This is a genomic window from Vreelandella sp. 2A-K22 (genome assembly GCF_054065485.1).
On record NZ_JBSUGC010000017.1, the window covers coordinates 1 to 114,347 of the forward strand.

Annotated in this window: 103 protein-coding genes and 4 tRNA genes (1 of these 107 running past the window's edge); 56 read left to right on the forward strand and 51 right to left on the reverse strand. The window is 54.0% G+C overall.

Annotated features, from left to right (window positions below; translation table 11 throughout):
- A partial coding sequence (locus tag ACW17M_RS20510) for an Ig-like domain-containing protein (RefSeq protein WP_457548015.1) occupies positions 1-3,329 on the forward strand: 3,329 nt, incomplete at its 5' end.
- 87 nt (positions 3,330-3,416) lie between these two features.
- Positions 3,417-3,737, forward strand: coding sequence for a hypothetical protein (locus tag ACW17M_RS20515; protein WP_022522757.1), 321 nt, complete (start codon positions 3,417-3,419; stop codon positions 3,735-3,737).
- A 23-nt stretch (positions 3,738-3,760) separates the two neighbouring features.
- Here the strand turns inward: ACW17M_RS20515 and ACW17M_RS20520 are convergent, their stop codons facing one another.
- From ACW17M_RS20520 to ACW17M_RS20530, 3 genes are all read right to left on the reverse strand, one after another.
- A complete protein-coding gene (locus ACW17M_RS20520; protein WP_027958399.1) occupies positions 3,761-5,662 on the reverse strand; it encodes an EAL domain-containing protein in 1,902 nt (633 codons plus the stop codon).
- A gap of 14 nt (positions 5,663-5,676) precedes the next feature.
- The gene (locus ACW17M_RS20525) at positions 5,677-6,378 is read right to left on the reverse strand and encodes a transglutaminase-like cysteine peptidase (protein ID WP_009287953.1); all 702 of its coding nucleotides are present in this window, start codon (positions 6,376-6,378) and stop codon (positions 5,677-5,679) included.
- Positions 6,379-6,464: 86 nt separating this feature from the next.
- Positions 6,465-7,169, reverse strand: coding sequence for an arylesterase (locus ACW17M_RS20530; RefSeq protein ID WP_233975408.1), 705 nt, complete (start codon positions 7,167-7,169; stop codon positions 6,465-6,467).
- 76 nt (positions 7,170-7,245) lie between these two features.
- Between ACW17M_RS20530 and ACW17M_RS20535 the strand changes: the two genes are divergently transcribed.
- From ACW17M_RS20535 to ACW17M_RS20550, 4 genes are all read left to right on the forward strand, one after another.
- Positions 7,246-8,046, forward strand: a complete 801-nt coding sequence (locus tag ACW17M_RS20535; RefSeq protein ID WP_022522761.1) for an ABC transporter ATP-binding protein — start codon at positions 7,246-7,248, stop codon at positions 8,044-8,046.
- Positions 8,043-10,634, forward strand: a complete 2,592-nt coding sequence (locus tag ACW17M_RS20540; RefSeq protein ID WP_457548016.1) for an ABC transporter permease — start codon at positions 8,043-8,045, stop codon at positions 10,632-10,634. The genes ACW17M_RS20535 and ACW17M_RS20540 overlap by 4 nt, the downstream gene beginning before the upstream one ends.
- Before the next feature lie 410 nt (positions 10,635-11,044).
- A complete protein-coding gene (locus tag ACW17M_RS20545) occupies positions 11,045-11,962 on the forward strand; it encodes an alpha/beta fold hydrolase (protein ID WP_009287955.1) in 918 nt (305 codons plus the stop codon).
- 15 nt (positions 11,963-11,977) lie between these two features.
- The gene (locus ACW17M_RS20550) at positions 11,978-13,009 is read left to right on the forward strand and encodes a patatin-like phospholipase family protein (RefSeq protein ID WP_027958403.1); all 1,032 of its coding nucleotides are present in this window, start codon (positions 11,978-11,980) and stop codon (positions 13,007-13,009) included.
- A 3-nt stretch (positions 13,010-13,012) separates the two neighbouring features.
- Here ACW17M_RS20550 and ACW17M_RS20555 read toward each other — a convergent pair whose 3' ends face one another.
- Positions 13,013-13,582: a Smr/MutS family protein gene (locus ACW17M_RS20555; RefSeq protein ID WP_022522766.1), complete on the reverse strand. Its 570-nt coding sequence runs from the start codon at positions 13,580-13,582 to the stop codon at positions 13,013-13,015.
- A 176-nt stretch (positions 13,583-13,758) separates the two neighbouring features.
- On the opposite strand from ACW17M_RS20555, the gene prmB reads away from it, so the two are divergent.
- The 5 genes from prmB (at position 13,759) to phaC (ending at position 19,097) form a co-directional block, all read left to right on the forward strand.
- Entirely contained in the window at positions 13,759-14,718 is a 960-nt protein-coding gene (prmB, locus tag ACW17M_RS20560) for a 50S ribosomal protein L3 N(5)-glutamine methyltransferase (protein ID WP_009287957.1), read from the forward strand.
- A 13-nt stretch (positions 14,719-14,731) separates the two neighbouring features.
- Positions 14,732-15,823, forward strand: a complete 1,092-nt coding sequence (gene aroC / locus ACW17M_RS20565; RefSeq protein WP_027958405.1) for a chorismate synthase — start codon at positions 14,732-14,734, stop codon at positions 15,821-15,823.
- Between the two features lie 62 nt (positions 15,824-15,885).
- Positions 15,886-16,407, forward strand: a complete 522-nt coding sequence (locus tag ACW17M_RS20570; RefSeq protein WP_457548017.1) for a hypothetical protein — start codon at positions 15,886-15,888, stop codon at positions 16,405-16,407.
- Between the two features lie 253 nt (positions 16,408-16,660).
- Entirely contained in the window at positions 16,661-17,071 is a 411-nt protein-coding gene (locus ACW17M_RS20575; protein ID WP_007113285.1) for a phasin family protein, read from the forward strand.
- A gap of 118 nt (positions 17,072-17,189) precedes the next feature.
- A complete protein-coding gene (gene phaC / locus ACW17M_RS20580; RefSeq protein ID WP_141440881.1) occupies positions 17,190-19,097 on the forward strand; it encodes a class I poly(R)-hydroxyalkanoic acid synthase in 1,908 nt (635 codons plus the stop codon).
- 97 nt (positions 19,098-19,194) lie between these two features.
- Here phaC and ahpF read toward each other — a convergent pair whose 3' ends face one another.
- Both ahpF and ahpC read right to left on the reverse strand, forming a co-directional pair.
- Complete coding sequence (ahpF, locus tag ACW17M_RS20585) at positions 19,195-20,751, reverse strand: alkyl hydroperoxide reductase subunit F (protein WP_457548018.1); 1,557 nt, start codon at positions 20,749-20,751, stop codon at positions 19,195-19,197.
- 173 nt (positions 20,752-20,924) lie between these two features.
- On the reverse strand, positions 20,925-21,488 hold the full coding sequence (gene ahpC, locus ACW17M_RS20590) for an alkyl hydroperoxide reductase subunit C (RefSeq protein ID WP_027958409.1): 564 nt from the start codon (positions 21,486-21,488) through the stop codon (positions 20,925-20,927).
- A gap of 387 nt (positions 21,489-21,875) precedes the next feature.
- Here ahpC and ACW17M_RS20595 point away from each other — a divergent pair, with 387 nt between their 5' ends.
- From ACW17M_RS20595 to ACW17M_RS20610, 4 genes are all read left to right on the forward strand, one after another.
- Positions 21,876-22,979, forward strand: a complete 1,104-nt coding sequence (locus ACW17M_RS20595; protein ID WP_457548019.1) for a polyamine ABC transporter substrate-binding protein — start codon at positions 21,876-21,878, stop codon at positions 22,977-22,979.
- 101 nt (positions 22,980-23,080) lie between these two features.
- Positions 23,081-24,262 (forward strand): polyamine ABC transporter ATP-binding protein, encoded by a 1,182-nt coding sequence (gene potA, locus ACW17M_RS20600; RefSeq protein ID WP_457548020.1) that lies wholly within the window; start codon positions 23,081-23,083, stop codon positions 24,260-24,262.
- A gap of 68 nt (positions 24,263-24,330) precedes the next feature.
- A complete protein-coding gene (locus ACW17M_RS20605) occupies positions 24,331-25,239 on the forward strand; it encodes an ABC transporter permease subunit (protein ID WP_027958411.1) in 909 nt (302 codons plus the stop codon).
- Positions 25,239-26,066, forward strand: coding sequence for an ABC transporter permease subunit (locus ACW17M_RS20610; RefSeq protein ID WP_457548021.1), 828 nt, complete (start codon positions 25,239-25,241; stop codon positions 26,064-26,066). The genes ACW17M_RS20605 and ACW17M_RS20610 overlap by 1 nt, the downstream gene beginning before the upstream one ends.
- A 6-nt stretch (positions 26,067-26,072) precedes the next feature.
- On the opposite strand, the gene ACW17M_RS20615 is transcribed toward ACW17M_RS20610, so the two are convergent.
- Positions 26,073-26,282, reverse strand: coding sequence for a CPXCG motif-containing cysteine-rich protein (locus ACW17M_RS20615; protein ID WP_027958413.1), 210 nt, complete (start codon positions 26,280-26,282; stop codon positions 26,073-26,075).
- Positions 26,283-26,429: 147 nt separating this feature from the next.
- On the opposite strand from ACW17M_RS20615, the gene ACW17M_RS20620 reads away from it, so the two are divergent.
- Positions 26,430-26,858: a DUF3617 domain-containing protein gene (locus tag ACW17M_RS20620; protein ID WP_022522778.1), complete on the forward strand. Its 429-nt coding sequence runs from the start codon at positions 26,430-26,432 to the stop codon at positions 26,856-26,858.
- 140 nt (positions 26,859-26,998) lie between these two features.
- Here the strand turns inward: ACW17M_RS20620 and ACW17M_RS20625 are convergent, their stop codons facing one another.
- Both ACW17M_RS20625 and ACW17M_RS20630 read right to left on the reverse strand, forming a co-directional pair.
- Entirely contained in the window at positions 26,999-30,121 is a 3,123-nt protein-coding gene (locus ACW17M_RS20625) for an efflux RND transporter permease subunit (protein ID WP_457548022.1), read from the reverse strand.
- On the reverse strand, positions 30,121-31,203 hold the full coding sequence (locus ACW17M_RS20630; RefSeq protein ID WP_009287968.1) for an efflux RND transporter periplasmic adaptor subunit: 1,083 nt from the start codon (positions 31,201-31,203) through the stop codon (positions 30,121-30,123). The genes ACW17M_RS20625 and ACW17M_RS20630 overlap by 1 nt, the downstream gene beginning before the upstream one ends.
- A gap of 136 nt (positions 31,204-31,339) precedes the next feature.
- Between ACW17M_RS20630 and ACW17M_RS20635 the strand changes: the two genes are divergently transcribed.
- Complete coding sequence (locus ACW17M_RS20635) at positions 31,340-32,524, forward strand: BaiN/RdsA family NAD(P)/FAD-dependent oxidoreductase (RefSeq protein ID WP_039860082.1); 1,185 nt, start codon at positions 31,340-31,342, stop codon at positions 32,522-32,524.
- A gap of 184 nt (positions 32,525-32,708) precedes the next feature.
- On the opposite strand, the gene ACW17M_RS20640 is transcribed toward ACW17M_RS20635, so the two are convergent.
- Positions 32,709-34,517: a sigma 54-interacting transcriptional regulator gene (locus tag ACW17M_RS20640; RefSeq protein WP_457548023.1), complete on the reverse strand. Its 1,809-nt coding sequence runs from the start codon at positions 34,515-34,517 to the stop codon at positions 32,709-32,711.
- A gap of 225 nt (positions 34,518-34,742) precedes the next feature.
- Between ACW17M_RS20640 and ACW17M_RS20645 the strand changes: the two genes are divergently transcribed.
- Genes ACW17M_RS20645 through ACW17M_RS20660 form a run of 4 tightly spaced genes read left to right on the forward strand, consistent with a single transcriptional unit; the run spans position 34,743 to position 38,383 of the window.
- Positions 34,743-35,270: a 2,4'-dihydroxyacetophenone dioxygenase family protein gene (locus ACW17M_RS20645; RefSeq protein WP_022522783.1), complete on the forward strand. Its 528-nt coding sequence runs from the start codon at positions 34,743-34,745 to the stop codon at positions 35,268-35,270.
- An 8-nt stretch (positions 35,271-35,278) separates the two neighbouring features.
- Complete coding sequence (locus ACW17M_RS20650; protein ID WP_027958417.1) at positions 35,279-36,097, forward strand: SDR family NAD(P)-dependent oxidoreductase; 819 nt, start codon at positions 35,279-35,281, stop codon at positions 36,095-36,097.
- Entirely contained in the window at positions 36,097-37,101 is a 1,005-nt protein-coding gene (locus ACW17M_RS20655) for an alcohol dehydrogenase catalytic domain-containing protein (protein WP_457548024.1), read from the forward strand. The genes ACW17M_RS20650 and ACW17M_RS20655 overlap by 1 nt, the downstream gene beginning before the upstream one ends.
- On the forward strand, positions 37,094-38,383 hold the full coding sequence (locus ACW17M_RS20660; protein ID WP_022522786.1) for an MFS transporter: 1,290 nt from the start codon (positions 37,094-37,096) through the stop codon (positions 38,381-38,383). The genes ACW17M_RS20655 and ACW17M_RS20660 overlap by 8 nt, the downstream gene beginning before the upstream one ends.
- A gap of 210 nt (positions 38,384-38,593) precedes the next feature.
- Here ACW17M_RS20660 and ACW17M_RS20665 read toward each other — a convergent pair whose 3' ends face one another.
- The 4 genes from ACW17M_RS20665 to ACW17M_RS20680 form a co-directional block, all read right to left on the reverse strand.
- Positions 38,594-38,905, reverse strand: a complete 312-nt coding sequence (locus tag ACW17M_RS20665; protein WP_022522787.1) for a YqjK-like family protein — start codon at positions 38,903-38,905, stop codon at positions 38,594-38,596.
- Complete coding sequence (locus ACW17M_RS20670; RefSeq protein ID WP_022522788.1) at positions 38,880-39,284, reverse strand: phage holin family protein; 405 nt, start codon at positions 39,282-39,284, stop codon at positions 38,880-38,882. Before ACW17M_RS20670 ends, ACW17M_RS20665 begins: the two co-directional genes overlap by 26 nt.
- On the reverse strand, positions 39,284-39,616 hold the full coding sequence (locus ACW17M_RS20675; RefSeq protein WP_022522789.1) for a DUF883 family protein: 333 nt from the start codon (positions 39,614-39,616) through the stop codon (positions 39,284-39,286). Before ACW17M_RS20675 ends, ACW17M_RS20670 begins: the two co-directional genes overlap by 1 nt.
- 109 nt (positions 39,617-39,725) lie before the next feature.
- Entirely contained in the window at positions 39,726-40,757 is a 1,032-nt protein-coding gene (locus ACW17M_RS20680; protein ID WP_022522790.1) for a phospholipase A, read from the reverse strand.
- A gap of 215 nt (positions 40,758-40,972) precedes the next feature.
- On the opposite strand from ACW17M_RS20680, the gene mscK reads away from it, so the two are divergent.
- On the forward strand, positions 40,973-44,287 hold the full coding sequence (mscK, locus tag ACW17M_RS20685) for a mechanosensitive channel MscK (protein WP_457548025.1): 3,315 nt from the start codon (positions 40,973-40,975) through the stop codon (positions 44,285-44,287).
- Between the two features lie 20 nt (positions 44,288-44,307).
- Here mscK and ACW17M_RS20690 read toward each other — a convergent pair whose 3' ends face one another.
- From ACW17M_RS20690 to ACW17M_RS20700, 3 genes are read right to left on the reverse strand one after another with little or no spacing between them, the layout of a single operon-like run.
- The gene (locus ACW17M_RS20690; RefSeq protein WP_022522792.1) at positions 44,308-45,066 is read right to left on the reverse strand and encodes a TlyA family RNA methyltransferase; all 759 of its coding nucleotides are present in this window, start codon (positions 45,064-45,066) and stop codon (positions 44,308-44,310) included.
- A 30-nt stretch (positions 45,067-45,096) separates the two neighbouring features.
- Positions 45,097-47,169: a hypothetical protein gene (locus ACW17M_RS20695; RefSeq protein ID WP_457548026.1), complete on the reverse strand. Its 2,073-nt coding sequence runs from the start codon at positions 47,167-47,169 to the stop codon at positions 45,097-45,099.
- Between the two features lie 30 nt (positions 47,170-47,199).
- Positions 47,200-48,423 (reverse strand): ATP-grasp domain-containing protein, encoded by a 1,224-nt coding sequence (locus tag ACW17M_RS20700; protein WP_009287975.1) that lies wholly within the window; start codon positions 48,421-48,423, stop codon positions 47,200-47,202.
- A gap of 208 nt (positions 48,424-48,631) precedes the next feature.
- Here ACW17M_RS20700 and ACW17M_RS20705 point away from each other — a divergent pair, with 208 nt between their 5' ends.
- The 3 genes from ACW17M_RS20705 (at position 48,632) to ACW17M_RS20715 (ending at position 50,372) form a co-directional block, all read left to right on the forward strand.
- Positions 48,632-48,961 carry a DUF1820 family protein gene (locus tag ACW17M_RS20705; RefSeq protein ID WP_022522794.1) on the forward strand — a complete coding sequence of 110 codons (330 nt, stop codon included), beginning with the start codon at positions 48,632-48,634 and terminating at the stop codon, positions 48,959-48,961.
- A gap of 88 nt (positions 48,962-49,049) precedes the next feature.
- The gene (locus ACW17M_RS20710; RefSeq protein ID WP_009287976.1) at positions 49,050-49,685 is read left to right on the forward strand and encodes a TIGR04211 family SH3 domain-containing protein; all 636 of its coding nucleotides are present in this window, start codon (positions 49,050-49,052) and stop codon (positions 49,683-49,685) included.
- Between the two features lie 54 nt (positions 49,686-49,739).
- Entirely contained in the window at positions 49,740-50,372 is a 633-nt protein-coding gene (locus tag ACW17M_RS20715; RefSeq protein ID WP_141440886.1) for a class I SAM-dependent methyltransferase, read from the forward strand.
- 49 nt (positions 50,373-50,421) lie between these two features.
- Here the strand turns inward: ACW17M_RS20715 and ACW17M_RS20720 are convergent, their stop codons facing one another.
- Positions 50,422-51,015: a YajG family lipoprotein gene (locus tag ACW17M_RS20720; RefSeq protein ID WP_027958420.1), complete on the reverse strand. Its 594-nt coding sequence runs from the start codon at positions 51,013-51,015 to the stop codon at positions 50,422-50,424.
- A gap of 150 nt (positions 51,016-51,165) precedes the next feature.
- Positions 51,166-52,068, reverse strand: a complete 903-nt coding sequence (locus tag ACW17M_RS20725) for a DMT family transporter (RefSeq protein WP_400672864.1) — start codon at positions 52,066-52,068, stop codon at positions 51,166-51,168.
- Between the two features lie 280 nt (positions 52,069-52,348).
- Between ACW17M_RS20725 and ACW17M_RS20730 the strand changes: the two genes are divergently transcribed.
- Positions 52,349-52,957 carry an alpha-ketoglutarate-dependent dioxygenase AlkB family protein gene (locus ACW17M_RS20730; RefSeq protein ID WP_457548027.1) on the forward strand — a complete coding sequence of 203 codons (609 nt, stop codon included), beginning with the start codon at positions 52,349-52,351 and terminating at the stop codon, positions 52,955-52,957.
- A 62-nt stretch (positions 52,958-53,019) separates the two neighbouring features.
- Here the strand turns inward: ACW17M_RS20730 and ACW17M_RS20735 are convergent, their stop codons facing one another.
- From ACW17M_RS20735 to cysP, 4 genes are read right to left on the reverse strand one after another with little or no spacing between them, the layout of a single operon-like run.
- Positions 53,020-54,114, reverse strand: a complete 1,095-nt coding sequence (locus ACW17M_RS20735; RefSeq protein WP_457548028.1) for a sulfate/molybdate ABC transporter ATP-binding protein — start codon at positions 54,112-54,114, stop codon at positions 53,020-53,022.
- Positions 54,111-54,938 carry a sulfate ABC transporter permease subunit CysW gene (gene cysW / locus ACW17M_RS20740; protein ID WP_009287981.1) on the reverse strand — a complete coding sequence of 276 codons (828 nt, stop codon included), beginning with the start codon at positions 54,936-54,938 and terminating at the stop codon, positions 54,111-54,113. Before cysW ends, ACW17M_RS20735 begins: the two co-directional genes overlap by 4 nt.
- Positions 54,938-55,792, reverse strand: coding sequence for a sulfate ABC transporter permease subunit CysT (gene cysT / locus ACW17M_RS20745; protein WP_457548029.1), 855 nt, complete (start codon positions 55,790-55,792; stop codon positions 54,938-54,940). The genes cysW and cysT overlap by 1 nt, the downstream gene beginning before the upstream one ends.
- Before the next feature lie 26 nt (positions 55,793-55,818).
- Positions 55,819-56,829 (reverse strand): thiosulfate ABC transporter substrate-binding protein CysP, encoded by a 1,011-nt coding sequence (cysP, locus tag ACW17M_RS20750; RefSeq protein ID WP_009287983.1) that lies wholly within the window; start codon positions 56,827-56,829, stop codon positions 55,819-55,821.
- A gap of 252 nt (positions 56,830-57,081) precedes the next feature.
- Here cysP and rpe point away from each other — a divergent pair, with 252 nt between their 5' ends.
- Positions 57,082-57,774, forward strand: coding sequence for a ribulose-phosphate 3-epimerase (gene rpe / locus ACW17M_RS20755; RefSeq protein ID WP_457548054.1), 693 nt, complete (start codon positions 57,082-57,084; stop codon positions 57,772-57,774).
- A 14-nt stretch (positions 57,775-57,788) separates the two neighbouring features.
- On the opposite strand, the gene ACW17M_RS20760 is transcribed toward rpe, so the two are convergent.
- A complete protein-coding gene (locus tag ACW17M_RS20760; RefSeq protein WP_041159136.1) occupies positions 57,789-59,087 on the reverse strand; it encodes an NAD(P)/FAD-dependent oxidoreductase in 1,299 nt (432 codons plus the stop codon).
- Between the two features lie 103 nt (positions 59,088-59,190).
- On the opposite strand from ACW17M_RS20760, the gene ACW17M_RS20765 reads away from it, so the two are divergent.
- Positions 59,191-59,934 (forward strand): phosphoglycolate phosphatase, encoded by a 744-nt coding sequence (locus ACW17M_RS20765; RefSeq protein ID WP_009287986.1) that lies wholly within the window; start codon positions 59,191-59,193, stop codon positions 59,932-59,934.
- A gap of 18 nt (positions 59,935-59,952) precedes the next feature.
- On the opposite strand, the gene ACW17M_RS20770 is transcribed toward ACW17M_RS20765, so the two are convergent.
- A complete protein-coding gene (locus tag ACW17M_RS20770) occupies positions 59,953-60,867 on the reverse strand; it encodes a metal ABC transporter substrate-binding protein (protein WP_009287987.1) in 915 nt (304 codons plus the stop codon).
- Positions 60,868-61,251: 384 nt separating this feature from the next.
- On the opposite strand from ACW17M_RS20770, the gene ACW17M_RS20775 reads away from it, so the two are divergent.
- Genes ACW17M_RS20775 through trpC form a run of 3 tightly spaced genes read left to right on the forward strand, consistent with a single transcriptional unit; the run spans position 61,252 to position 63,757 of the window.
- Positions 61,252-61,887 carry an anthranilate synthase component II gene (locus tag ACW17M_RS20775; RefSeq protein WP_457548030.1) on the forward strand — a complete coding sequence of 212 codons (636 nt, stop codon included), beginning with the start codon at positions 61,252-61,254 and terminating at the stop codon, positions 61,885-61,887.
- 37 nt (positions 61,888-61,924) lie between these two features.
- The gene (gene trpD / locus ACW17M_RS20780; RefSeq protein ID WP_027958429.1) at positions 61,925-62,944 is read left to right on the forward strand and encodes an anthranilate phosphoribosyltransferase; all 1,020 of its coding nucleotides are present in this window, start codon (positions 61,925-61,927) and stop codon (positions 62,942-62,944) included.
- Between the two features lie 9 nt (positions 62,945-62,953).
- Positions 62,954-63,757, forward strand: a complete 804-nt coding sequence (gene trpC / locus ACW17M_RS20785; protein ID WP_141440893.1) for an indole-3-glycerol phosphate synthase TrpC — start codon at positions 62,954-62,956, stop codon at positions 63,755-63,757.
- On the opposite strand, the gene ACW17M_RS20790 is transcribed toward trpC, so the two are convergent.
- The 8 genes from ACW17M_RS20790 to ACW17M_RS20825 all read right to left on the reverse strand — a co-directional run bounded on the left by ACW17M_RS20790 (position 63,754) and on the right by ACW17M_RS20825 (position 74,010).
- Positions 63,754-66,963, reverse strand: a complete 3,210-nt coding sequence (locus tag ACW17M_RS20790) for an FAD-binding and (Fe-S)-binding domain-containing protein (RefSeq protein ID WP_457548031.1) — start codon at positions 66,961-66,963, stop codon at positions 63,754-63,756. The two genes, trpC and ACW17M_RS20790, sit on opposite strands and share 4 nt — an antisense overlap.
- A gap of 90 nt (positions 66,964-67,053) precedes the next feature.
- Entirely contained in the window at positions 67,054-67,644 is a 591-nt protein-coding gene (locus ACW17M_RS20795) for a DUF4202 domain-containing protein (RefSeq protein WP_457548032.1), read from the reverse strand.
- A gap of 285 nt (positions 67,645-67,929) precedes the next feature.
- Positions 67,930-68,673, reverse strand: coding sequence for a FadR/GntR family transcriptional regulator (locus ACW17M_RS20800; RefSeq protein WP_022522880.1), 744 nt, complete (start codon positions 68,671-68,673; stop codon positions 67,930-67,932).
- 12 nt (positions 68,674-68,685) lie between these two features.
- On the reverse strand, positions 68,686-69,735 hold the full coding sequence (locus tag ACW17M_RS20805) for a four-carbon acid sugar kinase family protein (RefSeq protein ID WP_457548033.1): 1,050 nt from the start codon (positions 69,733-69,735) through the stop codon (positions 68,686-68,688).
- Positions 69,736-69,852: 117 nt separating this feature from the next.
- Positions 69,853-70,977, reverse strand: a complete 1,125-nt coding sequence (locus ACW17M_RS20810) for an iron-containing alcohol dehydrogenase (protein ID WP_457548034.1) — start codon at positions 70,975-70,977, stop codon at positions 69,853-69,855.
- A complete protein-coding gene (locus ACW17M_RS20815; RefSeq protein ID WP_457548035.1) occupies positions 70,974-71,894 on the reverse strand; it encodes a dihydrodipicolinate synthase family protein in 921 nt (306 codons plus the stop codon). The genes ACW17M_RS20810 and ACW17M_RS20815 overlap by 4 nt, the downstream gene beginning before the upstream one ends.
- Entirely contained in the window at positions 71,891-72,844 is a 954-nt protein-coding gene (gene pdxA, locus ACW17M_RS20820) for a 4-hydroxythreonine-4-phosphate dehydrogenase PdxA (protein ID WP_457548036.1), read from the reverse strand. Before pdxA ends, ACW17M_RS20815 begins: the two co-directional genes overlap by 4 nt.
- Complete coding sequence (locus tag ACW17M_RS20825; protein ID WP_457548037.1) at positions 72,841-74,010, reverse strand: sialidase family protein; 1,170 nt, start codon at positions 74,008-74,010, stop codon at positions 72,841-72,843. The genes pdxA and ACW17M_RS20825 overlap by 4 nt, the downstream gene beginning before the upstream one ends.
- A gap of 495 nt (positions 74,011-74,505) precedes the next feature.
- Here ACW17M_RS20825 and ACW17M_RS20830 point away from each other — a divergent pair, with 495 nt between their 5' ends.
- The 4 genes from ACW17M_RS20830 (at position 74,506) to ACW17M_RS20845 (ending at position 78,187) form a co-directional block, all read left to right on the forward strand.
- Entirely contained in the window at positions 74,506-75,531 is a 1,026-nt protein-coding gene (locus ACW17M_RS20830; protein WP_457548038.1) for a TRAP transporter substrate-binding protein, read from the forward strand.
- 116 nt (positions 75,532-75,647) lie between these two features.
- Positions 75,648-76,100 carry a TRAP transporter small permease gene (locus ACW17M_RS20835; RefSeq protein WP_457548055.1) on the forward strand — a complete coding sequence of 151 codons (453 nt, stop codon included), beginning with the start codon at positions 75,648-75,650 and terminating at the stop codon, positions 76,098-76,100.
- Positions 76,097-77,395, forward strand: coding sequence for a TRAP transporter large permease (locus ACW17M_RS20840; protein WP_159177004.1), 1,299 nt, complete (start codon positions 76,097-76,099; stop codon positions 77,393-77,395). Before ACW17M_RS20835 ends, ACW17M_RS20840 begins: the two co-directional genes overlap by 4 nt.
- Positions 77,396-77,440: 45 nt before the next feature.
- Positions 77,441-78,187, forward strand: a complete 747-nt coding sequence (locus ACW17M_RS20845; RefSeq protein ID WP_457548039.1) for an SDR family NAD(P)-dependent oxidoreductase — start codon at positions 77,441-77,443, stop codon at positions 78,185-78,187.
- A gap of 498 nt (positions 78,188-78,685) precedes the next feature.
- On the opposite strand, the gene ACW17M_RS20850 is transcribed toward ACW17M_RS20845, so the two are convergent.
- Positions 78,686-79,933 (reverse strand): dicarboxylate/amino acid:cation symporter, encoded by a 1,248-nt coding sequence (locus ACW17M_RS20850; RefSeq protein WP_009287993.1) that lies wholly within the window; start codon positions 79,931-79,933, stop codon positions 78,686-78,688.
- A gap of 419 nt (positions 79,934-80,352) precedes the next feature.
- Here ACW17M_RS20850 and serS point away from each other — a divergent pair, with 419 nt between their 5' ends.
- On the forward strand, positions 80,353-81,630 hold the full coding sequence (gene serS, locus ACW17M_RS20855) for a serine--tRNA ligase (RefSeq protein WP_041159200.1): 1,278 nt from the start codon (positions 80,353-80,355) through the stop codon (positions 81,628-81,630).
- Here the strand turns inward: serS and ACW17M_RS20860 are convergent.
- The gene (locus ACW17M_RS20860) at positions 81,575-82,432 is read right to left on the reverse strand and encodes an SIMPL domain-containing protein (RefSeq protein WP_457548040.1); all 858 of its coding nucleotides are present in this window, start codon (positions 82,430-82,432) and stop codon (positions 81,575-81,577) included. The genes serS and ACW17M_RS20860 overlap by 56 nt on opposite strands.
- A 204-nt stretch (positions 82,433-82,636) precedes the next feature.
- Between ACW17M_RS20860 and ACW17M_RS20865 the strand changes: the two genes are divergently transcribed.
- Complete coding sequence (locus ACW17M_RS20865) at positions 82,637-83,740, forward strand: AI-2E family transporter (RefSeq protein ID WP_457548041.1); 1,104 nt, start codon at positions 82,637-82,639, stop codon at positions 83,738-83,740.
- 68 nt (positions 83,741-83,808) lie between these two features.
- On the opposite strand, the gene trxA is transcribed toward ACW17M_RS20865, so the two are convergent.
- Positions 83,809-84,132, reverse strand: a complete 324-nt coding sequence (gene trxA, locus ACW17M_RS20870) for a thioredoxin (protein ID WP_007113240.1) — start codon at positions 84,130-84,132, stop codon at positions 83,809-83,811.
- Positions 84,133-84,522: 390 nt separating this feature from the next.
- Here trxA and cysB point away from each other — a divergent pair, with 390 nt between their 5' ends.
- Positions 84,523-85,497: an HTH-type transcriptional regulator CysB gene (gene cysB / locus ACW17M_RS20875; RefSeq protein ID WP_009287995.1), complete on the forward strand. Its 975-nt coding sequence runs from the start codon at positions 84,523-84,525 to the stop codon at positions 85,495-85,497.
- 14 nt (positions 85,498-85,511) lie between these two features.
- On the opposite strand, the gene ACW17M_RS20880 is transcribed toward cysB, so the two are convergent.
- Both ACW17M_RS20880 and pabB read right to left on the reverse strand, forming a co-directional pair.
- Positions 85,512-86,132: a phosphoadenosine phosphosulfate reductase domain-containing protein gene (locus ACW17M_RS20880; protein WP_022522893.1), complete on the reverse strand. Its 621-nt coding sequence runs from the start codon at positions 86,130-86,132 to the stop codon at positions 85,512-85,514.
- Between the two features lie 117 nt (positions 86,133-86,249).
- Positions 86,250-87,605, reverse strand: coding sequence for an aminodeoxychorismate synthase component I (pabB, locus tag ACW17M_RS20885; RefSeq protein ID WP_457548042.1), 1,356 nt, complete (start codon positions 87,603-87,605; stop codon positions 86,250-86,252).
- 233 nt (positions 87,606-87,838) lie between these two features.
- Between pabB and ACW17M_RS20890 the strand changes: the two genes are divergently transcribed.
- From ACW17M_RS20890 to prpD, 6 genes are all read left to right on the forward strand, one after another.
- Positions 87,839-88,582 carry a GntR family transcriptional regulator gene (locus tag ACW17M_RS20890; RefSeq protein WP_041159202.1) on the forward strand — a complete coding sequence of 248 codons (744 nt, stop codon included), beginning with the start codon at positions 87,839-87,841 and terminating at the stop codon, positions 88,580-88,582.
- Positions 88,583-88,630: 48 nt separating this feature from the next.
- A complete protein-coding gene (gene prpB / locus ACW17M_RS20895; protein ID WP_022522896.1) occupies positions 88,631-89,521 on the forward strand; it encodes a methylisocitrate lyase in 891 nt (296 codons plus the stop codon).
- Positions 89,522-89,753: 232 nt separating this feature from the next.
- Positions 89,754-90,881 (forward strand): bifunctional 2-methylcitrate synthase/citrate synthase, encoded by a 1,128-nt coding sequence (gene prpC / locus ACW17M_RS20900; protein ID WP_022522897.1) that lies wholly within the window; start codon positions 89,754-89,756, stop codon positions 90,879-90,881.
- Positions 90,882-90,948: 67 nt separating this feature from the next.
- Positions 90,949-93,558 carry a Fe/S-dependent 2-methylisocitrate dehydratase AcnD gene (gene acnD, locus ACW17M_RS20905; RefSeq protein WP_041159203.1) on the forward strand — a complete coding sequence of 870 codons (2,610 nt, stop codon included), beginning with the start codon at positions 90,949-90,951 and terminating at the stop codon, positions 93,556-93,558.
- Positions 93,559-93,645: 87 nt separating this feature from the next.
- A complete protein-coding gene (gene prpF, locus ACW17M_RS20910) occupies positions 93,646-94,845 on the forward strand; it encodes a 2-methylaconitate cis-trans isomerase PrpF (protein ID WP_457548043.1) in 1,200 nt (399 codons plus the stop codon).
- 54 nt (positions 94,846-94,899) lie between these two features.
- A complete protein-coding gene (prpD, locus tag ACW17M_RS20915; RefSeq protein WP_009288001.1) occupies positions 94,900-96,384 on the forward strand; it encodes a 2-methylcitrate dehydratase in 1,485 nt (494 codons plus the stop codon).
- Positions 96,385-96,462: 78 nt separating this feature from the next.
- Here the strand turns inward: prpD and ACW17M_RS20920 are convergent, their stop codons facing one another.
- Complete coding sequence (locus tag ACW17M_RS20920; RefSeq protein ID WP_022522901.1) at positions 96,463-96,744, reverse strand: ComEA family DNA-binding protein; 282 nt, start codon at positions 96,742-96,744, stop codon at positions 96,463-96,465.
- Between the two features lie 271 nt (positions 96,745-97,015).
- Between ACW17M_RS20920 and pyrF the strand changes: the two genes are divergently transcribed.
- Entirely contained in the window at positions 97,016-97,717 is a 702-nt protein-coding gene (gene pyrF / locus ACW17M_RS20925) for an orotidine-5'-phosphate decarboxylase (protein WP_457548044.1), read from the forward strand.
- Between the two features lie 30 nt (positions 97,718-97,747).
- Here pyrF and lapB read toward each other — a convergent pair whose 3' ends face one another.
- The 3 genes from lapB to ACW17M_RS20940 all read right to left on the reverse strand — a co-directional run bounded on the left by lapB (position 97,748) and on the right by ACW17M_RS20940 (position 99,645).
- Entirely contained in the window at positions 97,748-98,953 is a 1,206-nt protein-coding gene (gene lapB / locus ACW17M_RS20930) for a lipopolysaccharide assembly protein LapB (RefSeq protein WP_457548045.1), read from the reverse strand.
- The gene (locus tag ACW17M_RS20935; protein ID WP_027958442.1) at positions 98,954-99,259 is read right to left on the reverse strand and encodes a LapA family protein; all 306 of its coding nucleotides are present in this window, start codon (positions 99,257-99,259) and stop codon (positions 98,954-98,956) included.
- 89 nt (positions 99,260-99,348) lie between these two features.
- Complete coding sequence (locus ACW17M_RS20940; RefSeq protein WP_008959540.1) at positions 99,349-99,645, reverse strand: integration host factor subunit beta; 297 nt, start codon at positions 99,643-99,645, stop codon at positions 99,349-99,351.
- Between the two features lie 206 nt (positions 99,646-99,851).
- Here ACW17M_RS20940 and ACW17M_RS20945 point away from each other — a divergent pair, with 206 nt between their 5' ends.
- On the forward strand, positions 99,852-100,145 hold the full coding sequence (locus ACW17M_RS20945; protein ID WP_457548046.1) for an FAD assembly factor SdhE: 294 nt from the start codon (positions 99,852-99,854) through the stop codon (positions 100,143-100,145).
- On the forward strand, positions 100,105-100,533 hold the full coding sequence (locus ACW17M_RS20950; protein WP_457548047.1) for a hypothetical protein: 429 nt from the start codon (positions 100,105-100,107) through the stop codon (positions 100,531-100,533). Before ACW17M_RS20945 ends, ACW17M_RS20950 begins: the two co-directional genes overlap by 41 nt.
- On the opposite strand, the gene nadB is transcribed toward ACW17M_RS20950, so the two are convergent.
- The 7 genes from nadB to uvrY all read right to left on the reverse strand — a co-directional run bounded on the left by nadB (position 100,530) and on the right by uvrY (position 106,033).
- Positions 100,530-102,137 (reverse strand): L-aspartate oxidase, encoded by a 1,608-nt coding sequence (gene nadB, locus ACW17M_RS20955; protein ID WP_039860105.1) that lies wholly within the window; start codon positions 102,135-102,137, stop codon positions 100,530-100,532. The two genes, ACW17M_RS20950 and nadB, sit on opposite strands and share 4 nt — an antisense overlap.
- 270 nt (positions 102,138-102,407) lie before the next feature.
- A tRNA-Leu gene (locus tag ACW17M_RS20960) sits at positions 102,408-102,494 on the reverse strand.
- Between the two features lie 69 nt (positions 102,495-102,563).
- A tRNA-Cys gene (locus ACW17M_RS20965) sits at positions 102,564-102,637 on the reverse strand.
- A gap of 86 nt (positions 102,638-102,723) precedes the next feature.
- Positions 102,724-102,798, reverse strand: a tRNA-Gly gene (locus ACW17M_RS20970).
- An 84-nt stretch (positions 102,799-102,882) separates the two neighbouring features.
- The gene (gene pgsA, locus ACW17M_RS20975; protein ID WP_027958445.1) at positions 102,883-103,431 is read right to left on the reverse strand and encodes a CDP-diacylglycerol--glycerol-3-phosphate 3-phosphatidyltransferase; all 549 of its coding nucleotides are present in this window, start codon (positions 103,429-103,431) and stop codon (positions 102,883-102,885) included.
- 95 nt (positions 103,432-103,526) lie between these two features.
- The gene (uvrC, locus tag ACW17M_RS20980) at positions 103,527-105,341 is read right to left on the reverse strand and encodes an excinuclease ABC subunit UvrC (protein ID WP_009288006.1); all 1,815 of its coding nucleotides are present in this window, start codon (positions 105,339-105,341) and stop codon (positions 103,527-103,529) included.
- A gap of 41 nt (positions 105,342-105,382) precedes the next feature.
- The gene (gene uvrY, locus ACW17M_RS20985; RefSeq protein WP_009288007.1) at positions 105,383-106,033 is read right to left on the reverse strand and encodes a UvrY/SirA/GacA family response regulator transcription factor; all 651 of its coding nucleotides are present in this window, start codon (positions 106,031-106,033) and stop codon (positions 105,383-105,385) included.
- Positions 106,034-106,229: 196 nt separating this feature from the next.
- On the opposite strand from uvrY, the gene ACW17M_RS20990 reads away from it, so the two are divergent.
- Positions 106,230-106,305 (forward strand) — tRNA-Ala (locus ACW17M_RS20990).
- 73 nt (positions 106,306-106,378) lie between these two features.
- Here ACW17M_RS20990 and argF read toward each other — a convergent pair.
- A complete protein-coding gene (gene argF, locus ACW17M_RS20995) occupies positions 106,379-107,299 on the reverse strand; it encodes an ornithine carbamoyltransferase (RefSeq protein ID WP_457548048.1) in 921 nt (306 codons plus the stop codon).
- A gap of 261 nt (positions 107,300-107,560) precedes the next feature.
- Between argF and grxD the strand changes: the two genes are divergently transcribed.
- From grxD to ACW17M_RS21035, 8 genes are all read left to right on the forward strand, one after another.
- On the forward strand, positions 107,561-107,911 hold the full coding sequence (gene grxD / locus ACW17M_RS21000) for a Grx4 family monothiol glutaredoxin (RefSeq protein ID WP_022522910.1): 351 nt from the start codon (positions 107,561-107,563) through the stop codon (positions 107,909-107,911).
- A 162-nt stretch (positions 107,912-108,073) separates the two neighbouring features.
- Entirely contained in the window at positions 108,074-110,044 is a 1,971-nt protein-coding gene (gene dnaX, locus ACW17M_RS21005) for a DNA polymerase III subunit gamma/tau (protein ID WP_457548049.1), read from the forward strand.
- A 75-nt stretch (positions 110,045-110,119) separates the two neighbouring features.
- Positions 110,120-110,446 carry a YbaB/EbfC family nucleoid-associated protein gene (locus ACW17M_RS21010; RefSeq protein WP_022522912.1) on the forward strand — a complete coding sequence of 109 codons (327 nt, stop codon included), beginning with the start codon at positions 110,120-110,122 and terminating at the stop codon, positions 110,444-110,446.
- A gap of 3 nt (positions 110,447-110,449) precedes the next feature.
- Entirely contained in the window at positions 110,450-111,055 is a 606-nt protein-coding gene (recR, locus tag ACW17M_RS21015; protein WP_009288010.1) for a recombination mediator RecR, read from the forward strand.
- Positions 111,056-111,102: 47 nt separating this feature from the next.
- Complete coding sequence (rnd, locus tag ACW17M_RS21020; protein ID WP_035537978.1) at positions 111,103-112,236, forward strand: ribonuclease D; 1,134 nt, start codon at positions 111,103-111,105, stop codon at positions 112,234-112,236.
- Positions 112,236-112,550 carry a YcgL domain-containing protein gene (locus ACW17M_RS21025; RefSeq protein WP_022522914.1) on the forward strand — a complete coding sequence of 105 codons (315 nt, stop codon included), beginning with the start codon at positions 112,236-112,238 and terminating at the stop codon, positions 112,548-112,550. Before rnd ends, ACW17M_RS21025 begins: the two co-directional genes overlap by 1 nt.
- Before the next feature lie 12 nt (positions 112,551-112,562).
- Entirely contained in the window at positions 112,563-113,141 is a 579-nt protein-coding gene (locus ACW17M_RS21030; RefSeq protein WP_009288012.1) for an acyl carrier protein phosphodiesterase, read from the forward strand.
- A gap of 32 nt (positions 113,142-113,173) precedes the next feature.
- Entirely contained in the window at positions 113,174-113,629 is a 456-nt protein-coding gene (locus ACW17M_RS21035; RefSeq protein ID WP_041159210.1) for a YcgN family cysteine cluster protein, read from the forward strand.
- 15 nt (positions 113,630-113,644) lie between these two features.
- On the opposite strand, the gene ACW17M_RS21040 is transcribed toward ACW17M_RS21035, so the two are convergent.
- Positions 113,645-114,347, reverse strand: the 3' end of a protein-coding gene (locus ACW17M_RS21040) for a S9 family peptidase (RefSeq protein WP_457548050.1). 1,400 nt of this gene lie beyond the right edge of the window; only the last 703 of its 2,103 coding nucleotides appear in the window; its start codon lies beyond the right edge, outside the window — the gene reads right to left on this strand; the stop codon is at positions 113,645-113,647.

Consider the following 114,347-nt stretch of genomic DNA (forward strand, 5'->3'; position numbering starts at 1 on the left):
CCGGCGAAGGCGACACCGTCACCCTGAGCGTGGGCGACGAGAGCTACAGCGGCCAAGTGGACGCCGACGGCAACTACGCCATCGACGTGCCCGGATCGGTGCTGGCCGAGAACGACAGCATCAGCGCTGAAGTGACCGGCGAAGACGCCGCGGGCAACACCTACAGTGCCGATGCCGACCGCGACTACGGTGTGGACACCGACGCCTCCGCCACCATCACTATCGACACCATTGCCGGTGACGACGTGATCAACGGCGAAGAAGCCACCCAGACCATCAGCGTCACCGGCAGCGTGGGCGGCGACGCCGGCGAAGGCGACACCGTCACCCTGAGCGTGGGCGACGAGAGCTACAGCGGCCAAGTGGACGCCGACGGCAACTACGCCATCGACGTGCCCGGATCGGTGCTGGCCGAGAACGACAGCATCAGTGCTGAAGTGACCGGCGAAGACGCCGCGGGCAATGGCTACAGTGCCGATGCTGCGCGCGACTACGGTGTGGATGAAGCCCCTGATGCTGCGGGTGGACAAGTAACAGGTGAGGAAGACACCGCTCTAATACTGAAATGGAGTGATTTTAATATTACTGACGACTCACCTGCTGCTGAGCAGGGCGTTGTGATTACCCATTTGCCAACCTCAGGAGCATTGGAGTTCCAAGATACCAATGGGCAGTGGCAGAGTGTCGCTGAGGGTGCAAGTTTCTCAAGAACAGACATCGACGATGGCCAACTGCGCTTTGTGCCAGGCGCTAATGAGTCAGGCTTCGACAGCTATGGTGGTGAGGGGGTAGGAAACCAGGAAGCTGACTATGCGCAATTGCAGTTCGTTCCCACTGATGCACACAATGAAGGAGCGGAAGCTACTCTCACCATCGACATCAAGCCTGTTGCTGATGCACCCACTATCTCTGTGTCGCTGGGTAACATACTAGAGTCTGAACGCACCACAGTCATTACGGTTGAGCATGACGGCTCTACTATCACCATTGATGGGCCTGAAATCAGTGCTGAAGGAATCAGTGGTGAGGTTATCAAGCCACCGTTTAGTGATGGAAATCTAAACCCTGGTAGTGCCGATAATACTAGCGGTGCGGATATTATTGCGCTCATCGGTGACTTCGATAAGTTGGTGAATGGCAGCCAGGCACTCAATTCGATCAATGGTGGTGACAATGACTATATCTACTTAAACAAGCCTTTAACGAACTATGCCGTTAATCTAGCCCAGCAGAATGAATATTCGAGCTATAACGGAACTATTACCGACTTGGATACAGGGGTGACTATTAGCGTTAATAACATTCGTGGAGTCATATATGGTGATGGCTCAACTATGTTGCCCCCTGATGCGACTATCACTATTACCCAGAGTGGCTATGACATTATCGAAGTCGAGCTCTCTGCCCTGCTAACTGATACTGACGGCAGTGAGGTGCTTTCAGATATTGTTTTGACGAACATCCCAGCAGGCGTGGAGCTGACCGGTGAGGGCGTGGTTAGCCAGCCGGATGGTAGTTGGCTGGTGGCTAATCCTACAGGGGATAGCATCGATCAGCTGAAGTTAACGATGAAAGTACCTGTGAATGTCGGGGCGTTTGATATAACGGCTACGGTAACTTCAAGTGAGGTCTATGAGGATGCCTCAGGAGACCAGCAAATCATAGATAGTGAAACAAGCACTGATACCACCGCAGTCGAGCAATATAATATCGGGGTGGGTTCGCCCGGTGGAGACTCTATTGGAGGTACCAGTGCAAATGACATCATTATTGGTGATGTCGCTGGTCTCCAGTTGGTGCCAGGTGAAAACTATAACCTGGCATTCATGGTGGATACATCGGGCAGTATGTCGAATGCCGATATTGCCAATGCTAAGGAATCGCTGACGGAAGTGTTCAATACTCTTAAAGAGAGTGTAGGCGAGGATAACGCCGGCACAGTAAACATCTTCTTGGTAGAGTTCGATACTCAGGCAGGGAGAAATGTCAGTGTTGATCTGTCGGATCCACAAGCGCTGTCGAAACTGCAGGCAGTGTTAGATGGATTCCAGCAAGGTGGTGGTACTAACTACGAAGATGTATTTAAAACTACTGCCAACTGGTTCGCTACGGATACTGTCCAAGCTAATGCCGGCACTAACCTGACCTACTTTATTACCGATGGTTTGCCAACATATTATCAAGCCAATGAGCAGGAGAGTGTCGTTGTAGGCTCCAAAGGTGGTAGCCACTGGAATCTTACAGTCGATGACATTGACTACGTTCCTGGTCAAGCCTACTCGATAAACATCGATGGGAATGTTCGTGAAATTATTGACTCAAGCGGAAACGTAAATCAGTGGACCTACAGTCCAGGCTTTTTTGGTTGGGGACGAGGATGGTCTAGTAAGGTCATCGGGCAGGTCAATCCCGACGGAGAGGGTGGCTATGAGATTTCTGTGCTTGATGGTGATGGCAGAAGCACCACGCACACGGTAGTCCAGAACTCGTCGGAAGCGTTTGCGCTGTTAGATGATATGTCATCGGTTAATTCAATTGGCCTGGGCAGCAGCCTGAATGAGAGTAGCCTTCAGGAATACGACTCCGATGGCATAGTGCAGTCGAATATCGACCCGGAACAGCTCGCTGATGCGATTCTTGGCGAAAATGTTCAATTGCCGTCCGGCGACGACACAATTTCCGGAAGTGAGGGCGATGATATTCTGTTTGGAGATCAAGTTACATTCGCGGGGATTGAAGGTAATGGCTTGCCTGCTATTAAGGCTTATGTTGCAGGCCAATTGGGTATTGCAGACCCTAATCAAGTCTCTACTGAGCAAGTCCATCAATACATCAGCGACAATCATGGAGAGTTTAATAACTCCACAGGGACAGGCGGTAATGATATTCTCATCGGAGGAGATGGCGATGATATCCTGTTGGCACAAGGTGGGAATGACACGCTAATTGGTGGGGCTGGCGATGACATCATGTATGGGGGCGCAGGTGCTGATACTTTTGCCTGGGAATTTGGCGATCAGGGTACGACAGATCAGCCAGCCATGGATCAGGTAATGGACTTCACTCATGGAGAGTTCGGTACGGATGACAACGCTGATAGGCTCGATCTTTCTGATCTTCTGAAGGGTGAGGATAGTAGCGAGTACATCTTTGCCGAGGAAGATGGTGCAGGCAATGTCGTCCTTAATATCAGCGCTCAAGGTAGTACGAGCGGTGTTGATCAGCAGATAGCGCTTGAAGGTAAATCCTTTAGTGACTTTGGGGTCAATAATGGAGAGGATTTGATCGCTAAGCTGATCGCGGATGGTCAACTGAAAATCGACCAATAATCTATAATTGTTCTACTGATTAGCTTGATGGCCGCCCTGAAAAGGGCGGCTTTCTTGATTGTGAACCGTTTTCTTTAGGGGGTTATTATGCTCTACACCAAACGTAATACATCCGGCGAGATCCTGATGCTCAGCAAAGAGCCAACGTCAGAGTGCAACGAAACGATTGATCCTGATTCACCTGAGGTACTGGCTTTCCTTGCTGATCAGCCAGGATCCTCAGCACACTTTATAGCGTCTGACTTAGCGTTTGTGAGGGTGGTAGAAGATATTCTTGAGGTGTTACTAAACAAGGGAGTCATCACTTTCACTGACCTTCCGGAAGCTGCACAGGCGAAAGTGATGGAGCGTAAGTCCTTGCGGGTTAAAAATGATGTAGGTTTGCTAAGCGACGACGACACTATCTAGTCGTCGTCGATTGCGTTTATGCGTTAAAGGCGTACGCCTGGTCCGGTGGCTCCATCGACACCCACGCGGAACAGGCAGGCTATTTCCTCATCGTCTGCAACGCCTTCCCCTATCACCTGAATGCCCAATGAATGGCAGAGCGTAGCCATGCCGCGGACAATGGTTTGCTGCTCATTTGAAGCATGCAGTTGGTGAATAAGACTGCTATCCATTTTTAAGTAAGCAAGACCCACATCGTGTAAATCTGCAAGTTTGGTGAATTCTGCCCCCACATGCTCTATACCAAACGTGCAACCAAGGGGCCGTAAGGCGGTACAAAGCCCCCGTAAGCTACCAATCGCGTGCGTGCTAAGCGTGGCGGGCACTTCAAAGCAGAGCTGCTTGGCCAATAGTGGGTGCGCTGCCAACAGAGTCCGTAGCTCGTTAACGAACTGTGTATTAGTGATCGATGCCGCAGAGAGGTTAATGCCTACCGGCTTTAGATCATCTTCTAGATTAGCGAGCGCTTTTTTGACCACGGCTAAATCAAGTGCAGGCTCCATCTCAAAGCGGGTGATCCAGGGAATAAAGACTCCGGCGGTTTGCCACTCCCCACCTAGCAGTAAGCGAGCCGGGCATTCGTAATGGATGATGTCTCCGTGAGCGTCTACTACCGGGAAGTACGCTAACTCAGGGCCAACCAGGATTGCTGCTTCCAGTGCATTTCGCCATTCGGCATGGCTGCTGTAGAGTGAAATACGCTTGCGCTGACGCACGACTACCTGTTCAAAGGACGTTAGGCTTTCGGCTTGTGCCAAAGCGTCATCCAGGGTGGCTAACAGTGTGCCGCGATCATCATGTGGAGCATAAGGAACAATCGCCGTTGGTAGATAAATCTCCACGTCGGGCTGCGTGGCGGCTACCTCGGCTAACGCTGCCATCACCTGAATTCGAAGCTCCTCTACATCATCCATAAGCGGCAGCATAAAGATAAAATCGCTGCCGTTAAGGCGGCCTACCATTGGTTCTGCCGACGCGCTGTCCAATTGCCCCAACTGGGTAACCAGCGTATTTAATAGTTGGTCTGTGGCAGCGTAGCCGAGCTGCTCATTGAGTGACTCTAATGCCTGTACGCGAACCATGATCAACATGCCCGTTGCGCGGGCATCTTCACTGCCCAATTGAGACGAAAGCTTACCCATAAACACGTCGCGATTCAGCGCACCGGTGACTCGGTCATGCTGTAAATGGCGGCGTAACTCGTCCAGCTTATGGCTTTCATGACTGAGCATCTGATGGACATTGGCAGAAAGCACGTTCATTGCTTGAGTGACTTGGCGTAACTCCAGCGTGCGTGGCTCCTTAATAGTGGTAAACCGCCGCGCACTGATATCTTGCGCCTGAGTGACGACGCGGGAAAGGGGGTGCTTAATACCACGAACGATCACGGTAGCAATCGCTAAACTAATCACTCCGGCAAGTAAAAACCAAGCAGCGAGTTCCAGCATGCTGCGCCATAAAGAGGTGTAGGCAAAACTGTGTTGGCTCTCAAGCTCCAACGTACCGTACTGTCGCCAGCCATCTTGAATCGTCGCGGTGCCGTTGGGCACATCAAACTCAATAAGCTGACGAAACCAGGCGGGCACATCGCCACTATACTCTTCGGCGGAGCGTTCAATAAGTACGCTATCGTCCGTATCGCGCAGGGTGATTCGGCGGTAGTAGCCGGTGTCAAATTGAGCTGCGATTAACAGTTCGAGGGTGACAAGGTCTTTATCGAGCTGGCTCATTGAAAGCGCCAGAGCGGTAGCATTGTCAGCGTTCTTAATGCGCACTTCCTGTTCGATATAATCGCGGCTAGTGGTAATACTAATGGCAAGACTACCAATGAACGACAGCAGCAGCAGGGCGATAATGGCAATCCAAAGTTGTTTGATAAGTGACATCGTGCCAATTCCTCTTAAATGAAACCCTGGGTTTGCATACGTTCAATGACGCTGCGCCAGCGTGATAGCCGAGCCAATGGGTCTGCGCGGGATTCAGAAGAACCACCTGCCCAAAGTCCATCGCTATTAAAACTAAACAGTGGGTCGAGATCAGTACGCTGAGAGGCAGGGGTGATAGACGGTACAATATTGTCTAGCACCAACGGTTCTGCATCTGGGGTCGAGTAATAGCCTAGCACCATGTGGGCTTGGGTAATTTGACTACGCCCAATGCGCGCACGGACATAAATCATGCGTAGGTACTGACTAGTAATGCCTAATTGTTTAAGGGTAATGTACTTGGCAATGGAGTAATCCTCGCAATCTCCCTGGCCTTTACCCATTGCTTCCAAAGGCGTAGCCCAATAATCCTCTTGCCCCCACACCTGGATATCGTCAATCCACCGGATGCGGCGATTAAAGAAGTCATTAACCCCACGCAGCTTGGCTTGAACGTCTTGGTTTTGTAGCTGTTGAAGCAGGTTAAACCACTCCTCTAATACGGACAAACCAGCCTGCCCATACTGTTGCTGCATGCTTTGGCGTAGGCGTTGTGGATCAAACGCTGCGGCAGGCGTTGGATGAATGCCAAGACCTGCGCCTAACCAAAGCGCGCCGACTGTTGCTAAGAACTGTCGACGCGAGAATGTAGGAGTGTGATGCGAGGATGCAGGCATGAGTCGCCGTTAGTAACCGCCAAATAGGGCTTAAGATTACAAGCTGACGAGTGGAAGTGCTACACCTCTCAGTCAAAAGGCTGAGGTTATTGAACCGCTGCCTGATGCGTGGTTTCTAATAGGGGTTCAATTAGCGGCTCAAGTTCGGGCCATACATTGTCGAGGATAATCGGCTGAGCATCGGCGGTAGGGTGAATGCCATCGCTCTGCATTAACGCCTCGTTCAGGGCGATATCCTCCAATAAAAAAGGCACTAGGGAAACGCCATACTCTTCCGCCAGCGAGTGGAAAACCCCGGTGAAGGCGTCTCGGTACGCTTGGCCATAGTTAGGCGGGATATCGATCCCCAGTAGCAGCACCTGAGCACCAGCGTCTTGGCTCTGCTCAATCATACTGGCTAGGTTTGCCTGCATTTGATTGGGTGATAAGCCGCGTAGACCATCGTTGCCGCCCAGCTCAATGAGAACAATATCCGGCTCCCGCTGTCCGAGAAGGTCAGTGAACCTTTGTAATCCTCCAGACGTCGTTTCACCACTAATGCTGGCGTTAATGACTTGGGCATCATCTCCCAAGCGTTCTTCCAGTAGGTTCACCCAGCCCTCATCACGCTCTATGCCGTAAGCGGCGCTTAAGCTATCACCCATCACCAGCAGGGTGGGGCCCGGGTTTGTGTCTGCGTTGACAGGCTCTGCGTTGATAGACGATGAGGCAAAGGTGACTATCAGCAGCACCAGCCATCCGGTTACCATGCGGTTCAGTCCATGCCATGCCATAGGGATGCCACGCTTCATGTCTTATTCCTCAAGTTCAAACTCTTCAAGTTCAAGCTCCTCAGATAAAGCTGCCAATGCTGCTATGGATATATCCATGTCGAGCGAGGCATCCCAAGGTGAGCGCCAAGCTACTACCGACAACCAAGCGGTAGCCGATGTTCCCCGCGGCACTGTTAGGCAAGCCGTGCTGCACGCTGACAAGCTGTCTAAAAAAGTCACCAGCGGTGAACGCTCGCTCACCATCTTACACGACCTGTCGCTGAGCGTAGCGGCGGGAGAGAGCGTAGCGATTCTGGGTAAGAGCGGTGCGGGTAAATCAACGCTTTTGGGGCTATTAGCGGGTCTTGATACGCCAAGCGACGGTGAACTAACGCTGTTTGGACACGCATTAAGCCGTTTGGATGAAGATGGTCGAGCAGCGCTGCGTGCCGGACGAGTAGGCTTTGTGTTCCAGAACTTTCAATTGCTGCCCACTTTGAGCGCGCTTGAAAACGTCATGTTGCCCCTTGAATTATCGCCCCGCGCCGGAGAGACGCAAACCGCTGCTCAGTGGTTGGAGCGTGTTGGGCTTGGTGAGCGAGTGAACCACTTACCCAAACAGCTTTCCGGCGGCGAGCAGCAGCGCGTTGCCGTGGCGCGTGCTTTCGTGACCGACCCCGAGCTGGTATTTGCTGATGAGCCCACCGGCAACCTGGATCCGGATACCGGTGGGCAAGTCATAGATCTGCTCTTCCAGCTCAACCATGAGGCGGGCACTACGCTTATTCTGGTTACTCACGACCACGCCTTGGCGCGGCGCTGCGATCGCTGCTTGCGGTTAGATCATGGCAAGTTAGAAGCCGTACTTGAAAACATCGTACCAACTGCCGCTTCGATTGATGAGGGCGCGCAATGAGTGATGTGAATTGGCGTTTGGCGATGCGCAGCCTCAAGCGGGATCTGCGCGCAGCTGATGTGCGTGCGCTATTTATTGCCCTGGTATTGGCTGTCGCGGCCTCCACCATGATTGCGTTTTTTCTTGATCGGTTAGAGCGCGGTCTGGAGCGCCAGGCAGGGCAGATGCTGGGCGGTGACCTGGTGCTAGAGCAGCGTGATCCTTTTTCCGAGGAGCTGAGAGAGCGCTTGGAAAACGCTGGTTTTGTGCTTAGCGACCAAGTGGACTTGGTGTCGATGATTAGCCGCGAGGGGCGCTTTCAGCCTGCCAGCTTAAAAGCCGTGGATGAAGTCTACCCTCACTACGGTGTCTCCTACGTGGACTTTGGCAATGGCACCGAGCAAACTGCTTCTGGTCCGCCGCCAGGGGAGGCGTGGGCGGATCCACGCTTGATGGAACTGGTCGAAATCGAGCTGGGTGATCGAGTACAAGTGGGTCAAACTGAACTGGCCGTAACGGGGATCATCGAGCGCGAAGCGGATCAGTCCGGTGGTTTTGGTAGTTTTAACCCGCGCTTGATGCTCAATACGGCAGATGTCGAGGCAACGGGCCTGGTTCAAGAGGGCTCACGGATTGAGTTTGAAATTCTAGCCGCAGGCCCGCCGGAGGCGCTCGATCAAGTACAAGGCTTACTTGCTGAGCTACGCCGCAATGGGGTAGAGGTGCGGGATGTTCGCGTTGACCGTCCCCAGCTTGGCAATGCGTTACAGCGGGCAGAAAGCTACCTGGGGCTAGCCGGGTTAGCGGCGGTATTGCTGGCGGGTGTGGCCGTGGCAATGTCTACCCGGCGTTATGTCGAGCGCCATTTGGATACCGCTGCGCTACTGCGCTGTTTTGGTGCCAGCCAGCGTCAGTTAGTGACGATTTTCACCCTTCAGTTACTCGGCTTGGCACTGGTCGCGGCAGTCATTGGAGCGCTGCTTGGCCTTCTTGGCCAAGCGGTGCTGATTTGGCTATTGGTGAGTTTTCTACCCATGACACTTCCGCCACCGGGGCTGATGCCGCTAGGGTTGGGGGTCTTCACCGCGCTTGCCGTGCTGGTTGGGTTTGCCGGGCCAACGCTGTTGCGTATCAAGCAAGTCAGCGCACTAAAAGTACTGCGTCGTGAGCTAGATCCACTGCCGCCATCGGCTTGGCTGGTCGTTGGCGTAGCGAGCATCGTGTTTGGTGGGTTGCTTTGGCTCTACTCGGGTAGCCTGCCACTGGCGATTGGATTATTGATCGGTGGTGCGCTGCTGCTTGGTGTGCTTTGGATAATTAGTGCCTTATTACTTAGCGGCTTACTGCGTGTTGTGCAGCGGTTCTCAGGGCGCAGTGAGTGGTCACAGGCACTTCGCTTAGGCGGCCGTCAATTGGCACGGCGTCGCCAAGCGGGCCTAGGTCAGTTGCTGGCCTTCTCGGTCACCTTCTTTGCCATGGCGATGATTGTCTTGGTGCGTGGCGATTTGCTAAGCACCTGGCAGGATCAACTGCCTGAAAATACGCCTAACTACTTTGCCATCAATATTCAGCCTTCCGAGCGTGACCCTTTTGAAGCGGCGGTTTCACCACGGGTGGAAACCCAAAGCACCCTCTACCCGATGGTGCGTGGGCGAGTGATAGCGATCAATGATCAGCCACCCAGAGAGGCCGTGCCGCCGGATGCCCGTGGCGACAACTCACTGCGCCGTGAGCTCAACCTTACTTGGCAATCTGAAGTGCCAGAAGGCAACCAAGTGGTGGCTGGCGAGTGGTTCACGCCAGCGCAGCTGGGTAGCAACTCAGGCAGTGAGAGCAGCGATGAAAGCCAAGGCTGGATGAGTGCCGTGGAGGCAACACCACAGTCGGGGCCTGTGCCCATTTCAATGGAGGATGGGCTCGCCGAAAGGCTTGGGCTAAGCATTGGTGATGAGATGACCTTCTCGGTGGGTAGCGACGAGATCACTACCCAAATTACCAGCCTGCGCAGTCTGAATTGGGATAGCTTCCAGCCTAATTTCTTCGTTATTTTCCCGCCGGGCGTGCTGGAGCAGTTTGGCCATAGTTACATCACCGCTTTTCACCTGCCAGACGCGGAACAGGGACTGATTCGTGAGCTGATCACCGACTTCCCTGGCGTCTCGTTGCTTAATGTGAACGCGATTTTAGGTCAGGTGCGGGATGTGCTTGCCCAGGTCACCCGGGCAGTGGAGTTGGTGCTCGCCTTGGTGCTACTGGCAGGGATTAGCGTGCTGTATGCCGCGCTGACCGCAAGCCGCCCGGTGCGTGCCCATGAAAGCGGCCTACTGCGCGTATTTGGCGCAGGCAGCAGAATGATTTCACGGGTACAGGGGGCCGAGTACGCGCTGTTGGGTTTTGCCAGTGGTTTGATGGGCGCAATACTTGCGGAGCTAACCTCGGCCGTACTGTATATTTACCTGCTGGATCTCACCCCGCGTTTGCACCTGGGACTATGGGTTTTCCTTCCCGTTGGCGGGGCGCTATTGATCGGTGTCATTGGGCATGCGCTTTCGCGGGGGTTGCGTCGCCAAGCGCCGGCAGCCAGCCTCGGCCTACTGGGTGAAGCTTAATCCGGTGAGGATTTGACGACTCATGAATCAGCGGGCCAGCCAAAAACCGACGACGGTGGCGCTGATGACAGCAACAAAAAAGACCAGATTACGGGCGCGGGTATCACGACGTGGTTTCATAACGGCACCAATACAATGTTAAGTACAAGGTTGAGGTAAAATATTCCTAGCATGGTAACGTTTGTCGCCTACGCCGTCATCTTGCTGACCCTGTGACGCGGCCGTTTGTTTAGGATTATTAGGAAACCTCTGATTAACTATTGCGCTCGACCATACGGCGTTAAAAATCGCCTCAAAATGCTCATTTACAACCCGTAAACTCCGCTTTTTCGTTGATTTTTGCCTTGTCTGGCCTTCGCTCATTACGTTAATCAGAGGCTCCTTAGCTGTTTACTCAGGACTGTTACTTTATGCCCCAAATCACCCCGGCAGCGCTCTCTGTTGCGCCAAAGCCGCTTTCGCTTGCCCAAGGTCGCTTAGCGGCGCTGAGCTGGGGGCGTGCTGACGCCCCAACCTGGCTAGCCTTACACGGCTGGTTGGATAATGCGGCCAGCTTTACCCGATTAGCCCCGCTGTTGGTAGAGGCGTTGGATATTCGTATTGTGGCGCTGGATTTTCGCGGCCATGGTCATTCGGCACACGCGCCACAGGGCGGTGACTATGCCTTATGCGACTATGCCCTTTGGGACTATTGCCATGACGTGTTGGATGCCATGGAGTCCTTGGGGCTGGAGCAAACCAGCTTACTGGCCCATTCCATGGGGGCGGCAGTGGCCTGCTTGCTCGCCGCTTCGTTACCCGAACGCGTCGAGCGGCTAACGCTGATTGATGGACTTGGAGCGCTCAATACGCCCATTGAAGAGACCGCCAACCAGCTGCGTAAGGGGCTTACAGCCTACCGTCGGCCGCTGTCACGAGCGCCGCGTTACCCCGATATCGAGAGTGCCGTTGCTGCGCGTGTTGCAGGCGGGGTCACGCCGCTGGATAGCATCACGGCAACGCCGCTAGTAGAGCGTAACACCCAGCCTACTGCTGATGGTCATGTGCAAATGCGCACCGACAGCCGGTTACTGAAGCCGTCCCTGGTGCGCTTTACCCCTCAGCAAGTGCTATCGCTACTGGCGGAAATTAACGTTCCGCTGCTATTGATAGAAGGCGAGCAGGGAATTTTAGGCGAGCGCAAATGGGCTCAAGAGGCACGGCAAGCGGTCAAAGGATTAACCCGAAAAGTGCTCAAGGGGGGCCACCATTTACACTTGGAGCCTAGAGCAGTGGCGCAAGTTGCCAAGGTTATCGGCACTCACTGGGGTAACACTGGTGCCGTTTAAGGGAGGGAACGCAGCATGAATGAATTGGCTCACGTGAGCAGTGGCAATAAAGTCGCTCTGGTATTGGGCAGCGGTGGTGCCCGTGGCTACGCGCATATCGGCGTGATCGAAGCGCTGGAGGCGCGGGGGTTCGAAATTATTGCCGTATCGGGGTGTTCAATGGGCGCAGTGATTGGCGGTATTTATGCCGCGGGTAAGCTGCCTGAATACCGTGACTGGGTGTGTCAACTCGACTACCTGGATGTGCTCAAACTGGTTGACGTAACCTGGAGCTCGATGGGGGCGATGCGTGCAAGCAAGGTCATGAGCAAACTGGAAGCGCTGGTCGGCGATATTCTGATTGAAGACCTAGCGATCCCCGTCACCACGGTAGCGACAGACCTGGTGCGGCAACGGGAAGTGTGGTTTCAAAGTGGCCCTTTGCTGCAGGCGATTCGTGCCTCAATGGCCGTGCCGGGTGTTATAACCCCTGTTCATCTGGGCGAGCAGGTGCTGGTGGATGGCGGGCTGCTCAACCCGCTGCCGATTATGCCTATGGTAGCCGCGCACCAAGCAGACTTTGTGGTAGCGGTTAATGTGACTGCCCATAGCCCGTTGCCGGTGACCTTGGATGAGTTACTGCCTAAAGAGGAGGAAAAAGCCGATAGCCGCACCCAAAGTGAGATCGACCGCGATCAACGCATGAGCAGTTGGATAGGCGATGTACGCGCAGCTACCCAAAAACTGTGGGCAGGGCTGGGTGCCAATGGTGATGGCGCAAACGGGGAGAGCGACGACAAAGAGCTAGAAGAAACCACTGAAGCGCGCGGCAAGCGCGAGTGGAGCAAGCTCGATATGATTTTGGAGTCATTCGATATTACCCAGGCGGCGTTGGCCAAGTACAAAGTGGCAGGGTATCCACCCGATGTGCTGATCGAAATCCCCAAAACGGTGTGTAGTACTTACGAATTTTACCGGGGCCGAGATTTGATTCGCCTTGGTCGCCACTTGGCAGATGAAGCGCTGGAACGCCGGATGCCCAGTATCGCTTCCGATGCTACCGAGTAACGGCTACTGACCCCGCTTGCGCAGTAGGATGTACACTGCCCCTGTGCCACCATCGAGATCGATGGCCGAGCAGAACGCCAACACCCCCGGCCACTCCCGTAGCCAGGTATTGGTATGGCTTTTGAGTACAGGAAAATCAGAGGTGGTGCCCCACGCTTTGCCATGCACCACCAGCACACAGCGCAGACCTTGCCCCGCTGAATCACGCAGAAAACTCTCCAACTCCGTGCGGGCCTCCTCCAGCGTATAGCCATGCAGATCAAGCCCCGCCTGCCATGCGGTTTGGCCGCGCTTTAGCTGGCTAAACGTGCGCCATGGTAAGTCGGGCACACTGAACTCGAGGTACTCTGAGGGGCGCACGGCTTCCACCCGGCCATCCGAAGTGCGCCCGCTGGATTGAGGGGCGCTGCTCTCAACCGCCGCGTTGCGCCGTGCTTCATGGGCCTTAACGTCGCGCTTGGGTTTGCCTGGGTCGGCCTGATTGGTGGCGATAGGGCGTACCCCCGCCGCCTTCAAGGCGTCGCGGAAGGCACTGATATCGTCATCATTCGGCAGGTGGCGGTGTCGCGTCATGTCAGGCTCGGGTGGTAGAAAAATGGGGGTAGCACGGGTGAATCAGTTAAAGAAGCACAGTATAGCGGGCTGAGCGTTGCTGTGAACCGGGCGGCGTGAAAGGTACAATCTTTTATTCGTCATATGGCTCAGGTTCTATTGCCTGCAGTCATGATTATCGTTAACCAGGAGCCGCTGTGACCACGCATCTAAATGTTGAGCATTCTCACTCAACCCTTTCCCTGTCGGAGTCGTTGCTGGTGAGCCAGCTCTTTACGCTGCGCGACTACCTGCGCTGGGTCTCCAGCGAGTTTTATCTGGCGGGCCTGCACTATGGCCATGGTACCGATTCTGCCTGGGATGAGGCGGTGGCACTCTGCTTGGGCGCGCTGCACCTGCCGTGGAATATCGACCCCAGTGTGCTAGAGGCGCGGCTGCTGCCCGTGGAGCGTCAGCGGATTATTGCCCTGGCGCGGGAGCGTGTTACCACCCGCCGCCCGCTGCCTTATCTGCTCGGCGAGAGCTTCTTTGCCGGTCACCCGTTTAGCGTTGACGAGCGCGTGCTGATTCCGCGCTCGCCGATTGCCGAGTTGATTGAAGATGGCTTTGCCGCCTGGTTTCCCGAAGAGCCGCCTGCTAGCGTGCTGGATCTATGCACTGGCTCCGGTTGTATCGGCATTGCTACGGCACTCTATTTGCCCACTTGTGAAGTGGCGCTTGCAGATATCAGCCAGGATGCCCTGGCCGTGGCACGGCAAAATATTACCCGCCATGATGTGGGAGACCGGGTGCGAGCGGTGGAATCGGATGTATTCAGCGGCTTGGAAGGTCGACGTTTTGATCTCATCGTCTCCAACCCGCCCTATGTTGATGCCCGCGACTTGGCCACCATGCCTGCTGAGTTCCGCCATGAACCCTCCTTGGCACTGGGGGCAGGCAGCGATGGCTTGGATATCGTGCGGCGCATACTCCGTGAAGCGCGGGAACACCTAACCGATGAGGGTTGGCTGATCGTAGAAGTCGGCAACTCTGATCGCCATGTGGAAGCGGCGTTTCCCGACGTGCCTTTCCTATGGCTTGAATTCGAGCGTGGCGGCCAGGGCGTATTTGCCTTGAGCGCCGCTGAACTCGACGCCCATGTGGCGTCTTTCCAGTGAGGAACTAATCGCCATGTCTGGCAATACGTTTGGCAAACTATTTACCGTCACTACCTTTGGTGAGAGTCACGGCCCAGCGCTCGGCGCGATCGTTGATGGCTGCCCGCCTGGGTTACCGTTAAGCGAAGCAGATTTACAGCATGATCTGGATCGCCGTCGGCCGGGCAGTTCGCGGCATACTACCCAGCGCAAAGAACCTGATCAGGTGCGCATCCTGTCAGGGGTGTTTGAAGGCAAGACCACCGGCACCTCTATTGGCCTGTTAATCGAAAATACCGATCAGCGCTCTAACGACTACTCAAAAATCAAAGAGCAGTTTCGGCCAGCGCATGCGGATTACACCTACCACCATAAATATGGCCACCGTGACTACCGCGGCGGTGGGCGCTCCAGCGCCCGTGAAACCGCTATGCGAGTGGCGGCAGGGGCGATTGCCAAGAAATATTTGGCCGCCCAAGGTGTTCAGATTCGCGGTTATATGAGCCAGCTAGGCCCCATCAAGATTGATTTCAAACAGTGGGAAGCGGTGGGTCAAAATGCCTTTTTCTGCCCTGACCCGGAGCGCGTAGCAGAACTGGAAGCCTACATGGATCAGCTGCGCCGCGATCAGGATTCGGTAGGTGCTGAGATCACCGTGATTGCCGAAGGGGTGCCGGTAGGGCTGGGCGAACCGGTGTTTGACCGCCTGGATGCTGACCTGGCGCATGGTTTGATGAGTATTAATGCGGTAAAAGGTGTGGAGATAGGCGCAGGGTTTGGTTGTGTCGCTCAGCGGGGCAGTGAACACCGTGACGAGATGACGCCTGAAGGCTTTCTCTCCAATCATGCTGGTGGCGTGCTGGGCGGTATTTCCAGCGGCCAACCCATTGTGGCTCGTTTGGCGCTAAAACCGACGTCCAGCATTACCACGCCTGGCCGCTCTATCGATATCCATGGACAGGCCGTCGAAGTGATTACCAAAGGGCGTCACGACCCCTGTGTGGGTATTCGCGCAACGCCCATCGCTGAGGCGATGATGGCGATTACGTTGCTGGATCACTGGCTGCGTCATCGCGGCCAAAATGGTGAGGTGAGCGTTGATACGCCGCGTTTAACCCAGCGCTAGCGCAATACGGTGAGGTTTGCAGTTCACTGCTACACTCAAACAAAACAGTGCAGGAGCCGCCTATGAAGATTAACGTTGAATTTGATCTTACCCCGGACGAATTTCGCCAATCTCTGGGTCTGCCGGATGTCGAAGCTTTTCAGAAAAACCTGCTGGAAAATATCCAGCGGCAAATGGAGTCTGGGGTAGAGGGCTACGACCCCATGAGTCTTATGAGGCCCTTTCTCCAGCAGCCGATGATGCAGCAAGGGCTCTCGCAGGGACTATCTGAAGGACTATCTGAAGGACTGTCTCAAGGGCTAGCCAACTTCGGCACTTATCAGCAAATGATGCTGGATATGTTGCGCCAAGCGGGCAGCGCCAGCACTAATGCCACTAGTGCGTCCTCGTCTAACGGCAGTGCGGCTGAACAGGGTGGTAACACCAGCTCTAAAAGCAGTGCGGCGAGTTCCAGGGCGAGCAGTACTAATAATAGTAGTGCCAATAAAAGTACCAGTAGTGGTGGTAAGGCCAAGTCAACAGCGTCGTCGCGCTCCCGTTCCGGCTCAAGCACACGTTCAACATCCAAGCGCAGTGATTCATAAATCAGTAACGATAGACTGGCAAAAATAGATTGTGGGGAAGTGGATTGAAAGATCGCTAATGGCGATGTGAGAGAGGCAGTGCGGAGACGTTTTGCAGCGTTACTGAATGCAGCTACTTAAAACAGTGTCGCTGTTGCAATGCAGCATGCCAGGGACTACTCTTTTTGCAGTGCAGCAAATCAAGGCAAGACAAGCTACATCACGATGAGTCACTCCAAGGCTCATGCCAAGGAACTAAACAGGAGCAGACACTATGCAAGACAATATGATGGACGCCTTCAACGCCCAAACTAAGCAAATGTTTGAGCCCATGCGTAAAATTAATTCGCTGATGCTCAACAACATGGAAAAAATGACCCAGTATCAGCTGGAAGCCATGAAGCGCTACAGCCAGATGGGTACAGAGCGCATTCGTAGCGCCACTGAAATTCAAGACGCAGAAAGCCTGCGTGATTTCGGCACCAAGCAAGCTGAAATGATGAACGAGCTTTCCCAGCAGATGCAGGAAGACGCGCGCGTCATGAGCGAAATGAGCCTGCAGTTTAAGTCTGAAATGGAAAAAATGTTCAGCGAAGCCGGTCAGCAAATGTCCGAGCAAGCCAAGGCGGCTACAAAAAGCGAGCAACCTGCCAAAGCCTCTAGTCAGTCATCGCGCAAAAGCTGATTAGTGACCTCATCGCGGCGCCCAAGGGCGCCGCGATGCATTTATAAGCTTTAATTTATATATGCTTACATAGCCAAAGTGGTCAGTGCGCCCGATGATAGGCGTAGGGAGAATGAGTATGCAGTCAGCGTGGCACAATCCGTTCCAGGCAATATCACAAGGGCTATCTGACAGCCTGTCTGAAGGGCTTTCTCAAGGACTGCCTGAAGGGTTATCCCCAGAGGAAATTGAAGCCTGGAATAACCAGCTTAAAGAGATTAGCGAACAGTACCAAGGATTGATGCAGGATCTGCTTTCCCGTATTGCGCCCAGTGAAGCCGCCGACTCAATTTACAGTGATATGCGTGAAAGCTTTGAAGCGGGTGCGCAGTCATTAATGCAAAACCCTACGCTGCTGTGGGAAACCCAGAACCGTTTGCTTCAAGACCAGTGGCTATTGTGGCAGCAAGCTCTACGTGGCATGGCTGGCGAGAAAATGACGCCGCTGATTACCCCGGCCAAAAGTGACCGTCGTTTCAAAGATGAAGCCTGGACTCAAGATCCGCACTACATGGCCATTATGCAGCAGTACTTACTGTTCTCGCAGATGGTGGAAGAGCTGGTTGAAAACTTAAGTGGGTTGGATGAAACCCAGAAGCGTAACTTGATGTTTTACGCGCGCCAGTTGGTCAACGCGATGGCGCCCACTAACTTTATAACTACCAATCCAGAGGTCATGCGCCGCACCATTGAAACCCGTGGTCAAAACCTAGTGGATGGTCTGGCCCGTCTACGTGAAGATTTAGGTAACTCTGGTGAAGGCATTAATGTCCGCATGACAGACCGCGCCGCCTTTGGCGTAGGCGAAAACATAGCGGTAACGCCCGGTTCAGTGGTGTATGAAAATGAACTGATTCAGTTGATCCAATACACGCCAACCACGGAAAAGACCTTTAAAACGCCATTGCTAATGGTGCCGCCGTGGATCAATAAGTACTACATTCTCGATCTGCGTGAAGATAATTCCATGGTGAAGTGGCTGGTGGATCAGGGCCATACGGTGTTCCTGATCTCCTGGCGTAATCCTGGCCCGGAGCAGCGCGATATTACCTGGGCCGACTATATGCAGATGGGGCCGATCAGCGCGATAGAAGCTATTGAGCAGGCCTGCGGCGAGAAGTCGGTTAATCTCCTCAGCTACTGTGTCGGCGGCACGTTAACGGCATCTACGGTAGCGTACCTCACCAGCACCCGCCGTGGGCGCAAAGTAAAGTCGGTGACCTATATGGCCACGCTGCAGGATTTTCGTGATCCTGGCGATATCGGCGTATTTCTCAATGAGCGGGTGGTTGAAGGGATCGAACAAACGCTAGAAGCGAAGGGCTACCTTGATGGCCGCTCGATGGCTTACACTTTCAATTTGTTGCGTGAGAATGATCTGTTTTGGTCGTTCTACATTAATAACTATTTGAAGGGCGAGACGCCTGCCGCCTTTGATCTACTCTACTGGAATACTGATGGTACCAATTTAACCGCAGGCACCCATGCCTGGTATTTACGCCATATGTATTTAGAGAACCGCTTGGTTGAGCCAGGTGGCATTGAGCTGGATGGCGTGAAAATTGATCTGCGCAAGGTGTCGGCGCCCAGCTATTTTATCTCCACCAAAGAAGACCACATCGCCAAATGGAACAGCACCTACTATGGGGCGTTGCTACCCAAGGGGCCGGTGACCTTTGTGCTCGGCGGCTCGGGGCATATCGCAGGTATCGTCAACCCACCCCATAAGAACAAGTATAGCTACTGGACTAACGACACACTGCCCGAAAGCCATGAGGAGTGGCTTGCAGGTGCTACGGCTCAGGAAGGCTCCTGGTGGCCTCACTGGCAGGCATGGATGACCGACAATGGCTATGCCAATAGCGAAAAAATGGTGCCCGTGCGCCAACCAGGGGACGGTGAACTCAACATTATTGAGCCTGCGCCGGGCCGCTACGTGAAGATGACAATCCCTGAAGTGTTGGGGGAAATCCCGTCTTCTTCGTAATTGGCATAGGCGAATAGCCTAAGGTTTCGCGAGCTGCAGCTCCCTCCCACTAAAAAGCCCGCTGACATTTTTGTCAGCGGGCTTTTCTTCGCCACTGTCAGTTTCGAATGAGATAGTCGAAAGCACCCAGCGATGCCTTGGCGCCTTCGCCCATGGCGATGATGATCTGTTTGTAGGGCACGGTAGTTACATCGCCTGCGGCGAAGACGCCGGGCACGGATGTCATACCGTGAGCATCGACGATGATCTCACCGCGGGGCGTCATTTCAATCGGAGAGCCTTTCAACCACTCGGTGTTAGGCACCAGACCAATCTGAACAAAAATGCCTTCCAGCGCGATGGATTTGCTCTCGTCGGACGTGCGGTCTTTATAGTTCAAGCCATTCACACGGCTGCCATCGCCCGTTACTTCGGTGGTTTGTGCGTTGAGGATAATATCGACGTTAGGCAGACTCTTGAGCTTTTTCTGCAGCACCGCGTCGGCACGCATCTCACCCATAAACTCTACGAGCGTGACATGGCCGACAATACCCGCCAGATCGATCGCCGCTTCAACGCCAGAGTTACCGCCACCAATCACCGCTACCCGCTTACCTTTGAACAGCGGACCGTCACAGTGAGGGCAGTAAGCCACCCCTTTGTTGCGGTACTGCTGTTCGCCGGGCACATTCATTTCGCGCCAGCGGGCACCCGTCGCCAGTACCAGGGTTTTGCTCTTAAGCGTCGCACCCGACTCAAAGGTGACTTCGTGCAGCCCACCTTCCGCCTCGGCTGCTTTAAACGCCGTGGCAAGCTGCAGGTTCATGACATCGACTTCGTAATCTTTTACGTGCTCTTCAAGCGCGCTAACTAGCTTGGGGCCTTCGGTATGGGAAACGGAGATAAAGTTTTCAATTCCCATGGTGTCAGCCACCTGACCACCGAAACGCTCAGCGGCAATGCCGGTGTTAATGCCTTTGCGTGCTGAGTAAATGGCGGCCGCCGCGCCTGCCGGGCCACCACCAATGACGAGCGTATCGAAAGCGGCTTTCTCGTTGAGCTTTTTGGCATCGCGTTCGGCGGCACCAGTATCAACTTTGGCCAAAATCTGCTCAAGGGTCATACGGCCTTGATCGAACGGCTTACCGTTCAAATAGATGCTTGGCACCGACATGATTTCCCGCGACTCAACTTCGTCCTGAAACAGTGCCCCGTCAATAGCGACGTGACGAACGTTCGGGTTGAAGATAGCCATGAGGTTAAGCGCTTGAACCACGTCAGGGCAGTTCTGGCACGAGAGCGAGTAGTAAGTCTCGAAAAGCATCTCGCCGTCGAGGGCTTTGATTTGGTCGAGTAGCTCAGAAGACGTTTTAGGCGGATGACCGCCGACTTGCAGCAGTGCCAACACCAGCGACGTGAACTCGTGGCCCATGGGGATACCGGCAAACACCACGCCAGTTTCTTCACCCGGGCGGTTAATCGCAAACGATGGCGTGCGGGCGTCCTGGCCATCGCTGTGTAGGGTAATCTGATCGCTCAGGCTGCTGATGTCCTCAAGCAGGCCGAGTAGTTCTTGTGACTTGGCACCGTCATCGAGGGAGGCAACGATCTCGAACGGCTGAGTCACTTTTTCCAGATACGCTTTTAACTGGGATTTTAAATTGGCGTCCAGCATGACAGTAGCTTCCTCGCAAGTAACAGACGTATTAAATACACGCGTGTGACGGCGCTAATCATTAATAATTTAAAACTGTTTTAAAACAGAACGCCCGGGCGAAACCCGGGCGTTGAACCTGCACGCTCTTGCGCCACGCAAATAAGAGCAAGCGCGTGAAAGCCGTAGGCGGTTTAGATTTTGCCTACAAGATCCAGTGAAGGTGCCAGCGTTTCTTCGCCTTCTTTCCATTTAGCCGGGCACACTTCGTTCGGGTTGGCACGAACGTATTGAGCGGCTTTCACTTTACGCAGCAGCTCTTCAGCATTACGACCGATGTTGCCAGCGTTGATTTCAACAATCTGGATTTTGCCATCGGGGTCGACGACAAAGGTGCCGCGCTCAGCAAGACCCGCGTCTTCAATCAAGACTTCGAAGTTACGTGAAATCCGTAGCGTCGGATCGGCGATCATTGGGTACTGCAGCTTGCCGATGGTCTCTGAGCTGTCGTGCCATGCTTTGTGAGTGAAGTGGGTATCGGTCGAAACGCTGTAGATCTCAACGCCCAGCTTCTTGAACTCGGCATAGTGATCGGCCAAATCGCCCAGCTCAGTGGGGCAAACAAAGGTAAAATCGGCGGGGTAGAAGAAGAAAATAGACCACTGGCCTTGCAGATCAGCTTCACTTACGTCGACGAATTCGCCATTCAGGTAAGCAGTGGCTTTAAACGGTTTTACTTCAGTGTTGATCAAGGACATTCAGATAATCTCCAGTTGTCATGAGCGAAGGGTTTATAAAGTAGTGCTAATGCTAACGGCTAGCGACTAATGTCTAAAATTAAAAAAAGCCATCTAGCCAATAGCATTGCCCTATTGGCGTACCACAAGATCCTGTTTTACTAGCTACTTAATGGGGTCGGTAGGGCAAAATACAAGAATTTTTCACATTGGCTTGCGGTAGGCGTCACTGCACCGCAAAATTCGCACGGTCAGTAATATGGCCTACGCTATTGTTAGCCGCTGAGGGCTGTTGCCGGCAGCAGCAGGGCGCACTTGGTATGAAGACACTTGGCAAAACATTTGGCTGAATTGTTTAGTGAATGCTGAATTGTTTAATGACTAGTTGAGACAACAGGAGCAGTGATAATGGGGAACATCCACAAACTTTCCGCGGCCGTTGCGGCTATCTCATTCGCCGCAGCGGCTAGCGCTGCCCACGCTGGAGAGGTGCGGGTATTTAACTGGTCAGACTACATTGCCCTGGAAACGCTGGAAAAATTCACCGAGCGTACCGGCATTGAAGTGACTTATGACGTTTATGACAGCAATGAAATTTTGGATGCCGCACTGCTCGCCGGGCGTTCCGGCTACGATGTGGTGGTACCTTCTACCTACTATTTTACCCGCCAAGTGAAAGCCGGTGTTTTTCAGCCGCTCAACCATGAGTTACTAACCAATTTAGACAATCTCAACCCCGAGCTGATGGCCAACCTGGAAACCATCGACGCCGGTAGCGAATACTCGGTTCCCTATATGTGGGGCACCAATGGGATCGGCTATAACGTTGACCGGGTAAAAGAAATTCTGGGTGATGACGCGCCGGTAGATAGTTGGGCACTGCTGTTTGATCCTGAAATAACCGCTGCATTGAGCGAAGCGGGCTGCGGCTTGTCGATGCTGGACTCTGCCGATGAAATGCTCTCGCCCGCCATGGCGTACCTGGGGTTTGATCCCCTGAGTGAAAATCTGGACGATATTGAAGCGGCTGGCGAACTGATCGCCGACGTTCGCGACGACATGACTTATTTTCACTCTTCCCGCTATGTGTCCGATCTGGCGAATGGCGATATCTGCGTGGCCGCTGGTTACTCGGGTGATGTTTTCCAGGCCGCCGATCGTGCTGAAGAAGCAGGGCGAGATTTCACCATCGCCTATAGCATTCCTAAAGAAGGCGCCGCGCTCTGGTTCGACATGATGGCAGTACCCGCCGATGCGCCTAATACTGAAAACGCTCACGCCTTTATCGACTTTATTCTTGACCCGGAAATCGCTGCTGAAATTACCGAGTACGTGCGTTATGCCAATCCTAACGCGGCGGCCGATGAGTACCTCTCTGATGAAATCATCAATGACCCGGCTATTTACCCAGAAACCGAGGTCATGCAAAACCTATACGTGCAGGCTGAAAAGCCTCAAGATGTGCTGCGTGCCCGTACGCGCATTTGGAACCGCGTAAAGTCTGGTCGTTAAACCGACATTTATCCGACGGCGAGCCTGGAGTTAATTCTCTATGGCTCGCTGCTCGTCTTTTTTAATGCCCGGATTGCCGGGCCTTTTGATGGGAGTGGCGAATGGTCACTACGCCCCTGTCGAACGAGCCTTCATCTGCTTCGCCAATCACTCCTTCTTCGTCGCGCCCCCAGGGTAAAACCCCGCGGTTTGCTGAAGATGTGGTGCTGGAAGTAAAACGCTTAAGCAAGCGGTTTGATGATGCGCTGGCGGTGGATGATGTCAATTTGCAGGTTAAGCGCGGAGAAATTTTCGCGCTATTGGGTGGTTCCGGGTCAGGTAAATCAACCCTGCTGAGGATGTTGGCGGGGTTTGAAACTCCTTCTGAGGGCCGTATTTTATTAGACGGTGAAAATATCACCGCTATGCCTCCGCACAAGCGGCCTATCAATATGATGTTCCAGTCCTATGCGCTATTTCCGCATATGACGGTGGCGCAGAATATTGCCTTTGGTTTAAAGCAGGATAAGCTCCCCAAAGCGGATATCGACGCTCGCGTCGAGCAAATGCTCAAACTGGTGCATATGCAGCGCTTTGCCAAGCGTAAGCCGCATCAGCTCTCGGGTGGTCAGCGCCAGCGAGTGGCACTGGCGCGTTCACTGGCCAAACGACCCAAGCTGCTACTGCTAGACGAACCTATGGGCGCGCTGGATAAAAAGCTGCGCACTGAAATGCAGCTAGAGGTAGTGGAGATCATCGAGCAGGTGGGTGTTACCTGCATTATGGTTACTCACGACCAGGAAGAGGCCATGACCATGGCCGACCGCGTGGCGATCATGGCCGATGGCTGGATCGAACAAATAGGCTCGCCGATCGATATTTATGAAAGCCCGGTGAGCCGCATGGTGGCGGAATTTGTCGGTACGGTGAATCTGTTTGAAGGAGAGATTAGCGAAGATGCTGCTGACCACTGCCGCATCGTCGCTCCCGCGCTCGAGCGGCCCATTTATATTGACCACGGTATTACCACCCAGGCGTCGAATCGGCGGGTTTGGGTCGCGCTGCGCCCTGAAAAAATCTGGCTAACCCGCGAGAAACCCACCACTGAATATAACTGGGCAGAAGGCAAGGTGGATGATATTGCCTATTTAGGCGGTTTCTCGCTCTACTACGTGCGCACCCAGTCGGGCCAGATCATTAAAGTCAGTATGGCCAATACCGAGCGTCGCGGTGATCGACCCACCTGGGAAGACAGTGTGTATGTCTACTGGGAAGATCACAGTACGATTGTTTTGAACCGCTAGCGTCTTGAGCTGCTAACGTTTTGAATTGCGATAGTGGCGCATTCCTTACCGCGAGGAGACTGCCTTTAATGAAGTTATCTCGTTCTTCAGCACTGCTCAAACGCTTGCAGCTGGGGCGCCGAGCAGTGATCGCGTTTCCGCTCGTGTGGCTGATGCTGTTTTTTTTACTGCCCTTTGCGCTGGTGCTCAAAATCAGCCTCTCCGAAGCGGCGATTGCGATTCCGCCCTATGGCCCGCTGCTTGAGTACGCCGATCAGACGCTGCATGTCTTTCTTAATCTGGGCAATTATCTCTTTCTGCTCTCAGATTCGTTGTATATCGCCGCCTATTGGGGCTCAGTGAAAACGGCGTTTATTGCCACGCTGGCCTGTTTGTTGCTCGGTTACCCGATGGCGTATGCCATGGCCCGAGCCCCAGCACGCTGGCAACTGCTGTTACTGCTGCTGGTCATGTTGCCGTCATGGACGTCGTTTTTGATTCGTGTCTATGCCTGGATGGGAATTCTAAGCAACAGTGGGTTAATCAATAACCTGTTGATCGGGATTGGCCTGATTGATTCGCCGCTGCGCATGATGAATACCCAGTTTTCAGTGACTATTGGCATTGTTTATGCCTACTTGCCGTTCATGGTGCTGCCGCTATATGCCCACTTAACGCGCATGGATAACTCGTTGTTAGAGGCCGCTGCAGATCTTGGCTCGCGCAAGTTCAATACCTTTATCAAAGTCACCTTGCCGCTCTCTACGGGCGGCATTGTGGCCGGTTCGATGCTGGTGTTCATACCTGCGGTAGGGGAGTTTGTGATTCCTGAACTGCTGGGTGGCCCTGATACGTTAATGATCGGCAAAGTGCTGTGGGAGGAGTTCTTCCTCAATCGCGACTGGCCGGTGGCGTCGGCGCTGGCCATGGTGATGCTACTGCTGTTACTGGTGCCGATAGTTTGGTTTCATCGTTACCAGTCCAAGGAGCTTGAATAATGAGCATGCGACGGCCGAACTTCTCGATGGTCATGCTGGTGCTTGGTCTGCTGTTTCTTTACCTGCCGATGTTTGTGCTGGTGGTGTATTCGTTTAATGCATCGAAACTGGTCACGGTGTGGGCGGGGTTTTCCACTCAGTGGTACGGCGAGCTGTTTCGAGATCAGCAGATTTTGTCGGCAGTATGGACGAGCCTGCGCATCGCGTTTTTCGCTGCCAGCATGGCGGTTTGCCTGGGCACCGTGGCAGCCTTTGTAATGACGCGCTATGGCCACTTCCGCGGCAAAACGGCGCTGTCGAGTATGGTCACGGCGCCGCTGGTAATGCCCGAAGTCATCACCGGTCTTTCGCTGCTGCTACTATTTGTGCAGATGGCGCAGATTACCGGCTGGCCAGCCGATCGGGGCATGGCAACCATTTGGATTGCTCACACCACCTTTTGCAGTGCCTATGTGGCGGTCGTGGTGGCTGCGCGGCTGCGGGAAGTGGATCACTCCATTGAAGAAGCCGCCATGGATTTGGGCTCACCTCCAGTGAAAACCTTCTTTTCTATCACGCTGCCGATCATCACCCCCGCGCTGGCTGCAGGCTGGCTGCTGGCGTTTACCCTCTCCCTGGATGACCTGGTGATCGCCAGCTTTGTTTCCGGGCCAGGGGCCAATACGCTGCCGATGGTGGTGTTTTCGTCGGTGCGTATGGGGGTGTCGCCGAAGATCAATGCGCTTGCTACATTGATCATCCTAACGGTATCGCTGGCGACACTGTTGGCGTGGTTTCTTATGCGACGTAATGAGACCCGGCGGAAGGCTGCTCTACGAGAAGTTTAAATCAAACTATAGAACGTCGTCGTCGCGCCCGGCGACGACGCTATCGAGTTCTCCGGTCACCGGTGAGACGATGATCTGTAGCTGGATGGGCGCGCAGCATTGATGGCAATCCTCCCAGGTATCATGGCTGCCCTGTGACGTATCAATCAGAAAGGTCAGCGGCGAATCGCAGTAGGGGCAGTGGAAGTCATAATTGACCAGGGCGTCGTCTTGCATTGTTGGCTACCTTGTATAGCGGATGCGCTAAATCAGTTTCTTACCCAATGAGTGTAGCAGTGTGGTCGTCGGGTAGGGCATCGTGGGATTGAATCAGGTAGGATATCCCAGGATTTAAGTTCCCAAAGCAACGCAGTGAGAGTAGCGATGATGTTACGTAACATGGCAGTAGCGGCCCTAGTGGCCTTTCCAATGGTCGCGTTGGCTGAAACCCCCAATGTCACCGCTGGTGAGTGGGAGTTTGTGAGCAAAACCAGCGTCACCGGCGAAATGGAAATTCCGGATCAAACGGAAACCGAGCGCCAGTGTATTAGTCAGGAAGAGCTTGAGGGAGCTGAATTTGGCTTCATCGAGGAAGAAGAAGGCTGCGAGCTGCTCGACCAGGAGCTGAATGCGGACGGTCTCAGCTACAGCATGGTGTGTCGCGCTGAGGGTGGCGAAGCCACCATCGATGGCGAAATGCGTTTTATGGGCGAGCGTATCGAAGGCAGCGTCGATATCCTTACCCAGTCCCCCATGGGTGAGCTGAGCATGAATACCGTGATTGAAGGCGAGTATCTTGGCGAGTGTGAGTAATCGCTAGCTCTCTTTTCAAAGGGTGCCAACAGGCACCCTTTTTCATTGAGGTCGTCATTGCGAGGAGCGCAGCGACGCGGCAATCTCAAGCGTGCGGTGGCCTCTAAAAACCAGATTGCTTCGCTGCGTTGGCAATGACATCAGTCAGGTGGTGCATTAGCAATTTCCTCCTCTAACCGCCTTTTCACTGCCCCAGGCGAACCGGTGTGGCGCGCCAGCAAGTCGTAAGCCACAGGCACTACAAACAGCGTAAACAGCGTTGCCGAGCCGACCCCCGCCATAATCACGGTGCCGATAACCAGGCGAGACTCAGACCCCGGCCCTGTCGAGACAATCAGCGGAATGGCGCCGGCCATGGTGGTCACAGCGGTCATTAAGATGGGTCTTAAACGCGTCACAGAGGCTTCAATCAACGCCGCACGGAAGGCTTTACCCTCATCGCGCAACTGGTTGGCAAACTCGACAATTAAGATGCCGTTTTTCGCCGCTAGTCCAATCAACAGCACCAAGCCTACTTGGCTATAGATATTAAGCGATTGACCGCTTAGTAGCAGGGCGAGTAGCGCACCGCTCATCGCGAGCGGCACCGTAAGCATTATCACAAAGGGGTGAATCAGGCTTTCGAACTGCGCTGCTAACACCAAAAAGACCACAAGCGCGCCCAGTATTAACAAGAACGCGGTGGCGCCACTGGCCTGCTGGAAGTCCCGTGATGCGCCTGCCACATTGGTTTGCGCCTCTTCCGGCAGTAGCTCCGCGGCGCTCTGCTCTAAATAGGTCAAAGCTTCGCCAAGGGGGTAGCCATCCGCCAGGTTGGCTTCAATGGTAATCGCCCGTATACGGTCAAAGCGGTTCAAAGTGCTGGCGCCAGCAAAGTCGGAGAGGGTGACCAAACTGGCCAGGGGGACCAGCTCACCTGTGCGAGCGGATCGAACCTGAATGTTATCCAACGCCCTCGGGCTGTTTTGACTGCCGCGGTCACCTTCCAAAATGACGTCGTACTCTTCACCATCATCAACATAGCGAGTGACGTTACGGCCACCTAACAGCACTTCAAGCGTTCTGCCGATCTCGGTAACCGTAACACCTAACGAAGCGGCACGCTCGTAGTCAATATCGACTCTTAACTGCGGCTGGGTTTCGTTGTAGTTGCTCTCTAGTGCCATCAAGCGCGGGTTGTTTTCGCGCACATGATCGATCAGCGTATCGCGCCAGCGGGCAAGCTCTTCGTAAGTCCCACCGCCCAGTACAAACTGCACCGGCTTTTGGGTACGCTGCCCAAACCCCTGGCGCATCACCGGGAAGGCTTGTACCCCCGGCAACGTACGCAGCTTTTCGCGTACTTCGCCCATGATCTCCCAGGCACTGCGTCGACTGCCCCAGTCGGCCATATTGACGATAATAAAGCCGCTATTGAAATTCTCTATGTTGCCGTAGCCACGAGGGGCGCGAACGACTACGCGCTCCAACTCACCGCTCTCCACCAGTGGCGTCATCCGCGCTTCGATCTCATCCATGTAGTCCATCATGTAGTCGAAGGTGGCGCCTTCAGGGCCATTCACTAATACGATAAAGTTACCGCGATCCTCTTGAGGCGTGTATTCGTTGGGCAGTACCGTGGCCAGCCAGGCGGTGGCGCCAATCAATAATACAAACGCCGCGACCACCAGCCAGCGCATTTTGAGCATCCACTCTAACGTGGCCTGATAGCGGCGCTGTGTGCCGCTGAGCAGCCACTGCACAGCCTTGCCAATCCGGCTTTCGTGCATGCCCGGCTTAAGAATTTTAGACGCCATCATCGGCGTAAGCGTCAGTGCTAGCAGAGTAGAGACCACTACCGCAGCGGCCATGGTTAGCGCGAACTCGGAAAATAGTCGGCCAATATCGCCTTGTAACATACTGAGTGGCAAGAAAACCGCCACCAACACCAGGGTGGTGGCGATGACTGCAAAGGCGATTTGCCGGGTACCTCGAAAGGCGGCGACTAGCGGCGTCTCGCCGTAGTCGTGCATACGCCGGTTAATATTTTCAAGCACGACGATGGCATCATCGACAATCAGACCGATCGCCAGCACCAGCGCCAGCAGAGTTAGCAGGTTAATTGAGAAATTCATCGCTGCCAGAGCAGTAAAGGCGCCAATAACGGCAATCGGAACGGTCACCGCGGGTACCAGGGTGGTGCGCAAATTGCCCAAAAACATAAAGATCACCACCACCACCAAGCCCATGGCGATAAACAGCGTCATAACGACCTGCACAATCGCCCCGGAGACGAACAGCGAGGCGTCGTAGTTCAGGCTCAGTGACATCCCTTCAGGCAGGGTACCTTGTAGGCGTTCAAGTTCGACCTGAACGGCTTCAGAGAGCTCTATCACATTGGCCGTCGACTGCATGATCATACCCAGGCCGACCATGGGGATGCCGTTAGAGCGGAAGACAGAACGATCCTCCACCGCGCCGACCTCTACTCTTGCTACGTCAGCAAGGCGCACCAGATAGCCGTTTTCCTCCTGGTTTTGAGGAGAGCTGAGGGCGAGGCGCTGAAAATCTTCGGCACTGGCAAAACTACGGGGGAGGCGGACAATAAACTGCCGATCCTTGGATTCAAGCGAGCCTGCCGGTAGCTCTACGTTCTCTGCCCGCAGTGCGTCTTCGATATCGCTAACGGTGAGTCCCCGTGCGGCCAAGGCATTGCGATCCAGCCACACGCGCATGGCGTAGTCACTGCCGCCGCCGACACGCACCCGTGCTACCCCTGGCTGAACGGAGAGGCTGTCGACCAAAAAGCGGTTAGCGTAGTCGGTTAGCTCAGTAATGGAATAGTCGTTTCCGGAAAGGCTTAACCAAACCACCACTTCTTCGCTGCTATCGGCTTTGGTGACCTCTGGGTTGTCAGCGTCGTCGGGTAGGTTGCGCAGCGCGCCGGAGATACGGTCGCGAATATCATTGGCGGCGGCATTGATATCCATATCAATGCCAAATTCGATCTCGATCTGAGAGCGTCCATCCTCGCTTTGCGAGGTAATCAGCTCAATGCCTTCAACGCCAGCAATGCGGTCTTCTAATACTTGGGTAATCCGTGTTTCGACGACGCTGGCCGAGGCTCCGGGGTAGCGGGTATCGATGGTGACCACTGGCGGGTCGATGGTGGGGTACTCTTGCAGCGGCAGACGATTGAGTGCCAGCAGGCCAAAGGCAATAATCAGCGCCGCGATTACCATCGCCAATACCGGCCGCTGAACAGAGATATCCGATAAACGCATTAGCGGTCGGCCTCCAACAGCGCTCGTATACCGGTCTCGTCATCGGCGATCCCGATTAACCTGGCTTCTTGCCCGTCACGGGCCAGCTGTAGGCCATGAAAGACAATTAAATCGTTGGCGGCGAGTCCCTCGAGAATTTCCACCTCGCCATTGCGGCGCTCGCCGATCACCACTTCACGCCGTGCCAAGCGTGTGCTGCCTTCACTCTGTTCAATTAACATCACGAAGTGACGGTCACCGCTAGGCTCAATGGCCGCCTCAGGGATAACAACCGTATCGCGTACGTGCTGTTGAACGATCACTTCCATCAGCATGCCAGGCCGCAAGCGGCCATCGGTATTCTCGAGATCAGCGCGGACGCTTACGCTGCGCGTGACTGGATCCACCCGTGTGCCGATGGTGGCAATTTCACCGCTAAAGAGGGCGTCAGGGTAGGCGGCAGTTGTGGCATTGAGCATCAAGCCTGGTGAGAGGCGGTCGAGAAATACTTCGGGGACGCTGAAATCTAGCTGCATAACATCCAATTTATCGAGCGTCACCAGATCCATGCCTGGAGTGACCAGGGCGCCAACACTGATATTGCGAAAGCCGACGCGGCCACTAAAGGGGGCTTTTATCTGGTAATTGGCCAACTCCGCTTCAATCGCTTGAATATCGGCATCTGCCTGGCGCAGCCGTGATTGGCTATCTTCTACATCGGCCCGAGCCGCCAGGTTGCGCTCTTGCAACTGCGAAGCGCGATTTGACGCATTACGCCGCTCTTCGCGAAGTGCCTGGGACGCCCTCAGCTGCGCCTGTTCCTCGGCATCCTCCAGACGAATAAGCAACTGGCCTTCTTCGACCTGCTCGCCGTCACGGAAATTGATCTCGGCAACGATATCCGTGACGGTAGCCGATAGTGTGACGCTCTCATCGGCACGAAGGGTGCCCAAGGCTTCTATTGGATCCGACCAGGTAGTCATGATCGCCCGGGTGCCTATGACTGACGGCGCCGATTGGGCGAACGCTACGCTGGAAAGCAGAAGAGTGAGAGGCAGGAGTGCGAGTCGCAACAGCCGTCGTCGATGAAAGGGCAAAAGCATAGTGTTCTCAGCGTTAGATAATATTTATACAGTTATTGTATATGGTAATTGTATCCGCATAATAATTTTTAAGTGCGACCCTGTTAGAATGCCTGCCTTTTACGACGGGAGTCGCTCTCAATATGAGCTGTCCATTATGATCTATGACGTTGTCATCATCGGTGCTGGCGCCGCAGGCTTAATGTGCGCAGCGCAAGCAGGCTATGCCGGAAAGCGGGTCTTAGTGCTTGATCATGCTAACAAAGCGGGCAAGAAGATTCTCATGTCCGGGGGTGGCCGCTGCAACTTTACCAATCTTGGCACAACGCCACAGCACTTTTACTCTTCAAACCCTTACTTTTGTATTTCGGCGCTCAAACGTTACCGCCCTGAGCACTTTGTTGAGCTGGTCGAGCGCCATGGCGTTGAACATGTTGAGAAAACGCCGGGTCAGCTATTCTGTGCAACCTCGGCTAAAGATATTGTCCATACGTTACTAACCGAGTGTGAGTGGGCTGGGGCTGAAATCAGGCTCAGCACCCAGGTTACCCGCGTGGAGCAACAGGGCAGTGCCATGCGTCTAACGACTTCGATAGGTAAAATCGATGCCGGGGTGGTCGTCATCGCGAGCGGTGGGCTTTCCATTCCGAGCATGGGCGCGACAGGATTTGGCTACGACATAGCCCGTCAATTTGGTTTGGAGGTATTCGCTACGCGACCCGGGCTGGTGCCTTTTACCTTAAGCGATACCTGGAAAGCGCGCGCAGCTGACCTCTCTGGTTTGAGCGTGCCAGTGGCTGTTAGTGCTGGCAGTCGCCGCTTTGTGGAACCCATGCTGTTTACCCACCGCGGCTTGTCTGGGCCAGCGATGCTGCAAATATCCAGCGTTTGGCAGCCAGGGGAGAGCATTAGTATCGATCTGCTGCCCAATGAAAACGTGGCGGAATCCCTGCGCCATGCACGCCAAGAGACGCCTAAGCGTCAGCTCTCGACCTGGCTTGGCGAACGCTTTCCGAAACGCTTTGCGCAAGCACTGCTGGAGTGGTACCCCGACCATGATTTGGCGCGGCCCCTGGCCCAGTATGCTAATGCCGCATTGGATGAGTGGGTACAAAGACTCAACGCTTGGCAACTGAAACCAGCAGGAACAGAAGGTTGGCGTACCGCAGAGGTAACCATGGGCGGGGTCAATACCGACGCGATTTCGTCCAAAACCTTTGAGGTTAAAGGCTTACCACAGTTGCGTTTTATCGGAGAAGTATTAGATGTAACGGGAGAGCTAGGTGGGTATAACTTTCAGTGGGCGTGGGCGAGTGGCGTAGCCTGCGGGCAGTCTGTTTAATAAGCTGATCAAAGATTTGCAAGTGCCGTAACTTGATACATTTGCTGTATTAAGCCTCTTGTGTTTTGGCGATGGGGTCAAGTTTAGGGGCTGTTGATGTTTCGCTTATGGCAGCGGTGAAAAGTCAGCAGAGCCTAGGGCAATGCTGTCAAGAGGTCGGCTGGTAGGTCGATCAGGCGCTTTCTTACAAGTGCCGAAACAGACTAGGATCTAATCCAGCTTTTTGAATTCGATAGGCTAGCTTAGCTCTCGTTACGCCTAGTTCTCTGGCGGCCTTAGACACGTTGCCATCTGTTTTATAAAGTGCATTTGACAAAATTTCTGCCTCACTTCTCCGGTGACATTTAGCGCTCTTCTGCGTATCGTCAAGCTTACCCCGGCCCAATAGATCAGGCCCACTTGTGCCAGCCTCCAGTTCCCCTGTGGGATCAATATTGAGACCTGACTGACCAGGGGGGTTGAGTTTTGTGGCAAAGCCAACGTCATCAAACATATGAAACACATTGAGCGGTTCAGAATCTAGAGCGTTAATCACGCCACGTTCTATTAAATTCTGAAGCTCGCGAATATTTCCAGGGTAACTATAGTCTAAAAGTGCTTCACTAGCCTTTCGGGTGAGTCCTGGAATATTTTTTTTATAAACATTTGAGTAGCGGTATAAAAAATGTTCGATCAATAAGGGGATATCATCCTGGCGTTCTCTAAGAGGGGGAAGGCGTATAGGAAAAACATTTAAGCGGTAATAAAGATCCTCTCTGAATAGTCCATTCTGCACTTCCTTGAAAAGATCTTTATTTGAGGCGGCAACAACCCTGACGTTAACTTGGATAGGGTGTGCTCCACCGACTCTTTCTATTTCGCCATTCTGCAGGGTGCGCAGAAGCTTACCTTGTGCCTCATAACTTAATGATGGAATTTCATCAAGAAATAGTGTGCCCCCATTGGCTCGTTCGAACCGACCCGGTCGACTTTTTTCTGCACCTGTAAACGCACCTTTCTCTACGCCAAACAGCTCTGCCTCAACCAATGTGTCAGGGATTGCAGCACCGTTAAGGGCGATAAAGGGGCCGTTTGCCAAGTTGCTTTTGCGGTGAAGCTCGTTAGCAAACAAGTCTTTCCCAACACCTGATTCTCCATTGAACAGTACCGTGGCTGGCGTTGGCGCGACTCTTTCAATCTTCTGCAAAGCAATACTGACCGCTGCTGAAATACCCACGATCTTTTGGGTATCTATTTTCTCATGGATAGAGGCAGGAGATGACGCTGTCGTCACGCCAGTGGTTTGTCGAGACGACTTACGCGCTTCAGGCGCAAGGTATTCTCCTGGAGTGAGCCAGCTAAGGTCATGGGTACTGCCTATTTCTTGATTTGTCATCTCACCTACGATTCGGCAGAAAGAGCCGCCGCAGCCAGCACACTCCAACTCACGATATATCACTCGCTTACCGTAGAAAGCACTGGCGTAGCCGCTGGCATAACCTAGCTGCATCCAGCAAACCGGTTCACGTGATAGGCCGTACGCATTTATATGTTCGGCAGCTTCGATTGAACCATGCCAAAGGAACTCGGCATTGAAAATACCGTTCGGGATGTCGTGGTCGCGTCGTACTGTTTCGACTTTAACCATCCCCATGACCGCATGTAACCGCTCTCCCGCGGTCAACGCACCAGCTTCATCGTTTAGTGGCCAATGTTTTCGTACAAAAGCTGCGTCGGCAGATCCAGCTGAAAAACCTACGCGCATCAGCAAGCTGCATGCTCTAGAAAAGCCTAGTGATTCAATGATTTCTCTGCGCAACACACCAAATGCATTAGCCCCAAGTAGCACCATGCGGCGATCATCGAACCAAATTTTTCCATCGTTAGGGGTAAGGCGCAGCCTCTCTGTCAAATCACGTAAAGTGGGTGGGTCTCCATCATCAAGGCCTATCTCACAAGAGCTCGCTTGATTGGGTTGCGTTGTCATTTTCGAAAGCGTCATTTTTTTTGTCATGTCTTTCTCATTTTTTTATTAAAAATATTAAATTAATTAAATACTGGCGAGTCTTGTTCAATCCTTCAGTTGTACTTTAGTCGTGTCTAGTCTCTTAACTTCCTTTGCATAATAAGAATTTTACTTTATTCTTTATACTAAGGTCTAGGTTTTGAGTAGTTGGCATAGCAATTGCTGAATAGTTCTCTGTAATACATCGTTTCCATAAATAAAGTGAGAACAATAATGGCTAATGCACCCGCTAGTAATGCTTATCGTATCGTAGAAGTTCCTGAGCCAATGAAGGCAATGCAAGACCGATTTGGGCGTGAGGGAAGCTATGTAGGGCTCTCTGAGGTAGAAAGCCCATGGGTTCCTTTTGGTGATAATGCAGCTATACGGCATCTGGCCTTTGATGTAAGGAATAATGTTTATTGCAATATTTTATGGATTAAAAGCCCTGGTGTGATTGGTACCCATAAGCACCGAGGAATGGTATGGGCTGTAGGAATGGAGGGATCTTTCCGATATTTGGAATACGACTGGGTTTGCGGGCCTGGTGAGTTTATAACGGAAATGCCCGGACAGGCTCACACGTTAGTGACCGACGATGCTAATGGAATGAAAGCTCTATTTTGGATGCAGGGAGCTAACGAGTTCTTCGATGAGAAGGGGGAGTGGGCAGAAACGCTGGATGTTTTCTGGTTCATCAATCACTACGTCACTTATTGTGAAGAACACAATATCCCCATCAATGAACAGTTATTTCTATGAGGTGGGATATGCGTGTATTAGAGCAATTCAGCGTAGAAGGGCGTTCAGCCCTGATCACGGGGGGAGCCTCAGGTTTAGGACTTGCCTATGCCGAAGCGTTGGCAGAAAACGGAGCTAACGTGACACTAGCGGATATAAACATCGACGCAGCCGAATGTGAGGCACAAAGACTCCGTGACGAAGGCTGCAAGGTTCATGCTGTCCAGCTAGATGTCGCTGATCGAATGCAGACCAGTCGAGCCTTCGAAGAACATGTCCGCCAGTTTGGCAACTTGGATATTGTTTTTGCTAATGCGGGGATCGATCCTGGGGCAGGGTTTTGGAACCCTTCAGGAGGGCGAAATAGAGATGGTCAGATTGACGTTTTAGATCCAGCCCGCTGGGATAGAACAATTTCTATTAATCTGACGGGGGTCTTTAATACTCTGCGAGTGGCAGCTAAATACATGAAGCCACGGCGTCGAGGATCAATTGTTGTCACGTCCTCCAATGCTGCCTTTATTACAGAGCCTGTGGTCGGGCTTGCTTACATGCCTGCAAAAGCGGGAGTGTCCCATTTAGTACGTCAAGTTGCCTTAGAGTTGGCAGAGTTCCGGATCCGGGTCAACACTATCGCGCCCGGCGGTTTCGTAACCAACATTGGTGGTGGCTGGTTGAAAGACGAAGCAGTTCGCCAGGCCTGGAACGCCAAGGTACCTCTAGGGGAAATCGCTGATCCTGAACAGATCAAGGCACTGGCGCTATACCTAGCCTCTGACGCCTCTTCCTATATGACCGGTGCTCAATTGGTTATTGACGGAGGCACTTCTCTTGGGAGGGTGGGCTGATGCGTGCTGCCGTCTTTCAGAGGTTACACCAGCCTTTAGATGTTTGCGAACTTCCAGACCCTACACCAGGAGACGATGAGGTTGTCATCCAGGTGAAACGATGTGGAATTTGTGGCTCCGATCTCCATATGACTGAGGATCCCATTTTCGGCATTTGTCCTGGCGATGTGCTGGGTCACGAATATGCAGGCGAGATAGTCGCTTTAGGTCGAAAAGTCAGTGATGTATCTATAGGAGATCTTGTATCCGTTATACCTTTCCGAAGTTGCGGTTATTGCGCTGCATGCCGTTCTGGGAATCCTGCTTGGTGTCTAGATATGGCGTTGGAGGGAGGGGGATATGGTGAATATGCCGTCACCGCTGCGCGCCAGTGCGTACCTCTTCCTCTCAATGCAAGCATGGACGACGGTGCAATTGTAGAGCCTTTAGCCGTTGCTCTCCATGGTCTCCAGCTATCCGGCATGAAACCTGGTGACCGTGTCCTCATCCTTGGTGCTGGGCCTATCGGGTTAGCTGTCGCTTTTTGGGCGCGCCGCTTTGGCGCTCAGACGGTTGTCATACAGGATATTACCCGATACCAAGAACAACGTGCCTATGACATGGGGGCGACCGGTTTTGTTTGTGATCCATATCAACCCATTAAAGCTGCAGAGCGGTCACTTGGAGGTTCAGCAGACATAGTATTCGAGTGTGCGGGCGTTCCTGGTCTCATTGCGCAAGCCATTGAGCAGGTTCGCACGCACGGTACGATTCTGCTTCTTGGTTTATGCACTAAGCCTGACAGCTTTATACCCTTTAGTGCTTTATCAAAGGAAATACGCCTTCAAACTGCCGTTTTCTTCTCACGACGTGAATACGAAAGTGCGTTGGATATTCTCGATTCTGGCGTTGTAGAGCCTCGCCATTTAATCACCGAGACCGTGCCACTTAACAATGTGCCAACCGCATTTGAAGCGTTAAAAAAGCGCACCCATCAATGCAAGGTGTTAATAAGCCATGACTAACAATAATACAGCTACCCTGCCTAACACGCCCAATAACACTCGTTATCAAATCCTTTTAGTTACTCTATTGAGCCTTAACTTTGGCATTGTATTTTTTGACAGGAATGCACTTAACTTCCTGATGCCATTTGTTCAGCCAGAGTTGGCCTTGACAAACCTACAGATAGGCCTAACAGCCTCTGCGTTATCAGTCACCTGGGCAATATCTGGTTTAATATTTGGTGCAATGTCTGATCGAAGTGGCCGAAGAAAGATATTTTTGATCATGGCGACGATTGTGTTCTCTCTCTGCTCTTTTTTATCAGGTCTTGCCACCTCATTCTTATTGCTTCTCGGTGCTAGATTGCTTATGGGTGTTGCAGAAGGCCCTATCCTGCCTATATCGCAATCAGTAACGGCAATAGAAGTTACTCCTGAAAGGCGGGGCATTGCTATGGGGGTCATGCAGAACTTCGGGTCAAATTTATTGGGTTCTTTTGCTGCGCCGGTTGTCCTTGTGGCTGTTGCTTCTGCTTTTGGCTGGCGAGAGGCGTTTTTCCTTGCAGGGCTTCCAGGTCTTCTAGCCGCTGGACTCCTCTGGTGGTTAATGCGTGAACCGACAGCATCTTCAGTACCTATCGCAACGGGTGTGAATCAGTCCTGTCAGCGCCCAAGTCTCAAAGAGGTCTTCGCTCATCGAAATATGCTGCTATGTTCGCTTATTGCGGTGTTATTGATTGGATACTTAGTAACTTGCTGGTCTTTCATGCCAATTTACCTAACCAGTGTACGTGGTTATTCTGCTGAAACCATGGGGTGGCTGATGGGAACTTTAGGCATCTCGGCAGCGGTCGGAAGCTTCGTCGTCAGCGGTATCTCTGACAAAATTGGTCGTAAGCCAGTAATGGTAATTACCCCATTTATGGGGCTCATCCTCACCTTAAGCGCCATGTATTTTGATGGCTCGGCTATTATTCTGGCAGTGTTGTTTTTCTTTGGTTGGGCATTGAACGGCATCTTTCCGCTTTTTATGGCCACCGTTCCCTCTGAAACCGTCGATTCGCGCCATATTGCAACAGCCCTGGGTTTTGTAATGGGTATTGGTGAGATATTGGGAGGTGGGGTTCTACCGGCGCTAGCAGGCGCTGCGGCAGATAGTGTTGGCCAATCCGCACCGTTGTGGTTAATGAGCGCTATTTGTGTGATTGCTGGAGTCCTGGCTTTGGGGCTCAAAGAGACCGCACCAGCAGTTCTGGTTAAGCGTGCTCAGGCGCCTGATGTTTCGGCATCTTTCAGCAGTTAGTCGCTAAATACCGATAATCACACAAGAAGCTCAGCTTTCGGGCCAAATGTGTCGGGTATAAGCGAATAGCGAGCTATTTAACGAAAGTGATCAAATTAAGTTGGCCGACAGGCCAGAATTTTTCACTGAGTGGCCGCCTTAAACGATGTTTGGCTAATCTCCGCTCGCTGGCTTCTAAGGTACAGTCAGCGAGCCGCACAGTCGTCCAAATTAACTAGCCACTTTGGCTAATAATTTAAGTTTTTTGAGTAGCATATAGCCCGCAAGGACTTTTCTGCCTGCCGCCATTGCTCCACCTGGGTGGCGCATCAGCTTGAATGCAGCAAAGCCGCCAATGGCGTAAAGCGGCAGCTTGAAGCTTTGCCAGTTTCTATCCAGTGGTGAGGCGGCTTGCTGTAAAAATTCGCTATCGACCAAAATATCCACGCGCTGCTGCTCTAGCTCGGCTAACAAAAGCGCTTTGCGTTCAGCGCGGCTGAGCGGTTTGGTTGGTGGCTTAGCGGTGTCTGCGGATGGTTTCATCACTTGGCTCCTCAAGCAGTGCTCGATCAGCAGCAAGCTGTTTGAGTGTTTCTTTTAACAGAGAGTGTTGCTTGGACTGGCGAATCGCAATAACCGCGAGTAGCAAACTGGCGCCGATCAGCACACCTGCACTGATGGCAATGGCGGTTAAGCGATAGGTATCCCAGAATATAACCACTACCAGTGCCGTCAAAGTGGCAATACCCAACAAGAGCAGCAGTAAGCTAGCTCCTGCCAGAAGAAGTAGAACCAGTAAGCGAGCACGCTCCTCTTCTAACTCAAACACCGCCAAACGCAGGCGGGTTTCGCTATTCGCAATCAGCGATTTCAGCAAGCGTTTGGCGGCAGAGAAGACGCGTTGGGTGGGGCCCAAAGCCATTAGCGACGACCGAGCAGCATACCCACAACCATACCTACTGCGGCACCAATGCCAATACTCGTCCAGGGGTTTTCATGGACGTAGCGATCACACGCATCGGCCTGATGAGTCAGCGAGTCGCGGGTTTCGTCATAAATACGCTCGCCACGAGCTTCAAGACGTGCACGAGTGTCTTTCAAACGACGTTCGGCGCGAGTACGTAGATCGTTCATCTCTCCGCTGGCATCTTTAGCGGTCGCATTGACCAGCTCTTCAACGGTTTCACTCAAGTGGCGCAGATCATCTTTGAGTTGATCGGCTTGAGTAGAGTAGGTGGGTTGACGTTTAGCCATGGAGTCTTCCTTTGACGAGTGAATGATTGGGCTACTAACTATTAGTTACTGTATTTTTGCTGCTGACTACAAGCATAGCAGCCAGCTAGTAACAGACAAGCAAATGCGTCTATCGGTTCAGCCCTGTCGCACTAAATAAGGGATTTAAACTAAACCCAAGGCTCAAGCGGTGCACGCGATGATCATAATCGATCATGCTTTCACCATATCCGTAGTAGTACTGTACATGCGCTCGCAAGCTGTTGAAAGCGGGCCAGCTGTAATCAATCTGGGTGCCGATATTGCCAGCGCTGGGATTGCCGCGTAACTGACCGCTCACTTCATGGTTATTATTGAGACGCTTGGCGAGGCGAATATCGCCGTATCCCATGTAGCGTTCGATATCCGGGTTGTCGTCATCCTCTGAGGATTCCGGTACCCGCCAGTGGGGTGCCAGGGTGAACGCCCAGTCGCCGCGCTGGAAGGTGCTTTCAAGGTATACCCGGTTCCAACTGCGCGAGAGAGGATCTGAGCGACCATTAGACTGGTGATTGAGAGATACTCGGTTGCGGGTATTCACCCAGCCAAGCGCTTCCCAGGCATTGTCAAAGTCGATAAACACTTCCGGCTCGTAGTTGGTTTCCCTAAAGGGTGATGAGGCGTCGGTATTATAAGCCTGCCACCAACTGCGCTGGGTGTAGCCAAAGTAGACGTCGCCGTAGTTACCGAATACCTGTTCAGCCAGATTAACCTTGGCACTGAACTGGAATTTTAACTCCACGCGATCTGCGGGGGTGCCGTTAGCCACCGTGCGGAAACTTTCACGATTTTGGTTAGCATTGTAACTAACAGGGAACAGATAGTTGGTGCGGTGGGTGGTGATTGAAAACGGATTCCGGGTTGATTCCTGCTCAAGTTCACGGCGATCGCTTAAATCTTCCCTTGCAGCCTCTTCAGGCAACTGTTCAAACGGTATGTCTAGCGCGGCGTCTTCGGGGTTTTCTATCTGCTGCAACTGTTGATGCAGATCATACAGTTCAGCATTGAGGGCACGGATACGCGCCTCAATCTCTTGCTGAGACTCGGCAACGGCATTCACACTAAACGTAGCAAGGCTCAGCAGAACAATAAGTTTCGTCAACGGCAATTTTCGGGTGACCATCAAGGTGACTCGCAAAATGAAGGAATAAGTAAACGCCAAGCTTGTTTCTATCACGCCGCCTGTGGAAGTCAACACCTCTGATTGCGCTGACCATCAGAACGCCTGACAATAACCTCATTCTCCGTCTCTGCGGAGCATTTGATGTCAGCGAGGCTCTAAGTAACGTGTTGATACGTAACGTGGTGAGATGCACCTGTAAGTGGAGTATAACCTGTTTGTTGCTGCTGCTTGTCATGAGCAGTGTCGCTATTAATCCAGCCTACGCTGCGCTTCAGACCAATATGCTGGAGCGGGTGCCCGAGCAGGCTGAATTGGCATCAAGGCTTGCTCAGTTAGAAGCCCTTGAAGAACCCTTGACCGCCCAGCAGGCCAACGATAAAGAGGCCCTGGAAGCGGCCCTCGAAGCTTATGAGCGGCTGGCTTCTGTTGACGAGCGTCTTGCCGCGCTAGATACCCGGGTAGAACAAGCCCCTGAAATGTTAGCACGCCTGCAGCGCGAGTTGAGCGAAGCGGAAGAAGCTTCGCAGCAGCTAACGGTTGCCGACTTGAGCGACCGCCCCCTCGACGAGCTGGAAACGTTGCAAACTAACGCCGTGGTCGAGCTGCAGCAGTTGCAAAGCCAATTGGCGGAAGTGAACTCGCAACTGTTAGCCGCTCAAACACTCCCTGAGCGGGCCCAGCAATCCATTGCGGAAACCCTTCAGCGCGCGGAAAGTTTACGCCGACAGCACGATGAGCGCGAGGCTTTGCTGGCGGATCGTCAACTTTCTGCCCTTAGCGATGCGCAACTGATCCAATTACGCCTTGAACGGGCGCTGGCCGAACGCGAAGTAAGCTTTTATCAGCGCGAGCTAAGCGCTAACAGCCGCCTGCGCGAATTAGCTCAGGAGCGGCGCGATGTGCTGATGCTGCAGGTCGATTATCAAGAGCAGCAGCTAACGATGTTACAAGGGGTGATTGATCGGCAGCGTCGGTTGGCCTCTGAACAAGCCATTGCCGACGCTGCCAGGGATAACCCGCTGATCGCCGCGGGACATCCGGTGGTGGTGCAAGCGCAGCAAACCAACCAGACCCTAAGCCTGGAGCTGCTACGGGCAACCGACCGTGCTAATACTGTTGTGCGTGACAATATTGAAGCCCAGCGGCAGTTGGAGAACGTGCGTCAGCTACAGCGTAGCCTTAATGAGCAAATCGAGGCTATTCGCGGCAGTCAACTGCTGTCGCGAATTCTGCGCGAACAGCGCAAGTCGCTGCCTCCGTTGTCTGCGCCCCGGGATTTGCAGGACGAAATTGCCGACTTGCGCTTAAAGCAGTTTGATTTAGTCCGCCAGCGCGATCAGCTACGCCAAAGCGAACAGTATGCTGCTACGCGGCTGTCCGAGGAGGGCATAGAGGCGACGCCGGGACTGATCGATTCCCTTTCGCAGCTTTATCAATCCCGCCGTGAGCTGGTCGAGCAGTTGGAACAGTCTTACGGCAGCTTATTAAGTGCGGCGATTGAGCTTCAGCTCAACCAGCAGCAGCTGGTCACAACGACCAGTGAGCTGCGTAAAACCATTGATGAGCAGCTGTTTTGGGTTGCTAATAGTCGCCCTTTAGATATCAATTGGCTGCGTCAATTGCCCCGCAACCTCCAGCTGGAGTGGCAGGAAGGGGAGTGGCGAGCCATTTTACCCACTCGCTGGAAAGGGCTCTCTTGGGAGGTGCTCAGAGGGGCGCCCCTGATGGTATTAAGCCTGGTATTAATCGGGTCACGACGCCAGATTAAAGCCCGATTGGACAAACTGCACTCGCAGATTGGTCGGTTAAAAAGCGATACCCAGCTGCATACCCCCAAAGCGGTGCTGCTGAATGCGCTGCTAGCGCTCTCCGGCCCGCTGGCCTTGGCCGGGGTGGGGGTTGGGCTCTTGGGAGCAACTGGGCCATTGGCTAATAGCGTTGCCCCTGCGCTGCTTCAGTTGGCGTTAAGTTGGGCGGTGGTCGCCTGGGGCCGCAGGCTATTGGTCGCCGATGGCGTGGCCGAGCGCCACTTTACCTGGTCTGCGCACTACAACGCTCGGTTACGCCAGCTGTTAGGTGGGTTAGGCATTTCCTTGGTGCCTGTCATAGCCATTGCGGCGATGTCTGGAGAGATGGAAACCCCGCTGGCACTGCGTCCCGTTGCGTTGGGGTTGCTGTCGCTTGGGTTGTTGGCGATGAGCTGGTGGCTGGCGCAGTTGATACTGGCGCATATCCCTATTTTTGGCGTGCGCCTGTTTCGCTTGCTGCTGGGGCTTGCGATGGCCTCGGTGCCGCTGATGCTGTTGGGATTGGTAGTTTGGGGCTACGAATACACCGCGTTGCACCTAGTGGGGCGATTCGCGATCACGCTTTACTTGCTGGGGTTATGGGTTGTGGTGGAGGCGACCTTGGTAAGAAGCCTTGCGGTGGCTGCAAGGCGGCTTGCCTATCGCCGTGCTCTGGCGCGCCGTCGTGCTCAGGTGCAGGAAGGGGCGGAAGGTGGTCTCGAAGTCGTGGAAGAGCCGCCGCTGGATATGGAGCAGATCAATAGCCAGTCGCTGCGGCTTTCCAAGTTGATTGTCTTGATCGGCTTCAGTGCGCTGCTTTATTTGGTCTGGTCAGACTTGCTCTCGGTGCTCGGCTATTTGGACAACGTGTCATTGTGGGAGGCGCAAGAAGGGGATCTGGTCGATAACGCTCTATCGATATCCGACGTCTTTGCTGCACTGCTGATTGTCGCTATTACCTTTATCATGGCAGGCAATCTACCCGGCCTGTTAGAAGTGATGGTGCTATCCCGGCTGTCATTGAAACAGGGCAGCGCCTATGCCATTAGCTCGCTGCTCTCCTACACCATTGTGGGTACGGGGGTTGTCATGGGGCTGTCGACCCTGGGCGTTTCCTGGGACAAGCTGCAGTGGCTGGTGGCCGCCTTGAGTGTGGGGTTGGGGTTTGGCTTGCAGGAAATTTTTGCCAACTTTATATCGGGCTTGATCATCCTGTTTGAGCGCCCGATTAGGATTGGCGATACGATTACCCTGGGAAATTTGCACGGCACCGTCAGCCGTATCCGTATCCGTGCGACCACTGTCACCGATTTCGACCGTAAAGAGATTATTATCCCCAATAAAACCTTTGTGACTGACCAACTGATCAACTGGTCATTGTCGGATAATATCACCCGTGTTGTGCTCACCTACGGTGTGGCCCACGGCTCCGATATGGCCAAGGTGCACCAGCTATTACGTAAGGTGGCGGACGAAAACCCCCGCGTGCTAACCGACCCAGAACCTCAGGTTTTCTGTTTAAGCTATGGACAGCACAGCCTCAATTTTGAACTGCGTATTTTCGTCAATGATCTGCTCGACCGGCTGTTTGCTGCCGATGAAATCAACTGCCGTATAGATGCGCTGTTTCGCGAAGCGGGTATACGCGTGGCGTTTGAGCAGATGGATGTGTGGCTACACCCTGAGCAAGGCGAGGAGGTTAAAGTGCAGTCGGCGAATCAGTTGCCCCCTGCGTCTACGTAATGCACTTTAAGCTCTCTTTTTTAAGGCTCTTTTACTGCATGCAGGAGAAATTCTCGGTTGCCGTCGCCACCGGTGATCGGGCTCTCCTGCCAATGTTGAATGGTAAGTCCGCAGGCGTCGCAACTGCGACGAATGTTGGCCTCCACTTCTGCAAAGCGTTTAGCGTCGCGTACCACGCCACGTTTATCCAGGGCGCCAGGGCTTAGCTCAAACTGCGGTTTCACCAGCGAAATCAACTGACCGCCCGCTGGCAGCAGGGCAGCAATCTCGGGCAGAATCAGCGTTTGCGATATAAACGACACATCCATGATGGCGCTATCAATGGGGAAAGCAGCAAGCGCGCTATTGAGGGCTTCGCTACTACTCATCGAGCGCGCATTTATCCCCTCTAGACAGGTGACGCGTGGGTCGCTGCGCAACTCAGGTGCAAGCTGTCCGTGGCCAACCTCTACACCAATCACATGGTGGGCGCCAAAGTGCAGCGCACAGTCGCTGAAGCCGCCGGTTGATTGACCAATGTCGAGCACAACAGCGTCATCAAAACGCAGCTCAAGCGCTGTGAGCACCGCCTCTAATTTCAACCCTGCTCGGGACACATAGCGCTCTTCGGGATCGTCCTCTACTTCAAACCGGGTATCGTCGGGCCATTTTTCGGATGCTTTGGTTAACGGCTTACCGTTCTCGGCAAGCCGTATCCGCCCGTGCCGAATAAGCCTTTGGGCGCGGGTACGCGAGTTGGCCAGCCCCTGGATGACCAACAATTGATCGAGTCGCATCATAGTGATTGAAAGTGTCGCTAAGCGTACTTGTTACCCTTCGTCGCGAGGCGTTTCGGGTAGCGGTGAATGGGGGAGGGTTGAGTTAGAGCCTTGATCCGCCTGTAGCTCGGTAGGTGGAAGGCGCGAGGCTCCCCAGCTCCGATGCAGGAAGTGTCTGACATTTTCCACCTCTTCGCTGGTGACGTCGGCGATGTCAACGCGCTCCAGGGGATCATAGTGGTAAATATACAGCCGCGATGCAAAGCGCTCAAAAGGCAGCGAGGCTTCGCCAAAACGTTCACCATTGCCCGATGTACTCACAATGACGCCATCGCCCCAATCCTGCCCGCTATCATTGTTGGGATTATAGAAGTAAATCCGCATAACATCAGAGGGGTCGAGAGAGGCCCGCAAAATAGTAATCGCGTGCCAGCCGATAAAACGCGCCGCGCTATCGGTGACCGCAATGCCCGCTGGCTGAGGGTGAATCAGCGGCTGGTTGCCATTGTAATAAGGGTGATAGTAAGCGAAGAAGTGGCGTATAAAGTCGTCCACATCGCTTAGTTGACCGGTGGCAACGTCGACATTGATGCGAAAGCCGCGGCCAGACCACCAGCCGTGAAATTCAGGATTCACCCAGCGGTGAGGGTCACCTTCACGGCCAATGCAGCGCCGGCCCATTTCGGCATAAATTCGATCCAAGTGCGGCACGACAATCAGCGAAACCGGGTCGAGATCGATGGGTAACTGGGTCGCCACACCTGAGAGACTCGCCATTGATGAAATGGCTTGTCCTTCAAAATGCATAATGATTTCGTCATCCCGGGCCGCCCAGGCCACCATCTGCAGCAGGTAATCTGGGTCGTTATAGGCCCACATGGAGAGTGCCCGTGCCGACTGGCAGGTAGGGTTGTTGCCCTGACCAACGCCTAGCGGTAATCCCAGCATGCAGAGCACGCCCTCAATCAAGCGTGCCCGGGGAGAAACAGTGTCGCCATAGGCCATGGAGAGTCGCGACTGTGCCCACTCTGATAGCGGTAGATTAAGCTGACGCCACATTGCCGGTGCTACCGGCGGCTGATAGAGAATGCCGCGTTCAAGCATCAGCGCCAGGCCGTAAACCGCTTGAGCGGTAGCAGGGTAAACGCCGCCACGAATTAGCGCTTGAACAAGCTCGCGGTAGCAGAGCAGGCAGTCGCGGCCGGTAGATGAAAGGCCCAGTGCTTCGGAGAGTAAGTGATCCCCCTCTTCGAGTAGATGACGCAGTAATACGGCGTGATATGGCGATACCAGGCCGGTGTCGTGCATCGCCCGGGCGAAACCGGTGGATTCAGCCTGCAAAGCAGCCTGATCCATACGTTCTAACCGATCACGGTAAACGTCGACCCCAGGGTCTTCACGACAGGCTTGAGTTGGGCCATAAAGCGAACTCACCAGGCGGTCGGCGCCCTGGCCGCTGGCGCTAAGATCAATTTCCGGGTTGGCCTGACACAGCGCAATTTGGGTGATCATCTGTTTGATCGAATCAACCTGAATAGGGCGCTGTTTTAAAATGCGCCAAATCTCATCGATCAGGCGATCAACAATGTGCTCGTAGCCGATGCGCTCGGCTAAATGCTGGAAAAGCTGGCGGGGAATAGTGGCCAGGCGCCCCTGGGTTTCCCGCTCCGCTTCGCTGGGCGGTAAAAACAGTAGCCACAAATTGATCGCCATTACCTGAGTCAGGTAATGGTGAGCATGCTCTGCGGACACCAGTGGATGCTCAAAATTGCCTTTAGCCACAGCTAGGAGCCGAAGCTCGCTTAGCGCCTCAATGACGACAACATTGGCATCCGCGCTTTTCAGCGAGAAGGTTGTCAGAGTCGGCACCAAATATTGGGGTGTTTCCCAATCGGAGCCCAAAAATACACCGGAGTCCTCAAACGCTTGCGCGCGGGTCTCCAGTGCTGCACAACCGCCGTCCTGAAGCAGTACTCGACGCGCAGTGTCCATCACACGCGGCAGCTTGGCGGGTTTTGAGAAGGCGGGCGCCTGGGTAAGCAGGCGAACGGCGTCATCAAATTTGCTCAACAATCCATTGAGCTTGCTATCTTCTTGAGAAGACGTCACTTGATCTGTCTCCACGGTGACTCCTTATCCCAGCGTTAGCGGGGATTATACATAGAAGTCGAGGTCTTCTTGGCGTTTTAGCAGATCGCGAATCGTATGCGCATCCTCGCCTTTGAAGTAGACCAGACCCCAATGGGTACCAAACGCGGTGCGTTTAGTAACGGTTTCTTCTACTGGTGAGGTTAGCTCATGAGACTCGAAGTAGGGGTGATCTTCGGTCTCTTCGGGAATTTCCAAGCGGCTGACCACACGACGGCGGGGGTAAACGCCAAAGCAACCGGCAAAGCCATCGGCATCGACCACTTCTTTCGGAAAGAACGTGGCCACTTCTTCTTTCGTGGTTTTCGGGTCGAACACCAGCATGGAAGCCTGGTAAGCATTGAAGCCGTAAACACGCTCTAGCAGCTCGAATACCTTGAAGCCGGGCGGACGGTAAGCTACTTCGCCAAAGTACATCTCACCATCGCTGGTGACAAAGTATTCCGGATGGATCAAGCCAAACTCAATGTCGAACGCTTTAATTAACTTCTCGATCTGTTGGGTGATCTGCTCGCGGTAAATCTCAAGTTCAGGCGATGCGGGCACAAACACTGAGTAACCCAGCGTCACGTACTCTGAGATGTTCAAGAAAGCGATTTTGCCATCGTGAACCCATGCTTCAACGGCAAATTCCCAGCCATCCAGGTGCGATTCCATCAGTACCGGGAACTCTTCTTCCGGGATGGTATCGACTTCATCTGGGGTACGAATAACGCGATGACCAAGACAGCCTGCTTTATCAAACGCTTTAAGGTGAATCGGGTCGTTGGGGTCGCCGTCCAGCTTAAGCAGTGTCTGGTTAACGCGCTTTAGGAAGCGCACGACATCTTCTTTATCGTGGGCTTCTTCAAAAATACCCACACGGATGCCGCCGAGTTGGGCGCGACGCTTCATCAACGCTTTATCGCGTAGCAGCAACGACTGACCGTAAAGGCGCGGGTTATCCAGTAGCACAGAGTTGATGGCCCCGGCCCATTCAACGGTCTCTTCGTAGAGCGGAATGGCGACATCGACGCCTTTCTCTTTAAGCGTCTCGGCAATTTCCATCGAGCGGTCATTGAGTCGCTCGAAATTCCAAGGCACGTAGGGAATGTCGTGTTTTTGGCAATACTCTTCCGCCCAATCAGGTGCAACGACAATGTAGCGACGGTCAAAATTTTCGGCCGCTTCAATCGCATTGAGGCTCCAGCCTAACAGAGCGATATAGCCCTTATTTGGATCCTTCTGCATGTTGATGACTCCTACTTGGTGAAAAAATATTATTGCTAAACCACGCTAGCTACCATACATGAGAGGCGCATGCCCGGCTAATGAGCGCTTTGTCCGTCGTATTAACACTAAGCTTGCTAAGGGTTAAGCCTAAAGGCGCGGCGATGGGAATATGGTAAGCTAGGCGGTTCAACTTTTAATGTACGAATGGCAAGAGGATTAGGCCAAGATGGCGGCCAAGCCGATCTACCGTGTGGTGGTCCACCAGCAGGGTGAAATTTGGGATTTATACGTCCGAGAAATCTTTCAAAGCGAACTCTGGGGCTTTATTGAAGTCGAGGAGTTTGTCTTTGACGATGCTTCACGGGTAGTGGTTGACCCTGCAACTGAAAAATTGCAACGAACCTTCGATGGCGTCAAGCGTAGCTACCTACCGTTAAATGCGATTGTGCGCATTGATGAAGTAGAGCGCGAAGGACCATTGAAAGCGGTCAAAACCGATACTCGGGTAGCGGAGTTCCCCCGTCCCTTTCCGTTGCCCCCGCGCGGAGAAGGGTAAGCGTATGAGACAAGCGCACCGCTAAGTTAGGCGATAAGCGCTGTTGGCTTCGTCCGCCTTGCAGCGTTTTTAATCAGGACATGATGTCATGCTAGTAAATAGAACTCGTTATCGAAATTACGCCGCTGCGGCTGGCATTTTACTCAGTGTTACCAGCCTCAATGCCACTGCCCAATCTGCTAACCAAGCCTGGGTGACCGATGAACTGAGCACCTATGTGCGCAGCGGCCCAACTGATGGTTACCGCATTATTGGCACGCTCAACGCAGGCGAGCAGGTAGAGGTGCTGGAAACCAGCGGTGACTACACCCGAGTGCGCAACAGTGATGGCAATGCGGTCTGGGTGTTGAGCAATGAGCTTCAAGAAACACCCAGTGCGGTTGAACAGCTACCTGCGTTAGAAGCCCAGGTAGAGGAACTCACCGCCGAGCTTGAGGGCATCAATGAAACCTGGGAACAGCGTACGGCCTCAATGACTGAGACTCTAGAGTTGCGTGAGAGTCGCATTGCCGAGCTTGAGGCCAGCAACCAAGAGCTGGATGCGCAAGCGGAGCAGTCCCGCCGGCAAGTTAGGGCGCTTCAAGCGCGGCTGGAAACCCAGGAGGAAGACCTGCTGATGCGTTACTTCATGTATGGCGGCGGTGTGGCTGGCGCAGGCTTGTTGGTGGGACTGATTGTGCCGCACCTACCGAGGCGGCGTAAAAAGCGTGACCGCTGGTTTTAACGGCGCGATAAGCCTCCTCTTCGCTAGTGCAATCGACTTCACGGTGGCCAAATAATGAGCGATCAATGGCGCAAGCGCTGGCAAGAAGGGCGTATAGGCTTTCACCTGCAGCAGGCACACCCGGCGTTGCTGCGTCATTGGGCGTCGCTCGGCGTTGCTAAAGGCACCAAGGTATTGGTGCCGCTGTGCGGTAAAAGCCTTGATATGCGCTGGTTGGCAGACGAGGGTTATCCCGTTCTGGGAATTGAGTTTGCCCCGGAAGCCATTGAGCAGTTTTTGGCTCAGCGCAGCACATCGGTATCCCGCTACCGTCAGGCAGATTTTACGATTTCCCGCCAAGGCAGCGTGGAGCTATGGTGCGGGGACTTTTTTCACCTGCATATCCAGCAAGCCGCCGAGATCGGGGCGTTTTATGATCGCGCCTCGCTGATAGCGTTGCCACCTGCAACAAGGCAGCGCTATGCGTTTCACCTTGCTCAGTTGGTGCCGCCTGGTGCCAAGGGGTTGCTGATTAGTTTGTCGCATCCTGAGGGCAGTGCTGGGCCGCCTTATAGCGTGCCCAACAGCGAAATCGAAAGCCTGTTCACCCCCAACTTCATACTGACGTTTCTGGAAGAGGGCAGCCCCGATGAGCGTGGCCGAACGGAAAGCGTATGGGCACTTGAACGACGCGGGCCGCGGCTCTAGGAGTAAAGAGGCGCAGCCCGAGTCAGAGGTGTTTCTATAAAGGGTAATCTTAGCGTGCGAGTAAATTGGCCAGTTCTGGATCGCTAAAGGCGCGGTTCATGCCATCGCTAAGTAGGTCGCTAAGCATCCGTGCGTTGCTGTCGGCATCGGGCTTAAGGGCGTAGCCCTGGGTACGGCGCGAGGTGTAGGTGCCCGTATAGGTAGTGCCCTTGTTTTTAGCAATAGCGCGGAAAACGCCTTCAAGACGTGCTTCATCTACCAGTGGCTGGCCGCTGTCGCCACGGGCGTAGTGCAGGCTGGCAAGTTCCAGGGTTAAGCTCGGGCGGCCTTCGGCCTGCTCGGTGGTGGGGCTAAAGCCCATATCGCGTACCGCGCGCTCAGCTTCTTCTTGGAGACGGGGAATTAACTCGTGGCTGCTCACGGTAATGTGCGCCGTCGACATACCACCACCTGCTCGATTGCCAATAATGTCGCTCTCGCGTCCATCCTGGGCAATCACAGTCACCTGCTGGCCTGAGCCAACTTGCGGCACCTGGGTACTGCGTTCAGGGCTGAGCTGTAAGTATTGGGGGCTTGCGCAACCAGCAAGCCATGCACTGGCAAGCAGTACACCCGAAATCCGTAAAAAGTGACGCCGAAGCATGGTCTTCCTCCGCTATGGCTAAAACGCCAGTATAACGCGGGTAGCGCGTTGGCGGTATGTTCTGGCGATGTGGCTTTGCTCAATCACTTCCGATGTCTCACTGTATATTGCCTTTGCACACCGTTGTGAATGCGAAAGCAGTGAAACAAGCTAGCCCGTTAGGCTGTTTTTTTGAGAATCGGGACTCACGATTAGCCAAACGGAAAGTAAAACGATCAAAGAGCCAAGTAAGAATCCGCTGGAAATTGTTTCATCAAGGATTAAAAAGCCCCATAACACCGCGAAGGGTGGCACCAAGAATGTAACGGTGAGTGACCGTAACGGCCCAATGTCGGCAATCAATCTAAAATAAAGGATATAAGCGAGGGAGGTGCATAAAAAGCCGACTGCGAACAGGCTGATCCACACATCACCTTGAAGCCAGTCGATACTGGGGCCAGATGAAATATTCCAAAGCAAAAAAGGGCTGAGAAAAGCGGTAGCGCCTATTTGACTGCCAAACGCAACCAGCGTTGAATCCAGGCCACCCTGTTGGGTTATCCACTTGCGGGTAAGAAAGCCAGCAAAGCCGTAACCAATAGTGGCTATCATGCAGGCAGCCACGCCAATATAGATGTTGCCAACGATACTTGAGTCACCCACAGTGGTGATAACAGTGATGCCAACAATTCCTAGCGTTACGCCCAGCCATTTTTTTATAGTTAAACTCTCGCTAAAGATAAAAAAGCCAATCATGGCACCTGTTAAAGGCGTTGTCGCATTTAGAATCGCTGAATAGCCAGTAGGTAGTAGTGTTGCTGCTATGCTGTACATAAGAAATGGGATGCCTGAATTTATAGCACCCAAAATCAAAATTTTGTCTAGTTTGCCTCTGAACGCCAGGCTTTTACGTATGATAACGATGATAAAAGCCAAACCAATGAGGCCAAAAAAGACTCTAAAAAATGCTGTGTTGATTGGGCCTATCGCCGGTGAGGCGATTCTCATAAAAAGGAAGCTTGCTCCCCAGATAGCGGCTAGCGACAGCAGTCGTATATAGTCTATTGCTCTCATTTTATGTCCCTTTCCAAGATTTTCTCTTAGCCTCAAGCCGCTAAGTGATGGTTGGCTTTTTTAAGTTTTTTATCTGGAGTGGTCAGGGTGTTTCTTGGTTTTTTACTCCATGGCAATGCAGTATTGGCTTTTGATAGCATCGAAAAAACCCGTTTCTTGCTCTTGTTACGTGTTTTTAAACCGGAATGTGAAGGCTTATGGTTTGAGGCGTCGGGGTTGGCTTCGTGCCACGGGGCGGCTGGCGCCGCTTTCCGCGGCTTCGGGCATTAGAGGGGGGAAAATGGATCTGGTTGAAAACGACGATATGAAGTTGATTAATCTGCTTCCAAGGGATGGTGAGGTTTACTACCACGGTAAAGTCTTGGATACAGTTACCGCCGATATGTATCTGGATAAGTGCCTAAGCGAATTAACCTGGGAGCATGATCGTGCGTTTATTTACGGCAAAGAGATCGTTACAAAGAGGAAAATAGCCTGGTATGCGGATAAGCCGGTTTCCTATACATACTCAGGATATGCAAAGATGGCGTTAGTATGGCCTGATTTTTTACGAGAGATTAAGCAGGTGGTGGAGCGCCACTGCGGGGAGATGTTTAATTCGTGTCTGGGTAATTTTTATAGCTCAGGCGATGAAGGCATGAGCTGGCACAGTGACGCCGAAAAAGACCTTGTTGAGAGTGGATCAATCGGGGCGTTGAGCCTAGGCGGCGCAAGGAAATTCTCGTTTAAGCATAAGCCAACAGGGGAGAGCGTGTCGCTTAATTTAGAGCACGGCAGTCTGTTAATTATGAAAGGTACTACACAACAAAACTGGCTACATAGTCTGCCTAAAACCAAGAAAGATGTTGAGCCGCGGGTGAGCCTGACCTTTAGGCAAATGCGTTTTTGAGCTAATGCGATGAAACGTCAACGCTAGCTGCTCCATTTAGGGCAGCTAGCGCTTCCGCAGCGTTATGCCACGCGGCTTTGCTCCGTCGCTTTCGACTCTGCTTTGGGGAAGCGTCGCCAGTGGCGGGGGTGGGCGAATAAGCGTTGCCCGCGGCGTAGCGCCAAGTGCTCAAAGTCAGTATGGCGCACGGTAGCCAGCCAAGGCTGGGCGAGCCAATCCGCCTCTAGCTCCACGCGCACTTCTGCGCCCACCGGTGAGATCGCCGTGATAGTGACCGGTAGATGGCTCTCAGAGGTGGGTTGCTCGGTTAGACGCACTTCATGGGGGCGTAGCAGCAGCTCTTCATGGCCATCGGGTAGATCCACGTGCCAATAGGCGTCGCCACAGGTGAGTACGCCGTTGGTCACTTTGCCTTCCAGATGGTTTACATCGCCTAAAAACTCAAACACAAAGCGGTTTTTGGGCTCCCGGTAGAGCTCATCGGGAGTATCAATTTGCTCAATACGGCCGTTACTCATGACTACGACGCGGTCGGAAAGCTCCAGCGCCTCTTCCTGGTCGTGGGTGACAAAGACGCTGGTGAAATTGAACTCGTCATGCAGGTGGCGCAGCCAGCGGCGTAACTCTTGGCGCACTTTGGCATCAAGTGCGCCAAAAGGCTCGTCCAACAGCAGTACTTCCGGTTCCACTGCCAAGGCGCGGGCTAGCGATACTCGCTGCTGCTGGCCGCCGGAAAGCTGAGCAGGGTAGCGGTTGGCGAGGTGCTCCAGCTTGACCATTTCAAGTAGCCTAAACACCCGGGCGCGAATCTCACCGCTGCTGGGGCGGCGTTTACGCGACAACACGGTCAGGCCAAAGGCCACGTTGTCGTAGACGCTCATATGGCGAAACAGCGCGTAGTGCTGGAAAACAAAGCCAATTTGCCGGTCGCGCACATGTACATTGGTCACGTCGCGGTCGCCAAACAAAATCTTGCTGGGTTGTGCGGTGCGGTCGGCATTTTCCAAGCCGGCAATAATCCGCAGCAGCGTCGTTTTGCCCGAGCCCGAAGGGCCAAGCAGGCCGACCAGCTCGCCTTCGTGAATATCCAGGTTGATCGGCTCTAACGCCTGGGTAATGCCGAAGTGCTTAGCGATGTTGTGTAAGTGAATGCTCATGCAAATGCCTCCCGGCGCGCTGCGCGCCATTCCAGCCCGGCCTTGGCGGCGAGCGTTAGTAGGGCAATAAAGGCGAGTAGCGCCGCGCAGGCAAAGGCCCCCACGGCATTATAATCCTGATAAAGCTGCTCAAGGTGCAGTGGTAGCGTATTGGTCTTGCCGCGTATAGCGCCGGAAACCACTGAAACAGCCCCAAATTCCCCCACCGCACGGGCGTTGGTAAGGATAACGCCGTACAGCAGTGCCCAGCGGATGTTGGGCAGTGTGACGCGACGGAAGGTCGTCCAGCCGGTAGCGCCAAGCGTCACGGCTGCTTCTTCTTCACGGGAGCCTTGGGCCTGCATCAACGGGATCAGTTCCCGGGCCACAAAGGGGCAGGTAACAAAGATAGTCACCATGAGGATGCCCGGCCAAGAAAACATCAGCTGAATATCATGGCCGTCCAGCCAAGTGCCGATCCAGCCGTTGCGGCCATACAGCAGCAAGTAAATCAGACCCGCGACAACGGGAGAGACCGCAAAGGGGATATCGATCAACGTTTGCAGAATGCGCCGCCCAGGAAAGCTGAACCGCGTGACCAGCCACGCCAGGGCAACGCCAAATACCAGGCACACGGGAATGGTTAGTAGCGCAATCATCAGCGTCAGACCAATCGCGTGCAGGGTGAAGGTGTTACTGACATTCGACCAGAAAACCATAACGCCCTGGGAGAATGCCTGAGCAAAAATGGCCACCAGCGGCAGCAGTAAAAACAGTGCTGATAGCACCAGAGCGGCACCTATCAGCAGGCGCCGGATAAGCGGCGCATCACCAATTCGACGCATTACCCCTTACCTCCATGCAGACGGCGTACAAAGCGGCCCTGCCAAATATTAATTGCCAGTAGCAGCGCCAGGGAGACAAACAGCACCACTGAAGCAATCGCCGAGGCCCCTGCATAGTCATACTCTTGCAGCTTGACGAAAATCATCAGCGCGGTGATTTCCGTTTCATAAGGCATATTACCGGCGATAAAAATGATCGCTCCGAACTCGCCTAGCGAACGAACAAACGCCAGCCCCGTGCCGGTCACCAAGGCAGGCCAGATATGCGGCAAGATCACGCGGCGAAAGGCCACGCCGTCGGTAGCACCCAATGACATAGCGGCTTCATCGACTTCCACTGGCATATCTTCCAGCACCGGCTGCACCGTGCGCACCACAAACGGGATGCTGGTAAAGGCCATGGCCAGGGCGATGCCCACCCAGGTATAAGCGACTTGAAACCCTAGCGGCTCCAGCAATCCACCCATCCAGCCGCTACTGGCATAAAGGGTTGCCAACGTAATGCCTGCCACTGCGGTGGGTAGCGCGAAGGGGAGGTCCATTAAGGCATCGAGTAAGCGCTTGCCAGGAAAGTCGTAGCGAACTAACACCCACGCCAGCAATAAGCCAAATATGGCGTTGATAATCGCTGCAACGGCTGCCGCGCCAATGGTGACCATATAGCTGGCAACCACGCGTCCTTCGGTGATGATCGCCCAGTATTGGGCAAAACTAAGCTCCGCTAACTGACCGAACAGGCCCGTAATAGGGAGTAGTAGCACCAGCGAGATAAACAGCACGCTGATACCCATAGAAAGGCCAAAACCCGGCAGCACACGGGTGCTGCCGGTTCGCCAGGAGGCAAGTTGACTCATAGTTCAGGCTGGCTCATGAGTGAATATTAGCGGCGCTGTAACTGGTCGAGAAGGCCACCACCCTCAAAGTGGGTCTCCATGGCTTCATCCCAGCTACCAAACACTTCATCTACTTCAAGCAGTTCGGTTTCCGGGAACTGGTCGGCGAACTCTTCGACCACGGCTTCGTTATGCACTCGGTAGTTGAAGCCTGCCAGTAGGCGTTGAGTTTCTTCTGTGTAGAGGTACTCAAGATAGCTCTGGGCCAAATCGCTGTTACCGTTGCGCTCTGCGTTTTCACCAACAACGGCAACGGGGAACTCTGCCAGAATGCTAACGGGTGGCACGATTACTTCGTAGTCGTCACTGCCATACTCTTTGCGAATATTGTTGACTTCAGACTCGAAACTAATCAGTACATCGCCAATTTCACGCTCGATAAAGCTGGTGGTTGCGCCACGACCGCCGGTATCGAATACCGCCACATTGGCTAGGAAAGTGCGCATGAACTCTTCGATTTGCTCTTCATCGCCATCGAACTCGTTCTCGGCAAAGCCCCAGGCGGCTAAGTAAGTATAACGACCGTTACCCGAGGTTTTCGGGTTGGGGAAGACCATCTGTACATCTTCTTTGACTAAGTCGTCCCAGCTCTCAATTCCTTTAGGGTTGCCTTTACGCACTAGGAAAGCAGTGGTGGAGTAGTAGGGGGAGGCATTGTTCTCAAAGGCATCCTGCCAATCTTCGGCCACCAGCCCAGCATCGGCGAGTACCTGTACGTCGGTCACCTGGTTAAAGGTCACCACATCGGCACGTAAACCCTGAAGGATGGCACGGGCTTGTGCGGAAGAGCCGCCGTGAGACTGGCTAATGGCAATCTCTTCACCGTGTTCTTCCTGCCACCAGGCTTGAAACTCGGGGTTGATCGCAGCAAACAGCTCGCGAGCGATATCGTAAGATGAGTTAAGTAGCTCCCGCTCTTGGGCGGCGGCGGTTCCACTTACCGTAACGCCTAACGCAATAGCAATCAGGCTGCGGCGGAAAATTGTTGGCAGTGCCATAGAGAAACTCCTTAAAAACAGTAGGCGCTTAGTGTCGCAATATTGGCAAGATTAAATCTATCAATGTGGAATTACAATCATGTTTTATATTCTATTTAAGAATATATGTGTGATGCCATGCAAAGAGCTGATACGTGGTTCTGCTAAGCAGCTCTGCTAAGATAGCGGCCTGGCTTTGCTCTCTTGCCTGCACATTCGCAGGTATATCGAGTGACTACCCTTCGTCTACTGATTGATAAGCAGGAATGGAATATGACCGCTGCGCAGGATTTCTTGATTGCACCCTCTATTTTATCGGCTGACTTTGCCAGGCTGGGTGAGGAGGTGGATAACGTGCTGGCTGCAGGCGCGGATGTGGTGCATTTCGACGTCATGGATAATCACTATGTGCCCAACCTGACCATTGGGCCCATGGTGTGTAAGGCGCTGCGTAACCATGGCGTCACGGCGCCCATCGACGTGCATCTAATGGTTAAGCCGGTAGACCGCATGATCAACGACTTTATTGAGGCGGGTGCCAGCTATATCACCTTTCATCCGGAAGCGTCTGAGCACGTTGATCGCTCGCTGCAGTTGATCCGTGATGGTGGCTGCATAGCCGGCCTGGTATTTAATCCGGCCACGCCGCTCTCCTATCTCGACTATGTGATGGATAAAGTCGATATGGTGCTGCTGATGAGCGTCAACCCAGGCTTTGGTGGGCAATCCTTTATTCCCGGCACGCTGGACAAGCTGCGTGAAGCGCGGGCGCGTATTGATGCGTCAGGACGGCCTATTCGCTTGGAAATCGACGGTGGGGTGAAAGTGGATAACATCGCCGAGATCGCCGCAGCGGGCGCCGATACCTTTGTGGCAGGTTCCGCCATTTTCAGCGCCCACCAAGCCAGCGACCCGCACGGCTATGACACGGTGATCAAGCAGATGCGAGCGGCGCTGGCCAAGTAATAAATAAGTGTCGTTTAGTGCAATTTCATGCGCGGTTTTAAGTAACGATTAAGCTTATCGACCAGCCAGGCCAGCCCCGTCTTCGGCGCCCCATGAATAGAGAGTTGGTGCATCCGGTAGAGCGATGCATAGGCTTGGCGAGCCAGCCAGCCCTCTAAAAACAGGCCGCGGGAGGCGGAGCTGCGCATTAAATTGCCCACAGCATCGTAGCGGGCCAGCGATACCAGCGAGCCGTGATCGCGATAGCGGAAATCGGCTAGCGGTTTGCCTTCCAGTTTATTGACCAGGTTTTTGGCGAGCAGCTTAGCCTGCTGGTGAGCAGCCTGGGCGCGAGGAGGCACCGTGCCGCTTTCACCCATCGGGCAACTGGCGCAGTCGCCTAGAGCAAAAATTTTCTCATCATCGACGCTTTGTAGGGTGCTTTTTACTTCAATTTGGTTTTTCTTATTCGTTGTCAGGCCTAGCTCCGCCAAAAACGGCGGCGCTTTGATACCCGCTGCCCACACATTGATATCGGTCTTGATCACTTCATCGTCACCGGTGATCAACTGATGCGCCTGAGCTTCTTTAACGGCGGTATCGGTATGGACGGTTACGCCCATGCTCTCAAGCTCTGTTTTGACAGTTTGGCTGACCCGCTCAGAAAGCCCTGGAAGCAAGCGCGGCGCCGCTTCCAGTAGGTGTACGCTGATTTGCTGGTGATCCACGGACGTCACCCCATAGGCATTGAGCATGCGCGAAGCGTCAAATAATTCGGCCGCAAGCTCTACCCCTGTTGCACCGCCGCCGACGATACCAATGGTTAACTGAGTATGTTGGCGTAGGTTGGGGTCGGTATAGCGCAGAAAGGTGTTGATCATATCGCGCTGGAACGCCTTGGCCTGCTCGGGTGAATCAATAAAGTGGCAGTGCTCTGTCACGCCGGGCGTGCCGAAATCGTTGGAAACGCTGCCTATGGCCATGACCAGATAGTCATAGGCAAGCTCGCGGGCGGGTAGTACCTCTTGCCCATCTTCATCATGAATCGGCGCTAATTGCAGCGTCTGTTGCTCGCGATTAATGCCGGTTAGCGAACCGCGCTGATAACGGTAGAAGTGAGCCGATGAATGCCCGCGAAGATCCACCTCGTCCATGCTGGAGTTCAGTACACCGGTGGCCAGTTCGTGGAGCAGCGGTTTCCATACGTGGGTGGTATTGCGGTCTAGCAGCACAATTTCTGCGCGTTTGCGCTTACCCAAGGTGCGGCCTAATCGTGTGGCAAGGGCTAAGCCGCCAGCACCGGCGCCGACAATCACGATTCTGGGAGTGGGCATATCACTACCTCCTTAACTAAATTAGCCCCAGCATAGAAGGTTCTGATGCGTCTGACTAATGCGAACGTTTGCTTGGAGCAGGTAAAATGGTTTTTAAATCAAAATGGGGCAGAGCGCATTGAAAATACATCCAAGCCACTACTCAGAACGACACCCAGTGCTACAGGGAAAACGGCTAATTGCCTTCGACTTGGACGGAACGCTGATCGATTCAGTGCCCGACCTTGCCGCCGCCGTGGCACGCACGTTAAGCGAGCTGGATTTACCCGAGCCGAATGAGGCAAAGGTGCGGGATTGGGTGGGCAATGGCGCGCCGGTATTAGTGGAACGAGCTCTGACCTGGGCGTTGCAAGCCCCGCCAGAACCTAGCCTGCAACAGCGCGCCTATGATGCGTTTATGGGGCACTACGGCGCTGCACCTAATGCCCTGACAACACTCTACCCTGGCGTAAAGCAAGCCCTAGAGGCGCTGTACCAGCAAGGTCTGACCCTGGTGCTGATTACCAATAAGCCCGAACGCTTCATTGAGCCGCTGTTAAATCACTTCGAGCTGCTGAACTATTTTACCCTATGTCTCGGCGGTGATTCTTTGGCCGAAAAGAAGCCCCACCCATTGCCGCTGCTTCACGCTGCGCACTATTGCCAAATACCGCCAACTGAATGTGTGATGGTCGGCGATTCACGTCACGATATGGCGGCTGGAAAGGCGGCAGGCTTTACTACTCTGGCGCTGCCCTATGGTTATAACCATGGGGAGCCGATAGAGAATAGCCATCCCGACCTAGTGCTCAGTTCGTTAACTGAATTGCTGTTGAACGCGCCTCGACCCACAAAGGTCATTGACTAGGCTTGGTCGGTCGCTTACTTACTCGGCCGTGGCGCCCCCTAGCGCGGTATGCATCACTTCAGCGTTATGGCGCAGCATGTCCGCGTAGTTGGCAGCGGGGCCATCTTCACCGCTCAGCGAGTCGACATACAGCGGACCTGCTAGGGGCAGTGAAGCCTCCCGGGACAGGGCGTCCATATGGATACTAGGTGTAGTGCTTTCAAAAAACAGCGCAGGGGGGCGTTTCTCGGCAAGCTGTTCGCTGATCTTGGCCATTGCCTGGGCGCTGCCTTGGGTCTCGTGGTTAACCCCCCACACCCCTTGAGCATCAAAGGCGTAGGCGCGGGCAAAATAACCAAAACCTGCTTCACTGGTTAGTAATGTGCGGTTAGTTTGTGGAATACCTTCAAGCCGCTCTTTTACCGCTTGGTTAAGATTGTTCAGCGCCCTGCGTGCCTCATCAGCGCGGGCATAAAACGCATCGGCTTGTTCGGGTAGATGCTCGGCCAGGGTCTCAGCAATGACATCGATGTAGGCTGCAGCGCCCTCTGGATCCATCCACATATGCGGGTCTGGCTCGCCTTTATACTGACCGGTGGAAATCGTCAGCGGCGTATAGTCGGCCTTTTTAGCCACTTCCACTAGCGTTAGCTGGTCGTCAGACATCGCCTCAACATGGCGTATCCAAGGCTCTAGTCCAAGCCCGTTATAAAACACAATATGCGTCTCTTCTAACGCCAGTACGTTGGGTGGGGTTAGCTCCCAGCGGTGAACATCTTCTCCCCGTGGCACAATGACATTGACGCTGACAGTGTCACCCGCCACTCGTTTGACCAGCTCCTCCATGACTGAAAAGGAGGCAATTACGCGCAGCGTTGTGTTGGCATAAGCTGGCGCAGCGCTTATCAGCGCGACGAATAAGAGCGCCCACACCCAGGTAAACCACTTTGACATCCCACGCTCCTAACTGGCTAAAAAAACTATCGAAAAAGACGGCAGATAATAAAGACTGCGGTGGCCCGTTGCCAGTTCCACTGCAATGCGAGGCCGCAAGAAGTATTACCCAAGGGAGGATTCCCTCAAGTGAAAAGTGCCACTATGCTGAATAGTATTACACTCCTAAGCATAGCGTGCCTTATGACTGGCTGAACGGTTTCTTATTCGCGGCATCGGTGTGGCATCCCCAAAGCTGTGATTTATCGCCCATAGCGCTGGTGGTCTAAAGGGGAGGGGGCTGGTTGACACTTAACCCCTGCAAGGGAGTGCTCGGTTGCGGTATCATCACTCCATTAACGGTTTAATCTGTGGTCGAAATGACACAACGGAGTAAGTGGGGCAATGGCGCAAGCTCAGTCGGTGCATAAACAGCCATCACAGGAACAGTCAGCGCAAAAAGTGGTGATGCTGGACAATTATGACAGTTTCACGTTCAACATTGTCCAGTACCTGGGTGAGCTTGGCGCCGAAGTCATCACTCACCTCAATGACGAAATCACCATTGAGCAGATCGAAACGCTGGCGCCGACACACCTGGTGGTGTCGCCTGGGCCCTGCACGCCCAACGAGGCGGGCATCTCTATGGCCGCCATCAAACACTTTGCAGGCAAGCTGCCTATTTTAGGCGTTTGCCTGGGCCATCAGGCGATTGGCCAAGTGTATGGTGGCAAGGTCGTGCACGCGCCGCAGGTGATGCATGGTAAAACCTCCGCTGTGCTGCATGCTAACCAAGGCGTGTTTGAAGGGCTGGATAACCCGGTTGAGGTTACCCGCTATCACTCCCTGGTGGTCGATAAAGCGAGCCTGCCCGACTGTTTACAAATCACTGCCTGGACAGGTGATGACGACGTAACCCCCGGTTTAGTCATGGGGTTTCGTCACCGCGAGTTGGATATTGAAGGGGTGCAGTTTCACCCCGAGTCGATTCTTACCCGCCAAGGCCATGAGCTGTTGGCCAACTTTTTAAAACGCGGCTGATAGCCGGTTTCACACGCTTTTAGGGGCCCCTCTGCTCATGCAAATGCGAGATGCGATTAATGCGGTGATGCGCCGCGAAGACCTCTCTTTCGATGCCATGCACGCTTTGATGCGTCAGATTATGACCGGCGATGCAAGCGATGCACAAATTGGTGGCCTGTTAGTAGGCCTCGCCATGAAAGGTGAAAGCGCCGCGGAAATTAGCGCCGCTGCTCAAGTAATGCGCGAGTTGATGAAGCGCGTTGAACTGAGTGCTGAAAACGTTGTGGACATTGTCGGCACCGGTGGCGATGGCGCCAACCTGTTTAACGTTTCCACCGCCGCCAGTTTTGTCGCCGCTGCCGCTGGTGCCCATGTGGCCAAACATGGCAACCGAAGCGTTTCGTCTTCATCGGGTAGTGCGGATCTGTTCGATGTGGCGGGTATCTACCTGGATCTCAAGCCTGACCAGGTAGCGCGCTGTATCGAGCAGGTGGGTGTAGGCTTTATGTTTGCGCCTAATCATCATCCGGCCATGCGCTATGCCATTGGCCCCCGCCGTGAAATGGGCGTGCGCACGCTGTTTAATATTTTGGGCCCGTTGACCAATCCTGCTGGTGCCCCCAATCAGGTACTGGGTGTTTACGCGCCGGAGCTGGTGCCGCTGATGGCGGAAGTGTTGCAAACCTTGGGTAGTCGCCACGTGATGGTCGTTCACTCCGAGGACGGCCTGGATGAGATATCTCTGGCCAGCCCCACCTTGGTAGCCGAGCTTAAAGCGGGTGAGATTACCCAGTACACTATTACACCCGAAGAGCTGGGTATTGAGCGCCAAAGCTTGGCAACGCTGAAAGCCGCCAGCGCCGAAGACAGCCTGCGCTTGGTTAAGGCCGCGCTTTCCGGTGAAGGTGCCGCTGCCGATATGGTCGCGCTAAATGCAGGGGCCGCGCTCTACTGTTCGGGCGTCGCGGATACGTTAAAAGAGGGTGTGATGGTAGCCCAGGACGCGCAAGCTTCTAAACTGCCGCTTGAGAAGCTTAGAGAGCTTTCGCACTTCACCAGCGTTTTTAAACAGTAAGAGACCACCATGACTCAACAGGCAACGCCGACTATTTTAACGCGCATTCTTGCTCGCAAAGACCAGGAGGTGGCAGAGCGCCGTCAGGCCGTTTCAGAGGCGGATTTGCTCGCGTTAGGAGAGCAGCAGAGCACCCCGCGTGGCTTTATTGAGGCGCTTAATACGCGCATCGCAACGGGTGATCCGGCGATTATCGCCGAGGTGAAAAAAGCCTCACCGTCAAAAGGCGTTATTCGCGAAGAATTTCACCCCTCGGATATCGCCAAAAGCTACGCCCAGGGCGGTGCTGCCTGTCTCTCTGTGCTTACCGACGCCGACTTTTTCCAGGGCCATGAAGACTATCTAATTGCCGCTCGGGACGTCTGCACGCTGCCGGTGATTCGCAAGGACTTTATCACCCATGGCTATCAGGTTTGTGAAGCGCGGGCGATTGGTTCGGACTGTATTCTGCTGATCGTTGCCGCCCTGGATGATGCTCAACTGCGCGACCTGCATCAGCAGGCCAATCAGTTGGGTATGGATGTGCTGGTCGAGGTGCACGATGCCAACGAGCTTGAGCGTGCCCTGGCACTGGATCTAAAGCTGGTCGGCATCAATAACCGTAATCTGCATACCTTTGAAACCAGCCTGAATACCACCCTGGATCTGCTGCCGCGCATTCCTGAGGACGTCACGGTGATTACCGAATCGGGTATTCATACCCGCGATGACGTTGAGCTAATGCGCGATCATAACGTTAACGGCTTTCTGGTTGGCGAAGCCTTTATGCGCGAAAGTGATCCGGGATTGGCGCTGAAAAGGCTGTTCTTTTAACCTGCTTGCTTTAGGCACACAAGCAGTGCCTGAAGCGGGTGCGGTAATGATTGTTCCGAGTAACGCTTCACCTGGCTGCGGCAGGAATAGCCCGTGGCTAATAGTTTGCCGCTGTTCTCCACTGCCTCCACCTGGGGCTGCCACGACTGGGCGTAGATCGTTTTGGACGTAGCGGCATTGCGGGTTTCGTGGCCATAGGTGCCAGACATACCGCAGCAGCCGGTGGCCATCAGCTCAAGCTCTAACCCAAACGCCGCAAATACCTGCTGCCATGCTTTAGGGCTACCCGGTGCATTGGTTTTCTCGGTGCAGTGGGAGAGCAGCTTAAAGCCGGGGTCGGTTAGCTTAAGTTGGTTGGGCGCTAGCGTATTGATGCGGGTCGTGAGCCACTCCTGCAGCATCAGCACCTCCGGCACCGCCTCATTACCTAGCGCTTTGACGTACTCCTGGCGATAGGTGAGCGTCATCGCCGGGTCGATACCCACCAGGGGGATATCAAAGCGGGCCAAGGTGCGTAGCCGCTCGGCCTGCTTGGCGGCGGTACGTTCGAAGGCGCCCAAGAAACCCTGTACCTGGAGTGGCTTGCCGTTCGCCGAATAGGGCATCACAAACACGCGTAGATTGAGGCGCGAGAGCAGTTCCACCACGTCCATCACCAGCTTGGCTTCAAAGTGGGTGGTGAAGGCATCCTGGACAATAATCACGCTATTGGCACGCTGCTGTTCGGTTAACAGGGCCAGTGAGAGCGGTGTTGCCTCGGCAACGCCCCAGGCGTTCAGCTGCTTTTTAACACTGGCCCGTGAAAGCGCCGGGGAGTCGCTCATGCCCAGCGTACGGCGCATCAGTTGCTCTACCCAGCGCTGGCCAATCACTGCGTTATACAGCGGTGCGGCTTTGGCCAGGGTAGGCAGCATAAACTCGGTGCCGCCAATCACGTAGTCGCGCAGCGGGCGCAGGTAACGGCCGTGGTAGACCTCCAAGAACTGCGAGCGGAACTGGGGAACGTTGACCTTGATCGGGCACTGACTCGCGCAGGACTTACACGCCAGGCAACCCGCCATGGCGTCATAAACTTCATGGGAGTAGTCGTGGTGCTGCTTGCGGCTTAGAGTATTCGCCACCCGCAGCGGAAAGCGTTTAATAAAGCCCCAGCCGCCTTCGGCTTTTTTCTTGTGCGACTCCTCAACAACATCGATTCCCGCCTGGGTCTGCAGGCGCAGCCACTCGCGGATCAGGCTGGCGCGGCCTTTGGGTGAGTGGCGGCGATCCCGGGTGGCTTTCCACGACGGGCACATGGGGTCATCAAGGTCGTAGTTGTAGCAGGCGCCGTTTCCGTTGCAGTACACCGCGGCGTCGTAGGCCTGCCAGGCGCGCTCATCGATGGTGCGGTCAAACTGACCGCGCATGGGCACGCCATCCACCGTCAACAGATCGGGATCGCTATCCCTGGCGATTAGCTCGCTGCTTTGAGGCTTACCCGCAGTTTCGGGCGAGGTGGAAATGCCCGCCGCCCCGGGTGGGTTAGAGAGAGGCGAGGCGATCTTGCCAGGATTAAGCTGGTTATAGGGGTCAAAGGCGGCTTTTACCCGCTGTAGACTGGGATAGAGCTCACCAAAGAATTTAGGTGAGTACTCCGAGCGCACGCCTTTGCCGTGTTCGCCCCACAGCAGGCCGCCATATTTCTGGGTCAGCGCCGCCACTTCATCGGACACCGCGCGAATCAGTTTTTCCTGTTCGGGATCCTTCATATCGATGGCGGGGCGCACGTGCAGTACACCGGCGTCGACATGGCCAAACATCCCGTAGGCGAGCCCTCTGGCATCCAGCGCGGCGCGGAACTCGGTGATAAAGTCCGCCAAGTGCTCCGGCGGCACGGCGGTATCTTCCACAAACGGAATCGGCCGCTTCTCGCCCTGCACATTGCCGAGCAAACCCACCGAGCGCTTGCGCATGGCGTAGACTTTCTGGATCTGCCCGCGCCCCTCGGCCAAGGTGTAGCCTAGGCGCTCAACGGTGGTGTCTTGGCTTAGGTGGTCGGTGAAGGCGCGAACCCGCTTGACGAGGGCGCTCTCATCGTCGTCATTAAATTCGATCAGGTTAATGCCACGAATCGCCGTGTTAGCGGTTGCCGGGAAGAACTCCGCCACGCTGTCCCAGACGAAGTCTTCCATGGCCAACTGCAGCACGGTGTCGTCGATGGTCTCTATGGAAGTAGGGCGCAGCGCCTGCGGCTGGGGTTGTAGCGCCTGCGGCTGAGGTTGTGAAGAGGTGCTAGCGGCCATCAGCGCTTTGGCATCCCGCAGTGCATCCATAAAACTGGTGTAGCGCACATTGACCAGAGTGGAGTGCTTGGGAATCGGCAGCACATTCAACACCGCCTCGTTCAAAAAGCCCAGCGAGCCTTCCGAGCCGCACAGCAGGCTGTTGAGGTTGAGCTGCCCCTCGCTATCGCGCAGATGGGCTAAATCGTAGCCGGTCAAGCAACGGTTGAGCGGCGGGAACTTGGCTGCAATCAATTCGCGCTGTTGGTCGATAATATTGGCGGCGGTGGCATGTACGCGGCCCAGAATACCTTCCTGCTGGCACTCAGCCTGCTCTTCGTCCGATGTTAAAGCGCGGCTGTGCAGGTGCTTTCCACCGATCAAAATGGTATCGAGCTCCAGCACATGATCACGGGTTTTGCCGTATTCGCAGCTACCCTGGCCGCTGGCATCGGTAGAGATCATGCCGCCTATAGTGGCGCGGTTGGAGGTCGAAAGCTCCGGGGCGAAAAACAGCCCATGGGGTTTGAGCGCGGCGTTTAATTGATCCTTCACCACGCCCGCCTGAACGCGCACCCGCCGTGCTTCCACATCGATCTCTAGGATCTGATTCATATGGCGGGAGACATCCACCACGATGCCATCGGTGAGCGACTGACCGTTGGTGCCGGTGCCGCCGCCTCTGGGCGTTAATACAATGCTGCGGTGAGTGGTTTGCGCGGCCAACCGGGTAAGGCGCTCTAGGTCTTCGGCATGCTTGGGGTAGACCGCCGCCTGGGGCAGGCGCTGGTAGATCGAGTTATCCGTCGCCAGCACCGTGCGGTTGGCGTAATCGGGGGCTATTTCGCCTTCAAAGCCGCGCGTTTTAAGAGCCTGTAAAAAACGTACATACTCATTGCCCAAGCGTTCGAACGGGGCGGTACGGGTGTCCAAGGATGCAATCATAGTTGATCAAGCCGTCAGTGCCGGGGGCGCAATAAAAGAAGACCGCTACTTTACCGCAGCGGCTGCCCCGCTGCATCTCACTGTAACGCTTTACTCTGCTCCCAGGGCCTCTTTTACCAGCGCTAATGAGGCATCCGACATCGGTAGCTTCAAGGCTAGTGCATGGGCGCGGGGTGACATTTTACGCCAGGTCATCTGCACAATGCGCACCATATGGTCGTGCTCGATCTTGCGCGAGAAATCGGCAAAGTAGTTCTCTAGAAACACCAGGCAGGCGCAATCTTCCAGCGCTTGTACATCGGGGTCTCGGCCCAGGCCTTTCTTGCCAATAATCGCTGTGGCGCGCTCGGCTTCTTTGTCACTGTAGCCTGCGTCGCGCATTAGCTGGGCGGTGGTATCGCCTGCGCGCTTGCCCTGGTCGCGCCGCCAGGTTAAGTAGCCTACGCGCCCTTCGGGGTACTCCTCACGCGGCACTAACCAGCGCTGTAAGTGCTGGGCGCGTACGGCTAAGCGCAGCACCTCATCTGGGGCGTCATGTACGCGGTCTAGCCAGTCGCTCATGCGCTGGGCATAAGCCAGTTCCTGGGGCATGGATGTGCCATCGGCAAGCGACGTGGAGCGCGGATCCTCGGCATGCAGGGCATCGATGGCGATGAGCGTTTGATCAAAAGCGGTAGGCATAGCAGCGTTGCTCGGCTAAAAATGATGCTAATAGGTTGCCGAGAAACCGTGCGAATCACAACTGCTGTAGAGAAGGTTATGAAAGGGAGAGAGCGCAGTGCCCGCTGCTAATCACCGCGGGCACCTGCGAACCCCTCTTCATTCGCCCAACCTTGTAGGCATCCGACTTACCAGGCGTTTTTTCTGTGTGGTACAACCATGGCGCTGTGCTGGTAGGAATAAAGTAGCTGCCAGAGGCTTTCTCATAGTGGTAGTGACGTCGCTGCCCAGGCAAGAACATAAGAATTACTTTGTCGCTGTCATAGGGCTGGAAGTCGTGGCGCGTCGCTTTCCTTCGAACAAGCGGTCACGCGACCCGGTCAAGTGCTGACGCATGAGATCACGCGCGAGTTCTGGGTGACGCTGTTCGATCGCCTCAGCGATAGCGCGGTGCTCTTCAAACACATGTTGCAGGCCATCGGGCGTTGCCTTGAGGGAGAGCCCGTGAAACTGCATGCCAACGGCGATGTGATCTTCCAGTGCTTCCATTGCTGTCGCGTAATAGCGGTTTCCCGACGCCTGCGATATTGCCAAATGAAACTGAAAATCTGCGTCCTCATGATGTCGGCGACGGTTGGTTGCATCGCGCAATAATTTCAAGGCGGATTTAATGAGTTGAAGGTCTTCCTCGTTGTGCCTTTCCGCAGCCCTGGCTGCTGCTCCCGGCTCGACACTAAGGCGAAAATCATAGCAATCTTCTAAATCGGCAATGTTTTCTATCTGTCCGAAACCCAACGGTTGCCGCAGGCCGAAGCTTCGTACGAAGCTGCCAGCACCGCGCCGGGAATAGATCAGCCCTTGCTCGCGTAGTTTCTGCAGTGCGTCGCGCACGATAGGGCGAGATACCTGAAATTCTGCAGCAAGCTCATGTTCAGTCGGTAAGCGCTCGTCAGCTTGGTAAGACCCTGACTTAATCGCACGTTGCATCTGGTCGTAGACCATCTCGCCTAAACTGCGGCGTCCCGATGTGGGTTCTCGTTGATCACTCATGCGGCTTTTCCGTTAAGTTTTGCAAATCATTTCGGCGACCCTTACCAGTGTATCATCCGCGCCAAAGCCACCCGACTTAGTAATAAATACCGTATTTTCGGTTCGGCAGACGGGAAGGCCGGGAAGAATTTCACCGAGTATTTGCATTTCCAGTATATCGTTACTTAGCAGCACAGCCTCAGCCGTCGCTCCGCCCGTGAGAAACCAGGTAACGTCATTCTCTGGGGTTAGCTTTTTGAGCGACGCAGCGAGATTCGTTGCCACCGTTGCAGCCGGTATTGATGTGGCGCCGGGAGTGGCCTGCAACACGGTTATACGGGCGTTTTGCTGCGGCTCTGCGTCTAAGCAGCCGTTGGGCGCCGGTATATGTACGACATCAAGTTTAGCTGAGAGCAGCGCTTTAATCTGAGCCAATGTAATCGGATCCCTTGACCCTGCGGTTATACATAGCGCTGGCGGGAACGACAACGGCAGGTCTTGCGGAGTCGCATGATCGGCCATGTGCATTGCCAAGCGTTCTGCGAGCGCGCGTGCACCCCAAAATAGGGTGTCGGTGGTATGAGCGCCAATCCACTGATCCATCTCTTCGTCATGGAGCGTATCAGGTATACAGGCGCTGCTGGCATGGTGGCCGAGCGCATCGCCGACCGAGATTGGTGCGTCCACCCCAAAGCCGCTGACGCAGCCGTTGACAACGATCCGCTCGAATTGCGGGATTGCCGGCATGGCGACGATTCTATGGTAAGGGATTTCGTCTAGCTCAGCGGCAATCGGTCCTTTGAGCCGGGAGTCAACCTTCTTAAAAATGAGTGTGCCGCTAGGCAGTGCCCGCATCACTTGAGCGACTCGCTCTTTAGCATCCTCTGGGGAGGCGTCACGCGTTTGTGTCGAGACGGCCAAAACCTCTGGGCGTCGTTCGGCCAACGCGCGCGCGATGGCCTCTGGTGAGGTCACGGCATAGGTGCGAAACCCATACCGTGCAAATGCTGCGCTAGAGTCGAGTGCACCGGTGAGGTCGTCAGCAATAATGATGAGTCTCAAAGCTTCTATCTTGGGCGCCATTGGGGATCTCTTTTTTATTTCGCTGAACCGTTATTTCCAATCACCTGCAGGCCTAGAGATAGCTTTGGCTATTCAAAGCGATGGGGCTGAGGCCTGGTGGTTTTTAAGTTCCGTGAATTAGAGCGCAGCTCGGTATATCGCAAGCACATCGTCAACGGTCATATCGCGTGGATTATTGTCCATCAAGCGGCGGATACCATGTGCTTCTTCGGCCCAGGTAGACAGGTCTTCTTCTTGAGCGCCATGTTTGGCAAGCTGCATCTCGACGCCGAGATCTCGACAAAAGGCATACGCCGAATCAAACAACGATCCAGCGGAGCCATCGAAGTGAAGTCCCAGCGCACCTGCGATTTCGCGCGTCTTTTCTGAGTGCACAGACTCATTAAAGGCAAGCACGTGTGGAAAAATGATCGCATTGGATAGGCCATGTGGAAGACTGAGGCGTGTTCCCAGGGGATAGGCGAGGGCATGGCCCGCGGCGGTATTTACTGGTCCTAGACAGATTCCGCCGTAATACGAGGCGAGCATCATGCCGGCGCGTGCTTCGGTGTCCTGACCATCGGCGACCGCGCGTGGCAGGTATTTGCCGATCAAGGACATTCCCATTCGCGCATAGCCGTCGATCAGGTCGTGCGCGTTGATGTTGGTGAATGCTTCGACACAGTGCGCCATGGCGTCGATTCCGTTCGCCGCGGTGACAGCAGGCGGTACCGAGTAAGTAAGCACGGGGTCGAGTACGGCGAAATCGGCCAGCAAATATGGGCTTTCAACTGCGATTTTCGACTTCGAATCCGGATCAGTAACCAGGGCGCGAATACCCGCCTCGGACCCGGTGCCGGCGGTTGTCGCCACTTGGGCGAGGAGAGTGCGGCGCCCCTGCACGCGGTTCGGACCCGCAACGTCTTTAAGCGCTTGTTCACCGTCCCAAAGTGCGGCGACCAATTTGGCGATATCCATCACCGAACCGCCGCCGAGACCCACGACCAGATCAGGCTGGCATTCGCGGGCGAAAGCAATTGCCCGTTCAAGTACACTGGTGTCGGGTTCGGGTGTAACGTCAGCGAATATGGTGACGTTACCCGGCAGCTCTAGTGCGTCGGCATAGCTGGCCGTGTGCTGGTCAGCGATGACGAGCGATCGCTCGACCCCGACCGCCCATGAGCCTAAACGAGCAGAGGCTCCGGCCCCCACTTCCAGCCGCTTAGGCTGGTGAATGGTGATCGGTTTATCGATTGCGCTCATGCTGTGTCCTCATGCTCAAGTTGTTCCATTCGCGTTAAGACCGACGCACGCTCCTCATCAGAAAGCTCAATGAACGGCGGGCGAACGCGTGTCCAACTATCTAGGCCTCGGCGACGGGCTAGCATCGTCTTGACGGTGGGTAGCTGAACGTAGGCGTTGGTGAGTTCGCGCCATGCATTGATGCGCGCCTGTGCCGACTCAACCTCAGCCTGGTGCGTGGGATCATTCCATTTATCGAAGACGATGCGTAAATCCACCGCGACCAAATTCGAGCTGGCCGTAATGCAACCAGCGCCTCCTGATTGCAAAAGCGGCAGCATCAGCGGGTCGGCCCCGGCCATCACAGCGCAATCTGGACACTCGGTGATGGTGCGGCGCATGTTGTCAAGATCACCTGAGCTGTCTTTGATCCCGATCACAATGCCGGGGTAGGCGGCTTGCAAGCGAGTAATGAGCGCCTGCGAAATCGCTACCCCGGAGACCTGAGGAATGTGATAAAGGATCACGCGCAGCCGGTCATCGGCGACCTGGTCGATAATGTCGGCATAGGCGCGGAAGAGCCCTTCGTCACTGACGCCCTTGTAATAAAAGGGGGGCAGCAGCACGACCGCCTTTACGCCAGCCTCGACCGCGTGTCGCGTCAGCGCTACGGTGTCCGCCACACTGGTTTGTGCGGTTCCTGGCATCAGCCGCGATGGCGCGATACCGGCTTCAATCACCCGCTCAAGGAGCTCCTGTCGTTCTTTCAGACCCAACGAGTTTGCTTCACCGGTTGTGCCAAGGAGGGCGATACCGTCGCAGCCTTCTTCGATAAGCGCACGACAATGCTGTGCAAAGGCGGCGTGATCAGGGCTTCCGTCCTGGGTAAAGGGGGTGGCGGCGGCACAGTACACGCCGCCGAAATCGTTGGTTGTCATGATGTGTACCTGCCTGCTACCAGTTTGCGCGCATAGGCAATGGCAGCTTTCATGTTGGTGTGGTTGGCCTTACCAGTGCCGGCGATATCGAAAGCCGTGCCGTGATCGACTGACGTGCGATCGATCGGCAGTCCCACCGAGACATTTACCGTCGAGTCGAAGGCGATTAGCTTGATCGGAATATGGCCCTGATCGTGGTATTGGGCGATCACTAAGTCGAATTCACCCTGGTAGGCGCGATAATAGACAGTGTCAGCTGAAATGGGCCCTTCAACGTTCATGCCTTCGTCTCGCGCCATGGCGACGGCTGGCTTGATCTTTTCAATATCTTCATTGCCGAATAAGCCGTTTTCGCCACAGTGAGGATTAAGTCCTGCGACGGCAATACGGGGAGACTCGACACCCATACGGCGCATATGCTCGTAGCCGGCGCGAATCGTCACGAGCACTTGCTCGGGAGTCACACGCTCGATGGCATCTTTTAGTGAGACATGAGTCGATACGTGGATCACTTCCAGCCGCTCAGATGCCAGCAGCATGTAGGCCGCATCCGCTCCCGTTAAAGTGCGTAGCATGCCTGTATGGCCATCATAATGATGACCGGCCGCGTTCAGCGACTCCTTGTTAATCGGCGCTGTGACAATGCAGCCAATAGAGCCGTCTTGAGCCGCCCGAACCGCCTTCTCAATAAAGCGAAAAGCAGCATCCCCAGCCGCGTGGCTAAGTTGGCCCCAGGGCAATGGAGCACCCGGAATGTCTACATCCTCGACTAAGCCTGAAAGGTCAATGGATGTGCCGACTGCCTTTTGGGCTGCCTCTAAGGTCGCCAGGTTGCCAAAAACGCGTGTTCTAGATCGCTCTTCGGGCGTCATCTCGGCTAGCGCCTTGATGGTTATTTCGGGGCCGACTCCAGCGGGGTCGCCCATAGTAATACCGAGAATATCGCTCATACGGCTGCTCCGTTGATCCAATCAAGGTTTAGCCGAACATGCTTGATAGCTCGGCGATATAAGGTGTAGGCGATTTCCACCTGGCCGTTGTCTCGCTGCAGAATGACGGGGTAAGACAACTCCTTGTTGCGACCGTCCACCGAGTTGTTGGAGAGGCATGTGCCTGTGGCCTCCTCGATAACGACTTGATAAGAGAAGGTGCGTCCATTGTCTTCGGAAAGGCATAGCGCCAGGGGGGCGCGTGGAACACCCCAGATCGGCTGGCAGCCGCCCGAAGCATTTGGCCGATCATCCTCCTCGCCTAGCTCGTCATACAGAGACTCGCGGCGATCCTGAGACATTGCGGCTGAGACTGGATTGCAAACCATAGCGATTCGCCCATCGGCGAGCCGTGTCACGCCAATTGATGAGTTATTGTTAGGGACATTGGTGGGCGTGGGGGATGTCCAGGTTTGGCCGCCATCGAGGCTTTCTGAGCGGTGTACGAAATCTGCTTGGCGGCGACGATAGAAGGCTACCAGCTTATCGTTTTCGAGCGTTACCGTTGACATGTGAACCGCCCCTGGCGAATTAGGCACATCTGTAATTGCCCATGTTTCGCCTTGGTCTTTCGAGACCGCTACCGCAGCCGTATCGTAGCTGCCATTCCAGCGTTGGCCTGGGCGAGGGTTACAGCGAAATAATGGCAGCAACCACTCGCCGTTCTGCCTAACACTCAGTGGGGCGCGGATAAAGGTTCCATCCGGCAAACCCAGGTCACGGCTGGGGCCACTGGTTACATGCGCGCCCTTTACCTCAAGTCGGCGCATGATCACTCTGGCTTCATCCTGATTGCCCGAAGGTTGAGCCGTATTGAACAGAATTATTTCGCCCTCGGGCGATATAAAGATGATTGGATTTTGTTCAGACCGGGCCGCGTCGTCGGTAAGGCGTTGCGCGGGTCCCCAGGTATCTGCGTTAGGCGACAGCACTGATGCGTGAATTGAGATATCCGACTTGCCTTCGAGTGTTCCCCCGAACCACGTGCAAAGCAGTGCGCCATCGGGAAGGGCGGATAGGAAAGCGGCATGATTTTGTACGGCTTCTGACGGCAGAATAGCTTCGGTCCCGCCAGGTCGCGAGACGGAGGCCCCGTTCATTTTTGCTGCGATTTCGTCAGGTGTCATTTTTTGTACTCACTCCTTAGCGGCATGGGTGTGTTATCGCTGCCTTTATGACGATGAGCATCATCATTGGAAAAGATGTTGTCAAGTTATCGAATAAAAATAAGCGTATAGACTAAAAGGTTATATGTTTTAAAAGTTCTTTATTAACAATGACTTGTTTTTGTATATTTTCTTAAGATGAATTTTATGTATTTCCATAATTGACAACATTGTTGGCTGAAGCCATTGTGGTAGGACGCTGAGCGTTGAGAGAGATTATTGATGCCAATAGGCGTGAAGAGGAGCAACAGCATTGATAAATTGCAGGTCACTGATTCAGTGCCTTCGATTTTTATTGCTGTTGTATGCGACTGCCTCACTTCGGTTGAGTCTTTGCGCAGTCGATATCGTATGCGGCGCCTTTACGAAGTCGCCCTGAGGCCCAACGTTACAGACCGCTAATACAATCACACAAGAGCGGGTTAAACGCTTAGTTTGTGTTAAGGAGAACAAACAATGATTTTAGAAAAGACTAGGTTGCACAAAACAACAGTTCTATTGTTGTCAGGAGCTTTGTTTACCGTCATTAGTGGTTGCTCGAATGAAGATTCTGAGCAAGCTTCCGCAAGCGAAGAAACAGTGAAGTTGGTAGCTGCGACGATTACACCTAAGAACTCACTGCTAGCAAGAGCGCTTACAGCATTTGGCGAAGAAATTGAAAGTCAGAGTAACGGAGAGATCGAAGTCACCGTTCACACTGATGGAACCCTAGGCAACGCCTCTAGCTTATATCAGTCAGTCATCTCTGGTGATATTGATATGATCTACTCAGATTCAGGCTGGTTCGCTGAACAAAATCCCGTGTTTGAAGTGCTGGGTGCTTATTATCTGTTTAAAGATAGAGAACATTTCGAATCTATCGTGAATACAGAAGGTGAACTCTCATATTTCGAGGATTTGCTGGTAGAAAATCCTGGTTTGACAACCGTTATGTATGAGGGCGGCCTGGAAAGAAATATCATTAGTACCTTCCCCATTAATTCTGTTGAAGACCTAGAAGGGCAAACAATGCGCAGTGGCACAGGGTCTACTGAGCTTGAGTGGTGGCGTAATTTAGGGGCTGACCCCACGAGCATTGCCTTTAACGAAGTATACTCTGCGCTACAGACAGGCGTCGCAGATGGATCGCAAAATAGTTTAGATGCAATGATTCAACAGCGGTTTGGCGAAGTAGCGAAATACATAGCTAGAACACAGCACCGTTTAGATCTTGGCTTTGTGGTCATGAATAACGAACGATACGAAGCATTGTCTGATGAGCACAAAGATGCAATCGAAAGAGCACGGGATGTTGTTCAGCCTGAATATATCAGTAAAGCTTTTGAAAAAACTGAAGAAGATATCGCAACGTTAGAAAATGATTTTGGTGTGAGTTTTACAGATCCTGATCGAGAGAGTTTTATTGAAAGATCGCGGGTTCAGCTAAATGCATTGGCTGAAAAATATGATGTGGAAGATGTCGTTAACGAAATCTTTAACTGATAGTGAGTTTGTACTGCCCTAAGGTTTTAGGGCAGTGCCTCTTTGGAGGTTGTGACATGTGGCATGAAAAAGTCAGTTCTGTACTGTTAAGATCGGTATCCTTAATTGGTATGTTTATGCTGGTGCTAATTTCAGTAACGTTGTTTACTGGGGTGATCACAAGGTATGTGTTCTCTTATTCCATACCGGAGCTAGAGGTGTTAAGGAAGTTTTCTCTACTGTGGCTTGTTTTTTTGGGGTCTGCTATAGCAGTAAAGGAAAAGGCACATTTGGAAATTGACATACTCTCGGATTATTTGAGCGAAAGAGGAACTAAAATAAGAGATACCATCGTCTATTTTCTTACTCTTGTGGGTATCGTGATACTGGTTTTTATTGGCGTTGCTGCTTTCAAGTCAGGGTTGGTTAGGTCGGAATTAGTATCGATTCGATTTCTTTCTTCGCAGCCTTCCCTAATTTATTATTATTCAGCATTCTTGGTGGGCTCGATACTCATGGTTTATTTTCATTTGCTCAATGCTAGGGGCTTGTTTTTTAAGAAACATAAGAAAGAGGTCCAAAGTAAATGATTTTGCTGACAATCATTTCTGTTTTCCTTGTTTGCTTGTTGATTGGCGTTCCTGTTGCGTTCAGTATAGTTATCGCTGCAGCGATTCCTATCATCTTCGAGCCGCTCGTAAGCTTGACTCAAGCTAGTTCTGTTATGATCGAGTCCTTTTCAAGCTTTACGCTGTTAGCGATCCCGCTCTTTATTTTTTGTGGTGCGTTGCTCAACCTGACAAAAGTAACAGATGACTTAATTTATATATCTAAATCCTTAGTGGGTAACTTGAAAGGCAGCCTGGCACATATAAATATTGTAACGAGTGTGTTTTTTGGGGCTATATCGGGCTCTTCAGTAGCAGATGTTGCATCGCTAGGCCGAATTTTAATACCTGCTATGGTAAAAGCAGGTTACAGCAAAGAGTTTGCAGCAACGATAACCGCTGCATCTTCTACCATAGGGTCGATAATACCTCCTAGTATTTTATTAATAGTGTATGGTGCTTTATCACAGACCTCTGTCGCTTCGTTGTTTATAGCAGGGATTATTCCAGGGGTTCTGATTGGTGCAACCCAAATGTTTTACGCCTACTATTATGCTCATAAAAATAATGTTGGGCCTGTGAGTAATGAACTTCTTGGTTTAAGTGAGGATGATAAACTTTCCAAGCGGTTGGCGATAAAGAAAAGCATTTTTCCCGTTAGTTTGTTTTTAATTGTCATTGTGGGGATAATGGCAGGTGTATTCACCGCAACGGAAGCCGCCGCGATTGCCGTGGTGTATGTATTTGTTGTGGCCTTCTTTATTAAAAAGGAAAGAAGCTTTAAAAACTATAAAGAAGTTATGCACAGGGCTGTGACGGATTCAGCCTCTATTTATATACTGATTGCCGCTGCTTCGTTTTTATCTTGGGTCTTATCTTATTATCAAGCGCTAGATCCAGTCATTAGTTTTATTATTGAAAATGATTTTAACGCCTTTACTTTTTTATTAGTGCTGGTGTTGCTGTATTTTATCCTTGGTACCTTTATGGAGCCAAATTCAGCCATGCTAATCTTTGTGCCTATGTCCGTTCCTGTTATACGCGAATTAGGCGTTGATCCGGTTGTTGCAGGTATTGTAACGGTGATGGCTATTCGGCTGGGGACGGTAACGCCGCCTTATGGGTTGTCTACTTTATTGTCAGCAAAAATAGCCGGTACAAACGTACTGAAAATGATGAAACATATTGTCATTTTTGTCATTATTTATCTTGTGTCTATACTTAGTATTATTGTATTCCCGAAAATTGTGACATTCCTACCGGACTTGTTGATGTAATAAGCTATCAATTGGTAATTGAATTCATTTTTGAGGTTAATGGCGATGATGTTAGCTGATAAGGTAGCGATCGTAACGGGTGCTAGTAGAGGCATAGGCAGGAGTATTGCTCTTACGCTGGCTGAGAGTGGAGCTTCTTTAGCTATTGTTGGTACAAACTTAAAGCTGTTAAATGAAGTTTGCAGTGATGTGGAGAAAATGGGAAGGGAGTGTTTGGTTTTTGCTGGAGATGTTACTAATCCTGAAACTGCAGAAGAGGTTTCTAAGAAAACAATAGGACATTTTGGGGAAATTGATATATTGGTAAATAATGCTGGCATTAATATGCGCAGCGCTACTTTAGATGTTGAGTTAGAAGATTGGCATCATGTAGTCGATGTTAACCTGAATGGAAATTTTTATTTCAGCAAGGCAGTTTTATCTCATATGGTCGAGAGGGGCTGCGGTAAAATTGTTAATGTCAGTTCTAGTGCTGCTAAGTCGGGGCATAAGAATGCTGCCCCTTCATATGGAGCATCTAAAGCTGGTATTGATTACTTAACAAGGCATCTTGCTCTTGAGATGGCAAGGTATAATATAAATGTTAATGGTGTTAGTCCTGGTCCTATTGAAACCGATATGATTAAACAATGGTCAGATGATTACTTTGAAAAAGTCACATCTAATGTGCCTTTGAAAAGGTTAGGAACACCTAAAAATGTAGCAGATGTTGTGCTTTTTCTTGCGTCCAGTATGTCTGATTTTCTCACTGGAGAAACTATTAATGTTAACGGTGGGACTTATATAAATTGATGTTTTCGTGATTGTTTTGATGCTTTGAATTTTTCTTTATTCCTGGGTTTGGAGCTTGAAACTGTCCATCGTCAACTGAGTCTCCAAATGAACAAGGGCATTGGCCCTGCTTCGTAGATGTTCTTTATCACGTAAATTTGAACGGTATCCAAAGTCTTTAGCACTCCGAAAGAAGCTGTACGAACAACGCGAGACAACGTGATGGCATGTATCGGCATTGATGCCAGCAAACTGAAGCTTGAGCCCGTGGCAAACCAACGTTATTGGTGTTGGAAGCGGCTATGCGGAATTGGCGCGTATTGCGTTTGGCGTGTTGAAATCCCAAAGTAAATACTAGCTGCAAGGAGGGTAAATCCCCCTTGCAGTTGCTATCGAGAGACGGTATCAAAGCATCCCTGCCTACACCTAGCATTTGCCGAGTGTTTTTCTGTGACGGGATGCTTGCTGATCGCATAATGAGTTGCGCTTCTTTACACGCTATAAATGCCTGAGTTCATACTAGCGGCGGTTGTAGATCTCTTCATTGAGCTCCCCTTCGCTTTTACCTACCAGGGTTGTCACCATCAAATCACCGGCAACGTTGACGCTGGTGCGTGCCATATCAAGGATCCTATCAATCCCCGCGACCACGGCGATAGCTTCCAGCGGCAGACCAACCTGGGCCATCACAATCGAGAGCATAATCAGGCCAGCGCCTGGTACGCCTGCGGTACCAATGGAGGCCAGCGTGCCGGTGGCGACAATCATGCCGTAATCCATCATGCTCAAATCAGTGCCAGTCATTTGGGCGATGAATAGCACGACCACGCCCTGGTAAAGCGCGGTGCCATCCATATTGATGGTGGCGCCTACCGGTAACACAAACCCTGAAACCCCTTCGGAAACGCCCAGGTTCTTCTGCGCGCAACGTATAGAGACCGGCAGGGTGCCCGCAGAAGAAGCGGACGAGAACGCCACAACAATAGCGTCCAGACTGCCCTGCAAATAGCGCATGGGGTTTAGCCGCCCCAGTAGCGAGATCAAACCCGAGTAGATCACTAGCACGTGGAGAATACTGGCCAGGTACGCAACGCCAATCAACTTGGCCAGCGGCAGCAATATCTCTAAACCGTACTGTCCAGAGACGTGGGCGATTAAGCCAAATACGCCGAAGGGCGCAAACGCCATCACAATGCCGGTGAGCTTGTACATTGCCTCGGCAAAGCTGTCGAAGACCTTCATGACCGGCTCGCCTTTATCGCCGATCAACGTCAGCGAAATACCTAAACCAATGGCAAACACAATGATCTGCATAATGTTGCCGTTGGCCAGGGCGTCCAACGGGTTACGCGGCACTAAGTTAACCAGAATAGAGACCAGCGATGGCGCTTCGTTAGCGGCCACTTCAGAGTCAAAACTTAAATCAACGCCCACGCCCGGCTGCAGCAGGGTGGAAAGTACCAGACCAATGGAGATAGCAAAGGCGGTGGTGACCAAATAGAGCGTAATGGTACGCGCGCCAATACGCCCCATTTTCTGGGGGTCGCGCATTGAGGTAATACCCACCACCAGAGTGGAGAACACTAGTGGCACAATCAGCATCATAATGGCGTTAATAAAAATATCGCCCAGCGGTTTAAACACGCTGGCGGTCTCACCTAATAGCGCGCCTGCCAAAATACCCAACGCCAAGCCGGCGAGAATCTTCTTCCATAGGGCAATTCGTCGCCACCAGGCAAACTTTCCTTGCTGTGCTGTCTCCTGCACTGCGCTTCTCCTGTCAAAAGTGTTAAAACCTATTATTTATCGATTCGTTAGACGAATCGGCGGGCACTCTATCACTTTTGGCTAACGGGCTGGGATGGATATGCCGAGTGGTCATAGCACATACAGTCGATTCGATAACTGAACCTTGCTTAGCGATAGTGCAAACTTATTACGTGCCGCTACCTTCTAGCAGCGCTATGCGCTGCATTCGCGGGTGCGCCGTAGGCTTACCACGCGCTACTGGAGTGTGGCGTTAGCTAGTGCTGACTTCTCTGGTGCTGGAGCCTTTTAGCGTAGCTAAACGTGCGTCTGGTGATACCGGCCATAGCTCCTCGCCGCGCTTTTGCCTACAATAGACCCCTTTATGCACGCGCATTGGCGCGGTGCTTTTATTGTTTTCAGGCCAAGGGACAGGATTCATGCTCGATCCGAAACTGCTGCGCGGTGATCTTGACACGGTTGCTCAACAACTGGCCCGCCGGGGCTTTGTGCTTGATAAAGCGGGATTGCAGGCGCTGGAGTCGCGTCGCCGCGAGCTGCAAACGCAAACCGAGCAGCTGCAAAATGAGCGCAATATGCGCTCCAAAGCGATTGGTAAAGCCAAGGCCAACGGTGAAGATATTCAGCCGCTGCTGGATGAAGTCAGCGATTTAGGCGATCGCCTGGATAAAGCCAAGCGCGAGCTGGCCGACGTCCAGGAAGAGTGGGACGACGCTATCAGCGGTATTCCCAACCTGCCCCATGAAAGCGTGCCGGAAGGCAAAAGCGAAGACGAGAATGTCGAGCTGCACCGCTGGGGCACGCCGCGGGAGTTTGATTTCGAGGTGTTGGATCACGTTGATCTGGGTAAGCAGTCGGGTTATCTCGATTTTGAGCTGGCGGCTAAAATCACTGGCGCTCGCTTTGCGGTCATGCGTGGGCCCATAGCGCGCCTGCATCGGGCGTTGGCGCAGTTTATGCTGGATACCCAAACCGAACAGCACGGCTACGAAGAGTGCTACGTGCCGTATATGGTCAACCGCGATTCGCTGATGGGCACCGGCCAGCTGCCGAAGTTTGGCGAAGATTTGTTCAAGCTGGACGATGAGCGCGAGTATCACCTGATTCCCACTTCAGAAGTACCACTGACCAACTTTGTACGCGATGAAATTATCGAGCAAGCGGCATTGCCGATGAAGCTTACCGCACATACGCCCTGTTTCCGCTCCGAGGCGGGCTCGCACGGGCGCGATACCCGCGGAATGATCCGCCAGCATCAGTTCGATAAAGTCGAGATGGTGCAGATTGTGGAGCCGGAGAAGAGCTACGAAGCGTTGGAAGAGATGCGTGGTCATGCAGAGGCGATCCTGCAGGCACTGGCGTTGCCGTATCGCGTAGTGACGCTATGCACTGGGGATATGGGCTTTGGGGCCACGAAGACCTACGACTTGGAAGTGTGGCTGCCCAGCCAGGAGACTTACCGGGAGATCTCGTCTGTCTCTAACTGCGAGGATTTCCAGGCCCGGCGTATGCAAGCGCGGTATCGCCATCCGGATTCCAAAAAGCCGCAGTTGCTACATACGCTGAACGGTTCAGGGCTGGCGGTTGGTCGTTGCCTGCTGGCGGTGCTTGAAAACCACCAGCAGGCGGATGGCTCGGTGATTATTCCTGAGCCGCTACGTCGCTATCTGGGCGGCGTGGAGCGTCTGGCCCTTTAAGCGCCCACTCAACGCTAACCCCGGCATCAATGCGGATGGTGCCGGGGCTGTAATCACTGGCGGCACCGGATTGACTGGCGCCAGCAGCATCGCTTTCTGCCCGCATCGCCATCATGCGCGGCTGGAAGATAGGTGATTGCGTCTCTTCAATGCGCTGCACATGACCAAGCTCAGCATCTAAGCTATCGGCCATCAGGTTTGCTTTGTGTTGCGCTTTCTCCAGCGCTTTAACCAGCGCTTCGTCGGTGGCGGCGTCGCGGTCTTGTAGATCAAACTGCACGCCATCCAATGAGTTAACACCAGCGGCTATTAGCGCGTCTAACACCTCGCTTAATTGATCAAGGTCGGTGAGTTCGACGGTGATCGGGCGCTCAAGACGTGTACGCTGCAAGGTCTCATGCTCGCCATCTTCATTGCGTGGCCCTTGAATATGCTCAGGGTAGACATTTAACGAGCCTGCATTGATGGCATTGCGTTCAAGGCCGGTGGCTTCCATTTGTTCGATTAATTCGCTGGCGCGGGTCTCTAAGCGCTCGCGGGCATCGCTAAGTGCGCTACTATCGCTCTCTTCCAAGGTGGAAAGGGCGGGTGTGTTATCCCACAATCGTGCATTCAGGGTGGCCTTGTCGGGTTCTACCTCAACCCAAGACTGCGCTTGAACATGCAAGCTTGGCTGGGGCGGTGTTGACGGTGAAGCGTGTGCAAAAGGAGCGCTAAGGAGTGCCAATAGAGCGCCGCCTAGTAGGCCATTGCGTAAACGTTTAGAGCCTGGTTTTTGAAGGTTAGCTGGTATGGCTTGCATAAATGTTTTCCTTAGTGAGCGGGCAGTGGCGCCGCCAAGTTAAAACCGGGTATAAATCATTCAAGTAGACGTAGCTTTGAAGCGAAGTAGAAAAGAAAGTTCAGCACGGAAGAGTGGTCGCAAAACAGTTGCTTATTATTTGCACGGTTTGTGCAATATGCCGAATGCAGCCATTATATATGGACAACAAGCTAGGGATGGATTATGTCGAACTTGTCGGACGAGGATTACCGCAGTATTCCCCTCAATGCCACCTTGGCGCTCGCTGCGCTGGTAGTGATTATTGCAGGAATGAAAGCAGGTGCTGATTTATTAGTGCCGTTGCTGCTCGCGATATTTATCGCAGTAGTATGTACCTCCCCAGTGCAGTGGCTGCATCGCTGTGGGCTGAGCATGCGGCTGTCAGCCTTTTTAACCCTGATGGTGTTGCTGGCGTTTATATCGCTGATTGGCCTGCTAGTGGTCAATAGCTTTAGTACCTTCGTGACGGCGTTGCCGGAAATAGAGTCGCGGCTCTACGAGCAGTATTGGAATTTACTTAATGCGCTCTCTTCACGCGGGCTAGCAATTAACCCCGACCAGATTAACTCGCTGTTTGAAATGGAGGATGAGGGCTCTTGGATGCCTGCCTTACTGGGGCAGCTAGGCAACCTCTTTATGCAGAGCATCATTGTTGGACTGCTGGTTATATTCATGCTGTTCGAGACGCTGAACGTGCGCGATAAAATTTCCCGCGCACTGGAAAATCCGGCACCTAGCTTGAAGCGTTTTAGTGAGTTCAGCTTAACGCTGAAGCGCTATCTAGCCGTAAAAACCATGATTAGCCTGGCCACTGGGGCGCTGGTATGGCTCTCTTGCATGATTGTAGGCGTGGATTTTCCGCTGTTGTGGGGCGTGTTGGCCTTTGCACTCAACTTTATTCCCAATATTGGCTCCGCGCTGGCGGCGGTACCCCCCGTGTTGCTGCTGTTGGTCTCCCAAGACGGCGGTGCTTTTCAGGCGTTACTGCTAGCCTCTGCTTATTTGGTCATCAACTTTGTGCTCGGCAATCTGATTGAACCGCGGGTAATGGGGCAGGCGTTGGGGCTTTCTACATTTGTGGCGTTTTTATCGCTGGTGGTATGGGGGTGGATCTTTGGTGCGGCGGGGATGCTACTTTCGGTGGTACTAACGATGACGTTGAAGATCGCACTTGATAGTCACCCACAAACACGGTGGATCGCTAGGCTGTTAGGGCCTGGAAGGCGTCGTGTAAAAGATATTCGGGTAAGCGATGCAAGTTTGCCACCGTGGAAACGCAAAAATTAGGCAGGAAATTTAGCGAAGGCGTGTTACCGCCGACAGAGTCGGCGGCTATTACAAGTGCTACACATTCATCAGGCGTTTTGTTCGATGAACTGCGTCAGTTGTGACTTAGATTGCGCGCCAACCAGTGAAGCGACTTTGGTGCCGGATTTAAACAGCATGACGGTAGGTACACCGCGGACGCCTTGCTCGGCAGCAATTTCTGGTGCGTCGTCTACATTGACACTAACAACTTTCAGGCTTTCCTGACGTTCTGCAGCTACTTCATCAACGACCGGGGCCATGACCTTGCATGGGCCACACCAGGGCGCCCAGAACTTCATTAGCACAGGCTGTTCAGCGTTGAGGACTTCTTGCTCAAAATTGGCGTTGGTGACATCAACATTATTAGCCATTTGCTTCTCCCGTTTGCGTTGCTCTTACTGTTTCGTTGCCTCAAATGGAGCAACGGTCATTACGCGATCCATTGGTGCTCTTTAAGCGCGCCTCGTGTCTATCGCGATAAGTGTGGGCAGATGTTAGCGGGCGCGAAGGTTGCTGGCAAATTTCCTGCACAGTGAGTTAACTAAATAGCAGAAATTAAAGGGTGCTGGTAGGGCGTTTTTTTATAATATAAAAGTATTATTTTGGTGTTTTTTATTCTATATGGTGCTGTAGAGTGCCGAGTGTGACGACACGATCCGTCAGGCGTGATGTGGCATCAGCGCCTGTGTGTGCTTAAAGATTCGGCCTACATCAAGATACGGTCTACATAGATCTGTATAGAGAATAAATAAGGTGAGGATATGAAGCTACAACAGCTCCGCTATATCTGGGAAGTCAATCGACATAACCTGAACGTCTCGGCCACAGCGCAAAGTCTATTTACCTCACAGCCGGGGATCTCTAAACAGATACGTTTGTTAGAAGATGAGCTTGGCGTCGAGATTTTTGCGCGCAGTGGTAAGCACTTGACACGTGTGACGCCTGCCGGGCAGTCAATTATTGACCTGGCCGGGCAGGTACTGCGTCTCACCGAAAACATCAAGCAGGTGGCTCAGGAGCATAGCGATGAGCGCCGCGGTAGCCTGGCCATTGCTACGACCCATACCCAGGCCCGTTATGCGCTACCGCCCATTATCAGCGAATTCACCCTTAAATATCCTGATGTGGCGCTGCATATGCAGCAGGGTACGCCCAAGCAGATTGCACAGATGGTCAGTGAAGGCCAGGCCGATTTCGCCATCGCGACCGAGTCGCTGGAGCTATTTACCGATTTAGTGCTACTGCCCTGCTATCGTTGGAACCGCTGCGTACTGGTGCCTAAAGGGCACCCGCTAGCCACTCATCAGGGCCCGTTGACCCTGGAGGCGCTCGGTGAACATCCGCTGGTCACCTACGTGTTTGGGTTTACCGGCCGCTCGCAGTTAGACGACGCCTTCAAAGCGAAAGGGTTAACGCCCAATGTGGTGCTAACCGCCGCCGATGCCGACGTGATCAAGACCTACGTACGGCTGGGCATGGGGGTTGGCATTGTGGCGCATATGGCTGTGGACGAGGCGCTTGATGATGACTTGGTGGCACTGGATGCAAGCCACCTGTTTGCCAGCTCTACGACAAAAATTGGTATCCGTCGTGGCACCTTTATGCGCGGTTACATGTATGATTTTTTGGAGCGCTTTGCGCCTCATTTAACCCGCGACCGGGTTGATGAAGCATTAACGGCAGGCCCGCGCCATGAGCAGTCGTTGTTTGACGACCTGGACCTGCCGGAGTATTAACCCGCAGTGTGGAGTTAGTGCTGCAAATGTAGCCCGCACTCGCGCTTCTCTTCCACCTTGGTAGGGTCGAAGTAATCGAAGTTATTGGGCAGATTATGCGCCTGTAGATACTGGTACATATCTTTGGCGCTCCACTGCAGCAACGGGGCAACTTTCAATAGGCCATCGCTGTTGCGACTAACCGGCTGCATTTTTGCGCGCTCGGGGGTGTCCTCAGCGCGCAGTGCGGTGAACCATACGTCGGGCTGCATTTCACGCAGCGCACGCTCGAAGGGCTCGATTTTAACTTCCTGAGTAAAGGCTGCGTGGCGCGGGTCGTCGATACCCGGCATGGGGCCTTCCAGCGCCTCGCGGTGGGCGCGCGTGCGCCGGGGTACAAAGCTCACGATGTTCAGGTTGAGTTGTTGAATCACTTCGTCAGCGAATTGATAAGTCGCTTCGGTGTTGTAGCCGCTGTCCATCCACACAATGGGTATATCCGGGCGCACCTGGGTCACCATATGAAGAATCACCGCCTCAAAAGGGCGAAAGTTGGTGGTGCAAATAGGTCGTGCACCCTGGGTCAGCGCCCACTCAACTAATCCTTGAGGATTATTTGCGAAATCTCTGTTAATCGCTTCAAGCTCTGAGGACATACTGCCTCCTAATCGGAAGTTAAATAATACTGACTAGGCTACCAAACAGGAGGCAGCGAACCCCAATACCGTTTAGTTTGGCTTTTATATTCCTTTTTGATATAGAGCTCGCGTTGCTTATTCCAAAGCGCCAATAAGATGGCGAATTTTATCCAGTGTCTCGGTGTACTCTTCGTCCGCTTGAGAGTCTGCTACTAAGCCCCCTCCGCCCCATACATGCAGTCTTCCCGCCTCGGCAACCATAGTGCGAATAGCGATGGAGGTATCCATGCTGCCACGTACATCGACATAGCCAAGGCTGCCGCAATAAACACTGCGTTGGCAGGGTTCTAGTTCATCAATGATCTGCATCGCGCGAATTTTAGGTGCACCGGTAATTGAGCCGCCAGGAAAGGCCGCCTTAAGCAGTGCCAGCGGGGTGTAATTACCGGCCAGCGTTCCCTGCACCACGCTAACTAGGTGGTGCACGTTAGGGTAGCTCTCTAAGCGACATAGCTGCGGAACGCGAATGGAGCCTGGCTGGCAGACGCGACCCAGGTCATTGCGCAGCAGGTCAACGATCATCACATTTTCAGCGCGATCTTTAGTGCTGCTCAATAGCTGTGCCGCCAGCGCCTGATCCTCTTCATGTGTGGCCCCTCGCGGGCGGGTACCTTTAATCGGCCGTGTTTCGACCTCGCCGTTGCTGCACTGAATAAACCGCTCGGGTGAAAGTGACAGTACGGCCTTATCGCCCCAGGCCATAAAACCTGAATAGGGTGTGGGGGTCGCTTTGCGTAACTGCAGGTACGCCTGCCACTCATCCCCTAGGTAGTCGGCATAAAAGCGTTGAGCCAGGTTGATCTGATAGCAGTCACCCGCGCGAATATAGCGCTGCACGGCGTTAAAGCGTGCGACATATTGGGTGTGGCTAAGTTCTGCTTTAAAGGTATTCGTTAATGTAAACGCGCTAGTTGGCTCTGGCGTCTTGGTAAGCCAGTTTTCCACCTGCTCACGACGCTGCGGAGTGGCGATTAGCCACGCCTGCTGGGCCATGTGATCCAGGGTGATACACCAGTCGTAAAGCCCCAAACGGGCTTGCGGTAAGGTGACCGGGCTTGCCTGAGCACTCTGAACCGATAAGGTTTTACGCCCTAAATCGTAGCCCCAGTAGCCTATTAGCCCGCCTAGAAAAGGGAGTTCACTGGTTTCATCAGGGATATCCAGTTGATCCAGTAGCCACTGCTGAAGGGCAAACGCATCGTTAGCCAAGTGCGCCGGTGGGCTAAGCTGATCTGACGCAATACTCGCTTCGCCATGATGAGTAACTTCCAGCGTAGCAAGTGGGTCGCTGCTGATAATATCAAAGCGACCGGTGGCGATAGGGCGGCCACTATCGAGCAGCACCGCGCCGGGCCTAGCACGTAGGCAGGCGAATATACCCAATGGGTCGGGTGAATAGGGCAGGGCAGTTATCGTCAACGCCTGGTTCATTAAGCAAACGCCTGGCCGGTAAAAGGGCTGCATATGTTAGAGGTCGTTGAAGATCGGCACCAGTCGCACGATTGACGCATTTCTCACGCTCGGAAGAGGATTGTTGACACTGTTTTTGCAGCTAGACTTTTTGCCTACAACGAAAGATGTATAAAGTCGCTTTATAAGCAGGTTGACGGCGGTGGTTCGCGGGGCTAAAGTTTCGCTATGTTTCTAATTGTCGACAATTCGCCATGAGCTTACCTGTTTCTTCTTCTTATTCCGATTCCTCGCCGCATGAAATGGCAACCCCTGAAGTACGCACGCTCGCCGAGCGGGTATTTCATCAGTTGCAGGATGCCATCGTACGCGGCGAGCTTGCTCCCGGCAGTAAGATCACCGAGCCGGGATTGTCTAAAACCTACGGTATTTCACGTGGGCCGCTGCGCGAGGCGATGCGCCGCCTGGAAGCACACCGCCTCATCGAGCGGGTTCCCCATGTGGGCGCAAGGGTGGTTAAGCTCTCAATGAAAGAGCTTTTAGAGCTGTTTGACCTGCGTGAAGCCCTGGAAAGTATGGCGGCGCGCTTGGCGGCTGAGCATATGTCACCGGCAGAGGTTCAGGGTTTGCGGGATGTGCTGGCGCTGCACGAAGGTCAGGCGGATTTAAAGCGTGGCGAAGCTTACTACCAGCGCGAAGGCGATCTCGATTTTCACTACTGCATCGTTCAGGGCAGCCACAACAAAATGCTAATGAACCTGCTCTGTGATGACCTTTACTACCTTGTGCGCCTTTATCGCACTCAGTTCAGTGCTAGCGGCACGCGACCGCAGCGCGCCTTTGTGGAACACCATCGCATTGTTGATGCCATTGAAGCTGGCGATGCGGAGCTGGCCGAGCTGCTCATGCGCCGCCATGTCAGCGCCTCCCGCGCCAATGTGGCGGATCGCTATGCAGCGACCCTCGAAGAGTCAGCATCTAAATCGCAAAGCTCTTAATCACGCAGCTAAAACATAACTAGAAATTAGCAATAGGAGAAACACCCCATGTCCCAGATGACTCCCGGCGCCCGGTTTCGAGCCGCGCTTGAGGCTAACCGTCCGCTGCCGATCTTAGGCACCATTAATGCCTATACAGCGCTAATGGCCGACAAGGTTGGCCATCAAGCCATTTACCTCTCTGGTGGCGGCGTAGCTAACGCCTCGTTCGGCTTGCCGGATCTGGGCATGACGACCATGAATGATGTGGTGGAAGATGCCCACCGTATCTGCGGCGCTACCGAGCTGCCCCTGCTGGTGGATATCGATACCGGTTGGGGCGGTGCCTTCAATATTGCACGCACGGTAAAAGAAATGCAGCGCGCTGGCGTGGCCGCGGTACATATGGAAGACCAGGTGGCTCAAAAGCGCTGTGGACACCGCCCCAATAAAGCAATTGTCTCTCAGCAGGAGATGGTCGACCGCATTAAAGCTGCCGCCGATGCCAAGATCGACCCCGACTTCTATTTGATTGCTCGCACCGATGCGTTTCAAAAAGAGGGGCTTGATGCTGCCATTGAGCGTGCCAACGCCTGCGTTGAAGCCGGTGCAGATGCCATCTTCGCTGAAGCGGTTCATACCCTGGATGATTACAAAGCCTTCTGTGAACGGGTCAATGCACCCATTTTGGCTAACATCACCGAGTTCGGTGCTACTCCGCTGTTTACTCAAACGGAGCTTGGCGAGGTTGGCTGCCGCATGGTGCTTTACCCGCTCTCGGCCTTCCGCGCCATGAACGCTGCGGCACTGCAGGTCTATCAAAGCATCCTCGACAACGGCCACCAAAAAGACGTGGTGCCGCTGATGCAAACCCGCGACGAACTCTACGATTTTCTCAATTACCACGACTTTGAGCAGAAGCTGGACGCGCTGTTTGCCGAGAAAGGCGATGACCAATAAACCGCCAGTTAAGATGAAGCGCAGTTGGAAATGATTTCTTCTGCAAACTGGTGAGAGGACAGGTTGAAGCGAGGGTCTTTTGTCATGGATGACAAAAGTAGCGCCCAGGGAGGGGTTCACAGCGCCCTCGCGGAAACCTGTCCTCTCACCAAGATAGCTTTGCCGAAAGTTTAATGAACGACCTTATTCATAAATCGATAGTAAAAATAAAAGCAGTAATAGGAGACACACCATGGCTGATAAACCCGCAACAGGAGCAGGACTGCGTGGCCAGAGCGCTGGTTCCACCGCGCTGTGTACGGTAGGTAAAACAGGCTCAGGCCTGACCTACCGCGGATTTGATATTAAAGAGCTGGCTGAAAAAGCCAAATTCGAAGAGGTCGCTTACCTGCTGTTAAAAGGCAAGTTGCCTAATCAGGGTGAGCTAGACCACTACATCAGCAAGCTCAAAAGCCTGCGCGGCTTGCCCGATGCATTAAAAACGGTACTTGAGCAGATCCCCAAAGACGCTCACCCGATGGACGTAATGCGCACCGGCACTTCAATGCTGGGCAATCTAGAAACCGAGGAGAATTTTGATCAGCAGCAAGACGTTGCTGATCGGCTGCTGGCGGTGCTGCCCTCGATTATTTGTTACTGGTACCGCTTCTCCCACGACGGTGTGCGCATCGATACCGAAACGGATGATGACTCAGTAGGCGGGCATTTCCTTAATATGCTGCGCGGCGAGCCCGCCTCTGAACTGCATGCGCGGGTCATGAACGTATCGCTGATTCTTTACGCCGAGCACGAGTTTAACGCCTCTACCTTTACCGCAAGGGTATGCGCCTCGACGCTTTCCGATATGCACTCCTGCGTGACCGGTGCGATTGGGTCGCTGCGCGGCCCACTGCATGGCGGCGCCAACGAAGCGGCCATGGCGATGATCGAGGATTGGCAGTCGCCGGAAGAAGCAGAAAGCAAGATCATGGGCATGCTGGAGCGTAAGGATAAAATTATGGGCTTCGGGCATGCGATTTATCGCGAGTCCGACCCGCGCAACGCGATTATCAAGCACTGGTCCAAGAAGCTCTCTGACGATGTGGGTGATAAGGTGCTTTACCCGGTTTCTGAGCGGGTCGAAGAGGTCATGTGGCGTGAGAAGAAGCTGTTCTGTAACGCAGACTTCTTCCACGCCAGCGCATACCACTTCATGGATATACCCACCAAGCTGTTTACGCCGATTTTCGTCTGCTCTCGGCTGACCGGCTGGGCGGCGCACGTATTTGAGCAGCGCGCCAATAACCGCATTATTCGCCCTAGCGCCGATTACACTGGCCCCGAGAAGAGCGAGTGGGTGCCGATAGAAGCGCGAGACTGAACCGCTTGCTGCCCGGTGACTTGGACACCGGGCTTTTTTCAGCCCCCTTCTTGTGAGTCTGCCTGCTATGAATACCCAATACCGTAAACCGCTGCCTGGCACAGAGCTTGAGTTTTTTGATGCTCGCGAGGCGGTGGAAGATATCCAGCCCGGTGCCTATGCACAGCTGCCCTATACCTCTCGTGTGCTGGCGGAGCAGCTGGTGCGTCGCTGTGATCCTGAATTGCTCACCGATGCGCTAAAACAGTTGATCGAGCGCAAGAGTGACCTGGATTTTCCTTGGTACCCCGCGCGTGTCGTCTGCCACGATATCCTAGGCCAGACTGCTCTGGTCGATTTGGCCGGGCTGCGTGACGCTATTGCCGAGAAGGGTGGTGACCCCGCCAAGGTTAATCCTGTAGTGCCCACCCAGCTAATCGTCGATCATTCACTGGCAGTGGAGCACGCAGGGTCGGAAGAGGGCGCCTTCGAGAAAAACCGCGCCATTGAAGATCGCCGTAACGATGACCGCTTCCACTTTATCAACTGGACTAAAACGGCCTTTGAGAACGTCGATGTAATTCCTCCCGGCAACGGCATCATGCACCAGATCAATCTGGAGAAGATGTCACCGGTGGTGCAGAACCGTGACGGCATTGCCTATCCGGATACCTGTGTGGGTACCGATAGCCATACGCCCATGGTCGATGCCCTTGGCGTTATATCCGTAGGTGTGGGTGGTCTGGAGGCCGAAAGCGTCATGCTGGGCCGTGCCTCCATGATGCGCCTGCCGGATATCGTCGGCGTGGAGCTGACCGGCAAGCTGCAGCCCGGCATTACCGGCACCGATATGGTACTGGCGATTACCGAGTTCCTGCGTAAAGAGCGGGTGGTTGGTGCTTACCTGGAGTTCTACGGTGAAGGTGCCGACGCGCTAACGGTCGGAGATCGCGCCACTATCTCCAATATGACCCCCGAATACGGCGCGACCGCGGCGATGTTCTACATCGATGGCCAAACTATCGACTACCTGAAAATTACCGGCCGTGAAGATGAACAGGTGGCGCTGGTCGAAACCTACGCCAAGCACACCGGCCTGTGGGCGGATAGCTTGACCGAGGTTGAGTACGAGCGGGTACTGACCTTTAACCTCTCGTCGGTAACCCGCACCCTGGCGGGGCCCTCCAACCCCCACGCCCATTTGCCAACTTCAGAGCTTGCCCAGCGTGGTATTGCTGTTGGGCTTGAGGCGGCACAGGCGGAAGAGAAAGCGGGCAAAATGCCCGACGGCGCGGTTATCATCGCCGCCATTACCAGCTGCACCAATACCTCTAACCCACGAAATATGGTCGCCGCCGGGCTTATCGCCCGCAACGCTAACCGGCTGGGTCTGCTGCGTAAACCATGGGTGAAGTCGTCGCTGGCGCCGGGCTCGAAAACCGTCAAGATGTACCTGGAAGAAGCTGGGTTGATGAGCGAGCTGGAAAGCCTCGGCTTTGGGGTGGTGGCCTATGCCTGCACCACCTGTAACGGCATGTCTGGAGCGCTGGATCCAAAAATCCAGCAGGAGATTATTGAGCGTGATCTCTATGCGACCGCCGTGCTTTCCGGCAACCGTAACTTCGACGGCCGTATCCACCCCCATGCCCAACAAGCCTTTCTGGCGTCACCGCCTCTGGTAGTTGCCTATGCCATCGCGGGCACGATTCGCTTTGATATCGAAAAAGACGTCCTGGGCGTGGATCAGGCGGGAAATCCTGTCACTTTGAAGGATATCTGGCCAGCGGACGAAGAGATCGATGCGATTGTTAAATCGTCGGTGAAGCCGGAGCAGTTCCGCCAGACCTATATTCCCATGTTCGATCTGGATAAGAGTGCCCGCGCTCAGGTCAGCCCGCTATATGACTGGCGGCCCCAGAGCACCTATATCCGTCGCCCGCCTTACTGGGAGGGCAATATGGCTAAAGTGCGCACCCTGAAAGGCATGCGGCCGCTGGCAATTTTGCCGGACAATATCACCACCGATCATCTCTCACCCTCCAACGCGATTCAGTTGAACAGCGCGGCAGGGGAGTACTTGGCCAAAATGGGCCTGCCGGAGGAAGACTTCAACTCCTACGCCACCCACCGCGGTGACCACCTGACTGCCCAGCGCGCTACCTTCGCCAACCCGAAGTTGTTCAACGAGATGGTGCGCGATGCCGACGGCAACGTTAAACAGGGCTCGCTGGCGCGGGTAGAGCCGGAAGGCCAAGTCACCCGCATGTGGGAGGCGATTGAAACCTACATGGCCCGCAAGCAGCCGCTGATCATTATTGCCGGGGCGGATTACGGTCAGGGCTCCTCACGGGACTGGGCGGCTAAAGGCGTGGCGCTGGCGGGCGTGGAAGCGATCGCCGCCGAAGGCTTTGAGCGTATTCACCGCACCAACCTGATCGGGATGGGGGTGATGCCGCTGGAGTTTGAGCCCGGGACTACGCGTATGACACTGGGCCTGGACGGCACTGAAACCTTTGATGTCGAAGGCGCCGTTTCGCCAGGGGCGATGCTCACCCTAGTGATCCACCGCCAAAACGGTGAAAGCGAGCGGGTTACGGTGAAGTGCCGTTTGGACACCGCCGAGGAGGTGTCTATTTACACTGCTGGTGGTGTACTGCAGCGTTTTGCCCAGGACTTTCTTGAGTCCACGGCGGCTTAATTGAAACGGCCTAGCTGACCAAGTGAACCCGGTGCCTTTAGCTTTTCAGATAAAGCTTGGAGCACCGGGTTATTTTTAGGAGTGGTAATGATGAGCGAGTCAGTTCAAAACAACCGTGTGCCGCAGATAAAAATTCCAGCCACCTATATGCGCGGCGGCACCAGTAAGGGCGTGTTTTTTAAACTAAGCGACCTACCCGAAGCGGCCCAGCAGCCAGGCGTGGCGCGGGATCAGTTGCTACTGCGTGTCATCGGTAGCCCTGACCCTTACGAAAAGCAGATTGATGGTATGGGGGGCGCCACTTCAAGTACCAGCAAGACGGTGATTCTGTCTGAAAGTGAATCGGCAGAACACGATGTGGATTACCTGTTCGGTCAGGTCTCCATCGACAAGCCCTATGTGGATTGGAGCGGTAACTGCGGCAACCTCTCCGCGGCGGTCGGCCCTTTTGCGATTAGCAATGGTCTTGTTGATCCTGCACGTATTCCTGAAAACGGGGTGGCCGAGGTACGCATTTGGCAGGTGAATATACAGAAAACCATCGTCTCACGGGTGCCTATCGTCAATGGCGAAGTGCAGGAAACTGGCGATTTTGAGCTGGATGGCGTGACCTTTCCTGCTGCCGAGATTCCGGTGGCCTTTATGGATCCGGCCGATGGCGAGGGAGCCATTTTTCCCACCGGTAATCTCATTGATCAGCTTGATGTGCCAGGCGTGGGGATATTGAAAGCAACCTTGATTAATGCCGGTATTCCCACCGTGTTTATTAACGCCGCCGACATTGGCTATACCGGCGCCGAGCTGCAGGATGCCATCAATGGTGACAGCCGGGCGCTTGAGATGTTTGAAACTATCCGTGCCCATGGTGCTGTGCGCATGGGGCTAATCAGTGATGTCAGCGAAGCGGGTAAACGACAGCACACGCCCAAAGTGGCTTTCGTAGCGCCGTCGGCGGATTACGTATCATCGAGCGGTAAAAACGTACTGGCGACGGATATCGACCTGCTGGTGCGAGCGCTCTCCATGGGCAAGCTGCACCACGCCATGATGGGCACCGCCGCCGTTGCCATTGCTGCGGCGGCGGCCATTGAAGGCACATTAGTGAACCTGGCCGCCGGTGGCGGTAAACGAAACGAGGTCACCTTCGGGCATCCTTCCGGCAGCCTGCGGGTGGGAGCTGAGGCAAGCCTGGTGGAAGGGCGTTGGCATATCGAACAGGCACTGATGAGCCGCAGCGCGCGGGTGTTGATGGAAGGATTTGTGAGAATTCCTGGTGACAGCTTTTAGGACGCATTCCTTGGGCCATACTGAGTAGGTGATTCAACAGTAGGAGATAGATCCATGTCTGCCACATCCGAAGCCAATGAGCGGCCCGATTACGACCCCGAGCTACAGGCTATTGCCGATTACGTACTCAATTATCAGGTGGCGTCCGATGAGGCATTGGAAACCGCTCGCTACTGCTTAATGGATACGCTTGGCTGCGGGCTGTTGGCGCTGCGTTTTCCAGAGTGCACAAAGCACTTAGGCCCGATAGTGGAGGGCACGGTAGTACCGTTTGGGTCGCGGATACCGGGCACCTCGCTTCGCCTTGACCCGGTTAAGGCGGCGTGGGATATCGGCTGTATCATTCGCTGGTTGGATTATAACGACACTTGGCTTGCCGCCGAGTGGGGGCACCCTTCCGACAATCTTGGCGCGATACTCGCCGTTGCTGACCACCTTTCCCAGCAGCGGGTTGCACAAGGCGACGCTGCGCTTGCGATGCGCGATGTGCTCAACGCCATGATTATGGCCCATGAGATTCAGGGCGTGCTGGCGCTGGAGAATAGCTTCAATCGGGTTGGCCTCGATCACGTGGTGCTGGTGAAGGTCGCCTCTACGGCGGTGGCCGCCAAGCTGTTGGGCGCCAATCGTGAACAGTTGCTCTCGGCGCTTTCACACGCCTGGGTGGATGGTCAGAGCCTGCGCACCTATCGTCATGCGCCAAATGCTGGTTCACGTAAAAGCTGGGCCGCAGGGGACGCCACCTCACGGGGCGTGCGCTTAGCGGATATCGCCCTGCGCGGTGAAATGGGTATTCCCAGCGCGCTCTCGGCGCCCCAATGGGGCTTCTACGATGTGCTGTTCAGTCATGCCAACAAAGATTTGAGCCTCAAACCGGAAGCTGACCGCCGCCTACGCTTTCAGCGGGAGTTTGGCAGCTACGTGATGGAGAACATTCTGTTTAAGATCTCCTTCCCCGCTGAGTTTCACGCTCAAACCGCCTGTGAAGCCGCCGTGACGCTCCATCCGCAGGTGAAAGACCGCTTGGCCGATATCGAGAAAATCGTGCTCACCACCCACGATTCGGCTATTCGGATTATTTCCAAAACCGGCGCACTCGCCAATCCGGCGGATCGTGACCACTGCCTGCAATACATGACAGCGGTGCCGCTTATCTTTGGTGCGCTTACCGCCGAGCACTATGAAGACAGCTTTCATGCAGCTCATCCGCTAATAGATGAGCTGCGTAATAAAATGGTGGTAGAAGAAAACGCCGAGTATTCGGCGGATTACCACGACCCTGAGAAGCGCTCTATCGCTAATGCAGTGCAGGTGTTTTTTAGCGATGGGAGTGCGACCGATAAAGTGACAGTGGAGTATCCGGTCGGCCACCGACGTCGTCGGGAAGAGGGGATGCCGCTATTGGTTGAAAAGTTTGAGCGCAATCTGGCAACTCGCTTTCCGACAAGTCGTTGCCAAAAAATCGCCGAGCTGTGCAGCCATCAAACAACACTTGAAGCGATGCCGGTACACAAATTTATGGATATGTGGATGATTTAACGTGCGCTATTCACAGTGCCCGGTGCTTATACACACCGGGCACTGTGGTGTTAACGAGCGACATGCTCTCCAATGAGGCTATTCAAATGTCACTTGATCGCGCATGCGGTCAACGGTGGCAGGCCCAATGCCGCTGACGCGCTCAAGATCTGCAGCGCTTTCAAAGACGCCATTGGTTTCGCGCTCTTCAATGATCGCGTCGGCTCGGCTGGGGCCGATCCCTGGTAGTTCGGCCAGCAGTTCAGCATCGGCAGTATTGACGTTAATCGGGGCTACATCTTGTGCCAGCACGCCACTGGAAAGCCCTAAGCTAATGCTAAACAGTAGTGCGGCCAGCATTCCTTTAAGTGTCATTTTCATATGCAATGATCCTTTTAATAGCGTTGGTTTTTTGTGTTTACACATGCGACGTCGTGTAGAGGTTTCTACCTGTGCCCGCGTTATCAGTGGGCAAGATAAACGCCGCTGCACTTGTTAACTTAGCCTTATTTAAAGCGTGTTTATGTCAGCGATATATGACAGCAGTTGTAAGATTTTAGCTATGGATATATGGCAAATGGCTTACATGATGAGGGCGCGAGGAGTAGGGAGAGGCTGATATAATGGTCAAAAACGTACTTGGAGTAACGTTGTGGTCACCGATTCCCCGATTATTATTGCCCTTGATTACCCGTTGCTAGACGCCGCGCTGTGCATGGCTGATCAGTTGGATCCCACCCGATGCCGTGTGAAAGTGGGTAAAGAACTGTTCACCCGTAGCGGCCCGGCAGTGCTTGAGGCGCTGCATGGGCGCGGGTTTGAGGTGTTTTTGGATCTTAAATTCCACGATATTCCCAATACCGTTGCCAGCGCTGTGCAGGCGGCGGCGGAGCAGGGCGTGTGGATGGTCAACGTACATGCCAGCGGTGGGCGGCGAATGATGGAGGCGGCCGTGCAACGCCTGGATCAGAACGCCTTAACGACCCATCTAATCGCCGTTACCGTATTGACCAGTATGCAGACCGATGATTTGGCAGAGCTGGGGATCAAAACGCCACTGGCAGAACACGTGGAGCACTTAGCGCTCCTGGCCAAGCAGAGTGGTTTGCAAGGGGTGGTCTGCTCGGCCCAGGAGTCTGCGCGAATCAAAACGCTATGCGGTGAGTCGTTCTTGAAAGTGACCCCTGGTATTCGGCCAAGTTTTGCAGTCGCTAATGACCAACAGCGGACGATGGGCCCCAATGAGGCTATGGCAGCGGGAAGCAGCCACCTGGTCATTGGTCGCCCCGTTACTCAGGCTGACGACCCCATGGTAGCGCTTGAGGCGATTGAGGCGGAGCTAGAGGGGCACTAAATATTTCTGCATACCTTAGCTTTGTGAGCACTATTCGCCCTCCACGCCAATGACCGGCTTAATCGTGCCCCAGAAGCGGCAACTGGGGCACTGCCACTGTAACGCGTCGCTAGCAAAGCCGCAGCGCTGGCAGCGATGACGCGTGCGGTTAAGCAGCAGCGCATCGGTATGATGTTTTAGTAACAGTAGGCGCGTATCCGGGGAAGGTTTTCCACTAAGGCGCTGGCTTTCAATATACAGATCGATCAAATAATCCAGCCCGCCTAAACTCGGCACGGCGCGCAATCGCTCACCAATCAACTCAATCGCTTTGTCGACGCCGTCACGCTGATGAACGAGCTGACCTAGGGCAATAATGGTACTGGTGTAAGGCGCTAGCTCAAGCAGGCGATAGAGGTGCGCTTCGTAGCCGGTGTCATCATTATTGCGCATATAGGCGTGCTTGAGGGCAGGCAGCATGGTGGGGATATGCGCTATCTCCTGGCCGGGGATGTTGTCTAATCGCTCAATAGCGCGGGCATAGTGCCCGTTGTCCATCTCTAGTTCGGCCAGCATCAGGGTGGCGCGAACGCATTTCTCATCCAGCTGCAGGGCTTTTTTGAGATGCTTTTTCGCCAGAGGTCGACTGGCTTCACTAATTTCTTCCAGTGCCAGCTCGCATAGCCAGTGCGCCGCGGGGCGACGCATCTTAGGATACTGTTTAAGCAGCGGCTGAATAACGTCAAGGGCTTGCTGCCACGCTTTTTCACGCTCTAATAAGTCGACGAGCAGCTGTTTGGCAGCATAGCGGTGATCATCATCACCGCTATGCTCCAGCAGGGTATTGAGTAGCCGCTGGGCGCGGTCATGAACACCAAGCGCCATAAAATCCCGAGCAAGTTCAAGCTGGATCTGTTCGTTGGTGTGCTGCGAAAGGGCAGGGCGAGCCAATAGGTTTTGGTGAATGCTAACGGCTTTGTCGGCCTCTCCGCGGGCGCGAAACAGCTTGCCGAGGGCGATATGGGTGTGAACCGTGTCACTGTTGACCGCTAGCACGTTGATAAAAGTATTGATCGCTTCGTCGGGCTGCTCATTAAGCAGGTAATTAAGCCCGACGAAGTAGTCCCGGGAGAGGCCTTGAGACGAGGCCGCAGGCGGATGGGGGCGATGTCGGCGGCGTAAGGCTTGGCGATAACCTAACCCGTAACCAATGGCAATGGCGACCAACAGTACGCTTAGCAGCGCGACATCCAGCATTTATGCCAGTTCCTTAAACTCCTGGGTGCGTAGGCTATCGAGCTCTTTACGCTGCTGCTTATTCTGGCGCTGGCTGCGGGCCAGGGTGGCTTTTAACCGCACGTAGACACCTAGCATGGCGAGCATGCCGAGTATGACGCCAAACACCAGGGTCGCGAGTAGCCAAACCGAGAGTGATACCGCTGGCAACTCCAGCCAGATAAGGTTTAAGGCAATGGTTTGCTGATTATTAACGGCAAACAGAATCCCTACCAGCACTACTATCAGCAAAATAACGGCTAAAATCAGCCCTTTGATCCAACGCATGTGAGTTTCCTAGTCTGTGACGTTCACGGTAGCGCTATTGTGTACGACTCAAGCGGCGACGTCATCCCACAGAAATTAATAGTCGCGTTTTAGTAGCCTAGTGCTCGACTAGCGTCTACCTGCTCGCGTAGCTCCTTGCCAGGCTTGAAGTGCGGCACATACTTACCTTCCAGATCGACTGCATCGCCTGTTTTTGGATTGCGCCCTACCCGCGGCTCCCGATAGTGCAGTGAAAAACTGCCGAAACCACGGATTTCAACGCGACCGCCGCTAGCTAGAGAATCCGTCATGTCGTCCAGGATAATACGCACCGCCGTTTCAACATCTTTGGCGGATAACTCCGGCTGACGCATCGCAATTTGTTCGATTAATTCAGATTTAGTCATCGGTTGGCTCCCTGCGAACATTGAAGGCCGTGATGCGCTCTCGACCTCGCTAACATCAAATTCAGCATACTGCGCAATTCAGTATAAAACAATTCAGATAAAACAAGGTTCTACACTCTTTAACAGCATAGGCGATGGAGGGCGCTGGCGCGACCCCACAGCTTAGGTATACTGGCCTTTCATTTATATAATTGGAGCGGCTGACGTTGAACGACGATAATTCCCCAGCAGCCATTTTGCGCAAACGGCTTTACTGGCACTCCCGGCGCGGTATGTGGGAGCTTGACCTGCTGCTTATTCCATTTCTTGAACAGCGTTTTGACCATCTTAGCGAAACGGATCAACTGGCCTACCAGCAGCTCATTGAAGGCGAGGATCAGGATCTTTTTGTCTGGCTGATGCACCGAGAGTGGCCCGAGGAGCCTAGCCAGCGGCGTATCGTACAAATGATCGTTGAACATGCTGAAACCACCGATAATTCTGCCTATCGTACCCTCTAAGTATTGGCTACTAGCCCAATGTGGGCTGTTGATCGGGATAGTGGCGCTGAGCTATTGGATAGGGGGCATGCCAGCGGCGGTGGCGATAACGGTGTTAGGCGTTGTCCTTGGATGGCGCGGCTATCTTCGTCAACCCAAAGGCGTGCTCTCGCTGACGTCGACGGCGCCACAAGTTCAAGGTCGTTGGCTGCGCGAGTCGCAGCCTGAAGAGGGGGCTCTCACGCGAAATGAGGCTCTGGGCGATACGGATCGAGTACGCTGTGACTATCTAGGGCCCTGGTTAATAGGGCTTTATGTGGGTAAGCAGCGGGTTTGGCTCTGGCCTGATAGCGCGCCTCAACAAAGCTTGCGTGAGGCGCGCAAGCTCTTTCATCGTCCGGGCCGCTAGCGGTTTGTTGCTAACGCGTCTGTTAAGTCGTTCATCGCAAGAGAAGAAGCAACGGCTTCAGGCTGCCGGCTAGGCCAGTCGGTGGAGTAATGCAGTCCGCGTGACTCATGCCGCTGCTGAGCGGCGAGAACAGTCAATAGTGCTAACTGTAGTGTCTGGTGCAAGCGTTTGCCTTCCGGGGCTGTTAGGGCCCCCTGAATCTCTTCCACACTGTTTAGCAGTGACTTCAAGTGCGTCAGGGCAGTACTTAGCCCGGTGGCGCTGCGCACAATGGAGACATGCTGGCTCATGGTGGTGCGCATTTGTTGGCGTATATCGCTGAGTACTGCCTTGGGTAAGACAGTCGCCGCAGCCTGCGCCGGGGGCTGAAATCCGCTACCGCTGGTCGTTTGGCCGTGCTGTTCCACGTCGGCTAACAGCGCTTGTGCACAGCTGCGGGCAAATACCAAGCACTCTAACAGCGAGTTGCTGGCCATACGGTTGGCGCCATGAAGCCCCGTGCAGGCGGTTTCACCGATGGCATAGAGGTTGGCAACGTTCGTGGCGCCTTGCAAGTCGGTGGCGACACCGCCGCAGCTATAATGGGCGGCAGGCACCACGGGGATAGCCTGCTGGGTGATATCAATCCCCCGGCAGGCACAGTGCGCCAGAATAGTGGGGAAGTGGTGGCGAATTGCCTTTTCACCTAAATGGCGAATATCCAACCACACGTGGCCCAGAGTGCTGCGCTGTATTTCTGCATCAATGGCGCGGGCGACGACATCCCGCGGGGCTAGCTCCGCGCGCTTATCCAGCGCCAGCATGAAACGCTCTCCCGCCTCATTGAGCAGATGCCCGCCTTCACCACGAACCGCCTCACTTATCAAAAACGCCGGGCCTTCGGGGTCAAACAGGCAGGTTGGATGAAACTGTTGAAACTCTAGATTCATTAACCGAGCACCCAGCTCAGCAGCCATCATCATGCCTTCGCCGCTACTAGGAGCGGGCGTAGTGGTGTGGCGGTAAAGGCCGCTTGCGCCGCCAGTGGCCAATACAGTATGGCGCGCAGTGAGCGAGTGCCACTGGTGGTTGGCATCGCTGCCATAGGCGCCGCGGCAGGCACCTTGGGGATCTTGTAGCAGGCCAACCACCGTTAGATCGTTGCGCTGGGTGATGTTGGGGTGCTGCGCTACTTTGTCTACCAGCGTATCCACCACGGCACGGCCGGTGGCGTCGTCAGCATGTATGATCCGCCGTGCGTTGTGGCCGCCTTCTCGGGTTAGATGATATGGGTAGCGTGCGGCAGGGTCGTGCTCGGGTGTAAAGGGAACACCCTTATCAATCAGCCACTGAATAGCAGCGGGCCCATGGGTAACGGTAAAGCGAACGGCCTCGATATCGCATAGCCCATCGCCAGCCACCAAGGTGTCATTGATATGCGCGTCAAGGTCGTCATCCGGCGAGAGCACGGCCGCAATGCCGCCTTGAGCCCAGCGGCTGGCGCCTTGATCATCTTGTGCAGGGCGAACCAGCGTCACGGACCTGTGGTCAGCCACTTCCAAGGCAAGGGTGAGCCCAGCGACGCCGCCGCCAATGATAAGTACATCGGATGTTGGCGTGCTCATGGTGCCCGCTCCCCCTTGATACTGACCGAAATATTGCAAACCCTAAACGTCACTAGCTTCGTCGCGCGCGAAAAGTTAGAAGGCAGGCATCATAGCGCGGCGATTAGCGTTTAGCGATGCTTCGGCTTAAGAAATGAGTGATATTCGGGGAGACAATTGCGCGATGTTCGAGTACGCGAATAGGCGCGGTAAAAGGCCGCGTAAAGAAAACCGATACAGGAAATAAATGACTGAAGAAGAAAAGCTGGAGGGGAAGTAAAAAAACAGAAATGGTGCCCGGAGCCGGACTTGAACCGGCACGGGGTTGCCCCCGAGAGATTTTAAGTCTCTTGCGTCTACCGATTTCGCCATCCGGGCTATACATCACAAAAAGATCACATCGCAATGCTGTTTCGTTCTACTTAAAACACCATTGCTACACAAAGATGGAGGCTGGAGTCGGAATCGAACCGGCGTACACGGAGTTGCAGTCCGCTGCATAACCACTCTGCCATCCAGCCTCAAAAGTCATTGGAGCGGGAAAGTAGATTCGATCGGACTGGCGCACCAGCTCACGACCCTAGCCTTCAATACCACACATCCAAAATGGAGCGGGAAAGGAGATTCGAACTCCCGACCCTCGCCTTGGCAAGGCGATGCTCTACCACTGAGCTATTCCCGCTCGACTCGAGGGCGAATTATACGGATCGCCACCGCGTTGTCAATCAATGAATTAGCGTGTGTTCCTTATTTACTTATCAGCAGCTTACATGGAGCGGCTAAGATGCGGCCAGGCGGCTTTTAGGTACTGAATCATCGACCACAGCGTTAGGATAGCGGCGGTATATAGTACTACAACGCCTAACAGCGCAAATTCGTGCGTCGGTGGAAGCGCCAGCAAGATCAGCAGTGACACCATTTGCAGAGTGGTTTTAAGCTTGCCTATCCAAGAAACCGCCACCATGCCGCGTTTGCCCATTTCAGCCATCCACTCACGCAGCGCCGAAATGACAATTTCCCGGCCGATAATCACCAGCGCAGGGAGCGTCAGCACCAGGGTGTCGTAACGCTCGATCAATAGCGCTAGGGCGACGACCACCATGAGTTTGTCAGCCACTGGGTCTAAAAAAGCGCCAAAAGGCGTTGACTGATTCCAGCGTCGCGCTAAATAGCCATCCAGCCAGTCGGTAATGGAGGCCAGACCAAATAGACCGGCCGCCACGGGCATGCTCCAACTGAAGGGTAGATAAAACAGCACCACTAGCAGCGGAATAAAGGCGATTCTCGCCAGTGTCAGTATGTTGGGTATATTCATCGCAGAGAGCGATCCTTGCCGGAAAATCAGAGGATTCGAAGTGTCTGGCCTCATTCTATCCCCCTTGGCCGATGGCATCCATGCCAAACGGGCGTTTATCCGTTGAGTGCTCGGTAAATACTCTCGGCTAACGACGCATTAATGCCCGGTACGCGAGCGAGTTCATCGCGGCTGGCCTTTTGCACGCCCTGCAGGCCGCCGAAAAAGCGCAGTAATTCCCGTCGACGTTTGGGGCCAATGCCGGGGATATCTTGTAGGGTTGAAGTGCGTCGCGCTTTATCGCGCTGAGCGCGGTGGCCAGCAATGGCAAAACGGTGTGATTCATCACGAATATGCTGGATCAAGTGTAGGGCGGGGGAGGCAGGGTCCAAATCTAGCGGATTGTCCGCTGTTTCCACAAACAGGCTTTCAAGCCCCGCCTTGCGCGTGGTGCCTTTGGCGACACCCAGTAGAATGATGTTGACGATGTCGAGTTCTTTAAACACCTCGCGGGCCATATTGAGCTGGCCCTTGCCACCGTCGACGATCAGGATGTCAGGGGCGACTGCTTCACCGCTTTTCACGCGCTTAAGGCGTCGGGTTAGGGCCTGCTGCATGGCAGCGTAGTCATCACCGGCGGCTACCCCTTCAATGCGGAAATGGCGGTAATCGCTTTTGCGTGGGCCTTGGTGATCAAACACCACGCAGGAGGCAACGGTCGCCTCGCCGTGGCTATGGCTGATGTCGAAACACTCCAGGCGTTGCGGTGTGTCCGCTAAGCCCAGCGCTTTCTGCAGGGCGGTAAAGCGTTGAGTGAGCTGGGTTTGGTTGGCCAGTTGAGAGGCTAGCTGCTGCTCAGCGTTGGTAATGGCGAGCTGTTGCCACTGGGCGCGGTGGCCGCGCACTTGGCTGGTAACGCGAATGCGCTTGCCCGCCTGTTGGGTCAGCGCTTCGGCAATCAGCTCGCTGTCGTCTAACGGGTGGCTGGTAATCACTTCGCTGGGCACGTTGTGCGGTTGACCGAAATAGTATTGGCTGACTACTTCGGTGAGCAGCGTTTCAAGCGGTAGATCCAGATCGTTTTTCGGCGTGTGATGACGCGCCCCCAGCAGGCGACCATCGCGCACGCTCAACACCGAAACGCCCAGTGCACCGGGGCGCTGGGCGAGGGCGAAAATATCCGCATCACCGCCGCCGGTGTCGACAAACTGGCGTTGCTGAAGCTGGCGCAGTTGCTGAACCTGGTCGCGAAGACGGGCGGCCTCCTCGAAGTTGAGTGCCTGGCTGGCCTTTTCCATCGCCTCCATCAGTTCTTGAGTAACACTCTCACTTTTGCCTTCCAGGCACATCACTGCGTGTTCGAGGTCGCGCCGGTAGTCTTCGGCGGAGATATAGTCGACGCAGGGAGCGCTACAGCGATGAATCTGATACTGCAAGCAGGGGCGTGAGCGATGGGCAAAGACGCTGTCCTCGCAGTTGCGAATATGAAATATCTTTTGCATCAGCGCCAAGCTTTCACGCACGGCTCCGCTGCTAGGGTAGGGGCCTAGGTAGCGACCATCGTCGCTGCGCTGACGGGCGCGCTTATACTCAAGTGCCGGGTAAGGATGGCGGTCGGTAACAAAGACAAACGGGTAGGACTTATCGTCGCGCAGTAAAATGTTATAAGGCGGACGCAATTGTTTGATCAGCGTCTGTTCGAGCAGAAGGGCTTCAGTTTCCGTGCGGGTGACGGTGACCTGAACGTCGGCGATACGCCCCACCATGGCCTGGGTTTTGGTATTCAGTTGACCACGGAAATAGCTGGCTAGGCGTGCCTTTAAGCGCTTGGCTTTGCCCACATAGAGCGTATTGCTTTGCTCGTCGAGCATGCGGTAAACCCCTGGCGAGGAGCTTACCGAGCTCAAGAACTGTTTTGAATCAAAGGTCATATTAGCGTGTCGGTACCCGATAACAGCAGGGAAGATAGGGGTTATATTTGGGTGGCGTCAAACCCCTCGACCAGCCCGTGACGGAGCGCTAAGTGAGTAAGCTCGACGTCGGTGGCAACCTGTAGTTTATCAAAGAGTCGGTAACGATAGGTGTTTACCGTTTTAGGGCTTAAGTGCAGGCGATCGGAGATATCTTGCACTCGCTGGCAGTTAACGATCATCAGGGCAATCTGTAGCTCACGGTGGGAGAGGTGGCTAAACGGATTATCTTCCTCGGTGAAGTGCGAAAGCGCCAGGCGTTGGGCAATTTCCTGACTGACATAGCGGCGGCCATGAAACACTTGGCGAATGGCATCGGTCATCTCTATCGCATCTGCACCTTTGCTTAAAAAGCCTGAAGCACCTGCTTCAAGCATGCGGCGCAGCACGCTGTCTTCCATATGCGCGGTCAAGATCAAGACCTTCACGTCTTCCATGTTGCGGTGAATGCGTCGAGTGGCTTCGAGCCCGCCTATGCCCGGCATGCGAATATCCATCAACACGATGTCGGGTTTTAAATGGCGACACTGTGTTACTGCACTTTCGCCATCGTCGACCTCGCCCACAATTTTAATGTCACACTCTTCATTTAGCAGGTGAGCAATGCTAGTTCTTACTAGGTGATGATCATCGGCGATAAGTACACTGATCAATGGACAGGCTCCTGCTTGGAAACATCATGGACTCAGGCGTTGGCCTTGGACACTACTCTATCTTGTTAACTATATGTGCATATAGAGTGCCACAGCTAACGACAAAGGAGAATTAGTTGTCCGCTGCTGATGTAAAAACTTGACCGCGGTAAATGTTCACCGTAGTATCCGCCTCGCTGTTGGAAAGACAGCACGTGGGGCCTTAGCTCAGCTGGGAGAGCGCAACACTGGCAGTGTTGAGGTCAGCGGTTCGATCCCGCTAGGCTCCACCAACAAAAATTTCACCCAATATTAGAAAAAAGCCTCGTTGTTTAAACGAGGCTTTTTTTGTTTGCAGTAAATCGTTTATTCAGTGACCTTACCCAGAAGCAAAAACTCGATCAACGCTTTTTGTGCATGCAGGCGGTTGCCTGCTTCCTGCCAAACCACGGCACGTGGGTCGTCGAGCAGCGTGTGGCTGATCTCTTCTCCGCGATGGGCAGGCAGGCAGTGCAGGAAGAGGACGTCTTGGTCTGCCTGATCGAGCATGGCTTCAGTAACTTGGAAACCTGCGAAGTCGGCTTCACGTTTCGCCTGCTCCTCCTCTTGGCCCATGGAGGCCCAAACGTCGGTGGTGATCAGGTCGACGTGCTTTACCGCTTCCTGAGGGTCGTGCAGCAGCGTTACTTGATCGCCAGCGGCCGCCATAATATCGGCTCGGGGCTCGTAGCCTTTCGGGCAGCAAATGCGCAGATGGAAACCGAATTGGCGAGCGGCATTGATCCAGGAGTGGCACATGTTGTTACCATCACCAATCCACACTGCTGTGCGTCCCTTTACGCTGCCGCGTAGCTCAGTCCAGGTCATCACGTCGGCAAGTAGCTGGCAGGGGTGGTAGTCATCGCTTAAGGCGTTAATCACCGGTACGCTGCTGGCGCTGGCGTAGGTTTCCAGCCCAGCGTGGGAGAAGGTGCGAATCATCACCGCATCGACCATTTCAGACAGTACGCGAGCGGTGTCTTCAATTGGTTCGCCACGACCCAGCTGAGTATCGCGGGGGGAGAGAAAGAGTGCATGGCCGCCAAACTGTGCCATTCCCGTTTCAAACGAAACCCGTGTACGCGTCGATGATTTTTCAAAGATCATCGCCAGGGTACGGTTGGGGAAGGGTGTGTAAACAGGACCTTGGGTTGTTAGATTGGTTTTGATCGTAATGGCACGCTGGATCAAATAATCCAGCTCATCTGGGGTCAAATCTAGCAAGGTCAGGAAATGGCGTGTCGCCATAAGGGCTTCTCTCCGCGCAAAAACACTATCCTAGCTATGCTGCAGGGGATGCGCAACGCGAACGGCATGCGTAGAATGCCATATACACGTTAAAGCCGAGCGCTCTACTCAGGTACTATTCTAAGTACGATTTCTTAAGTACTAGTCTCAAGTACCCATTACAAGGGCTAGGTTTTAGAATCAGGTTCAAGGATCTGGTTCAAGGGCTAAGCCTAGTAGATGAGTGAGAGGGCATCGGTCATCAATAAGCGAGGAAATAGTATGAGCACAACTGCCGAAAACATTCAGCGTCAAATTAGCGAAAATCCGATCCTGATTTACATGAAAGGTTCGCCCCAACTGCCTCAGTGTGGGTTTTCTGCCCAGACCGTCCAAGCGCTTATGAGCTGTGGCGAGCGTTTTGCGTTCGTTAACGTTCTGGATAATCCGGATATTCGCGCCGAGCTGCCCAAAATTGCTAACTGGCCGACCTTCCCACAACTGTGGGTAGAAGGCGAGCTGGTGGGTGGTTGCGACATCGTGGTTGAGATGCATCAAAGTGGCGAGCTGGAAAAGCTAGTAAAAGCCGCTGCTGAGCGTGCTGGTGCGGCGGAAGGTGGTGATAACGCCTAGGCGTTGTCTAAAATAGCCCGCTTTATTCAGGCGGTTGGCGGGCTGCGGTGCAACCGTTAGAATGGCGTTTGTTCTCGCATCGTCTTTGTTATGCATCGTGGCCTTTGCCCCGCGCTGGCTACAGCGTGGGGCAAGTCAGCCCGCCGAAGGAAGTACAGCTTCATGAGTTATCAGGTTCTGGCCCGTAAGTGGCGGCCTCGCACATTCCACGAACTCGTGGGCCAGGCCCATGTTCAACGCGCCTTGGTCAATGCCCTGGATCAGGGTCGTTTGCATCATGCCTACCTGTTTACGGGGACTCGCGGTGTGGGCAAAACCACCTTGGCGCGTATTCTTGCCAAGTGTTTGAACTGCACGGCTAACGGACGTGGTGATGAGGGCATTACCTCTACACCGTGTGGGCAGTGCGATAGCTGTCAGGCAATTGATGAAGGGCGCTTTGTTGATCTTATTGAGGTCGATGCGGCGTCAAGAACCAAAGTAGAAGATACCCGGGAACTGCTGGACAATGTCCAGTATGCGCCTACCCAAGGGCGTTATAAGGTGTACCTGATCGATGAGGTGCACATGCTTTCCACCAGCAGTTTCAATGCGCTGCTGAAAACGCTGGAAGAGCCTCCCCCTCACGTTAAATTTCTGTTGGCGACCACCGATCCGCAAAAACTGCCGCCGACGGTACTTTCACGCTGTCTTCAATTTACCCTCAAACATATGCCACCAGAGCGCGTGGTGGAGCATCTCACCTATGTGTTGGGTGAAGAGGGCGTCGCTTTTGATGAAAGCGCCTTGTGGCTATTGGGTAAGGCGGCGGAAGGCTCAATGCGCGATGCCATGAGCCTCACCGACCAGGCTATTGCGTTTGGCCAGGGGGCCGTTCGTCATGCGGATGTGGCCGCCATGCTGGGTACCCTGGATCATCGCCATATTCTTGGGCTGGCAGAATCTCTGGCCGATGTGGATGTACAGCGCCTGCTCTCCGAAGTGGCCGAATTAGCCGAGCAAGGCCCGGACTTTGCCGCGGTGTTGGATGAGCTATCGAGCATACTGCACCGCTTGGCAGTGGCGCAGATGGTGCCGGATGCCGTGGATAACAGCCACGGTGATCGTGATGCTATCCTGCAGCTAGCAAGCCGCTTCACTGCTGAAGACATTCAGCTCTATTACCAAATTGGTATTCAGGGGCGTGGGGACATGGTGCACGCTCCTGATCTGCGCAGCGCGTTAGAGATGACGTTGCTGCGTATGTTGGCATTTCGCCCTCAGGGTGTACCGAAACCGCCGCGTACCCCGCTACCGCTTCGCCGCGAGCCTTCTCAATCGGCAGCGACCGAAACGAGTGCCCAAGTAGCAGAGACGCCATCACCGGCGCCGCAGCCCTCGCCAGCAGCTGATGCAAAGCCAGAAGTCCATTCCACACCAGGCGTTCAGCCTGAAACGCCATTAGAGCCAAGCCCTGAGCAGACAGCGCCTGCCGCTGAAGAGGAGCCTCCGCTGCAAGAGCCACCGCCTTGGGCAGTCGAGGCGGATAGGCAAGCGGCTGAGGTGGAAGCTCCCCAGCAAGCCTCTGAGCCAGAGGCTATGTCTGAATCAGAACTTGCTACTGAGCCCAAGCCTGTTACTGAGCCAGTGCCAGCCTCAGCGCCTTCACCCGATGCCGAGCCACAAACGGTGGAGCCCTCAACGGTGTTAGCGCCAGAAGCCTTTCCAGAAAGCCGGCCGGACATTCAGTCTGGCAAGCTGGATAATGCGCAGTGGTTGCAGTGCTTTGATTCTCTTGGCTTGGGCGGCTTAACCCGTAACTTGGCGGGCAACTGCCTGGTCGAGAGTGACGACGGTACGCTGCTGACGCTGCGCCTCGACCCCAGCCAAGAGGCCATGCAGGCGGAAGTACATCAAACCCGCATTGAGCGGGCGCTAAAAGAGCAGGGCATGCCAAGGCGAATAGCGTTTTACGTTGCCGAGTTGTCTAATAGCCTTGAGACGCCACGGCAGCGCGAAGAGCGTCTTAATAAAGAGCGTCATGCCCAGGCGGTTGATCTACTCAATCACGACCCCCATGTACAAAAGTTACAGCAGGCGTTTGGGGCAAAGCTGATAGAATCCAGCGTAAAGCCTGCCAACGCTATGCGCTAAGCTCATTTTCTAGACGCGTGATAGAAACACTCGTTTTAGCTATACCTTTTAACTACGTATGTTGGAGATCAGACCATGCTTAAAGGTGGAATGGGCAACTTAATGAAGCAAGCCCAAGAGATGCAGGAAAAAATGCAGCAAGCCCAGGAAGAGGTCGCCAAAGCCGAAGTCCAGGGTGAGGCGGGTGCCGGTATGGTCAAGGTCACCATGAACGGTCGCCATGACGTTTCAAACGTGACCATTGACCCCAGCGTCATGGAAGAGGACAAAGAGTTGCTGGAAGATTTGCTAGCCGCGGCGGTCAATGACGCAGTGCGCAAATTGGAAGTCAGTTCTAAACAGAAAATGGAAGAAGCGACGGCAGGTTTGAACCTTCCGCCCGGCTTTAAGATGCCGTTCTAAGCAATGCGTTTTTCTCCTCTCGTTGAGCAGTTAATGGATGCGTTTCGCGTATTGCCAGGCGTTGGGCCCAAAACGGCTCAGCGCATGGCGATGCATTTGCTTGAGCGTGAGCGTCCTGGAGGGCAGCGTCTGGCGGCGGTTATTCAACAAGCGATCGATGAAGTTGGATACTGCCAGCGCTGCCGCACGCTCACTGAAGCAGAGATCTGCATGCTGTGTGAAAGCCCGCGGCGCGATGATGCACTACTTTGCGTGGTGGAGTCGCCTGCCGATCAATTGGCGATTGAAGAAGCCGGTGGTTTTAAGGGGCGCTATTTTGTGCTCCACGGGCACCTTTCGCCGCTAGATGGCGTGGGGCCTGAGTCGATCGGTTTAGACTTACTGGAAGCGCGTGTTGCAGAAGGGCTCATCGAAGAGGTGGTGTTGGCGACTAACCCCACCATCGAAGGTGAAGCGACCGCCCATTATATTGCTTCGCTACTAGCAGAACACGGTGTCAAACTCTCGCGGCTTGCCTATGGCGTTCCCATGGGTGGAGAGCTGGAGTACGTAGATGGCGGCACTTTGAGCCGTGCATTTAATGGTCGCTTGCCGTTTGCCAGTGAATAAGCCTACCTAAAACGCAAATGCTTTAGTATTTGCGCCAACCTGGAAGAATGCTTTTGTCCTCTCTGACCCCCTCTTATCAATGGCTTGATACTCCAGAGGCGCTCGATGCAGCGTGTGAGCAAGTAGCCGATGCTTCTGTAATTGCTCTGGATACCGAGTTTTTCCGAGAGAACACGTTCTTTCCAGTGCCGGCGTTGGTTCAATTCACCGCGGGGGAAGAGGCTTATCTGATTGATCCGGTAGCCGTCCCGTGTACTGATAAATTCCGAGCCCTGCTGCAAAATAGTGCTATCAAGTTACTGCACGCCTGCAGCGAAGATCTAGAAGTCTTCCAGCACTGGGCAGGTGTATTGCCGGAACCGTTAATCGATACTCAGGTAGTACAAGGATTTTTAGGCGAAAATCCTGGAATGGGGTATCAAAAGCTGGTCGAATTTTGGGTCGGTGAAACCCTGCCTAAGGAAGAGACCCGCTCAAACTGGCTATTACGCCCGCTGTCGCCTGCGCAGTGCCAGTACGCCGCTCTGGATGTGATCTATTTGTTAAAAGTCTGGACGCTTCAGGCTGAAAAACTCGCCATGCTGGGACGGCGTGAATGGGTAGACGCTGAGTGTGCTAGCTTAATTGAACAGGCGGGCCGCAGCGTCGATAACGACCAGCAGTGGTATACCCGTCAACGCCAATTGTGGCGCTTAACGCCCCGGCAAATGGAAGCGTATCGGCTAATGACCACCTGGCGTGAAGGCGAGACACGCCGTCGTGACTTGCCGCGCAACTGGTTGATTAGCGATAAGCTGCTATTTGCGATCGCCGAAAAGATGCCCAGTAATCGCTTCGAGCTCGCTGAGGTGGAAGGCGTTAAACCGATGCTGATCAAAAAAGAGGGCGACGCACTGCTGGCAATGGTCAAACAGGCCCAGCACTGTGATGAAGAGGCGCTGCCCAAGCGTTGGCCAGACCCCATGCACCCGACGTTCAAATCACGCTTTAAAGCACTCAAGAAGGCGGTAACCGCTAAAGCTAATGACTTGGGTGTGGCACCGGAAATGCTCATGCGCCGCCGTGATATTGAAACACTGGTGATGCAGGACTTGGCAGGGGAACCTCTCACCTGGCCGACCGGTTGGCGTGGCGAATGTCTGAATGGCGCGTTGGCCCAGGCCCTTGAGGAGCGAGCATAATGAGCGACAAGCTGATTTGCGAGGTTTTTAAAAGCTCGCGTAAAGATGAAATGTATTTATATGTCGATAAGCGTCAAGGATTTGCAGACGTCCCTGCGCAATTACTTGAAACCTTCGGCAAGCCTGTACCGGTGTTTACCATGCTGTTGACCGCAGACAAAAAATTGTCACGGGTTAATGCGGCAGACGTGGTGGAAGGGATTAAAGACAAAGGGTTCTACCTGCAAATGCCGCCGCCCAAAGAGGCTTATTTGCTCGACGTGCATCGTGCCCATGTGGCTTCGCGCTCTGATGCCCGTTCTGACGAACAGTAGCGCCATCCGGCTATGAATTTTCTTGCCCATGCGTGGTTGGTGAGCGCTGGTAGCGATGATTTCCTCTACGGCAATTTAATTGCCGATGGCGTTAAGGGGCGCAATTTGGCCGATTGGCCTGCTGCTACTGCACTGGGCATTCGCCATCACCGTCGGGTGGATGCCTGGGTAGATAACCACCCTAGCGTTGTTAATGCACGGCGGCGTGCGCCAACAGGGCAGCGGCGTTATGCGGGGATAGCCCTGGATATGGTGTGGGATCATTTCCTGGCCCGTGATACGGCAGGGCAGGCGGATCAAGAAGCAATTGTTGAGCGCTGTTATCGACTGCTCTCCGCCCGTACCGCGCCGAACCGGCTGGCCGGTATGATGCCGATTCTCGTCGAGCAGGACTGGCTAAGAGGCTATGCTGATTTTGCGTTTACCTGCCGGGCCGTTGCCGGGATTGGGCGGCGTTTGTCTGGCCCCAATCAGTTGGCTGCTTTAGTGCCTTGGCTGTACGACGATTATCAAGCGTTAGAGGCCGATTTCCAGACCCTATGGCCCGAACTATTGGCTGAATTAAGCCACCAAGATACACCCCCATCATAATGAGTTATTTCGTAATAATGAGCCAGGAGACGATGGAGACCGCAATGCGCGAACGTTTTTGGGAGCGCTTTACCCTCGAAGAGTTGACGCCCCAGGAGTGGGAAGCGTTATGCGATGGCTGTGGACAGTGCTGCCTGCTAAAGTTGCACGACGAGGATACTCAGGAGTTAGCAGTACTGAACGTTGCTTGTCGCTTGCTGGATATTCACAGTTGCCAGTGCAGCGATTATGCGAACCGCTTTGAAACCGTTCCCGACTGCACCCAACTGACGCCTGCCTTGGTTAAAGAGTTCACCTGGCTGCCGCAGAGCTGTGGTTATCGGCGGGTGGCTGAAGGGCGCAAGTTGGCGGGTTGGCATCCGCTGTTAAGCAATGATGCCGAGCGGGTTCACCGCAAAGGCGTCAGCGTACGCAGCTTTGCGGTGTCCCAAGATGAGGTGCCCGAGCAGCAATTGGAGTCGCATATTATTGCCGTGCTGCCGATGTAGTTCCCTTCGAGCACTTTACTCAGCAGTTGAAGATGCTTGCGAGTGCAGTCCCAGTGCCCAGAGAATAAACGCGTCTTGGCGGGCGGTATCGCGCCACGCTTTGAATCGACCGGATGCGCCGCCGTGGCCGCTGCTCATATCGGTACGCATCAAAATCGGCGCTGAACCCAGCTGCTGTTGTGCCACCTGGGCATAAAACTTGGCGGGCTCCCAGTAGCTGACACGGGTGTCGAACCAACTGCCCTCAATCCATAGTGCAGGGTATATCTGCGCTTTAATGTTATCGATAGGTGAGTAAGCGGCTATTCGCTCGGCGACCTCTGGTTCTTCAGGGTTGCCCCACTCGCTATACTCCGCGGTCGTCAGAGGCAGCTCCGGGTTCTGCATCGTGCGCAGCACGTCTAAGAAGGGCACGTCTAGCAGAGCGGCGCAAAACTTTTCCGGGGCACGATTAATGCAGGTGCCGACCAGCAGCCCGCCAGCGCTGGCGCCATAGGCCGCTATGCGCTGTGCATCACTGACACCCTGCTCCACAAGCGCTTCCCGGGCGGCCAGGAAATCGTTAAAGCTGTTCTCCTTGTGGGCCATCTTGCCGTTTAAATACCAGGGTTCGCCGCGCTCGCCGCCGCCACGCACATGAGCAACGGCAAAGGCCGCACCGCGCTCGAGCAGTTCCAGCCGGGCGATCGAGAACCAGGGGTCGAGAGCCTCACCGTAA

Bases quoted from the DNA above. Each gene is read 5' to 3' on its own strand.
- ACW17M_RS20605 (WP_027958411.1), top strand. From the start codon at position 24,331: ATGAAGTTATCTCGTTCTTCAGCACTGCTCAAACGCTTGCAGCTGGGG.
- rpe (WP_457548054.1), top strand. From the start codon at position 57,082: ATGACCGCTGCGCAGGATTTCTTGATTGCACCCTCTATTTTATCGGCT.
- ACW17M_RS20805 (WP_457548033.1), bottom strand. From the start codon at position 69,735: ATGGCGCCCAAGATAGAAGCTTTGAGACTCATCATTATTGCTGACGAC.
- ahpF (WP_457548018.1), bottom strand. From the start codon at position 20,751: ATGCTGGACGCCAATTTAAAATCCCAGTTAAAAGCGTATCTGGAAAAA.
- phaC (WP_141440881.1), top strand. From the start codon at position 17,190: ATGCAGTCAGCGTGGCACAATCCGTTCCAGGCAATATCACAAGGGCTA.
- ACW17M_RS20880 (WP_022522893.1), bottom strand. From the start codon at position 86,132: ATGTCCTCAGAGCTTGAAGCGATTAACAGAGATTTCGCAAATAATCCT.
- ACW17M_RS21035 (WP_041159210.1), top strand. From the start codon at position 113,174: ATGGAGACCGCAATGCGCGAACGTTTTTGGGAGCGCTTTACCCTCGAA.
- ACW17M_RS20675 (WP_022522789.1), bottom strand. From the start codon at position 39,616: ATGGCTAAACGTCAACCCACCTACTCTACTCAAGCCGATCAACTCAAA.
- serS (WP_041159200.1), top strand. From the start codon at position 80,353: ATGCTCGATCCGAAACTGCTGCGCGGTGATCTTGACACGGTTGCTCAA.
- cysB (WP_009287995.1), top strand. From the start codon at position 84,523: ATGAAGCTACAACAGCTCCGCTATATCTGGGAAGTCAATCGACATAAC.
- ACW17M_RS20825 (WP_457548037.1), bottom strand. From the start codon at position 74,010: ATGACACCTGACGAAATCGCAGCAAAAATGAACGGGGCCTCCGTCTCG.
- ACW17M_RS20835 (WP_457548055.1), top strand. From the start codon at position 75,648: ATGCTGGTGCTAATTTCAGTAACGTTGTTTACTGGGGTGATCACAAGG.
- recR (WP_009288010.1), top strand. From the start codon at position 110,450: ATGCGTTTTTCTCCTCTCGTTGAGCAGTTAATGGATGCGTTTCGCGTA.
- ACW17M_RS20810 (WP_457548034.1), bottom strand. From the start codon at position 70,977: ATGAGCGCAATCGATAAACCGATCACCATTCACCAGCCTAAGCGGCTG.
- acnD (WP_041159203.1), top strand. From the start codon at position 90,949: ATGAATACCCAATACCGTAAACCGCTGCCTGGCACAGAGCTTGAGTTT.
- prpF (WP_457548043.1), top strand. From the start codon at position 93,646: ATGATGAGCGAGTCAGTTCAAAACAACCGTGTGCCGCAGATAAAAATT.
- ACW17M_RS20795 (WP_457548032.1), bottom strand. From the start codon at position 67,644: ATGCCTACCGCTTTTGATCAAACGCTCATCGCCATCGATGCCCTGCAT.
- ACW17M_RS20790 (WP_457548031.1), bottom strand. From the start codon at position 66,963: ATGATTGCATCCTTGGACACCCGTACCGCCCCGTTCGAACGCTTGGGC.
- ACW17M_RS20680 (WP_022522790.1), bottom strand. From the start codon at position 40,757: ATGGTCACCCGAAAATTGCCGTTGACGAAACTTATTGTTCTGCTGAGC.
- ACW17M_RS20935 (WP_027958442.1), bottom strand. From the start codon at position 99,259: ATGCGTTGGATCAAAGGGCTGATTTTAGCCGTTATTTTGCTGATAGTA.
- trxA (WP_007113240.1), bottom strand. From the start codon at position 84,132: ATGGCTAATAATGTTGATGTCACCAACGCCAATTTTGAGCAAGAAGTC.
- ACW17M_RS20890 (WP_041159202.1), top strand. From the start codon at position 87,839: ATGAGCTTACCTGTTTCTTCTTCTTATTCCGATTCCTCGCCGCATGAA.
- lapB (WP_457548045.1), bottom strand. From the start codon at position 98,953: ATGCTGGATGTCGCGCTGCTAAGCGTACTGTTGGTCGCCATTGCCATT.
- ahpC (WP_027958409.1), bottom strand. From the start codon at position 21,488: ATGTCCTTGATCAACACTGAAGTAAAACCGTTTAAAGCCACTGCTTAC.
- ACW17M_RS20700 (WP_009287975.1), bottom strand. From the start codon at position 48,423: ATGCAGAAGGATCCAAATAAGGGCTATATCGCTCTGTTAGGCTGGAGC.
- ACW17M_RS20615 (WP_027958413.1), bottom strand. From the start codon at position 26,282: ATGCAAGACGACGCCCTGGTCAATTATGACTTCCACTGCCCCTACTGC.
- cysP (WP_009287983.1), bottom strand. From the start codon at position 56,829: ATGGCACTGCCAACAATTTTCCGCCGCAGCCTGATTGCTATTGCGTTA.
- cysW (WP_009287981.1), bottom strand. From the start codon at position 54,938: ATGCGTCGAATTGGTGATGCGCCGCTTATCCGGCGCCTGCTGATAGGT.
- ACW17M_RS20865 (WP_457548041.1), top strand. From the start codon at position 82,637: ATGTCGAACTTGTCGGACGAGGATTACCGCAGTATTCCCCTCAATGCC.
- pabB (WP_457548042.1), bottom strand. From the start codon at position 87,605: ATGAACCAGGCGTTGACGATAACTGCCCTGCCCTATTCACCCGACCCA.
- ACW17M_RS20515 (WP_022522757.1), top strand. From the start codon at position 3,417: ATGCTCTACACCAAACGTAATACATCCGGCGAGATCCTGATGCTCAGC.
- grxD (WP_022522910.1), top strand. From the start codon at position 107,561: ATGAGCACAACTGCCGAAAACATTCAGCGTCAAATTAGCGAAAATCCG.
- ACW17M_RS20595 (WP_457548019.1), top strand. From the start codon at position 21,876: ATGGGGAACATCCACAAACTTTCCGCGGCCGTTGCGGCTATCTCATTC.
- ACW17M_RS20670 (WP_022522788.1), bottom strand. From the start codon at position 39,284: ATGGCTTTGGGCCCCACCCAACGCGTCTTCTCTGCCGCCAAACGCTTG.
- ACW17M_RS20620 (WP_022522778.1), top strand. From the start codon at position 26,430: ATGATGTTACGTAACATGGCAGTAGCGGCCCTAGTGGCCTTTCCAATG.
- ACW17M_RS20690 (WP_022522792.1), bottom strand. From the start codon at position 45,066: ATGATGCGACTCGATCAATTGTTGGTCATCCAGGGGCTGGCCAACTCG.
- ACW17M_RS20735 (WP_457548028.1), bottom strand. From the start codon at position 54,114: ATGAGCATTCACTTACACAACATCGCTAAGCACTTCGGCATTACCCAG.
- cysT (WP_457548029.1), bottom strand. From the start codon at position 55,792: ATGAGTCAACTTGCCTCCTGGCGAACCGGCAGCACCCGTGTGCTGCCG.
- ACW17M_RS20660 (WP_022522786.1), top strand. From the start codon at position 37,094: ATGACTAACAATAATACAGCTACCCTGCCTAACACGCCCAATAACACT.
- ACW17M_RS21025 (WP_022522914.1), top strand. From the start codon at position 112,236: ATGAGCGACAAGCTGATTTGCGAGGTTTTTAAAAGCTCGCGTAAAGAT.
- aroC (WP_027958405.1), top strand. From the start codon at position 14,732: ATGTCTGGCAATACGTTTGGCAAACTATTTACCGTCACTACCTTTGGT.
- uvrC (WP_009288006.1), bottom strand. From the start codon at position 105,341: ATGACCTTTGATTCAAAACAGTTCTTGAGCTCGGTAAGCTCCTCGCCA.
- prpD (WP_009288001.1), top strand. From the start codon at position 94,900: ATGTCTGCCACATCCGAAGCCAATGAGCGGCCCGATTACGACCCCGAG.
- ACW17M_RS20535 (WP_022522761.1), top strand. From the start codon at position 7,246: ATGTCGAGCGAGGCATCCCAAGGTGAGCGCCAAGCTACTACCGACAAC.
- ACW17M_RS20720 (WP_027958420.1), bottom strand. From the start codon at position 51,015: ATGCTTCGGCGTCACTTTTTACGGATTTCGGGTGTACTGCTTGCCAGT.
- ACW17M_RS20815 (WP_457548035.1), bottom strand. From the start codon at position 71,894: ATGACAACCAACGATTTCGGCGGCGTGTACTGTGCCGCCGCCACCCCC.
- ACW17M_RS20630 (WP_009287968.1), bottom strand. From the start codon at position 31,203: ATGCTTTTGCCCTTTCATCGACGACGGCTGTTGCGACTCGCACTCCTG.
- pgsA (WP_027958445.1), bottom strand. From the start codon at position 103,431: ATGAATATACCCAACATACTGACACTGGCGAGAATCGCCTTTATTCCG.
- ACW17M_RS20665 (WP_022522787.1), bottom strand. From the start codon at position 38,905: ATGAAACCATCCGCAGACACCGCTAAGCCACCAACCAAACCGCTCAGC.
- ACW17M_RS20840 (WP_159177004.1), top strand. From the start codon at position 76,097: ATGATTTTGCTGACAATCATTTCTGTTTTCCTTGTTTGCTTGTTGATT.
- ACW17M_RS20525 (WP_009287953.1), bottom strand. From the start codon at position 6,378: ATGCCTGCATCCTCGCATCACACTCCTACATTCTCGCGTCGACAGTTC.
- ACW17M_RS20540 (WP_457548016.1), top strand. From the start codon at position 8,043: ATGAGTGATGTGAATTGGCGTTTGGCGATGCGCAGCCTCAAGCGGGAT.
- ACW17M_RS20555 (WP_022522766.1), bottom strand. From the start codon at position 13,582: ATGACGCGACACCGCCACCTGCCGAATGATGACGATATCAGTGCCTTC.
- ACW17M_RS20650 (WP_027958417.1), top strand. From the start codon at position 35,279: ATGCGTGTATTAGAGCAATTCAGCGTAGAAGGGCGTTCAGCCCTGATC.
- trpD (WP_027958429.1), top strand. From the start codon at position 61,925: ATGCAAATGCGAGATGCGATTAATGCGGTGATGCGCCGCGAAGACCTC.
- ACW17M_RS20715 (WP_141440886.1), top strand. From the start codon at position 49,740: ATGAGCGATCAATGGCGCAAGCGCTGGCAAGAAGGGCGTATAGGCTTT.
- ACW17M_RS20800 (WP_022522880.1), bottom strand. From the start codon at position 68,673: ATGAGTGATCAACGAGAACCCACATCGGGACGCCGCAGTTTAGGCGAG.
- ACW17M_RS20770 (WP_009287987.1), bottom strand. From the start codon at position 60,867: ATGTCAAAGTGGTTTACCTGGGTGTGGGCGCTCTTATTCGTCGCGCTG.
- ACW17M_RS20920 (WP_022522901.1), bottom strand. From the start codon at position 96,744: ATGAAAATGACACTTAAAGGAATGCTGGCCGCACTACTGTTTAGCATT.
- ACW17M_RS20860 (WP_457548040.1), bottom strand. From the start codon at position 82,432: ATGCAAGCCATACCAGCTAACCTTCAAAAACCAGGCTCTAAACGTTTA.
- ACW17M_RS20710 (WP_009287976.1), top strand. From the start codon at position 49,050: ATGCTAGTAAATAGAACTCGTTATCGAAATTACGCCGCTGCGGCTGGC.
- ACW17M_RS20545 (WP_009287955.1), top strand. From the start codon at position 11,045: ATGCCCCAAATCACCCCGGCAGCGCTCTCTGTTGCGCCAAAGCCGCTT.
- trpC (WP_141440893.1), top strand. From the start codon at position 62,954: ATGACTCAACAGGCAACGCCGACTATTTTAACGCGCATTCTTGCTCGC.
- ACW17M_RS20775 (WP_457548030.1), top strand. From the start codon at position 61,252: ATGGCGCAAGCTCAGTCGGTGCATAAACAGCCATCACAGGAACAGTCA.
- ACW17M_RS20940 (WP_008959540.1), bottom strand. From the start codon at position 99,645: ATGACTAAATCTGAATTAATCGAACAAATTGCGATGCGTCAGCCGGAG.
- ACW17M_RS20830 (WP_457548038.1), top strand. From the start codon at position 74,506: ATGATTTTAGAAAAGACTAGGTTGCACAAAACAACAGTTCTATTGTTG.
- ACW17M_RS20520 (WP_027958399.1), bottom strand. From the start codon at position 5,662: ATGTCACTTATCAAACAACTTTGGATTGCCATTATCGCCCTGCTGCTG.
- rnd (WP_035537978.1), top strand. From the start codon at position 111,103: ATGCTTTTGTCCTCTCTGACCCCCTCTTATCAATGGCTTGATACTCCA.
- ACW17M_RS20575 (WP_007113285.1), top strand. From the start codon at position 16,661: ATGCAAGACAATATGATGGACGCCTTCAACGCCCAAACTAAGCAAATG.
- dnaX (WP_457548049.1), top strand. From the start codon at position 108,074: ATGAGTTATCAGGTTCTGGCCCGTAAGTGGCGGCCTCGCACATTCCAC.
- ACW17M_RS20705 (WP_022522794.1), top strand. From the start codon at position 48,632: ATGGCGGCCAAGCCGATCTACCGTGTGGTGGTCCACCAGCAGGGTGAA.
- ACW17M_RS20625 (WP_457548022.1), bottom strand. From the start codon at position 30,121: ATGCGTTTATCGGATATCTCTGTTCAGCGGCCGGTATTGGCGATGGTA.
- ACW17M_RS20760 (WP_041159136.1), bottom strand. From the start codon at position 59,087: ATGCCCACTCCCAGAATCGTGATTGTCGGCGCCGGTGCTGGCGGCTTA.
- ACW17M_RS20640 (WP_457548023.1), bottom strand. From the start codon at position 34,517: ATGACAAAAAAAATGACGCTTTCGAAAATGACAACGCAACCCAATCAA.
- potA (WP_457548020.1), top strand. From the start codon at position 23,081: ATGGTCACTACGCCCCTGTCGAACGAGCCTTCATCTGCTTCGCCAATC.
- ACW17M_RS20950 (WP_457548047.1), top strand. From the start codon at position 100,105: ATGCTGAAACCACCGATAATTCTGCCTATCGTACCCTCTAAGTATTGG.
- ACW17M_RS21010 (WP_022522912.1), top strand. From the start codon at position 110,120: ATGCTTAAAGGTGGAATGGGCAACTTAATGAAGCAAGCCCAAGAGATG.
- ACW17M_RS20645 (WP_022522783.1), top strand. From the start codon at position 34,743: ATGGCTAATGCACCCGCTAGTAATGCTTATCGTATCGTAGAAGTTCCT.
- ACW17M_RS21030 (WP_009288012.1), top strand. From the start codon at position 112,563: ATGAATTTTCTTGCCCATGCGTGGTTGGTGAGCGCTGGTAGCGATGAT.
- prpC (WP_022522897.1), top strand. From the start codon at position 89,754: ATGGCTGATAAACCCGCAACAGGAGCAGGACTGCGTGGCCAGAGCGCT.
- ACW17M_RS20610 (WP_457548021.1), top strand. From the start codon at position 25,239: ATGAGCATGCGACGGCCGAACTTCTCGATGGTCATGCTGGTGCTTGGT.
- nadB (WP_039860105.1), bottom strand. From the start codon at position 102,137: ATGAGCACGCCAACATCCGATGTACTTATCATTGGCGGCGGCGTCGCT.
- ACW17M_RS20635 (WP_039860082.1), top strand. From the start codon at position 31,340: ATGATCTATGACGTTGTCATCATCGGTGCTGGCGCCGCAGGCTTAATG.
- ACW17M_RS20730 (WP_457548027.1), top strand. From the start codon at position 52,349: ATGGATCTGGTTGAAAACGACGATATGAAGTTGATTAATCTGCTTCCA.
- ACW17M_RS20845 (WP_457548039.1), top strand. From the start codon at position 77,441: ATGATGTTAGCTGATAAGGTAGCGATCGTAACGGGTGCTAGTAGAGGC.
- pdxA (WP_457548036.1), bottom strand. From the start codon at position 72,844: ATGAGCGATATTCTCGGTATTACTATGGGCGACCCCGCTGGAGTCGGC.
- ACW17M_RS20570 (WP_457548017.1), top strand. From the start codon at position 15,886: ATGAAGATTAACGTTGAATTTGATCTTACCCCGGACGAATTTCGCCAA.
- ACW17M_RS20725 (WP_400672864.1), bottom strand. From the start codon at position 52,068: ATGAGAGCAATAGACTATATACGACTGCTGTCGCTAGCCGCTATCTGG.
- prpB (WP_022522896.1), top strand. From the start codon at position 88,631: ATGTCCCAGATGACTCCCGGCGCCCGGTTTCGAGCCGCGCTTGAGGCT.
- ACW17M_RS20655 (WP_457548024.1), top strand. From the start codon at position 36,097: ATGCGTGCTGCCGTCTTTCAGAGGTTACACCAGCCTTTAGATGTTTGC.
- ACW17M_RS20550 (WP_027958403.1), top strand. From the start codon at position 11,978: ATGAATGAATTGGCTCACGTGAGCAGTGGCAATAAAGTCGCTCTGGTA.
- argF (WP_457548048.1), bottom strand. From the start codon at position 107,299: ATGGCGACACGCCATTTCCTGACCTTGCTAGATTTGACCCCAGATGAG.
- ACW17M_RS20765 (WP_009287986.1), top strand. From the start codon at position 59,191: ATGGGGCAGAGCGCATTGAAAATACATCCAAGCCACTACTCAGAACGA.
- ACW17M_RS20530 (WP_233975408.1), bottom strand. From the start codon at position 7,169: ATGAAGCGTGGCATCCCTATGGCATGGCATGGACTGAACCGCATGGTA.